The organism is Emticicia soli (assembly GCF_037860775.1).
Taxonomy (GTDB): domain Bacteria; phylum Bacteroidota; class Bacteroidia; order Cytophagales; family Spirosomataceae; genus Emticicia; species Emticicia soli.
Genome location: NZ_JBBEWC010000006.1, coordinates 173,015 through 288,357 on the forward strand (window position 1 = coordinate 173,015; position 115,343 = coordinate 288,357).

Genomic DNA, 115,343 nt, shown 5'->3' on the forward strand with positions numbered 1-115,343 from the left:
GGGGATTATTCTGGGAGGTATTACGGGTGTGCCCCCAACCAAAGTAGTGATTCTGGGTGCAGGAACTGTAGGCGAATATGCCGCCAGAGCTGCCCACGCATTAGGTGCCGAAATAAAGGTGTTCGACCAGCATATTTATCGCTTGCAGCGTATTAAATACACCATTGGGCAACAGATTTATACCTCTATTATTGATTCTGAAACCCTTATGGCCGAGCTTTCGAGGGCTGATGTAGTAATTGGAGCGATGCGTGCCGAAGATGGCATAGCACCAATGGTAGTAACAGAAGAGATGGTGGCCCGCATGAAGAAAAACTCAATAATAATAGATGTTTCTATTGACCAGGGCGGCTGCTTTGAAACCTCTGAAATGACTACGCACAAACAGCCTACTTTTCAGAAATACGGTGTAACGCACTATTGTGTGCCTAATATTGCTTCTCGTGTGGCGCATACGGCCAGCATTGCTCTGAGCAACGTATTTACACCTTTTTTATTAAAAACAGGCACCGTTGGTGGCATTGAGGAAATGATTTTTGCCAAACAATGGTTTACTAAAGGAGTATACAGTTATAAAGGAAGTTTAACTAATCTTCCGATTGCGCAACGCTTCAATTTACGCTACAAAGACCTGGGGCTTTTGATTGCAGCGAGGATGTAGAAAATAGTGAATAATGAATGGCGAATTAGCGAATAAATTAAAAACGTTTGCCACCATGTACACAAGTGGCACTATGTAGCACAATTATTCGCTAATTCGCTATTCGCCATTCACAATTAATACATTCACTAAATTTTAAAAAATTTATGATAAATCATTCAAACGAAAATACAATTTTAGATGATGCTAATTCGCCGGAATTAGACAAGAAAATAATGGGTAAGGTGTCGGAAGACTTCGTGATTGTAGCCGACCACCTGAAAGAAGCTTCTTACCAGATAAGAAAACGTGGTTTCTCTGAAAACCCAATATTTATTGTAACCCGAACCCAGGTTGAGGTAGGCCAGCTATTATTCAGCCGTACAGATTTCAACACTAAGTTCGACTACAAAGCTTCTTTTCTTAATGAGTTTGTGCAAAGAAACCTCATAGGCGAAGAATCGATTGAGTTGTTTAAAGAAAACTACAAAAATCCTGAAGAATACTGCTGCCTGTTTGTTGTTGAAAACGAGTTTGCAGGCTTTGTATACGTGCCGTACCCCGAAGATTAAGCTGCTCAGAAAACAATATTATCAATCAGGCGAACACCGCCTAAAAATGCAGCAATACAAATAGCTGTTTTACCAGCGGTATCAGCCTGAGTAACAGGTTCGAGCGTATCGAAGTTGGCTATTTCGAGGTATTCTAGTTCAAATGCAGGGTAATTCCTGAAATAATCTGTGGCAAAAGCTTGTGTCTCTGCCGCGCTTGCACCGCTTTGTAGTTGCTCTTTGGCAAGTGTTAATAATTGATAAATGTGAGGGGCTAAAGCACGGGTTTCGGCCGATAAGCGTGTATTTCGAGACGACATAGCCAGCCCATCGGCCTCTCTTAGTGTAGGGCAAGGTATAATCTCTAAATCAAAGCTCAGATCGTTTACCATCTGCCGTATCACGGCCACTTGTTGCAGGTCTTTTAAGCCAAAATAGGCTTTCTCAGGCTTAACAATATTGAACAATTTTGAAACTACAATACCAACCCCATTGAAATGCCCCGGGCGGAATTTACCCTCCATTACGGTTTCCAAAGTTCCGAAATCAAATTTGAGCTTGGGCAGCGAAGGATACATTTCTTCGGCCGAAGGCGCAAACACTACATCGCATCCGGCTTTTGCCAGCATTTCACAATCTGTTTCGAGCGTTCGGGGGTATTTTTTTAAATCTTCAGGATTATTAAATTGCGTAGGGTTTACAAAAATACTGCATACAGTAATAGCATTTTCTTTTTTTGATGACTCAATCAAAGAGATATGCCCTGTATGCAAAGCCCCCATTGTAGGCACAAAACCAATGGTTTTGCCGGCTTTTTGTTGAGCTTTAAGGTAATTTTGTGTTTCTGCAATTGTATTGAAAATCTGCATTTCGCTTTTCGGGTTATTCGAGCCTGCTTTTCAGGCTCTGTTTTTGGGAGCCAAATTTAGCAAATTCAGTTTATTTCTTAACCAACATTTTCAATAAGTCGGCCGTGATGGGCTTTGATATATACCCGATAATAATTGGATACTGCTTGGCCTTCTCTTTATCGACCGGGTTAGCCGACGAAGACAGAATCACCACTTTGGTATCAGGAAAGAGCTGATACCAGTCTCTGACAAACTCGTCGAGAAACTCCCAGCCATTCATAAATGGCATGTTTAAATCAAGGAAAATCAATTGCGGATAATTAGCCTTCTGCTCTGCCGGTTGCGCAGCCAGGTTCTGGTAGTAATCTAAGGCTTCTCTGCCATTCGAAGCCGTAACTACTTCTTTAGCAAAAGATGCTTTTTCTGTTACCATCTTAATAAGCATCAACGTCGTTGGGTCATCATCAATGCAAAATAGTTTTTTTATCATTTCTTAATTTGAATTTTAAAATGAATCTGGTGCCAACATCTACTGTACTTTCTACGTCTATGTTTCCACCTAAAGTTTCAAGTTGAGATTTGATTAAATACAGCCCCATACCTTTACTGTTGGGGCGGTCATGAAATTTCTGATAAAGGCCAAAAATTTTCTCACGGTGCCTTTCTAAATCTACTCCAATGCCGTTGTCTTCAAAGAATAGCACCACATATTCGGTCTCATGCTTAGTAGTGATGTTTATCTTCAATGGCCTGTCATAAGCCCTGTATTTAATGGCATTAGTAAGCAGATTGAGCAAGATACTCTCAAGATAGGTTTCGTTAAAAACAACCGAAGGCGCACTCCTGAAGTTTGTTTTTATTTCAGCATCTGACTCATTTACCAGGTTTTGAACCTGTGTTATTACCTGCTGCATCATTTTTGCAAATGAAATGTTGTGCAGCGCAATTGAATCGCTATCTCTTATAACAAGAATCTTTATTAAATCATTTATGGTATCGTTTAATAAATGGGTAGAGGTTTTAAAGCCTTGTATAATCTGCGTCAGTACCGGGTTTTCAATAGGTATTTCGTCTATCAAATTAAGGAAACCTATAAGATTTGAAAGCGGAGCTTTAAAATTATGTGAAGTGATATAAGAGAAATGGCGGAGGTCTTCGTTACTATTATTAAGTTCTTTAATAAGTTGTTCTCGCTCAATTTCTCTGTTTTTGCGCTCAGTTATATCTCGCTGAATGGCAATCCAATGGGTGTAAATACCGATATTATCGGCCATAGGCGCTACCGAGAGATTTATCCAGAATTCTTCACCGTTCTTTTTATAGTTTACCAGTTCAAGCTCACAACTCTCCCAATTGGTCAATGCAGTTTTTAATCTGTCCAGATCGGCTCTGCTGGTGTTTTTTCCCTGCAAAAACCTAGGGCTTTTACCAATTACTTCGTCTCGGGTATAGCCAGTCATTTTTGTAAATGCATCATTTACATATACTATTGCGGGGCCAGGTTCATTGAGTGGCTCTGCCTCTGTAATCAACACGGCATCGGTAGCATTCGTAATCACCGATTCTAGCAAACGTAGGCGATTTTCTTCTTCTTTCCGGCGGCTTATGTCTTGCATAGCTCCTATAATCCTGACCGGATTGTGGTCGTTGTCGGCAATGATAAACCCTCTGTCGAGCACATATTTATATGTGCCGTCGGCACATTTGAAACGATATTCAACCTGAATAATTGACTTCCTTTCTTCAAAAACATCGTTGAGTGTATCAGTTACTTTCTTTAAATCTTCGGGATGAATACATTGCTTCCACCAGTTCTGCACATTTTCAACCTCCATGTGATCAAGATTATACCCAAAAACCTTATGAATGCCCTTATTGTAAGTAATTCGATTTTTTATAATATCCAGGTCCCAGATGGTATCGCTTGTGGCTTTCATCACAATATCGTAGCGTTCTTTCGATTGCTTAACTTTTTCGCTTGCTTCTTTGTTTTCGAGCAAGACCCCTACCAGATTGGCGGCACGTTCAATAAAACTGATTTCGTATGGCTTAGGCGATTTTTTGGTATGATAATAGGTTGCAAAACTACCTATTATCTCTCCATCGCCCTTTCTGATAGGTATAGACCAACAGGCATACAGGTTGTTGGTTGTAGCAACTATTTTATAATCTTTCCAGAGAGGGTCGTTTTCAATATCGGTTACAATCACCGACTTGCCCATATACATGGCTGTTCCGCATGAGCCTACTTGTGGCCCTATGGTCATTCCATCTATGGCCATAATATATTTTACAGGAATCGAATTACCTGCTATGTGATGCAGGGTTTTGCCATCTTTTAACTTCACTATTGAGCATAGCGAATTAGGAATAAGTGTCTCAATATCATGAATCAGTTTTTCTAATATAAAGTCGAGCGGCACACCGGCGGTGGCATTATAGGCATATATTTCTTTTTCAATTTCAAGAATACTCTCCTGATATTTCCGGGTTGTTATATCTTGCATTGCGCCCAGCACTCGCACGGGCTGTTTGTTTTCATATATGATAAAGGCCCTGTCGTGTACATGGGCATAGTCTCCATCGGCTTTCAGAAAACGGTATTCTGACGAACATTGTGACCTTGCCTCTGCAAGTGATTCTCCCAGTGCCTTCATGGCTTTATCTCTATCTTCGGGGTGTAGGTGCTGTTCCCAGAAATCCATATCGAGGTACTCATTCACATACGGATACCCAAATAGCTTTTTATAGCCATTCCCTGCAATAAAGGTCTTTTTGGTTCTGAGGTCACAATCCCAGATAGCATCACTGGTGGCCTGAGCTACTGCCTCATAGCGTTCGTTGGTTTGTTTAAGTTGTTTTTCTGCTTCAAGCCTTTTACTTATATCTCTTGAGTTAGATACAATGCCTTTTATAGCGGGGTCATTCAATAAATTAGTAATGGTGGTTTCGAGCCAAATCCAACTGCCATTGGCATGTCTGAATCTATAAGGCTGCACCGTTATACTTTTTCTAAGTTTAAAACTGCTTACAGCCAGTAGCATCCATTGTTTATCCTCTTCGTGTATAAAATCAACAACCTTTGTATAGAGTAAGTCAATTGGCCGATACCCTACTATCGTTTCATGATTCGGGCTCACATACCTGAACTTGCCATCTCTGCCAATAATCGTCATGAGGTCGGCTCCATCTTGCACCAAAGCTCTGAACCTTTGCTCGCTTTGCTTCAGGGCATTTTCTACTTCCAGCTTTTCGGTTATATCATTTGCCAGTATTAAACGTGCCTTTTTGCCGCTATATTCAAACATATCTCCTTCAATCTCCACATATATCAACTCACCATTTTTTTTCAGATGCCGCCATATTCTTTTGGGCGAGCTACCTTGTGTCTTAATAGTATCAATGGTTTTTTTAAGCTCAGGTAACGATTCTTTTGGCCGAATGTCCAGGATTGTCATTTTCAAAAATTCTTCTTTAGAATAGCCATAATGCGCAACAGCGGCTTGATTGACATCTAAAAACTGCAAGGAGCTCACTTCATAAACCCACATAGGCACGGGGTTGAAATGAAATAGTTCTTTGTATCTTTTCTCTGATTCTTGCAAAACACCGTTTATTCTTCGGCGCTCAATACTATAAAGTGTAGTTTTAGTTAATAAGGAAGCACTCAGCTCATCTTTCAGCAGATAATCGGCAACGCCTAACGACAAACTTTTAATACCAAAGTCTTTATCGGCATAGCCTGTAAGCACTACAACAGGTATATCTTGTGCAACACCCAGTACTTCTTTTACCAGTGTTTCGCCGCTTCCGTCGGGTAGCGAGAGGTCGAGCAATATGATATCAAAAGTGGGGTCTGTGAGTAGTTTTGTTTTTAGTTCGGTTAAGGTTCTAACATGAAAAATATTGTGTAATAGAACATCATCTGACAGATATTCTTCTATCAGGAAAAAATCTCCGGGGTTATCCTCTACAACCAGAATATTTAACTGTTTCGTAAAAACTGACATTTAATTACTCAGAACTTTAGGCAACTTAACAATAGAAATCCAGAAGTTTTCGATGGAGGCAACCACTTTCAGAAAATCGCCGGCATCGATAGGTTTTGTTATATAACAGTTTACGTAATTTTTATACGATAGATATATGTCTTTGTCTGACGAAGAAGTAGTAAGCATTATCACAGGTATATGCCTAATACTTTCGTTGGCCTTTAAGGCCATCAGCACTTCATGGCCATTCATTTTAGGCAAATTCACATCTAGTAATACAAGGTCAGGGCTACTTACGTTTGCGTAGGCTCCTTTCTTCTCTAAAAACTGCATCGCTTCCCATCCATCTTTTACTATGCTGACACGGTTATTAATCTTACTTTCATGTAAGGCTTCTGTGGTTAAAAAAACATCACCTTCGTTATCTTCAACTAATAAAATATGTATAGGTTCCATATAAAATCAAGGAGTTGTGTATGCAGATTTTAGTAACTATTTATTTATAATAAAATGAAAAGTACTTCCACTACCGTATTCTGATTCGACCCATATTTTCCCATTATGATTCTCGATGATTTTCTTGCAAATCGCCAGACCAATGCCTGTGCCCGAGTATTCTTCTTTATGATGAAGCCTCTGAAAGAGCACAAATATTTTCTCAAAAAACTGTTTTTCGATACCTATGCCATTATCTGATACCGAAATCTGCCAGTGTTTATGGTTATCAGAGGCCGATACAATAATACGAGGTTTTTCTTCTTTCTTTCTGTATTTAATGGCGTTCGATATTAAATTCTGCATTACCTGCTGTAAAGGCATTTTTGCGCCATAAAGCTTAGGTAAATCTTTCCATTCTATCTGCACGCCTTTATCTCGCCAAATATTTTTTTCTACTACTTCCTGTACCAGTTCGTTCATATCGAGCCAGTCGAGCACGTATGCTTTTCTGCCTACCTTAGAGTACTCAAGCAAATCAAGAATGATGGTTCTCATACGGGTTGCGCCATCAACTGCAAAGTGTATGTACTGCCTGGCTTTATCGTCAAGTTGTTCTTTATACTTTTTTTCTAACTGAGTCAGAAATCCGGTAATCATTCTGAGCGGCTCCTGCAAATCATGCGAAGCTATGTAAGCAAACTGCTCAAGCTCTGCATTAGAGGCGGCTAGTTGCTCTGCTCGCTGATTTAGCCTTTGATTCAGGTTCAGCAGATGCAGCTCGTCTCTTTTACGGCTGGTTATGTCTTCTATCTGTGAAACAAAATGCAGAGGCTCGCCAAACTTATGCTTCACAAGCGATGTTGCCATGTGTATCCAAATTACCTGCCCGTTTTTATGCAGATACCTCTTTTCTGACTCATGAGCCTCTTTCTGTCCGCTTAGCAATCTTCTGAAAGACTTTGTTTCTATTTCAATATCATCAGGGTGGGTTATTTGCTGATACGTTAAACTTTTCATTTCTTCGGCCGTATAACCAGTTATCCGGCATAAGCTGTCATTGACGGTGATAAACCTACCATCTAACCCTACAATAGCCATGCCAATAGCTGAAAATTGAAAGGCAGCCCTGAATTTTTCTTCACTTTCTATCAGGCTATCCTGTAATTTCTTTTGCTTCGTAATATTTCTCGAATAGCAGGCTATACCGATAATAAGGTCTTTTTCATAAATGGGGTTGAGACGGATTTCTATCCATGAGTTTGGCACCCCTACCAGACTCGTAACATACGATTCTTCTTTAACTGATTCTCCTCTTAAACCTCTTTTATAAATTCCCTCCCAAAAGCCTATAAACCGTCGGTCGAAGTATTTCTTCATCAGCAGGTTGTCGCCCGGTACTAGCATAATTCCTGTAGTTAGGCGTATCGACTCAATAAAAGCTTTGTTGCCTGCTATAAGTTTAAAATCTTTGCTAACACTCCATATCAGGTCTTCTGTATTATTTATCAGGGCTTCTTTATCTCTTCTTTCAAACTCCTTTTCTTGTTCGGCTAATACCTTGTGTGTTACATCTCTGTAATTGTTAACAATACCTTTAATACTTGGCTCGTGAAGCATATTAATCAGCGTTCCCTCTATCCAGCGCCAATTACCATCTTTATGCCTGATTCTGGCAACCTTACCCAAAACAGGCACACCCGGCTTTTGCATCATTTCTACCCAAGCGCTTTGCACCACATGGAGGTCGTCGGGGTAAACAGCCGAAAACAAATCGAAATTCATGGCTTCTTCTACTGTATGCCCATATATTTTTTCGATGGCTGGCGACAAATACACAGGTTTACCTTCGGGGCTTAGTATAGCTACGCCATCAGCGCCATGTTCTACCAGCGAAGCAAAACGGCGTTCTCTTAGCTCTAGTTCTGCCTTTATTTTTTTTGGCTCCGAAATATCACTGATAAAAGTGCTTATTTTACTGATTCCGCTTTTATCGTCATAGACCATAGCTGAAAATTCGCATGGAAAATGCCTACCGTCTTTATGGACACCTATCAGCTCTCCTTTTACTTTGCCGTTACGGTCTCTCTCTTCTATATATTGAGCCAAAGTTTGCTGGTCTTGCACACATATATCATCCCAGTTCAGTTTCCTGAATTCTTCTACAGAGTACCCAAACATTTCGCAGGCAGCTTTGTTGGCATCTAACAAAGCACCATTTAGCTCGCTAAAGACAAAGCCGTGCAGAGCATTTTCGATAATATAATGATACTTTTCTTCGCTTTGGCGAAGTGCCGCTTCTGTTTTTTTACTTATAGTAATATCATAAGAAGACACAAAAGCCCCTATAACAACCCCATGTTTGTTATAAATTGGCTTAAATTTATTAAGAAAAAAACAAACCGAACCATCAGGAGCCAGCAGTTGAATCTCGGTTTCTATTCGTTCTCCGTTCAGAACATCAATATATATTTTTCGTAGTGCTTCAATACGCTCAGGTTGCACATACATCAAAACGCTACTCCCTTTCAGTATGGGTTTTCCGAAATAAAACCTGAATAGTTCATTAAACCTGTAATTGAAGGTAACAATATCAAGATTATTATCAACAATCAAAAGACATTCGTCTGTGTTGACTATCAAGAGCTCTAACTTTTCTTCCAGTTCTTTAAACGCCGATGCCTCCAATGATATACCTGCATCAAAGTTTCTCTTACTCTCTTCATTTTGGGCGATATTGCTCATTAACGTTTTGTGTCTCATTACTTTAGCAAAAAGTTTGTTTTATAACTAAAAGCATATAGACAAACAAGTATAGACTCGAAAAGCTTTATTTAAGCAATTCGCGCCAAAAAACCTATTCACCCAGAGCCTTGTTAGTTTCTAAACTGTTGCATGAATGATTACAATTAAAAACAAAACACAATGCTACTACAATCTCAATAAATTATTAACCGGTACTATGATATTTTTATTTTTACGATACAGAAAACTAGCCAGCAAAATATAACGCTACTCTCTATATGTAAGCATTTGAAAAATTACCGAATACAAGTTAGTAAACATAATTTTATTTATCAACAAAATTTTTTAACAATTCCAAATCGTCGGTACCTATAAAATCTACCTCAAGCTTTTTTAGGGTCTCAAAAGCCAATGTGGTATTGGGTGTTCCCCAGATTCGCACACGCTTTCCTTTGGCATGGTTTGCCATCACAAAAGCCCTTATATTCTGGTAGGTTTCTTCTGGCAATTGTTGTTTTCCGGGCCAATATTTCCCAAAATCCAGAAAACTGGCACTTACCATATCAACACGTTCATAGGCTTTGTCAGAATACTCTGTGTTTCGTCTTCCATCAAAAAACATAAGCTTGTCATACTGCTCAAACTCTTCGGGTTTTGGCATATCGCCACTAATTGTGATATGCACATGTTTCAGGTCTTTTCTGTGGTGTCTAAATAGCTTGTCGAGCACTGCCAGTATTTGTTTACCATCTTTTTTCAAATCGAGCAAGAGATACAGTTCTTTCTTATTGGCGTATGCATAACCCTTATTGGCTTTGATTTTAGCCAATAGGGGTTTCCAATACAAGCTTTTGAAAGTGCGCTTGCGGTTTATATCTTTCCAGTCGTGGGCTACATAGAGCTTATCGTTTTTAATGTATAAATCGGCCTCTATAGAGTCAAATCCCAGATTATAGGCAGCATAAAAAGGTTCTTTCTGCTCATAATCATTGTGTGAGTGAAGCAATTGGGCAAATGCCTGATTTGCCAGTAATACTAAACTAAAGATTATGAATCTGATATTTTTCTCCATAAGTATTTAACCATTTTAAGAGTTTGAGTGCATCTTCTTTTTTAAATAACTGTGTACCCTCGTTCATTGTAGCCGCCGAACCGCAGGCTACACCCCAACGGAGCATCTCGGAAAAATCTTTTCCTTCGGCCAAAGCCCAAACCATACCGCCCACCATACTGTCGCCTGCGCCTACTGTGCTCTTTTTTTGTACTGGCGGTGCCGGAATATGTTCACAAATATCTTTTGTAACCAGCACGGCGCCCTGTGGCCCCAACGAAACTACTATTATCTCACATTTGCCTTTGCCTATTATCTCTCTGGCGGCTTCGTCTACCTCATTAATCTCGAGCGACTCGGCATTTACCAATTTAGCCAGTTCGCCAACATTGGGCTTTAATAAAAATACGCCCTCATCAACAGCTTTTTCCAGGGGTGCGCCTGAGGTATCTATTACCAGACGTGAACCAGTCTTTCGTGAAACTGCGGCTACTTTTTCATAAAAATCATCACCCAAGCCCGGCGATAGACTACCACTGGCAACCAGATACTCGGGGTTTGCCTGCTCAATAGTTTTCAGAATCTCGGCTGCTTCCTTATCAGTAATGGCAGGCCCGGGCATGCCAAATCTATATTGCGCATTAGTAATTGTATCTACTGCTATAAAATTCTCTCTTGTCCAGCTTTCGGTTTTAATGGTCTCGTAGGCAATACCTTCTTTCTTCACCAACTCCTGCAACAATTCGCCGGAAGCACCACCAACTGTAAAAATAGCCAACGAATGCCCACCTAAACGCTCTATTGCTTTTGAGACATTGATACCACCGCCGCCTGCATCAAAATGCGGTGCTTCACACCTTATTTTTTGCTCGGCCACCAAACCCGCAAACTTGGTACTTTTGTCGATAGCCGGGCTGACCGTCAAGGTAAGAATCTTATTTTCGTTTTTTTTCATATTTCTGTGCCAGATTTAACTATTTATTTATCTAAGCTTTTTACCCTCTCTTGGGTGATAACTTTTGAGGGTTTCCTGTAAAAACGCTCTATCGAGGTGTGTATATATCTCTGTGGTAGTAATAGATTCATGGCCGAGCATTTCCTGCACTGCCCGCAAGTCGGCTCCACCCTCAATCAGGTGCGTGGCAAACGAATGCCGGAATGTGTGCGGCGATATGTTTTTATGAATACCCGCCCGCTCGGCCAGGTCTTTTATTATCAGAAAAATCATAACCCTTGTTAAAGGTTTGCCCCGACGATTCAAAAATACAATATCTTCGGCATCTGGTTTTATATCTAGCTGATTTCTGATGTTTTCGAGATAAATATTGGTGTATTTAATGGCATCACGGCCAATGGGGACCAAACGCATTTTGTTACCTTTACCCACAACCCTGATAAACCCAATATCGAAATAGCAATTGGTTAGTTTCAAATCTACCAGTTCTGAAACCCGAACACCACAACTATACAGTACTTCAAGAATAGCCCTGTTGCGTGTACCCTCGTTGGTTGATACGTCAATTACCTCAAGCATCTGCTCAATTTCTGGAAACGACAGCGTATCGGGCAATTTTCGCCCGGTTTTCGGGGCTTCAATCAATTGTGTGGGGTCGGTCAGGATAATATTCTCTAGTGCCAGATATCGGTAAAAAGCCTTAATACCCGAAAGGATTCGTGCCTGCGAGGTAGCAGTAAGCCCAAATTGGTTAATATATTCAAGAAAATCGGCTATGTCTCGCTCATCAATCTTTTCCGGTGTCGGATTCCGCTCAAGCATACTGGCAAACTGGCTCAGTTTTTCAACGTCTCTCAGGTAGGCTTCAATAGAGTTTTCAGACATCGACCGCTCAAGCCTGAGGTAGTTTTTAAAGTGCTGAATATAGATTGACCAATTCAAAAGCGTTAAATTTTATCAGTAAACACGAATCGTTTTTTGTAACTTGCCGTAAAAATACTGAATCATTCAATCAATCGCCTTTTCAATGAAAAAAATAATTATAATCAATGGCCCTAATCTAAACCTGCTCGGCAAACGTGAACCGCAGATTTATGGCAGCCAGACTTTTGAGGATTATTTCGGAGAATTAAAACAATTGTTTACTACCATAGACCTCTACTATTATCAATCGAACCACGAAGGTAGTATCATTGATAAAATACACGAAATAGGTTACGGCGGAATAGAATTTGACGGGCTCATTATTAATGCCGGTGCTTATACACACACCTCTATTGCCATTGCTGATGCCCTTTCGGCCATTAAAACGCCAGCAATAGAAGTACATATTTCTAATATTCATGCAAGAGAGTCTTTCAGGCATCACTCCTACCTCACAAGCCGCTGCAAAGGCATGATTTGCGGCCTTGGCCTCAAAGGCTACGAAATGGCTATCAGATACTTTATATAAGAAAGTATCTGATAGCCATTTGCAGGAAGGCAAATTTTTGTACCAATGCCGCTTTACTGCGGCTAGCCACCAATACCGTTTTGTAAACTTCTTCTGACTACAAATAGTGAAACATTCTGCAATAAATAATTAACCTTTTTTTATCTCTTTCGCTAACAAGACTTTCATTCAAGAGCAGTTTTATAGTCCTCGCCACATTTTAACTGGCTGATAATAAACCCAAATAAGCCACACCTCTTATATTCTGTTAGCTATAAATAAGAAACTAGCCTATTTTAGGTTTTTGAGTAGTAGTTTTAGCTTTAAATCTGGTTATTTCTGCTCATAATACGTTTTTCAATGAATAGTCGTCAAAAACGACTAATTTGTCGTTTATTTATACTGCTAATCAGCAAAAACACTTAACTTTCGTAAAATACAATGTTTTTTTTCGTTTATTAATAAAAAGTTAAAAATATTGGCCAGTTATTGAATTTACAATTGTTCCTAAAATTACTCACCCTATAATAAAACTAAGATAAAATTTAAAATGCGTACTATACTAACTATTGTTGCAGTTGTTGTTGTGCTTGTGTTGGGCAAAATTTTCTTTTTCAGCAAACCTGAAGATAAATCCGGTGGGCCGGGTGGCGGAGCCGGAAAAGGTGCCGACAAAGGTAAAGGCGGAGCTCCAGGGGGTGGCGGTGGCCCGGTTACAGCCGTAAATATATTTGTAACAAGTTTTGCTACACTTGATAACGCAGTTACCTCAGCCGGTACTGTATTCCCCAACGAAGAAGTACAGTTAATGCCTGAAACCGCCGGTAGAATTGTTGCCTTAAATATTAAAGAAGGTAGCCGTGTTGCAGCAGGCCAGGTGATTGCAAAAATTAAAGATACTGATTTACAAGCACAGCTTAAAAAAATAAACTATCAGATTGAGCTTGCCAAACAAACTGATGCACGCCAGAAAAAACTATTAGAAATAAACGCTATCAGCCGTGAAGAGTACGAAATTACCTCGAATACACTAAATACCCTTGATGCAGATAAAGAGTTTCTTGAAGTAAGTATTGACAGAACGGTTATAAAAGCCCCGTTTTCAGGAAAAATTAGTTTCAAAAATGTAAGCCAGGGTGCTTATGTAACTCCAGCTTCAGTTTTAGCAACGCTGGTACAGACAAACCCTGTAAAAATTGACTTTACGATTCCTGAGAAATATTCGACACAAATAAGATTAGGAAGCAATGTAAAGTTTGAAGTAGAAGGGCAAGCAACCAGTTATTCGGCAAGTATTGTGGCTATTGACCCGAAAATTGACCCGAATCTGCGTACGTTGAAAGTAAGAGCACTGGCACAGAATCCGAACGACAGGCTGATTCCGGGTATGTATGTAAAAGTAACCCTTGACCTTGATATTTCTCAGGCAATTATGGTACCTACCGAAGCCATTATTCCGGTACTGAAAGGTAAAAAAGTATACGTAATGCAAAATGGTAAAGTAGCCGAGAAAATGGTAGAAACAGGCTTGCGTACTGATAAAAGCATTCAGATTACGAGCGGTCTTGTTTCTGGCGACTCGCTGATTGTAAGCGGTATCATGGCTCTTAAAAAAGATGCCCCTGTAAAAGTAAAACAGGTTATGAAATAAGCTATTTCAGTGCTAATAAGTACAGACGAAAAACGAAACTTACAAGATTATGTCTATATCAACCATTTCCATTAAACGCCCGGTACTAGCCATAGTGATGAACCTCATCATCATCCTATTTGGTGTTATTGGTTATACATACCTGGGTGTACGGGAATACCCGTCTATCGACCCGCCTGTGGTGTCGGTGCGTACTGCTTATGCCGGTGCCAATGCCGATATTATTGAATCTCAGATTACCGAGCCACTCGAAAAAGCCCTTAACAGCGTTGAAGGTATCAAATCTATCAGTTCGTCATCAAACGTAGGTTCAAGCCAGATTACCGTTGAGTTTGAATTAGGTGTTGATATGGAACGGGCAGCAAACGATGTGCGTGACAAAGTATCAGGCGCTGTGCGCCAGTTACCACAAGATATTGATGCGCCTCCAACCGTTTCTAAAGCCGATGCCAACTCAGATGCCATTATGAGTATGTTGCTTCAAAGTGAAGCACGTACCCACTTAGAAGTAAGTGACATGGCCGAAAACGTAGTTGCTCAACGCTTGCAAACCATACAGGGTGTGAGTTCTGTAATGATTTGGGGACAGAAAAAATATGCTATGCGTTTATGGATGGACCCTAACCGCATGGCGGCACAAGGCGTAACCACGCAAGACGTAAAACAAGCCCTTGACCGTGAAAACGTTGAACTTCCGAGCGGTAAATTAGCAGGTGATAATACTGAGCTAACCGTAAAAACGGTGGGTCGTTTCAAAAACGAAACCGACTTTGAAAACCTGATTGTAAAAACTATTGGCGATAAAATTGTAAGATTTAAAGACATAGGCAACATACAATTAGGCCCTGAAAACGAAGAAACGATTCTACGTATGAACGGGATTCCGATGATTGGTTTGGCTATTGTACCACAACCGGGCTCTAACTATCTTGAAATCTCTAAAGAAATCAGAAAAAGAGTAGAGGAAATCAAAAGAGATTTACCGAAAGACTACAAAATGGATGTATTGCTCGACAATACCATTTTCATTGAAAACTCGGTAGAAGAGGTAGGAGAAACCCTTTTGATTGCCATTGTGCTTGTGGTAATTATCATTTTCTTATTCTTCCGTGACTGGATTATTGCAGTTCGACCATTGATTGACATTCCGGTGTCTTTGATAGGTACTTTCTTTGTGATGTATATGCTCGGCTACTCGGTCAATGTACTTACCCTATTGGCCATTGTACTTGCCACAGGTCTTGTGGTTGACGACGGTATTGTTGTAACCGAAAACATCTATAAAAAGATAGAAGAAGGCATGAAGCCGATAGAAGCGGCTATAAAAGGAGCTAATGAGATTATCTTTGCCGTAGTTTCTACCTCCATTACATTGGCGTCGGTATTCTTACCGGTAATCTTCATGCAAGGTTTTGTTGGTAAACTATTCCGTGAGTTTGGTATCGTACTGGCCTCCGCCGTATTGATTTCAGCCTTTGTGTCGCTTACCCTTACACCGATGCTGAATGCCTATCTGGTTCGTAAAAACAACAAACGTTCATGGTTTTACGAAAAAACAGAGCCTTTCTTCGAAAGCATCATTAATGGATACCGTACCCGCCTAACCAGCTTCATGAAAATGCGTTGGTTAGCTGTACCTATTCTGTTTTTCACACTAGGGCTTATCTGGTTTTTTGGCAGAGATATTCAACAAGAGCTTGCACCTTTAGACGACCGTAACTGGTTCCGTATCTCGGTTACAGCACCGGAGGGTTCATCGTTTGAGTATATGGATAATTATATGCTTAAAATGAGTAAGATGCTCCAAGATTCTATACCTGAAGCAAGAGGCATCATGACTATCACAGCTCCGGGCTTCTCGGGTTCAGGTTCGCCCAATACTGGTATGGTTCGTGTTGCCTTAAAAGATAAAAAAGACAGAAAACGCTCGCAGCAAGAAATAGTAGACTTTGTAACCAAAAAACTAAAAGGTATGCCAGATGCACGTGCATTTGCCATTCAGCAACAGACTATCTCAGTAGATGCTCGTGGAGGATTACCTGTACAATATGTAATTCAGGCACCTGATTTTGAAAAACTGCGTGAATACATGCCAAAATTCATGGAGGAAGTATCGAAAGACCCTACCTTCATTGTATCAGACATGAACCTGAAATTCAATAAACCTGAGTTAGAGGTATCTATCGACCGTGAAAAAGCCAAAAGTATGGGCATTTCGGTAGCCGATATTGCGCAGAATATGCAATTGGCTTTTGCCGGACAACGTTTCGGATATTTTACCATGAACGGCCGCCAATATCAGGTTATCGGGCAGTTTGACCGTGCAAACAGAGACGAACCATTAGATTTGAAAAGTACGTTTGTTAAAAATAACTTAGGAGAACTGGTTCAACTAGATAATATTGTAAGAACCGAAGAACAGAGTTCACCACCGCAATTGTATCACTTTAATCGTTATATGAGTGCAACGGTATCAGCAGGTTTAGCACCAGGTAAAACTATTGGTGATGGTATAAAAGCTATGGATGCTATCAGAGACCGCCTGAAAGATGAATCTATCAGAACAGCACTTTCGGGTTCATCTCGTGACTTCGCCGAGAGTTCATCAAATACCTTATTTACTTTCATTCTTGCGCTCATATTAGTGTACCTGATTCTTGCCGCACAGTTCGAAAGTTTCGTTGACCCATTCATCATCATGCTTACCGTACCTTTGGCGGTAGCAGGTGCGGTATTCTCACTTTGGTATTTCAACCAGACCCTCAATATCTTTAGCCAGATTGGTATGATTATGTTGATTGGTCTCGTAACCAAAAACGGTATCCTGATTGTAGAGTTTGCTAATCAGCTACGAGAAAAAGGCATGGAAATAAAAGAAGCGGTTATAGAAGCCTCGGCTATGCGTTTCCGTCCTATCTTAATGACCACCTTCGCAACTGTGCTAGGTGCTGCTCCTATTGCCTTTGCATTGGGTGCTGCAGGCCGTAGCCGTATGTCGATGGGTATTGTAATTATGGGTGGTTTATTATTCTCGTTGGTGTTAACCTTATATGTGATTCCGGCTATTTACTCATTCTTATCACGTAGCAAAAACTATGAGCGCATGAAACAGATTGAAAAAATTGCTCATGAGTCAGAGCACGAAATGGTATAATACAGATGATGATATTATCTCAAAAGCTTTTAATAAAGGATAGGGTTTGTAAGACCCCACACCCTAAATCCCTCTCTCCAACAGTGGAGAGAGGGACTTCAACTCCCTTCTCGGAAGGGCTGGGGATTGGGTTCTTTAATCTGCTTTAAAACTAATCCGCTATAAGACCCTAATCGTCAGAAGAAAAGCCAGACATATTTAAACAAAAATCGTAGCATCATTCAACTAGTTTCATAGTTTTTTAACCTAAATCAAAGAAACTAAGACAAAATATAAGAACGTGAAAAATTATTTTATTCTTCTATTACTCATTGCCCAAACCTCAATTGCACAAGAAACCCTAACGCTAGAGAATGCTATTAGTATTGCGCTTGAAAAAAACTACGATATAAAAATCGCTGAAAAGCAACAGAAAGTAGTAGAAACACAGGTTTTTAAAGGAAATGCCGGCATGTTGCCTCGTGTTGATTTCAATACCAACGCCGGAACGGCCTTCAACGAAGTAAAACAGGTACTTGCCAACGGAAACGAAACCAATCGTTTTGGTACTAACCTTACGCCATCGGCAAACGTGGCTTTTACATGGACACTCTATGATGGCAAACGTATGTATGCCGTTTATGACCGCTTGAAAAACCAAAGCCAGTTAAGCCAGATTCAGACCCGCATAGCAATGGAAACTACTATGGCTAATGTAATGGCGGCTTATTATGAAATAATGCGCCAGAAACAGACGGTAAGGTTTCTGGAAACTATCATAAAATATTATGAAGAAAGACTAAACATCACCGACCAACGCTGGCAGTTTGGTAAAGGTTCTAAATTAGATTATCTGCAATCTAAAACTGATTTAGGCACACAATTAAGCCTACTGATACAATCAAAAACCGATATGCGCAATGCAAAAACGGCCTTAAACAATTTGTTGGCAAGAGACCCGAATATGGACTTTGATGTGCAGGAAGTAGTAGAACTTTCTTTTGACCCAACACAAGAAGAACTTAAAAACAGAGCTCGTACAGCCAACAAAACTTTGCAAGCACTCAGAAAAGCAACCGATATTACTATTATCCAACAAAGAGAAGCCGAGTCGCTACGACTACCACGAATAACGCTTAACTCTTCGCTAGGATACTCGCTCAGTAAAACCAATGCAGGTTTATTCTTATATAACCAAAACTACGGTTTGAATACGGGTATTGCTTTAACATGGAACATCTTTAACGGACAGATTACCCGCCGACAGATTCAGACATCAAAACTCAATACCGAAGTTGCCAGAACCCAAGAGCAAGACTGGATTGTGCAAATGGAAAACGATTTGGTAAGGTCTTATAACCAATACCAGACCGATAAGGAGATTCTGAAACTTGAAGAAGAATACAATCAGGTTGCCGACGAAAACATGAAAATTTCGCTTGAGAAATTCAGACTTGGGGGCTCAACAATTCTGGAAATAAACGAAGCGCAACGTAGTTTGAATACCTCTTTGAACCGCTTGACTAACGCTCGTTATAACATCAAAATTTCAGAGCTGCAATTGTTGCGCCTGAGCGGCGAGTTGGTTAAATAAGCTAAAGAATCGATAAATAGGCCCATAAAAAAACCTGCAACCGAAATTGCAGGTTTTTTATTTATCTTCTTGTTCCGATTAAACTGCTTTAGTTTTACCCGGCATCGGAATCTGATAGAAACCATCTTTGTCTGGTAAAGTTTTTGGAAGCGTTTCCCAAGTATAAGTGTCTGGCATCAAATTGATTTCAGAGTTAAGGGCATCTTCCCATTTCACACGTTTACCTGAGTAACTTGCCATACGGCCAAGGATAGCTGTCAAGGTACTTTTTGCACCGTTTTCAGCATCGTTGATAGGTTTATTATTTACAATACAATCGAACAATACATCGTGCTCAACTTGGTAAGGGTTTTTGTCGCCTTCACCTTTGTGTCTCCAGATGCTATTACCTTTAAGGTCAAATATTTTACCTTCTGTAGCACGGCCTTTAGTACCTACCAAGTGCTCCGACACGTCAGAAACTGTACCCGGTTGGTGGCGGCAGTAGCTATTTAAAATCATACCATCGGCATATTTATATTCTACGCAGTGGTGGTCATAGATTTCACCGAATTTTTTATCAGTTCTAACCTGGCGTCCACCCATTGCAACTGCTTCTACAGGGTAACCACCTTTAAACCAATTGATAACATCAATATTATGTATATGTTGTTCGCTGATATGGTCACCACAAAGCCATACAAAATAGTACCAGTTACGCATTTGGTATTCCATTTCAGTTTGGCCAGGTTTGCGTTCGTTTACCCAAACACCATCGTTATTCCAGTAGCAACGAGCAGAAATAATGTCACCGATTGCACCTTCGTTGATAACCTTGTTATAAGTCTCTAAATATGATTTTTGATAATGGCGTTGTAAACCTACTACTACTTTAAGGTTTTTCTTTTTCGACTCCTCAGCAGCAGCTAATACACGGCGGATACCCGGTGCATCGGTAGCCACTGGTTTTTCCATGAAAACGTGTTTGCCTTGGCGAACAGCCTCTTCGAAATGTATAGGACGGAAACCCGGAGGGGTTGTCAGAATAACTACATCGGCCAATGCAATTGCTTGTTTGTAACCATCAAAACCAACAAATTTGCGTTCTTCTGTTACATCAACACGGCTCTTTACACCTTTACCTTGCTCTTTCTCAGTAGTAAGGTTTTTGTAACAAGAGTCAATTCTGTCACGGAAAGCATCAGCCATCGCAACTAGCTTTACATTATGTTTTACAGAAAGTGCCTGCATAGCAGCACCTGTACCACGGCCACCACAACCAATCAAAGCAACTTTGATAGTATCGTCTACAGAAGAAGTAGCGGCAGATTCAAAAGGTAGTGTTACCGATAGGCCACCTGCAACTACAGCAGAAGCCTTTACAAAATCTCGGCGAGAAAAGTTTGAATTCATGTATTTGTGAGGTTATACGAGTTGAAATATTTGAGAAAACAAATTTAGGGTATTTATTGAAATTATAACGATTTTTTCGGAGAAATTATGAGCTAAACCCTTTTATTTATTTTGAAAACCACGCAAATTATCGGTAAATTTGGTTATCAATTCTACCTATATACTGTTAAAAACTATGAAGATATTCATCGCTATTTTACTGATAATTAGCCACGTGATGGCTACTGCACAAAGCAAATTTGTACCTAACCCACAAGCTGTGCCCAAGCAGGCCACCCCTACCCTTGCCATCGGCGCAAAAGCGCCTGATTTCAACTTACCTGCTACTGACGGCAAGCACTATTCGTTGAAAGATTTTGCCTCGGCTAAGGTACTTGTTGTAATTTTTACCTGTACCCACTGCCCCACCGCCCAAGCTTACGAAGACCGCATAAAAGCCATTGTAAACGATTACAAAAGCAAAGGTGTTGCGGTAGTAGCTATTTCGCCCAACAGCCCAATTTCTGTACTTTTGGAAGAGCTAGGCTATACTAATTTGAATGATGATTTTGAAAATATGGCCATAAGAGCCAAAGACAAAGACTTTAATTTTCCTTATTTGTACGATGGCGATACGCATAGTGCTTCGGTTCATTATGGCCCCGTGGCTACGCCTCATGCTTTTGTGTTTGATAAAGAGCGAATACTTAAATACAATGGTCGGCTTGATGCCATCGAAAAACCCGGGCAAGCCAATGCCGAAGACCTGCGAGCCGCTATTGATGCTACACTGGCAGGCAAAGAGGTGGCTACCCCTACAACAAAAACCTTTGGTTGCTCGGTAAAATGGGCATGGAATATTGAATACAAGCCAAAAACGAGAAAAACTGGGAGTCAAGACCTGTCATACTGGAAGAATTGGATACTGAAGGAATTAAGAAACTGGTGCTTAACGAGTCTGACAAGCTACGCCTCATAAATGTATGGGCAACATGGTGCGGCCCTTGTATTCTGGAATACACCGATTTTCTGGAATTACAACGTATGTATGGCGCGCGTGATTTTGAGTTTATTTCATTATCTGCCGATAAGCCCGACAAAAAAGATAAAGCATTAAAGTTTCTGCAAAGTAAGCATTCGGGTGTGAAAAACTATATTTTCAGTGGCGATGATACCTATAAACTGATAGAAGCACTCGACCCAAATTGGAATGGAGCCTTGCCTTACACGCTTTTAGTTGAGCCGGGCGGCAAAGTGATTTACTCATTACAAGGCAGCATTGAAAGCCTGAAACTAAAGAAAATGATTGTTGAACACCCAAAAATCGGAAGATATTTCTAAAACCAGATGCGTCCTGATTTCCTGATACGTAACAAGCACATTATTATTTATGGTATTTCGTTGGCAATACTTTTATTCTTATTGCGGTGGTTACAGTTGCGTTTAATCGTTTTCAACCATGCTTTCGAAATCTATGTAGGCGCTATTGCGCTTATTTTTACAGCATTGGGTATATGGCTTGCGCTTAAACTCATAAAGCCCAAAGTACAGATAGTAGAGCATATTGTTGAAAAAGTGCATGAGCCCGAAAGTACCGACACATTTAAACTAAACGAAGATACGCTCAACGAATTGGGGTTAAGTAAACGAGAGCTTGAAGTATTACAACTGATGGCCACGGGCCTGAGCAATCAGGAGATTGCCGGGCAATTGTTTGTGTCGCTCAATACTATTAAAACACATACATCAAAGGTGTTTGAGAAGCTAGATGTAAAACGCAGGACACAAGCCGTTGAAAAAGCCAAAAGACTGAGCCTGATACCTTAGGCACTCTCACACTTTAGTATGAAATCTATTATAATATTGTAAAATCACCCAAAAGTATGAGAATAAATAGCCCACAAGATGCCAGTTTTGTGCCATAAACAAATCTATAACACATGAAAAGAATTATTATCGTTTGTGGACTGATAGCCGGAATTATCGTGTCTACTTTTATGGTTACATCTATTGGCGTTTGCTATACATCGGGCAATTTCGAGGGTAACATCTGGGTTGGTTATGCCTCAATGCTCCTTGCCTTTTCGCTCGTTTTTGTAGGTATCAAAAACTATCGGGATAAATACAACAATGGTACCATCACTTTCGGAAAGGCGTTTCAGATTGGACTTTATATAAGCCTTATAGCATCAAGTGTCTATGTACTTGTATGGCTGATTGACTATTATGTATTTGTACCCGACTTTATGGATAAATATACTACCCACGTAATACAAGAAGCCAAAGAAAGCGGTGCAAGCGCAGCAGAAATTCAGGAGAAAATAAAACAAGTAGAAGAATCATCTAAACTTTATGAAACACCTATCGGCGTTATTCTGCTTACCTATATGGAGATACTACCCATTGGCCTGATTGTATCGTTGATAAGTGCGTTGATATTGAAGCGAAAAAATGTTGCTTTGGTGTAAGCAATAGTGAATTTGTGAATGGCGAATTAGTGAATTTTGGACACAGCACACTACAAAAAATCAGTAGAGAATCATAAAACATACAAATACATGAGAAAGATAATTTCGTTTATGCACATATCGCTTGATGGCTTTGTGGCAGGCCCAAACGGAGAGCTTAACTGGGCTAAAGTTGATGAAGAACTTTTTGATTATGTAGGTGAGCGCATAAGTACCAGCGATACTGCCTTATATGGGCGGGTAACTTATGAAATGATGGAAGGCTACTGGCCTACCGCAGCCGACCAACCCAATGCAAGCAAGCACGATATTGAGCATTCGAAATGGTATAAAAATGCACACAAAATCGTTCTATCAAACACATTGGCAGAAGCAGATTTAGTAAATACAAGTATCATTAACGCCAACCTTGCTGAAAAAATCAATGAGATAAAACAACAAGAAGGGGAAGATATATTAGTATTTGGCAGCCCAACGGCAACCCATGCGCTTATCGAGCAGAACTTGATTGATGGTTATTGGCTGTTTCTTAATCCTGTTATTCTTGGGCAGGGCACGCCGCTGTTTTTAAACAGTAAAGACAAAACAGAGCTAAAATTATTGAATACCCGACAGTTTGCTTCTGGGGTAACAGAATTGAATTATGTAGTGGAAAGAGAATAGCTAAGGCTAAATGTTAAATAAAAATCTCTCGCAAAAACCACTAATTAGGTTTTATGCGAGAGATTTTCTGATTTACACCTTCTTACTATCAAGGAATATCTTTTGGAGGGCGAGAGAAGTATGCTTCAATTTCTTCTTTCGATGGTTCTTTTACAGGTCTTACAACTCTGAATCCTAAGAAAGGTGCATCTGTTAACCACCAGTCAGATTTCGGAATCTGAGGGTCACGTTGTTTCAAGTCTGGTGTTGATGTACGGCGTGACGCACTACGTAATTTATCAGCGTCATCATCCCAGTGTCCACCACGAATCACGTGCGGATAATGTTTGCTTGGTTTCACATAAGGGTTATTAGCGGCTTCTGGTTTACTATAAAAATCTTCAACATATAAGTCTGATGTCCACTCCGCTACGTTTCCGTACATATCATACAAGCCCCATGCATTTGGTTTTTTCTGACCTACTTTTTTATAAGCACCATCAGAGTTTTCGTAATACCATGCATAATCTTTTAACTGAGAGGCATCATCGCCAAAATAAAAAGTGCTGGTAGAACCTGCACGAGCGGCGTATTCCCACTCGGCCTCGGTTGGTAGGCGATAAAAATGCCCTGTTTTAGCATATAACCATTTACAAAATGCTCTTGCAGCAAACTGCGTAACGTTACATACCGGAAAACCACTTTCTTTACCTTGCCCGAACGACATCTCTACATAAGGTTGTGTAGGGCGAGCCACTACATCAACACGGCTTTTTACTTCGGCAGTATTTTTTGCGTCGGTTACCTCTAATTCTTTATTAAAAAATGCTTCGTACATTTCCCACGATGTTTCGAATTTAGCCATATAAAATGCATCAATTTTTACTTTGTGCTGTGGGCCTTCGTCGTCTTTGCGGTCTTTTTCACTGGCTGCACTACCCATATTAAACTCTCCTGCCGGAATAGGCACCATATCGAGCCCATGTTGCAAGCCCGGAATATGTTCAGTATAAGGTTTGAAATCTTCGCTACGAAAAGATGTGAAGAATAATAAAGTTGCGATTACTAATAAAGATACTTTTTTCACTTAGGTTTGAATGTTTGGTTTCACAAATATAGTTACGGCATCGGCTTTTTTACAAGCCTATACTCCCCAAAATGCTTATTCCTTATAAAATACACGTTTTACACGCTCGCTAACGCCTGTCAGAATCTCATAAGGAATGGTTCCGATTGAGGCAGCCAGCTCATGGATTGGCAAGTCTTTTCCGAAAATTATCACCTCGTCTCCCTCCTCGCATTTCGCCTCGGTTACGTCTACCATTGTCATGTCCATGCACACATTGCCTATTACAGGGCACTTAGTGCCATTGACAAGCACAGTGCCTACGCCTTTGCTAAAGCCACGGTCGAAACCATCGGCATAGCCAATGGCTATGGTGGCAATGCGTGAATCTTTGTCTAAAACACCCTTGCGGCTATAACCAATGGTTTCGCCTTTTTTCAGGTGTTTTATCTGTGATATTATGGTTTTTAGCGTTCCAACGGTCTGTAAAGACTTCTGTTCTGTTCCGGTTGCTTCTACACCATAAAGACCAATGCCTAGCCGCACCATATCAAACTTAGCCTCGGGGAAACGAATGATTCCGGCTGAATTACAGATGTGGCGAAGCGGTGCTTGTTCTTTTGCAGGTAAAGCCTGAAGAATCTTATCTGACATACGGCTGAAACGCTCTATCTGAGATTTCGAGAAATCGTTATGCTCGCTTTCGTCGGCACCTACCAAATGGCTGAATATAGATGCTATTCTAACGGCTGGGTTCTGTTTCAAAATCTCTATGAGTTTTTCAATATCCTGCTCTTCAAAGCCCAGGCGATGCATACCTGTATCGAGTTTAAGATGAACCTTAAATACTGAATCAGGAAATGCCTTGATGAAATCAAGAAAACGACGGAATATCTGAAAACTATAAATTTCAGGCTCTAAATCATATTCGACCAGCTTACTGAATGTTTCGGGCTGTGAATTAAGCACCATAATAGGCAGCTTAATACCACTCTGCCGCAAAGCCACACCCTCATCAGGGTAAGCTACTCCCAGATAATCAACACGGTGATACTCTAGTAAGCTTGCTACCTCGGCGCTGCCGCTACCATAAGCATAGGCTTTTACCATCACCATTATTTTGGTATTGCTACCTATTTTGCCTCTGTAAAAGTTAAGGTTATGCGTAAGGGCATCGAGGTTTATCTCGAATATCGTGCCGTGTACTTTCTGTATCAGTTTATCAACAATCTTCTCGAAGGCAAATTTGCGTGCGCCTTTTACTAATATCAGGCTATCATGCAGTTGATTGATAGGATATTCGTCCAGAAAAGCGTCGGTTGATGAAAAAAACACGGCATTATCATCAAAAAATCTGGCATTTCTTGATATGTCTTCGCCAATGCCTACCATCTGGTCTATTTCTTTCCCCTTCACCAAATCGGCTATGCTTTTATACAAATCAGCCTCACGCAAGCCCGACTGCAACAAATCGCTGATGATTAAAACCTTATTGGTTTTGGTATGATGCTGGCTCATAAAATTAAGCGCCATGTTCAACCCCGCATAATCGTTGTTATAGGTATCATCAATCAGGTAGCAGTCGTTAATACCCTGCTTCAATTCCAGACGCATGGCTATGGGTTTCAGGGCCATTAGTCCTTCGGCAGTTGTGCTTAAATCCTGTCCTTCGGGTGTTAATAAAAGTTTGGCAAAAACACAATGTGTAGCGTTTTCGATAGAGGCATCGTCAGTAAACGGAATCCTGAACTCATATTCTTCGGCATTCCAGTTTATAGCTAGTGTTGTATAAGTTGCTGCTTTGGTAAAAGTTACGTTAATTGGGCTCTCTTGGCTTTTCGACCAGCCTATTAGCTCAATACCCGGATTAACGGCTTTCAACAATAGCTTTATTTCTTCGTCTATTTCTTCGTAATCTTTGCAATAGATAAGGGTTTTACTGCGGCGAAACAAACGCAGTTTTTCGGTAACTTTCTGCTTACGGCTTCTGAAGCCCTCGTCATGCGCCGAGCCTATATTAGTAAAAATGCCTATGGTTGGGCTTACAATTGGCTCAAGGTTTTCCATCTCTCCCGACTTCGAGATGCCGGCTTCAAATATACCCAGCGTATGGCTTTCGTTCATTTGCCATACCGATAAGCCCACCCCGATTTGTGAATTGTAGCTGCGGGGGCTTTTAATAATGGTATAGTCTTTAGCAAGCAAAGCACTCAACCATTCTTTTACAATGGTTTTGCCGTTGCTGCCCGTAATACCTATTACCGGAATATTGAATTTCTTACGATGCTTGGCAGCTATATTCTGCAAAGCTCTGATACCATTCTCAACCAGCCAGAATTTAGCCTCAGGGAAACGCTCGTTCAGGTCTGGCTTAGCGGCTTTTTTCTCGACCACAAATTCACGAACGCCCTTTTCGTAGAGTTCTTCAATAAAATTGTGGCCATCGTGGCGCTCTCCTTTTATGGCAAAAAATATGCTTTGCTGAGGTTGAGAAACAAAGCGGCTGTCGGTCAACAAAACCGTAGCCTTAGTAATAATAGGTTCAGAAAAGAAATTCACTGTATATGTTGTAGAAAAATAGCTGACACAAAAGAAATAGTTCTATAACGACGGAACTAGCTCTAAATTGACTGTACTCGATGCCGAAATCATTTTGTTGTTTTCGGTTTGCAATATCATTTTGGTATTTGATAACTCAATTATCTTAAACTCGCCACCAAAACCAATAATCTGAATATCAAGTATCTTGTTATCGTCTTTCAGATACCAGGTGCCGGCATTTACAACCTGTTTCGATACACGGTCTATGCCACGGGTTACGTTATCGGCACGGAACTCAAAATCGAAGCTAAAAATTGCCTGCACCTGCGAGTTCAAATCGCTATTACTTAGCATTTTACCGTTAGGGTCGGTAAAACGGTCGAGTTTCCAGTAATTTGCTGTAAGAATCTTGGCCGAAGCATTGGTTGCTTGTGGTTCGTTTTTATCTTTACAAGCAAAAACAAACGAAACAAGTGTAATAACAAAGAGTAATTTTTTCATTGTGAGTAGAGCGCACGAGCACGCCTGATTTAAAAAAATGAATCTACAAAATTAGCATTTTCAGCTTAGAAGTAAACGCATCGGGTGGGCATTTTATTCCAAATCGTAAGGCAAATAATCGTTTACCTTGGCGCCATACTTATGTAATTCTCTCACAATTGTTGAGCTTATAGGAGCTAATTCGGGCGAAGTAATCAGAAAAACAGTCTCTAATTCGGCTATCAGGTGCCTGTTTACCTGCGATATTGTGTTTTCGTATTCAAAATCTGTTGTATTTCTTAAACCTCTCAACAAAAACTTGGCGCCATATTCCTTCGCTACGTTGGCCGTCAGGTCGTCGTAAGAAATAATTCTGATGTTCTCTGACTCATGAAAAGCCTCTCTTATTTTCTGGGTCATCAGTTCAAGGGAAAAGTAGCGTTTTTTCTGGCTGTTTGTTCCTATACCAATAATAACCTCGTCGAAAAGTTTTAATCCACGTCTGACAATATCGGCGTGACCTTTGGTAAAGGGGTCGAACGAACCGGGAAAGAAGGCAGTTTTTTTCATAAAAGTTCTCGTAGGGGGTTGGGTTTATTGTTGTACTAATATAAGTAATAAGAGCTAAACAGCGTATAATAACGATGCTCAGGAATCTCTTCAAAATATTGGCTGAGTTTTACTTTTGTAGGGTTCTTTGCGAACTCAATGTTTTTGAGGGTTTTGCTTAATAGTATGTACCCTTCCGAGAAAGACGTAACCTCGCCATAGAATATAACAGGCATATCGGTTTCAAGCCCTAGTTCGTTCATGATAAACATTACATGATACACCATATCGGGGGCGGTGCGGTACTGAAAACGATTACAGAAATGCAGTTTTTCGTCTTGAAAATACACCAGCGATACATAGTTTTCTTCAAAGTATAGATGCAGTCCATGATTTGTTCGGTCTTTCACAATGCCTTCAATGAGCGTACTAATTACCGGTACGGGGGTTATTTTCTTGGCCGGATACATTTCTTTCAGCCAGTTTATCAGTTCTTTTTCAACACTAAAAATATTGATAATACCAAAGTGGCTTTGCTTAAACTCAAAAATCTGTTCGTATTCGGTCAGGTTTTTTCCGGCAGCAAAGTTCAGATACTTCACTACCTCGTCGGCCTGATAGTATTCATCGGGAATCAGCGTAAAATGATTCGAATTAACCGTCAGCCTGATGGTTTTCCAATAATTGGCTGCTAAAAAATGATGCCCCTGATATATACGTTTAACTGTACTCAATAACTGGTTATGGTTCAGCAACGAAAACACGTGGTAGTCTTCGAGCCACATCACTACATTATGAACAGAACTAAAGATAGCAAAACGAAAACGGTCATGCCCCACTTCAATCATCAGATGGCTGTCAGCTATCTGGTTTACGTCGAAGCGGTCGTCTTTTATTTCAAAGCTTGGTGTAATATGCGTAATTGTGGCCTCCAAGTTTATTGTTGGATTTGGTTGTTCCTTCACAAATTGTTGTTTCCTTGACAATTTTACTAAAATTCAGGCGATTTCCTAAGAATTTATCGCTAAATATACTTCATCCGTAAAATAATCCCTATTTTTCAAGGGTATCCATCGCACGTCTTTTATCAATTGGGCTTCCTGAGTTGTTTCAGGGTCTTTTCCTACTATCAATTTTCCGGCTACTATTTCTACCTCAAAATAAAGTTCTACCGAGTGTATAGGTGCATGTATTAACTCATGTTTAAACATAAAACGCCCTACTTTTATCTCAAAACCCGTTTCTTCTAAAAACTCTCGTACCAGCGCATCGGTAATACTTTCGCCATCTTCTACCCCACCTCCGGGTGGCAGCCATACATCCTTTTCGTTTATCACACCTTTATGGCAAATCATCAGCACCTGCTGGTTTTCTATACAAATGCCACAGGCTCTAAGCCGAATCTTGTTACCATATTGCTTTTTTGCAATTTCCTGTGCCTCGTCGCTCATGCTGGTATGATGAAAAATTTTGCAAAGATACAGATTGAAACCTATGTCAATCAAAGCCATTGTTTAAAAATTATTACAGGCGAACCAAGCTCAGAGGCAGTTTACGAATTTATTGCCCGAAAAATACCATTACACCACTTCATCTATTTATTTTGCATAAAATATAACGTGCCTTTGTCAATGAATCTCGACCCCAATATAAAGCCTTCTGAAAGATTACTGAAGAAATTTCCGTTTACGCCTACTCCGGGCCAAGCCAAACTGTTTGAATTGATGGATGAATTTATTCTGGACGAAGAGAAGTTCAGAGATGTATTTCTGCTGAAAGGCTATGCAGGTACCGGAAAAACCACTTTCATTAATACACTTATAAAAGTTTTAAGAGAATTTGGCTATAAATCGGTGCTGATGGCCCCTACCGGACGGGCCGCCAAGGTAATGGCAGGCTATGCAAAAAAGAATGCTTTTACGATTCATAAAAAGATTTACAGGCAGGTAGAAAACACTTATACAGGTGCGCTGGTTTTTGAAAGAATGAAAAACAATAGCGAAGGCACAGTATATATTGTTGATGAAGCCTCGATGATTTCGGACGAGCGAGATTTTGGCACAAACAGCCTTTTGCACGATTTGCTGGATTATGTATTTGAACAGGATACCAACAAACTATTGCTGATTGGTGACGAAGCACAGCTACCGCCTGTTAAAATGGCCGTAAGCCCTGCGCTGAATGCCGAGCATCTCAAAAACCGCTATCATACCGATTTAACCGAGCATTGCCTTACCGAAGTAATGCGTCAGGAACAACAATCGGGGATTCTGAGCAATGCTACCGAACTGCGGAAATTATTGGATACTGAAAATCCGGCAGTAAAACTAGTAACGAATGGTTTCCCTGATTTTTATAAAATGGGTGGCGACCGCCTCGAAGACGGCATAAGATATGCCTACGATAAATATGGCAAAGAAAACACCACTATCATTACTCGCTCGAATAAAACTGCCGTGCAATATAATCGCTATATCCGTAATAGCATCAACTATTCGGAAAGCGAAATAGAAAACGGCGATATGCTGATGGTTGTACGCAACAACTACACGGTTTTGGGTGAAGATTCAAAAGCGGGTTTTATTGCCAACGGCGACTTTGTAGAGGTAGTAAAGCTACGTAAAGAAGAAGAAATGCACGGATTCAGGTTTGTGAATGCCACCTTGCGTTTAGTCGATTATCCTGATGAACCCGAGTTTGATTCAAAGCTGATTCTGAATACACTTTATTCAAACGCCCCTACCCTCACGCCCGAAGAAAACAAGGCCTTGTATGAAAGCGTAATGAAAGATTATTTCTGGGTAAAATCGAAGAAAGAACGGCAGGAATTGCTTAAAGCAGACCCCTATCTGAATGCCCTGCAAGTGAAATTTGCCTATGCACTTACCTGCCATAAATCGCAGGGCGGGCAGTGGGATGCTGTTTTTGTTGACCAGGGTTATCTGCCCGATGCACAAGTAGACAATGATTTTATCAGATGGCTCTATACGGCTATCACGCGTGGCGTAAAACAGGTATTTTTGGTTAATTTCAATAAAGATTTCTTTGAGTAAAAGCCAATAGTTATGGGAAAGCGTCATAAAAAATTCAAAAATTATATTGATAAAAAGGCTTTTACTTCGCCAGGGACATTGGTTTATGTAGGCAAAGAGGTAGCCGAAAGCACCATTATTAAACTGGTAGAATTTAACCATGAATTTTATCATGAAAAGGTAATAAAGACGTTGAACGACTGCCGACCGCCTGTAAAAGAAAACCAAGTAGCATGGCTCGATGTAGACGGTATTCATGAAGTAAACGTAATAGAAGCCATTGGGAAACATTATAGCCTTCACCCGCTTTTGCTAGAAGATGTGCTCAACACATCACAAAAGCCCAAACTAGAGCATTTTGGCGAAAAGCACCTTTTTGTGATTCTTAAAATGTTGCAATTTAACTCCGAACTGAATCAGGTTGAGTCAGAACATGTGGCTTTGGTTTTGGGCGAAAACTTCTTAATCAGTTTTCAAGAGATTCATCAGACTGATGTGTTTTTACCAATTTTTGAACGGCTAAAGGCATCAATCGGCAAAACCCGCCGAGGCAAAGCCGATTACCTATTTTATTGCTGCTGTGATTTAGTTGTTGATAATTACTTTGTAGTGCTCGAAAAACTAGGTGAGAAACTGGAAGAACTCGAAATAAAAATTGTTGAAAAACCCGAAGCCAACGACCAGAATCTGCTTTATCATTTCAAAAGAGAATTGATGCTGGTACGCAAGGCCGTGCTACCCCTGCGTGATATGTTTGGCACGCTTATCAGAGAAGACTCTCCGCTGGTGCAATCAACAACAAATGTTTACCTGCGAGACGTTTACGACCATATTTTGCAAACGCTGGACACTGCCGAGACTTACCGTGAAATGATTGAGAATATCCAGAATATTTACCTCACAAGCCTTAGCAATAAAATGAACTCGGTTATGAAAACCCTCACGGTTTTCACGGCTATATTTATGCCACTTACATTTATTGCAGGCATTTACGGCATGAATTTCGATAATATGCCCGAGCTACACCACCCAAATGGGTATTTCTATACGCTTGGTATTATGGTGCTGATAACAGCAGCCCTCTGGGTATATTTTAAATGGAAGAAATACGTTTAGTTATTTGCACCAACTAGTATAGCACTTACCCATAAGAGCTTAATAGTGCCGGCCTTTCCAGACAAGTTTGGTTGGCAGAAAGTAACTCATCAGTTGCAAAAACCAGAACACATACATATAAAACGTGTAGACAGGGATATATTTAAACAAACGTACTTGACCCAAACGGGCAAAAATGCCATAACCAAGCACAGCATTCAAGAGCATACTAAACCCGATAACAATTAAAGGCACTTGCCATGAGAAGAAGCTGACAATTAATAAAATTGGCAAGGCAAAACCTTGTAACAATGCCGGATATATAAGTACCGACCCTGTTGACATTCCACCGGCTACCCATCTTTTGCGTTGTTCAAAGTAGTTTGGTGGTGGCTTGGTAACTGTCATCAAAGATGCATCGAAACCCTGCTTAAAATCATAGCCTTTATCTATTATGGCTTTATACAAAGCATAATCTTCTACTATCGAAAACCCAATGTTTTCGTAGCCACCTATATTCCAATAGGCCTCTGCCGAAACCGCCATATTGTTACCCATGCCCGTAGAAGGCTGGCGGAAATCGGTCATGGTTTTCATAATTTTCAGGGCAAATAGCCACTCTATGGCCTGGCAAGCCTCAAACCAATTCCGGTTTTTTACTAAAGTAATACCAACGGCCACCCCAACTTTTTTATCAGGCTCAAATAAAGTAAGCATATTTTCAATCCAATGCACGGGTACTTCAACATCAGCATCGGTAAAGAAAAAGTATTCTCCTTTGGCATGGTGTGCCAGTTGCGCCAGCACATTGGCTTTACCCTTCAGGCCGTCAATCGTTTTTTCGATAGTAACCAACTCAAACATACTTTTTTGCTGCTCGCTCAACTGCCCTATAAACCCCTGTACAAGTTCGGCAGTTTTATCGGTCGAGCCATCGTTTCCGATAAGTATCTGTGTTTTTTCTTTAGGGTAACTCAGGCAATTGAGCGAGTGTAATAAATCAGGTATGTTATTTTCTTCGTTGCGTGCAGCAACCAATATGCTTACTATCGGTACATTCATTGGGTTAATCCTTGATACTGGCAGCTATTTTCTTAAAGTCGGCTACGAGATTTTTATATTCAGAACTCAACGACCAACACAAAATCTGGTAATAATAGCCTTTGGTTTCTACGTAAGTAATCAGGTAAGTGATTTTAACTTCAAGGTTATCGGCTTCTTTAAAATTTACGTTGAGCTCTGACTGATAAAATTTATTACCATTTACTACAAATTCGGTCGGTTTCGATTCAACAGGTGAATTTTCTTCGGCTTTCAGCAATTTAATATTATCATCATGAAAATCTTTTAAAGACGCAAATTTAACTCCTTTCATTTCAAGTTCTTCTTTGGAGTCATCAATTACGATAAGATAGGCATTTTTGGCAGAATTAATATACTGCATCGTAGCAGCATCATTTAATGTTACAGACTTAGTCATGTAGTCGGGCACTGAAACATAATATAGATGACCCGCTTTTTGCTCTGTAAATTTAGTCTGGCTATAAGCCGATGCCATTGCTATGATTGCAAACAATGCGCTTAATATCACTTTGGTTATTTTCATGGTAATTTATTTATTATTGCTAATGGATATATTTCAATAAATTTATGCCCAAAGCAGGCAGAAAACATCTAAATTGATTGAAAACTAAATTCTCTTTCAGAAAAATATTCCAGAAACCTCGGTAAAGCAAAGCTCATATTTTTATTGGCCTTAATGCTATCATGAAAAAGTACGATAGAGCCGTTTTCAGTGTACTGTAAAGCTTTAGCTAAAACTCTATCGGGCGATAAACCGGCATCGTAATCGGCTGTCAGCACATCCCACATAATAATATCATATTCGGGCAACAAAACCTTAGCTTGGCTACGTTTGATACGCCCATGTGGTGGGCGAAAAAGCCTCTTTCTTTGCGTACTATGCCCTATTTTAGAGCCTATTTCGGCATCACATTGTTTTACATTAGCCAGATACGTTTCCTTGTCGGTTTTCCACCCCCTTAAATGATTAAAAGTATGGTTACCAATGCTATGCCCGGCGTTGATGACTTTCTGAAAAATATCGGGATGTTTTCTGATATTATCGCCTATGCAAAAAAATGTAGCTTTGGCATTGTATTGCGCAAGGGTATGAAGTACAAACTCTGTTATTTCGGGAATCGGGCCGTCGTCAAAGGTCAGGTATATATTTTTTTCCTGCCTGCCTTTACGCCAGATAAAATCAGGATACAAAGCCCGCATCAGAAAGTTTGTTTTATGAAGTATCATAGCTATTATTTTCTACAAAAGTCTGAAAATTTATTCTAAAAGCTAGCGAATTTACTTAAATTGCAATCAATAAAATACGCAATTTATCGCTACTGCTTTCAATTATCCGGAGCTCCATAACAAAAAACTGTATGAATAAACTTCTGAGTATCTGCCTTTTATGTTGCCTTATTGTACAGGCAAAGGCTCAAAACAAACCTTTGAGTAACAGAATTGCGAATTATACAATAAATGTAGTATTAGATGCCGAAAAAAAAACGCTAAAAGGCCAGGAAATATTAGAATGGAAGAATACTTCGACCGATAATATTTCAGAATTACAATTTCATCTCTACCTCAATGCTTTCAGAGACAAAAACTCAACGTTTATGAAAGAGTCGGGCGGACAACTACGTGGCGATGTGGTTGATGCCTCGGTTAAAAACAATCTGGGGTCTATTGATATTGAGTCGATGAAAGTGCGCAATGGCGAAAACTTAACTAAAAGCATTAAGTTTATACAGCCCGACGACCTGAACGATAAAGACAAAACCGTTATCAGCGTAGCACTCAGCAAGCCACTACGCCCCAACGAAAGCATTACGCTGGATATTAATTATAAAGCCAAATTACCAAAGATATTTGCCCGCACGGGTTTTGCCGATAACTATTTTCTGGTAGGTCAATGGTTTCCGAAAATCGGAGTTTATGAGCCTGCCGGCATGCGCTATGCCACAAAAGGACAATGGAACTGCCATCAGTTTCATGCAAACACCGAGTTTTATGCCGACTTTGGCACCTACAAAGTGAGCATGACCGTACCCAAAGATTATAAGGTTGCAGCAACGGGCGTTTTTCAGAGCGAATCGCTGCATACTAACAATACCAAGACTATTACTTACATGGCCGACGACGTGCACGATTTTGCATGGACGGCCTCTCCCCGATTCATCATCAGCGAGCGCCAATGGAAGCACGTAAAGATAAAAGCTGTAATGCAGCCCGAGCATACAGGGTCTACTGACCGCTATTTTAATTCGGCTATTACGGCACTTAATTATTTCGAGAAACACCTTGGCAAGTATCCGCACACGGTTTTAAGTCTGATTGACCCACCTGTAAACGGTGCAGGCTCTGGCGGTATGGAGTACCCAACTTTTATTACCTGTGGCACAGCATGGGGCTTACCCAGGGGCCTTAAATTTCCAGAAATTGTAACGGTGCACGAGTTTGGGCATCAGTATTTTCAGGGAATGCTGGCTAGCAATGAGTTTGAAGAATCTTTTCTTGACGAGGGCTTTAATCAATATTATGAAGGCCGTATTATGGACGAAAACTATGCACCGGGCTCACAGATTGATTTCTTAGGTTTTACAATAAACGACATGGAAACCTCAAGAATCAGCTATGTAACCATGAAAAACCCGAGTATTACGCAGGTTTACCGTAATGCATGGCAATATCCTAAAGGTACATATAGCGTAATGACCTACACCAAAACAGCTACATGGCTAAAGACGCTTGAAAACATGATAGGCCGAAGCACGATGGACGAAGTAATGCAAACCTATTTTATCCGCTGGCGTTTCAAACACCCATGTGTTCGTGATTTTATAGACGTAGTAAACGAAATAGTACCAAAGCGAACAAACAACCGTTTCGGCGAAGATATGAACTGGTATTTTGAGCAAGTTGTGTACAAAGCACCTGTGCTCGACTATGCGCTTAAATCAATAACTAATATTGAAAAAGGTAACAAAGTATCAGGCGAGTTTACGGTACAACGCTTAGGCGATATGGTGCTACCTACCGAAATTTCAGTAAATTTTGCCGATGGAAAACAAGAATTAATACCTTGGAACGGTGAAGATAAATCGAAGGTATTCAGGTTTGATAAGGCCATTGCCTCGGTAAAAATCGACCCACAGAACAAACTTCTCTTAGATTTAAATTTTAACAACAATAGTAAAGCCATTGACCCCTCAACGCTAGCTTTAAAAAAATACACCATGAAAATCATGTTCTGGATACAAAATATGATGCAATGGATGGCAGGGCTGGCTTAAACGTCTTGAACTTTGCCGCGACGGCGTACCGTTTTACCTGATTAAATGATTTATCTGAAAATTAATAATCAAACTTAATGAATCAGTCAAAAATCAATTTAATCACATAAATCAGTTAAATCAAAGTTCAAGACAATCACTAATTCACTCAATTATTATGTCAAACATCAGCTTAATTATAGAAGAACGGCCACACGATATAGGGAATTTTATGGTAGGGCGATTGCTACCATTCAGAGGTAAACGAATGGTTGGGCCATTTATCTTTCTCGACCACATGGGGCCTGCCTGCATGGGCGAGTATCAGAATATCGATATTCCGCCGCACCCACACATCGGGCTTTCAACGCTTACTTATCTTTTTGAGGGAAGCATCATGCATCGTGATAGTCTGGGCGTAGAAATGGAAATAAAACCCGGACAAGTAAACTGGATGACCGCCGGAAAAGGCATTGTGCATTCAGAACGAACACCCCAATACCTGCGCACATCAGATAAAATGCTGCATGGTTTGCAGATATGGGTAGCTATGCCAAAAGAGTTAGAAGGCATAGACCCTTCGTTTTACCACGCCTCAGAAGACGAAATACCTAGCTGGGAAAAAGACGGTGTTTCTTATAAACTTATCGCAGGTACGGCCTTCGGGCATGAGTCGCCTGTGCCGGTTTATAGCAAATTGTTTCTATTGGAGCTTAAAAGCACCGCTGAAACTAACATTTGTATAGGCCCCGAATTATTTGGCGAAGTAGCCATTTATACTCTGGAGGGAAGCATAGAAAACGATGGCAACAGCTACGAGCCCAAGCGTATATTGGTAGCCAAGCAAGACGAACTATGCGAGTTTACGATGAAAGAAAACACAAGCATATATATTTTTGGCGGAGAGCCTTTTCCAGAAGAACGCTTCATTTACTGGAACTTCGTAGCCACCAGCAAGGAGATTATAGAAGAAGCCAAAATGAAATGGAAAGAGCAGGGTTTTCCGAAGATTGCGGGTGAAACCGATTTTGTACCGTTACCATCCTGATTTTATTAATGAACAAGCTCAAAGTATCTACCGCTCAGTTTGAAAACAAGAGCGGCGATAAAGCCTATAATTTATCGGTTATTGACACCCTAGCCGGAAAAGCCGCACAAGAAGGCTCACAGGTAATAGCCTTTCATGAATGCTCTATTACGGGCTATACTTTTGCCCGCCCGCTATCAAAAGCGCAAATGCTTGATGTAGCCGAAGAAATCCCCGACGGAGAGAGTATTCAGCAACTAATTGCCATTGCCCAAAAGCATGACATAGTAGTATTAGCTGGACTCTTTGAAAAAGACAAAGACGAAAATCTGTTTAAAGCCTATGTGTGTGTAGATAAGAACGGCTTGGTGGCTAAGTATCGCAAATTACACCCTTTTATCAACCCGCATCTTAAACCAGGCAACGAATATTGCGTATTTGAAATACACGGCTGGAAATGCGGTATTCTGATTTGTTATGATAACAACATAATTGAAAACGTAAGAGCTACCAACCTGCTTGGTGCCGATATTATTTTTATGCCTCACGTAACCATGTGTACACCTTCTACACGCCCGGGGGCTGGGTTTGTTGACCCTAAACTCTGGGAAAACAGAGAGGCCGACCCAACCTCATTACGTCTGGAATTTGATGGTATGAAAGGCCGTGGCTGGTTGATGAAATGGTTACCTGCAAGGGCTTATGATAATGGTATTTATGCTATTTTCTCGAACCCAATTGGCATGGACGACGACCAACTGAAAAACGGTTGCTCAATGATTGTTGACCCTTTTGGCGATGTAATAGCCGAGTGCCGCACTTTAGGAGACGATTTTGTAACAGCTACACTCACCCCCGAAAAACTGACTCAGGCCGGCGGATACCGCTACAAAAAAGCCCGCAGACCAGACCTCTACAGAGATATTATCGGGCAGGAACATACACCCGAGCAAAAGGTTGTTTGGCTAGATACAGATAAATGAGCAATAATATGACCGATATAGGCAAACAGACAATGCACATTCATAACAAAGAAGTTGTGTACGTTTCGGCGCCCTCTAATCTGGGCTTGAAACCTATGCCTTATGCCGATATAGATGGGCCGGGTGTACGCAAAATGCCTGCTATTTTTGAAGAGTTTTCGTTCAGAAGTCGGCTCAATATACAACAATCTCACACCATTGTTCCGCCCGAATATACAGGTAAAGTAGATGATAAGACGGGTATCAGAAACTTACCCGAGTTAATTGATTATACCAAGCAATATGCTCAGGTTATTAAAGAAATTGTAGCCCAAAAACAGTTCCCGATTGTGATTGGCGGCGATTGCAGCATACTAATAGGAAGTATGCTGGCACTCAGGCAATCAGGTAATTATGGGTTAATTCATATTGATGGGCATACCGATTATGCCATTGCTAAAATCAGTTCGTCAACAGGTGGCGCAGCAGGTATGGATTTGGCTATTGTAACCGGCATTGGCGACGACGCCATTACGAATATCGATAGTTTAAAGCCTTATGTAAATGAAACAAATACAGCACAATTGGCTAATCGCTGCTATGATGAGACCTTTAACGGTAATTTTTATAATACAGCTATTTTTAGTGCCGATTTACCAGTTTTACGTAAGAAAGGACTAATAAAAACAGCCAATGCGGTTATTGCAAAACTCAAAAACAACAAAGTAGATGGCGTATGGCTACATGTGGATGCCGATGTATTAAGCACCGACTTAATGCCTGCCGTAGATTCTCCGCAAGCAGACGGTTTAACATACAAAGAGCTTAAAACCATGCTAAAAACCTTTATCAAGTCAGGGCTGGTAGTGGGTTTTCAGATAACCATCTACGACCCTGACCTAGACCCAGATAAAAGCATCGGAAAAAAGCTGGTTGATGAGCTTGTTGATTTGTTTCAACAGGTTTAAGCGCCCAGCATAGCTATAAATTCAGTTTCAGAAATCATTTTTACGTTTAATTTCTTGGCTTTTTCTATTTTAGAAGAGCCTGGTTTATCTCCTACAATCAGGAAATCGAGCTTGCCCGAAACTCCGCTTACCACTTTGCCGCCATTGGCTTCAATTTTGGTTTCCAGGGCTTCACGTTCAAAGTTTTCGAATGTTCCGGTATATAAGAAAGTCTTGCCTGTAAGCGTATCGCCTTCAATTTCCTTAACCTCGTTCTGCGCTGTAAATTGTAAACCCGCAGCACGAAGACGCTCAATGAATTGCAGGTTATCTTCATTCTGAAAATATTCTTGCACACTCAAAGCTATTTTGTCACCAATTTCGGGGGCACTTCTTAGCTCTTCATAATTAGCGTTTTTAATGGCATCAATATTCTTAAAGAAACTCGCCAGTTTTTCGGCTACTGTTGCCCCCACATAGCGGATACCAATGGCAAAAAGTACCTGTTTAAACGGCATTTGTTTCGATTTCTCAATCCCATCAAGTATATTTTGCACCGTTTTTTCTTTAAAACCTATTCTTTTTACTTTGCCTGTGGCAGTATCTTCAATTACTTTTTCGAGGCCAAATAACTGTTCATATTTCAGGTCGTAGAGGTCGGCGGCATCTTTTACCAGCCCTTTCTCATAAAGCAGTTCTATTTTACCTTCACCAAGGCTATCGATATTCATAGCCTTGCGGTGGATAAAATGCTCTATTCTACCACGTATCTGCGGCGGACAACCCTTTTCGTTCGGGCAATAATGGTTGGCTTCTCCTTCTTTTCTGTATAATTCAGCACCACATTCAGGGCAATTGGTCGGGTACTCAATTTTCTGGGTAGCAAACATATTCCGTCTTCCCAAATCAACCCCTGTTACTTTCGGAATAATCTCTCCGCCTTTTTCTACAAAAACTGTGTCGCCAATTCGGAGGTCGAGTCTTTCTATTTCGTTGGCATTGTGCAGAGAAGCACGCTTAACAGTAGTGCCTGATAGGTGAATACCTTTATGGTTAAGTTTTTCGTTATCTAGCTCGGCAACAGGGGTAATAGCCCCCGTGCGGCCTACCTGATACGTAACACCTCGGAGAATTGCAGGTTTTGATTCTGCCTTATATTTATAAGCTATTGCCCAGCGTGGGCTTTTGGCTGTGTAGCCTAGTTCTTCTCGTTGCGCAAACGAGTTGAGTTTTATCACAATACCATCGGTAGCTAGTGGCAAAGAGTATCGTTTCTCTTCCCACTCTTTTATATAGGCCATTACCTCGTTTATGTCGGCACACTTACAATAGGTTTGCGATACATTAAAACCCAGTTTTTTCAACGCAATCAGGCTTTCTTCGTGTGTAGCAAAAATCTCTTGGTCGGCCAGAAACTGGTAAACATAGGCATCTAAGCCACGGCGAGCCACTTCTTTTGAATCTTGTAGTTTGAAAGTACCCGAAGCTGCATTTCTTGGGTTAGCGTAACTTTCTTCGCCTGCTTCTTCGGCCTCTTTATTCATTTTCTCAAACGAAGCAAAAGGCAGAAAACCCTCGCCTCTCACCTCAAAAACAGGTGGTATCGAAATCCCCCCTTTGGCTGTTACTTTCAGAGGTAGGGTGCGCAATGTTTTTATGTTTGTTGTAATATCGTCGCCTCTTACGCCATCGCCACGGGTTACGCCTCTAGTAAAAATCCCGTTTTCAAAAGTCATCGATAAAGAAATACCGTCAAACTTCTGTTCGCATATATATTCGTATCTTTCGCCATTCAATCCTTTTCTTACACGTTCGTCAAAATCAATCAGTTCTTGCTCGCTATAAGTATTAGCCAACGACAACATCGGGTAGCGGTGCGCTACGCTGGCAAAGTTTTTAGTGATACCCCCGCCTACTCTGTGCGAAGGCGAATCAGGCTGTTTTAAATCAGGATACTCGATTTCTAGGCTTTCTAATTCTTTCAGCAGAAAATCAAATTCCTGGTCTGAAATCTCCGAGACATTATCTATATAATAACGCTCGTTGTAGTAATTTAGCTTTTCGGTAAGTTCAATAATTCTGTCAGCCGGGTTCATGTTGTATGTGGGTATTTGGTAGAAATGAGTTTATATTATAAGGTCAAATTTAGGAGAAATAATTATTTTCACCGAACGATTAAAATTCAACAAACAAGCGTTCTTTAAATAATAATAAAAGATATAATTCCCGTAGAGACGTATTGCAATACGTCTCCTGTCATAGAATCTGTTTTTTTAAGTATGTATTTAGATGAATTATTCTAATACAAAAGGTAAATCTCGTATATCTAGTTCAAAAAACTAGATATGCCTTTGAGACGTATTGCAATACGTCTCTACGAAAAATACAATTTCCTAGAGACATTTAATTCTTAAAACCTAATGATTCGCTGGTACTAAAAAATAGACCTCACTAAAAAAACAAACAAAAAATGCCCACTTTCAGCAGGCATTTTCTGTGATGAATGTACCGAAAAAATTATACACTCATAATATCTTTTTCTTTGTCAGCCATTAACTGTTCGGCTTTTACAATATAGCCATCAGTTAGTTTCTGCACTCTTTCTTCTGCTTTTTTAACATCGTCTTCTGAGCCACCATCTTTCTGAATTTTCTTCAGCTCTTCGTTAGCTTCCTGGCGTACCTTACGGATATTCACACGGGCTACTTCTATTTCAGACTTCACTCTTTTCACTAAATCACGACGACGCTCTTCTGTCAATGGCGGAATATTTAAACGAATCACTTCACCATCGTTAGCAGGCGATAACCCAAGATTTGAATTAATAATGGCACGCTCTATATCATTAATCAATTTACGCTCAAAAGGCTTAATTGAAATTGTGCGGGCATCAGGCGTACTTACAGACGAAACCTGATTAAGCGGTGTAGGAACGCCATAGTATTCAACCATGACGCCATCAAGCATATTGGTGCTGGCCCTGCCGGCTCTTATTTTTGAAAGTTCAATTTGTGTATGTTTCAAGGCACGGTCCATCGTGTCTTTTGCCATATCAATTACAAGATCTATTTCTTCCATTGTTTTTTTAGAATTGAGTGATTGCGTGAATTAGTGATTGAGTGATTGCTTTTATTCACTTTATTCTAATTTCCTTAATCACTGTATGCTATCAAAATAATTACTTTTAAATTACTATATCTATTTTGTTTTTTCGTTACAATTAACCGCCATGCAGTATTTTCAAAATCACCGTAGCCATGGCTCACTCATTCACACAATCACGCAATATTTTACTACTCTGTCACGAGCGTTCCAAGATCTCCGCCTGTTACTACCTTCATCAGATTCCCCTCCTGGTTCATGTCAAAAACTATGATTGGCATCTTGTTTTCTTTACATAAAGCAAACGCCGTTAAGTCCATAATTTTCAGATTTTTACTGATGGCCTCATCGTAGCTGATTTGCTTGTAACGTGTAGCTGTTGGGTCTTTGCGTGGGTCGGCAGTATAAACACCGTCTACACTTGTGCCTTTCAACAATAAATTTACGCCAAGCTCATTGGCTCTTAGTGCGCCACCCGAATCGGTCGAGAAATACGGGTTTCCTGTACCTGCACCTAAAATAACTACACGCCCTTTTTCGAGGTGACGAATGGCACGACGGCGGATAAACGGCTCGGCTACTTGCTCTACTTTAATGGCTGATAGTAAACGGGTATGTAGTCCGATTTTCTCTAAGGCACTCTGAATAGCCATACCATTAATTACGGTTGCCATCATGCCCATATAGTCGCCCTGTTCACGCTCAATCCCCGAGTTCGAACTTGCTCCTCTGAAAATGTTTCCGCCCCCTATCACGATTGCCACTTCACAACCGGCATCTACTACCGATTTTATCTCAATAGCATATTGAGCAAGGATATCTGAATTAATAATCTGGCTTTTATCTCCCCCATTCAAGGCTTCGCCGCTAAGCTTTAAAAGAATTCTTTTGTATTTAAGTTGGCTCATAGTTTATGATTTAGGCGTAAAATTAAGTATTTGTATCTATCAATCAAAAAAATACCCTCTTTGTTAAAAGAGGGTATCTAATAAATATTATTCAAACTCCATAATAATGTGATTCTTCTCTACGGTTTCGCCCGTCTTTACCTTTAAACTTTTCACCTTGCCATCGCCCGTGGCCTTTATTGCATTTTCCATTTTCATGGCAACCAATATCAATAAAATATCGCCTTTTTTCACTTCATCACCCACCTGTACCTTCATTTCATAAATAAGGCCGGGCATAGGTGCTTTCAAATCATTAAGCTTTGCCGATTTTGTGCTGCTCATGCCCATTTTTTCAAGAAGCAAATCGGTACGGTCTTTCAGGTTTACGGTATGAATAGTATCTCCGATTTTCAGCTTGAAAATTTTTTCTGCATAATTCGCCTCTACCACCTCTACATTATATGACTTATTGTCTTTCAGAATATGAAAGTCTTTGTCTGAAATCTTTTTCAGGTCCCAGTCAAAAGGCTGATTATTCAACAATATCCCCTCTTTCTGTTCCGAAACCTCAAATGTTGTTGTGTCGTCGATAATGGCTTTTAGCATAATTCAGAAGCTTATTTTTTATTTATCAGATAAACGCCCACTAAGATAATACTCATTCCGAAATAATGTAATAAAGAAATCGGTTCGCCATCCAGAAAACCCATCATGGTTGCTACCACAGGTATCAGATAGGTTACCGATGAAGCAAACACCGGAGACGCAATTTGCAAAATATAATTGAAAATAATAGTAGCTATGCCCGAATTAACTACCCCCAGAAAAATTATCAGTAATAATGGGTATAGCGTTGCCTGATTGATTTTTGAAAGAAAGTCGGTAGAGAACAATACTACACCAGCCATAATACCTACTCCAAACAATGTCCAGGCTGTGAGCAATACCGGATTAATAGTACTCAGAAACTTGCCTGTAATGTTTACGTTGAAACCATACATGAGTGCCGAAAGAATTACGAGCAGTGCATAAGGATTATTGAATGACAAGCCATCTTTACTGGCCGACAAAATAAGCACAATACTGCCCACAAAACCCATAATTAAGCCAATGGCCTGCCAGCGTCTAATAATCTGCTGAAAAAAAATAGCCCCGACAATCAGCACAAAAAGCGGAGTAGCCGAGTTAAGTGCGCCTATCAGCGAGCTATTAACTCTGGTACCGGCCAAGGCAAATAAAAAGGCAGGTAGAAAATAGCCAAGAAAACCCGAAGCGAAAAAGTACTTGGTTTTTGCTTTTGGATATTCTTTACGATGGCTGATTACCCAAGGTAAAAATACCAAACCCGCAGCCATAATTCTAAGAGCACCTATTTGCACAGGCGAGAATGTTGGCAGGGCTTTCTTCATGATTAAAAATGAAGAACCCCACATAGTAGCCAGCAGGCAAAGCAATAGCCAGGCAATGATAGTTTTATTCTGCGAAGTAACTGTTGTTGATGATGTTGTGTTCACTTAAAGTGGATTTTATATTAATCTACTCCTGCGTATTCTACTTTGATGATTTGTTTCTCTAGCACAACGCCCTCATAAAGCACCGGAATCTCGTTAAGAATATCCATTATCTCGTTAATATCTAACGATTGCACCAGGCGCATACGATGCTCTTTGAAATTTGGCAAACCCTTGAAATAATTACTATAATGGCGGCGCATTTCCAGAATACCCAAACGCTCGGCTTTCCATTTGATAGAAAAACTCAGGTGTTTGCGGGCAGCTTCTACACGTTGCTCAATGCTCGGTGGCGGTAGTTTTTCGCCGGTAGAAAAATAATGTTTGATTTCATTAAAAATCCAAGGGTACCCGATAGCTGCACGGCCAATCATGATACCATCAACGCCAAAGCGATTGCGGTATTCGAGCGCTTTCTCTGGCGAATCAATGTCTCCGTTACCAAAAATCGGAATTTTGATACGTGGATTTTCTTTGATTTTTGCAATCAAAGTCCAGTCGGCCTCACCTTTATACATCTGCGCACGTGTGCGCCCGTGAATAGTGAGGGCCTGAATACCTACATCTTGCAGGCGTTCGGCTACTTCTTCCACATTTTTGGTTTCCTCGTTCCAACCGAGGCGGGTTTTTACGGTTACAGGCAGATGCGTTGCTTTTACTACCGCCGATGTCATTTCGGTCATCTTCGGAATATCCTGCAAAAGCGCAGCACCTGCCCCACGGCAAGCCACATTTTTTACGGGGCAACCATAATTAATATCAATCAAGTCAGGATTAGCATTGGTAGCAATACGGGCACATTCGCCCATAGTTTCTACATCGCTGCCAAACAACTGAATACCAATGGGGCGCTCGTACTCAAAAATATCTAGTTTTTGCACGCTTTTAGCGGCATGACGAATGAGCCCCTCAGACGAAATAAACTCGGTGTACATTAAATCCGCTCCGTTTTCTTTGCAGACTAATCTGAACGGTGGGTCGCTGACATCTTCCATAGGCGCCAGCAAAAGCGGAAATTCTCCTAACGATATATTACCTATTTTAACCAAAATCGAAAATGAATTAGTGAATTCACAAATTAGTGAATAATTTTACTGCAAATTTACCGAATTTTAAGCAAACATTTCCAACAAACTTGCTATACTCAATTTAACATAGTAATTATAAAAAATAATTCCATTATGTATTTCAAAACCAAAGAAAACCCGTCAGCCCCTTCTGTTCTGATTATACTAGGTCTGTTTCTTATTAATTTCCTGTTTCTGGGAGGTCTGATTCAGGTTTTAATCATGATGGCATCTGGTGCTTCTTTAACAAATATGCTCGAAAGTGGCGGCGATTTTAGCAAAATGCCAAATGCATGGCTGGCTATGATTATAAGCCAGGGTTTAGGCTCGCTTGTAGGTTTTGTGGGTACAGCATGGTTTTATTGGCGTATAGTTGAAAAGAAACAATGGAGCGAGCTAAACTTTAAACCAATACCTAAACCCAGAGTATTTTTAATGATTATTCTGATTCAGGTTACTTTTATGGGTTTTAATGGCTGGCTACAAGAGCTTAACGAAAACTTTGTGTTTCCTGAGTCGATGAAAGGGCTTGAAACCGTGCTGAAAGGCATGGAAGAACAACTGGCTAAAGCAACTAAGTTTTTTACCACTTTTACCTCTTTCTGGCAATTTATTCTGGCGTTTATCGTAATAGCAATTATAGCCGGTGTTGGCGAAGAGCTAGTGTTCAGAGGTTTGTTGATGCGTAAGTTGTTTTTGGGTATAAAAAATATTCATGTGGCTATCTGGCTGGCCGGGTTCATTTTTGCGGTTATCCACTTTCAGTTTTATGGCATATTGCCCCGTATGATGCTAGGCGTATTGTTTGGCTACTTATATTATTGGACGGGCAACATCTGGGTGCCTATTATAGCTCATATTTTCAATAATGGTTTAGCTATTATAATCATGTATTTATATAACCTTAAAATAGTAAAAACCGACCTCGAAAGCATAGACCATGTACCAATGCCTATTGTACTTTTTTCGCTTGTAGCAACTATTGGCTTGATGTTTTTGTTCAAAAACTATATGCAATCACAATCTGTTGAATCACAATCATAACAATATGGAGAACCAAACTGAAAAACAAAGCAAATTCAAAATGTGGTTTAAGCGGCTAGGCTGGGCAGGGTTTTTCTTTTTTCTTATCAAAGGTTTATTGTGGCTGATTATCCCGTACCTGATAACCAAAGGAATCTTAAGTAAGTAGTTTGTTTCTGTATTCTCAAAAATATTTGTTTATAAATTGTCAAACGCTTGCCAGCGCATCTACCTATTAGGTAGGTATTTTGGCTACACTCGCCTTCTATTTTTTAGTAAACTATGAATTATTACTTTGCCTATGGTCTTAGCATAGCTACAGAACTCGACTTCCCAGAGTTATTTGTAATACCTCCTGAAGATACTGCGGATGTATCTGTACGTATAGGCAAAATTCCGCTTGAGTTTGTAGAAAAAATTCCGGATTCAAAAACCAATCTTTTTATAAGCCCCAATGAATATTACCTGCGTATCGACGACACAGCAGCTTATTATGCCACCAATGGTAACGAAGTAATTATTGAGCCAACAACCGATGCCGACCTAAAAAGTGTCAGGCTTTTTTTTCTTTCAAACACAATGGCGGCTATCTTGTATCAAAGAGCGCAGATTCCCTTACATGCATCGGCTATTTATGTTGATGGCGGTATTGCCTTGTTTTTAGGCGATTCGGGCGCAGGCAAGTCAACCACTGTGGCTAGTTTACAAACCAAAGGACACCGTATTTTTTCAGACGATATATGTGTACCCATACAAGAAGAGGGTATGTTGAAAGCTTTTGCCGCCTACCCTATGATGAAACTATGGAAAGACACTTTCAGCAAACTTGATATTGGCACTTATCAGGAAGAACACAGAATCAGGCCGGAGATAGAAAAATACAGCAAATTTTTTAATGAATCGTTTGATACAAGGGCTTTGCCTATTAAGAAGATTTTTATTCTGCAAAAGCTCGACTCGTCGGCTGCTTTTCGTAGCGAACAGATTAAGGGAGTTCCGGCTTTTAAATATTTACGGCATCAGGCTTACCGTTTGCCTTATATTAAGCCAATGGGCATACAACAAACCTATTTTAACCTGCTAAGTTCTTTGCTTAACAATGTTCCTTTAGTATTAATCAGCCGACCCGATAAGCAAAATACGATTAATGAGGTAATACAATTGATTGAAGAGAGTTTGGGAGTGAATTGATGCATTCACAAAAAAATACCGATAATATTGCTTATATATTCCGAAAAAGTTTAAAATTGTGTCTTAATTTCATTTTACCGACACTATCAATAATTAACATTTTGGAAACTGCTAACCTAGACATTAAAACTCCTGCCATTACTCCCAAAAAATCATGGCAAACACCTGAGATAGAAGTAATTAATATCAAATCAAAAACAGAGCAAGAGCTCTTTTCAGGATTTAATCTCCTTGGCCCTCGTGGCACTAATGCTTCATAAATAAGGGTTTATTTATAAAGCGTTTAAATTGCACCTTAATTTCTTATTCCTTACACTATCAATAATTAACATTTTGGAAACTGCTAATCTAAACAATCAAGCCCCTGCCATTGCTCCCAAAAAAGTATGGCAAACACCTGAGATAGAAGTAATTGATATCAAATCTAAAACAGAGCAAGAGCTCTTTTCAGGATTTAATCTCCTTGGCCCTCGTGGCAATGCTTCTTAGAGTATGTTTTAAAGTGAAACACTCCAAACTGCTATTTTTCTGATTCCGGATTAATAGCAGTTTTTGTATCAGCCTAATCAGACACCTCTGGCGCAAACCGAACAGCCACACTCTCGGTTTGCGCCACAAATATTTATGCTTGCAAGCACATTATGTTAAGGGTTTTTAATAAAAAACCAATCCATATATCCTCAATTTTTACCGCTAGTTTATTAAAAGCTACTAATCAGCCTTTTTTGTTTTTTTTATCCTGAAAAGAAACATATTTTCGTTCGTCCAAATCCACCCAAATACGCAATCACTCAATCACAGATTCTATGTTAAAATTTTTCTTTTTAGTATTTGAGAGTTTCCGTTTTGCTGGTCAAGCTCTGCGGGAAAATATGCTTCGAACCATACTGTCACTATTGGGTGTAACGGTAGGTATATTTTCTATTATCGGGGTTTATACTATGGTAGATTCTCTTGAATCAAACATCAAAAACAGCCTTAACTCTATTGGTACTAATGTAATTTATGTACAAAAATGGCCTTGGCTGTTTTCTTCGGGCGATTACCCCTGGTGGAAATACTTTATGCGCCCTGAGCCAAAGTATAAGGAATTCAAATACCTGAAAGATAACCTCGAACACGCACAAGCAGGTGCCATGATGGATTTTACAGGCAATGTAACTTGTCGTAAAAACAGTAACAGCATTAGCGCATTGTGTGAGGGCATAACTTATGAATTTAATGAAATAACAGAAGTACCGATTGTGAACGGTCGTTATTTTGCACAGCAAGAAATAGAATCGGGCAAAAATGTAGCCATTTTAGGTGCCGATATTGCAGATGCCTTATTCCCCGACTCAGACCCCATAGGGCAGAACTTCAAACTGAAAGGGCAAAATATGCTAGTGATTGGTGTGCAGGAAAGAAAAGGTAAGCAGATTGTAGAGTTTGACGGCGAACCAGACCAAAAAGTGATTATTCCGTTTTTGGCACATAAGAAAATCTTCTCTTCGGGTGAATTGACGGGAGATATTGTTTTTAAAGGCTACGATACCGACGAAGGTTTGTTTGAACTGGAAGGCGAAATTACTGGCTTGTTGCGCACCAAAAGAGGCTTGAGGCCATCGCAGGAAGATGATTTTGCGCTTAACCGCCCCGAGGCTGCCGCTGCTATGCTTGGCCAATTGTTTAGCACTTTGCGTGTGAGTGGGTTCTTTATAGGTATATTCTCATTGTTAATTGGAGGTTTTGGGATTGCCAACATTATGTTTGTTTCGGTAAAAGAGCGCACGAATATTATCGGTATTCAGAAATCACTCGGAGCTAAGAACTACTTTATTATGTTCCAGTTTTTATTTGAGTCGGTATTCCTATGTATTTTCGGAGGGCTTTTCGGAATCCTCTTGGTTTATCTGCTAAGTTTCTTGCCTTTGGGCACACTTGATATTGTTCTAAGTTATAGCAACATTATTTTTGGGCTTGCAATTGCCAGTATTATTGGCATCATTTCAGGTATTATTCCGGCGTGGCAGGCTGCCCGTTTAGATCCCGTTATTGCTATTAGAAGTAAATAAGTTCTGTTTTTTCGATACTTTATTGCACGATTGAGTAATTTTGTACTTTCAACGAAATTGCTCAATTGTGTAATGTCTATCATATTAAGTATCGAAACTTCTACCAAAGGTTGCTCCACAGCTATTCATCAAGGCGCTCAGTTATTGGCCTTGAGCGAGTTATTCCACGAAAAATCGTCTTCCGGAATGCTCACTACTTTAATTCAGCACGTTGTAAAAGTTTCAGGTCTTGATTTTGAAGCTATTGATGCCATTGCCGTAGCCAAAGGCCCCGGCTCATATACAGGCTTGCGCATTGGCGTTTCAACTGCCAAAGGCTTGTGTTTTACGCTCGACAAACCCTTGCTTGCGGTTAATACACTACAAGCAATGGCATGGCAAGTATATAGCATAGCGCAGGCAATAAATACCAATGATATTCCTTTGCTTTGCCCGATGCTTGATGCCCGCCGTATGGAAGTTTATTGCGCTTTGTATAGAGCAAATAATCTGGAGCAAGTTGTTGCTACGGAAGCTAAAATCATTGACGAGCAGTCGTTTGCAGAAATATTAGAGACGCAGAAAATCATTTTCTTTGGCGATGGTGCAGCCAAGTGCGAAGCAGTTTTAGGGCATAATCCGAATGCTATTTTCTTAAAAGAAACCATCAACCCTTCAGCCAGGAGTATTGGTGTGCTGGCGCATAAAGCCTATCAAAACAGCCAGTTTGAAGACGTAGCAGAATTTGAGCCTTACTACCTGAAAGAATTTATGGCTACTACACCTAAAAAGGCTTTGTAAACATCGTGGCACTTGCAGTGCGTCACGCTTATACTCGGAAGAATAAGAGCGTGGCACAATTAGGTTTGCTACAAAGAAAATAATCGTGCCACGGCCACATTCTTTCGAGTATAGCCGTGACACGCATTGTGGGTTATCTTACTTTCCGCCTTTAAGAATCGATTGATACTTAGGCATATCTTTAAACAGTGTTAAAGCCTCTTGCACTTCTTTATCACGTTCGAAAGACACAAACTTCATGGCTTTCTGGTAATAATAACGGCTAAGAATTTCAGCTTCCAATTGCTCTTTAATATCGGCTTTGTGTTTTACTAAATCCTGTTGTTTGCTTTGATTAATTTTATCTCTCAACGATTTCAGGCTCTCCTGCACAGCATCAAGGCTATTCTCTTTTTTGGCCGATGCCTCCAGGTTATCAATGCTCTTCTCCATTGAGGTAGAGTAAGTAAAGTTTCTGCTTTTTAGCCAATTTGTAAAATCCTGATAATCTGAATCTTTCAACGAAAATTTCTCTTGTGGTTTATCGTTTACGTGCTCAAAATAGTATTTGGTTGCGTAATCAAAAATCACATTTTTTGCCAATAAGTTAGCAGTTACCGAGGCCATTTGTGGTACTTCTGTTTTAATATCTGGGTCAACGCCACCACCATCATATACTGTGCGGCCGTTTTTGGTTTTGTACGCTGTTTTCAACGAGTCAGGCACTCTACCTACGCTGCCATCAGGGTTGCGGTGGCTATAATCCAAAGCCTGAATACAACGCCCGCTCGGAATGTAATATTTAGCCGTTGTGATTTTCATTTTAGTGTTATAAGTCAAATCACGGGTGGTTTGTACTAATCCTTTACCAAACGAACGTTGGCCGATAACCACGGCACGGTCGTAATCTTGCAAAGTACCGCTCACAATCTCAGCCGCCGAAGCACTTGAGCTATTTACCAATACCACAATCGGAATTTCGGTATCCATCGGGTTTTCCATCGACATAAATTTCTTGTTCCAATCGGCTACTTTTCCTCTTGTTTCTACAATCAGTTGGTCTTTTGGCAAGAAAATATTACAGATTTCAACCGACATATTCAACAAACCGCCCGGGTTGCCCCTCAGGTCGAAAATCAGTTTTTTCATTCCCTGCGATTTCAATTCACTAAATGCCGATTTCACCTCTTTAGCAGCGGTAGCTGTAAAATCATTTAATTGAATATAGCCCACTTCATCGTTAATCATACCCGAATGCGGCACATTCAAAGTCTTCACAATATCACGGCCTACGGTTAGCTCTATCGGCGAATTTTGTCCGTAACGTTTAATCTGCATTTTTACGGTTGTTCCGGTCTGGCCTTTCATCAGGCGGCTCATGTCTACACCCTTTCTAGCAACTACGTCTACACCATCTACTTTCAGAATCTCGTCACCAATCTTCATTCCGGCTTTATCGGCAGGTGAGCCTTCGTAAATCATCACTACCAGATGCTTGTTGTTCTGGTGCGAAACCGTAGCCCCAATACCGTTGTATTTACCGGTAGCCATGGTCATGTAGTCTTCAATATCATCTTCCGGAAAGAAATTGGTATAAGGGTCAAGCTGTTTCAGCATCGACTCAATGCTTATTCTCATGGCCTTATTCGGGTTGATTTCGTCTACATAATAGGCATTCAACTCTTTGAACATGGTAGCAAAAATATCCAGATTCTTGGCAATCTCGAAATAGCGGTCGTCATACTTAAACGCTACAAAAGGAATAGCCAGAAAAATGAAAATAATGATGAAAAACTTACGAATACGTTTCATTTCTTCTCTATTTAATATAATTTTTTTATCACATTCAGCACTTCTAAACACTAATATTACAAATTAACGCAAAAACCCATCTAAAAGGTATCTGATTATGATAAAAGGTAATCAATGGGTTTCTTTGCCATAAGTCTTAGCTTCAAACTTTAGCTTTTTCTTAGGGGCGGATTGTCTTTTTACAATGTAAAGGTTATCAAAATCGGTCTCAGGCAAATCTTTGGTAAGGGTGTCTTTTTCGTATAAACCATTGGCAATGTGGCGTATGGTGTTGCTATGCCCTACTACCAGAATGTTTTTACCTTCTATTTTTTTCAACTCTTCTACAAAAGGTTTCTGATTGCGTGGGTCGTAGTTTTGGATACTCAGTTGCATGGCATCGGCCAGTGGTTTTGCTGTGCTGGTGGTTCTGATGTATTTGGTAGAATACACCGCCGAAATCTTCTTATCGGCCAGTAATTTTTTCAGGGTTTCGGCTCGCTCCTGCCCTGCTGCGCTTAGTGCGGGGTCTGACGAATCGTCAACCTTTTCGCCATGACGTACAATATAATAGGTTGATTGAACGGGGCGCTCACAGGCCGATAAAAATAGTAAGCAAAGCAATAAGTAAAGGTAGTTTTTCATAAAAAATCGACTGATTCGACTGGTGAAAAATAGGGTTCTTTTCAGGGTAAAAAATATACTTAATTTAGATGTTTATTGCTGATAATCATTAGCTTATAAATTTCGATTTGTAGATAAAAAATCGTAACTTTACAACTAAATTATGTTAATTATTGATGAATATCAAATGTCCTTTTCGAGGTACAGTTAATTAACTGATAGTCAAAGGTTTAGAAAAAACAAATTATGACAGAAAATCAAGAAATCAAAGAGCCACAAAACTCAAAAGCAGATTACGGTGCAGAAAATATCCAGGTCTTAGAAGGATTAGAAGCAGTAAGGAAACGCCCGGCCATGTATATTGGCGATATTGGTGTAAAAGGTCTACATCATTTGATTTGGGAAGTTGTTGATAACTCGATAGATGAAGCCCTTGCCGGCCATTGCGATACAATTAAGGTAACTATTAACGAAGATAACTCAGTAACAGTAAAAGATAACGGCCGGGGGATTCCGACAGGCATGCACCCTAAAGAGAAAAAATCGGCTCTTGAGGTTGTTATGACGGTACTACACGCCGGTGGTAAATTTGATAAAGACACCTATAAAGTTTCAGGAGGTTTGCACGGTGTGGGGGTATCCTGCGTTAACGCACTTTCAACCCACCTGAGAGTAGAAGTACACAGAGACGGCAAAATTTTTGAGCAGGAATATAGCATCGGTAAGCCACTTTATCCGGTTCGTGAAATAGGCGAAGCTACCGATAGAGGTACAATGGTAACATTTAAGCCCGACGATAGCATTTTTACAGTGAGCGAATACAAATACGAAACCGTAGCGAACCGTTTGCGTGAATTGTCATTTTTGAACAAAGGTATTACAATCATTCTGACCGATTTAAGAGATAAAGATGAGGATGGCAATTATACTACCGATACTTTTCATTCAGAAGGTGGTTTGGCCGAGTTCGTTTCGTATATAGACTCAGGCCGTGAAAGGTTGATTCCTGAGCCAATGTTTATGGAAGGTAACAAAGATGGTATTCCGGTTGATGTTGCCATGCTTTATAACACCAGCTATAGCGAAAACGTATCGTCGTTTGTAAATAATATCAATACGCACGAAGGTGGTACACACGTATCGGGCTTCCGTATGGCCTTGACACGTACACTGAAAAGCTACGCCGAGAAGTCGGGTATATTGGCTAAAGAAAAAATCGAAATCAGTGGTGACGACTTCCGTGAGGGGCTTACGGCCATTATTTCGGTAAAAGTAGCCGAGCCTCAGTTTGAAGGCCAGACCAAAACCAAATTGGGTAACAGCGAGGTAACATCGGCCGTGAGCTCATGTGTTGCCGAAATGCTTGAAAACTATCTGGAAGAGCATCCGAAAGAAGCCCGTGTGATTGTAGATAAGGTTGTACTAGCTGCCAAAGCCCGTATTGCGGCACGTAAAGCACGTGAGATGGTACAACGTAAAAACGTATTGGTGGGCACTGGCTTACCGGGTAAACTAGCCGACTGCTCAGAGTCTGACCCATCGGTTTGTGAAGTATATCTGGTTGAGGGTGATAGTGCAGGTGGTAGTGCCAAACAAGGGCGTAACCGTGCGTTTCAGGCCATTTTACCATTGAGAGGTAAAATTCTGAACGTAGAAAAAGCACAGGAATACCGCATTTATGAAAACGAAGAGATTAAAAATATATTTACGGCACTAGGTGTGCAGATTGGTAAAGATGGCGACGAAAGAGCTTTGAATACAGATAAGCTCCGTTATCACAAAATCATTATCATGACCGATGCCGATATTGATGGTAGCCATATTCGTACCTTGATTCTGACGTTCTTCTACCGATACATGAAAGAATTGATTGAGAATGGCTACATCTATATTGCGCAACCGCCTTTGTACCTTGTGAAAAAAGGTAAAGAGGAAGCATACTGCTGGACAGAAGAACAACGTGAGCGTGAAGTGAAACGTCTGGCTGGCGGAGGCCGTGAAGATAGCGTTGGAATTCAACGTTATAAAGGTCTGGGAGAGATGAACCCTGAGCAGCTATGGGAAACTACCATGCGCCCTGATAAACGCACGCTGAAACAAGTTTCTATCGAATCAGCAGCAGAGGCAGATCATTTGTTCTCGATGCTAATGGGTGATGAAGTAGCACCTCGCCGTGATTTCATAGAAAGAAACGCCAAATATGCTAGAGTTGACATTTAAGAATTGAGTGATTGAGCGAATTAGTGATTGAGTGATTAATTACGCATTCGCTTATAAAAAGCAGTTATCAGGTAATTTGATAACTGCTTTTTTTGGTTTATAGCCAACGACAAACTTTTTCTTGATTGTAATTTAGGCGAAAACTTTCTGATTCAGACTATATCTCTTCTACCCCATTGGTAATGGCTACTTTGTATGATACCAATGGCTGTCCAAATTTTGCTTCATAAGCCGCACCTATTTCAGACAGAAAGGCATCTACCGAATCGTTTTTAACCAGATTGATGGTACAGCCACCAAAGCCACCACCCATCATTCTTGAACCTGCTACGGCCTCGTTATCGATGGTTTGCTCTACCAGAAAATCAAGCTCCGGGCAGCTTACTTCATATAGTTCGCTTAGCCCTTGATGGGTTTCATACATCTTTTGTCCGAAATCCACAAAATCATCGGCTAACAATGCTCTACAGGCCAACTCTACCCTTGTTATTTCTTCAACCACATATTTACAACGATTATACACTACCTGCGGCAGTTTATCTGCCTGGCTGCGGAGCATAGCCGTTGTAACATCTCTAAGGCTATTTACCTGCGGATACGCATCTTGCAAAATACTGATTCCCTCTTCGCACTCGGCTCTGCGTTTATTATATTCTGAGTCGCCCAGATTATGTTTTACACCCGAATTACACAAAACAATGGTGTATTCGGTAGTATTAAAAGGAAAATACTCATAGCTTAAATCACGGCAGTCGAGCTTGATAACAGATTTATCTTTGCCATGAATAGAGGCAAACATATCCATGATACCGCATTTTACTCCGGCAAAATTATGCTCGGCCTGTTGGGCGGTCAAAGCCAAATCGATGCTCGAAAGCTCAAAACCATAGAGTTGATTCAAGGCAAAGCCGATACCACTCTCTACCGCCGCCGACGATGATAAACCTGCGCCAAGTGGCACATCACCACCAAAAACTACATTGAAGCCCTGTGTGATTTTATCATCAGCTTTGGTCATTTCCGACACCATACCAATCAGAAAATTCGCCCAGCCTTTCTCCGATTTCTTTACGTTGTCTAACGAAAACTCGTAGGCATCGTCTAAATCATAGGCAAATAGGCTAATAACATTGTCGTCTCGCTTGGAAACGGCAAAATAAATTGCCTTGTCAATGGCGGCCGGTAGCACAAAGCCATCGTTATAGTCGGTATGTTCGCCAATCAGGTTAATGCGGCCCGGGGCACGCACAATTATATCGGGTGTTTGCTTAAATAAGTCTGAGAATTTCTGTTTGATATTTTCTGAGTACATCTATGAATTGGTTTCTGGTGCTGTTTCTTCAGGGGTTTCTTCGGCTGGTGTCTCAGCCTTTTCTTCCTGCGGGAACAAATTTATATCTTCCATTTCATTTTCTTCTATCTCAAAAAACATTTTATGAATATTTATCGGCTCTTCGTCAGGGCCTAACGAACAAACAACCTTTGTATAAGAGCCATCTTCCTGCAATTCATAAGAATTTACGTTGTCTCGCAGGTTAAAGTCTAATATATTAATGGCGTGTTTTTTTACTTCAGCATCTACAAACTCAAACATCGACTCAATGCGTTTATCGAAGCTACGCACCATAATATCAGCACTGCTACCATACAGCTTAGGCTCGTTGTTATTATGGAAATAGAAAATACGTGCGTGCTCAAGATATAAACCAACAATTGAGCGCACTGTAATATTTTCGCTCAGATTCTTGCGGCCGGGTCTTAAGCAACATATACCCCGCACAATGAGTTTAATTCTTACGCCTGCTTGCGATGCCTTATATAATTCATCAATCACGTATCGGTCTTCAAGCGAATTAAGTTTAATACAGATACCACTCGGCAAGCCTTTTTGTGCATTTTCAGCCTCATTTCTGATTAACTCTATCAAGCGCTTGCGCATATCCCGTGGCGAGGTTATCAGATACTGATAGTTGGCTGGCTGCGAGTGCCCAGTAATAACATTGAAAAACTCTGCAATATCTTTGGTGTATGATGGGTTGGTGGTCAACAAACCAATATCGGTATACAGCCTTGCCGTATCTTCATTGTAGTTACCACTAGCCAAGTGAGCATATTGCCTTACTCTGTTGCCTTCTTTGCGTACAATCAGCATTAGCTTGGTATGGGTTTTGTACCAGCCAATACCATAAATTACAAAGCAACCTGCACGTTGCAGGCGCTCTGCTTCACGAATATTATTTTCTTCGTCGAAACGGGCCTTAATCTCAAACAATACCGAAACGTGCTTGCCATTTTCGGCGGCTTTCAATAAAGCCTGCGTTACTCGTGATTTCTTAGCCAGACGATAGATAGTGAGTTTAATTGCCAAAACGTCAGGGTCTTCGGCAGCCCTTTCGATTAATTGTAATACAGGCTCAAAATTATTATATGGGTGATGCAGCAAGAGGTCTTTCTCACGAATCACCTCAAAAATGTCGGTATTTTTTTCTTTTAATCGTAATGGCGGTACAGGCGGGTGTACTGGCTCAAGTACTTCCAGAAACTCAGGATGACGGATAATATGCCATAAACAGGTGTAATCAATCAGGCATTCGTCAACAAAAATATTATACTTATCAATCTCCCAACGTTTTTGCAGTACATTCATCAGCCATTCGTTGGCATTGGCTTCAATCTCCATATATACCACCCTACCTAAACGACGGCTCTTGATTTTCTGCTTGATTTCATCAACAAAATCAGATTCAATATCGTCTGACTCTTCGAGCGTAAAATCACCATTTCTGACAATGCGGAACAAGCTAACCGACTGAATCTCTACATTTCGGTAGAGTTTTTTCATTTCGTGCCTTACTATTTCTTCAATCGGCAAAAACAAAAGCTCGTCGCCACGCTCAATCGTGAAAAACCTCGGTAAGTTGGCAGGTATCTGCACAAAAGAGATTTTTTTGGTTTCGCTATCTTCTGAAAAAAGCGTCGAACGGCTCGAATCTGTTATTACCCCAAAAATAAGCGTTTTAGCCACCAGTACCGGAAAGGCATGGGTGTGGTCGAAGAGCATAGGTGTAAGCATCGGATAGACGGTATAATCAAAATAATCTATCGCATCCTTCAACTCACTCTCGTTGAGGTCGCCTATTTTAACAACCTGAAATTTATAATTCTTGAAAAGTGGCGTCAGTTCCTCTTCAAAAACACGGTCTTGCTCTTGCAAAAACTCACGAACAGCCGACAACAAGGCTTTACGAAATGGAATTTCACGCAGACCCGAGTAATCGATTCGCTCTTTGTTGTAGTCGAGATAATTATATAAGCTACCTAGCCTTACCGTAAAAAACTCATCAAGGTTTGAAGACGTAATAGCCAGGAATTTTAAACGTTCAAAAAGATTGAGGCTCTCGTCTCTTGACTGGTCAAGCACTCTTTCATTAAATTTAAGCCAGCTCAGATCACGGCTAATGTAGTTTGACTGCTCGATGCTGTCAACATAGCGGCTTATCTTCGATTCGGGTATAGAAGAATTTTTCTCTTCGGTTTTAGAGGGACTAACCAACCCATTTAAAAATGAAAAAAGGCTACCTTTTGAGCCTTTTCCATTAGATATATCTTTGTTCTTTTCGTCCATAGCTCGATAACAAATTGTGTCTTGCGAAGTACGGAATTTATACGAAGATATTCAAGTTTTTAACAATAATTTAACAGATAAGTGCAATTTATGCCCAGATTTAATCTACCACTCTGTTTTCGTTTATATAATGAATATTCGCCGATTTTGATTGTTTGAAAACCTCAGGATTCAGGTACTTACCTTTTTCATCTTTTGCTTTTTCGGTTTCTGGTACAACTCTATTCGCATTGGCATAAGCATCTTGTCTGATACCGGTTACCTGCCAGCTAACTTTAAGATTTGGTTTATCTGTCTTGATACCAAACTGATTATTTTTAACTTCACTGCTTACAATGGCCTGCCCAAATTCACCACCTATAACAGTTAGCTGATAACGGAAATCTTTATTTAGTGCTTCAAAATAAGCTGGCAGGCTAATAGTGGCATTACCTGCGTTATCAGTTGTGGTATTGCCGTTATATACGTTCATCATATCAGGGCTTTCAACAAAACTGTGTGATAAATACTTGTTCTCAGGGTCGAGCGGGTGGTCTATTTTAAATGTCCCGGCACTTTTAGCTAATGTACCCGACACATAAACATTACCATTGAAATAACCCGCATAAGAGGTTCCTGTACCTGAAACTGTTGCATATATACCATACCTTGTTGCTGTTCCTACACCCGATGCCGAAGCATATAAACCATAGGTATTGCCAGTACCTGCTTGTAATGCTAGCGCCCTCATTCCAAATAGATAATTACTAGAAACCGAATTCTCGTTTACATAACCCTGCACCCCTACATTGTCGTAGCCAGTATTACCTGCAGTTCCTAATACACCAATATTATTAAAGCCAGAACTAGCCCAATTGCCATGTGATGCTACTCCTATGGCATCGTAGGGGTCGTTTAGTATAGCGTGCGTACCATTAAACATAGCCGAAGCCCGCAGGTTTCTGGTATAACCACCCCATGCAGCCACATTAAGCCCAGTTTGATAAACATCAAGCCTTGAATTAGGTGTTTGCCAGTTTATACCAACACCATCGTTGGTTATTGTCATTCTGTCGGCGGTTCCTGTGCCAAAAATCAAACGCTTTCCATATAGTCTAACATCGCCTGCACCGCCGCCGCCAGTAGCTACCCCAATTCTAAAATTATTAGCTTCACTCCCAACTCTGAAATCGCCTGTACTACCTGATGCTAAATCCCAGTTGCCCTGTCCTAACACATCCAGAACAGCTGATGGGGCGTCAATGCCAATACCAGCTTTACCCGTAGGGCTTAAACTTAAACTAGCATTAGCCGACGAACCATATTTAATAGAATAATAGTCATTATTACTATTAGCATCATATACATCGGCAGTTAAATCCCAGAATCTATTATTTCCCGGCGTTGAGTAGATTGTATTCATAAACCTGATTCTTGGAAAGCCAAAAGAAGTTTCTTTAATAAGTAAATGAACTTTAGAATCATAATCTTCTGACCCTGCTATTTCATGGAAAGCATTATATCCACTAACATTTATACCACTCACAGAACGTTTTTTTTCTATTTGCGGTTTTTCAGCTTGTTTTACAGATTCGGTAGGTGCTACCTGAGAAACTTGTGCCATGGTTTGAGTGCTGAATAGCAGCAAACCAGCAATTAATAAAATGTAAACTTTTTTCATTATTCGTAGGTATTAAAAGTTAAAAAATCAATCAGAAAGTATTTTATCAGTTAATTTGTACTCATACACGCCCATGCTGTGCCGTTGTATAGTTTCAAGCAATTGTTGCTTGTATCAAACACTATCATGCCTTTTTGTGGCAATGTAATAGCAGCAATTTCAGCAGCTGTTAATTGAGGTAAAGTGAGTACATTGGGCAAAATAGTAGTTGCAATTACTGATGGGGGTGCAAGATTTACGCAGTCGCCTGTTAAAGCAATGTTTTCTGCATTGGCCGTATTACCAACTATCCAGCTAGCATTGCAGGGTGGTTTACTTGTATTGGCCGTTACTTTGTAATAAATAAAAGTTTGAGGCGATGTACAGCCCATACACATAGCCACTCTTGCCAGTTTCCATTGGCCATTGTTACGGTATATCTGGTATTGGTCGAACGGGATGCCTGATGCAGGAACATCAAAATAAGAATCTGTACCTGCATCTTTTGCCTCGACTGTGGTATAAGAAAAGCCACAGCCATTGCACAGGGTATAGGTTTTGTTAACTGCGGGTGTGGTAGTTGCGCCTACAACCGTATTGGTTTGTGCTTTTGATTGTATAAAACTAAGAATAAAAGCCAGTATGAGTAGTGTATATTTCATGATATTAATCTTTTTTGAATAAGTAGAAAGGTAAATTTTGTGCTGATTGGTAAGCACTCGGAAGTATCACGCTGCCCTCGGTATAATAGTTATAAGTACCGCTGAACTGATTGTAGATAGAACCTCCCCAACTAATAGCTGAATTGCCGAAAGAAACCAAACTGCCTATGTATTGAGGTGCAAACGAATTATTCGTAATGCTTTGCCACGAATTAGCCGAAGGATCAAAAAGCTCGGTTCTGGTTGGGTTTTCACTACCAACCACCAGCACTTTTGCGTCGAGCATAACAGCATACAATGCTCCAACAATAGCAGAACCAGCATTGATAGTAGTCCAGCTATTGGTGGCAAAATCATATATTGCCCCACCTGCGGTTGCGTTTGGCGTATAACCACCCAGAATAAGCATCTTTGTACCCGTCCAGACAGCCCTATGACCTGACCTTGCACTTGGTGCATTTGTAGTTGAAATAGGGCTCCAGGTATTGGTAGCGGGGTCGTATATACCTCCATCATCCAGATACGTTGTGCCGTTGTAACCACCCCATACAAGCATCTTTGAGCCTGTCCATACAGCCGAGTGTCCATACCTTGCACTCGGTGCACTTGTGTTTGAAATTGCTGCCCATGTATTGTTAACAGGATTATATTTACCCCCATCGGCATAAATAACAGGAGGGCCATTGTACAAAACTCCACCCCAAACAATCATATCAGTGCCAGTCCAGACAGCACTATTGTTAGTTCTTACACTAGGTACATTGGTGGTCGACATGGGCGTCCATGTATTGGTAGTAGCATTATAAATATCGCCGGTATTTACATAGCTCGAGCCGTTTGAGCCGCCCCAGACGATAGCTTTATCACCATAGCAAACAGTAGAATGAAAAGTTCGGGCTAGTATATTTGTGGTAGATGTGGCTGTCCAGAAGTTGCTCACAGGTGTATAAAGTGCCCCTGTATTGTAATATGTTGAAGTACCGCCACTGTTGTTTCTGGACCCGCCCCAGATAAACATTTTATTGTTGAGCGCACAGGCTGAATACCCGCTTCTTCCGGTAGGTACATCAAAATAAGTAGTATTCTGGTACCATTCGGCACTAGGTGTGCTTGGGGAGTACGCTTGAAAAGTAAGATTATTCAGTTTACCAAGTAAACTAAATCCGGCATTTGCCAGTGGGGTATTCGTTTCTGTTTCTGACAATACAATGCCTGTAGCAGGAAGCGAACCACCACCGCCTGATACCGGAGCAATAGCTAGTTTTTTCCAAGCTGTGCCATTCCAGAAGTAATACCCTGCCCCTTCAGCGCCTGCGCCTGTGATACCCCCATTCGTATTATAAACCAATTGAGACACCAAAGGGAATGGAGTTTTACTAATATCGCTTGTTGTACTAAGCGAGATATTCGGAAAAACAGTACCTTGCGGCGTAATTGTTGAGTTTTGCGCTACAGCATTTAATGTTCCTATTACTAATAAAAAGTAGAATATTTTTTTCATTTTATTGCATTTTAGGTAAACAGCCATTTGATTTTAGCATACCACAGCTTTGGTATGTGCACACAAACTAAGTCTTCTGCTCTGGCCAATAACACTTACTTAATCCGCTTCAGCGATGAATCGCTAAGGCCCGGAGTGTTTATAGTCAAAGTATTTTCGTCTTTTTTAGACATTGTACTTTTGCGGTATTCTACGGTTGTGCCGTCGCTAAACCTTACTATTTGTTCATACTCCCATTTATCAGTTCCTGTCGAAACCACGTTTTTCCAATAGGCTTCGCCAACTACAAATTTGAAGCTGGCGTTGTTATTCGGCACTTTAGTGCCTTTGGCCGATTTAGTAGCGGGCTCGTAGATACACTCGGCGCCATTGGCATATTGCCAACTACCATGCAGAAAAGCGTAAGGGTCGGCTTCAACTGTTTTTTTCTTGCAGGCAATAGTGCCTAACACCAAGAGTGTCAGCAAGAATCTGAGATATTTTTTCATTGATATGGTAATTAAGAATTGGGTTTGGCTTAAATTAATCAGGCACTGAAATTGAGCTTCTGCCACAGAACACTTTTCAGTTCTTTGGCTCTTCGCCTTGAAATGGGCAAACTGGTGCCATCAAGCAAGCGGGCTTCTTTTGCTACTTTATGCCAGCTCAAATCTTTCAGATAGTTGATGTTTACAATAAAAGATTTGCTGATTCGGATAAGATAAGGGTGTGTTTCTAAGGATTTTTCGAAAAACCCCAGGTGAAATGCTGTAGTAAAACGCCTGTTGAGCGTAACGAAAGTAGTGTAATTAATATCAGCCTGCATATATATTATTTCCTCAGGCTTTATCTCTACTCTTTCGGTTTTTATAAGAATAAACAGGTTCTGAGCAACTTTCTCAGTTTGGGGGAGTTGGGCATTGTAATATTTCATTGGGCGTATCTTTTTAGATATGCCAAAATTGCTGCTATTTTTTTTGGGAGAAAATACCGAAAATATGGGATAGAACAAGCTATGTTTTAACGCTTGTTATACTTCGCAACTGCCTCAGTTACAGAGTGCACCTGTAGTTTTTCGTAGATACGTTTGATGTGTGTGCGCACGGTTTCTATGGTTATGCCGCAGCTATCAGCCACCATTTTGTAGCTTTTACCTTCTACCAAGTGCCGTAGCACTTCTAGTTCACGCTTACTCAACTGGCTTATTTCGGCCACAGTACTTGGTCTTTCGTGCAGATTCTGCATTACCCTTCTGGCAATAGAAGGGCTCATGGGTGCACCACCCTCAAATACTTCTCTGATAGCCTCTAAAATACGTGCGGGTGAGGTTTTCTTTAGTAAATAGCCTGTTGCCCCTGCCTTAATTGATTCAAATACACGTTCATCGTCGTCAAAGACGGTAAGCATCAGTACATCAACATACGAAAAACGCTTCTTAATGCTTCTCACGGCTTCAATACCACTCATGCCGGGCAGGTCAATGTCCATTAATATTACATCGGGTTCGTTTTTTTTTACTTGCGCAAGTACCTCTATGCAATTATCAAAAGAACCTACCAGCTCAAAACCCTCTGTTCCTTCAATCAAGAAAGAAAGGGCTTCTCTTAGCATGTTGTTGTCTTCGTAAATAATTGTTTTTATCGCCATCATGATTTTTAATTGCGTAAAATTACTGTATCGGTACGCACACCAATATCCCCAAAATATGGGATACGCCCTATTCAAACTCTACTAAAATTTGTGTACCACTACCCAGTTGACTTGTAATTTTAAAAGTACCATTGAGTTTTTCGGCTCTTGCCTTCATATTTTTAAGGCCATTACCCCCGCTGGTTCTGTTTTCAGAAAGACTTTCGGTGTCAAATCCTTTTCCATTGTCTGTTATTGAAAGCCTTATTTTATTTTCGGCATAATCAAGATGAACATTAACGGTTGAGGCATCGGCATATTTATAGATATTGTTAAGGGCTTCTTTAAAAATCAGAAAGAAATCTCTTTTCTTTTCAAGCGACAGATTCAGTTTTCTCACAGCATCTCGGGCTTCGATATTCACCAGCACCTCCTGATTAAAGAACAATTCATTGCTAAAATCGTGCATACGGTTAATAATCTGGTCGATAGAATCATAGTTAGGGTTTACACTCCAGACAATATCGCCCATCGTATCCATTACATACCGAGCTGTTTCGCCGATTTTCTTTAGTGAAGAATGGGCTTTTTCAGGGTCTTTTTCAATCATTTTTTCGACATTCTGGCTCAAGATACTGATACTACTCAGGTAACTCCCCATGTCGTCGTGCAGGTCTCGGGCTATATTATCTCTGATAAGTTGTGTGCGTATCTGCTGGCGTAAACGGTATTGAAACAAAAAGTAAAGCAGAATAGCAATAAGGATAATGGCATAGCAGAACATCATAGGCAAAAACCACCAGCGAAGCCATATTGGCGACTCGACAACGATTTTCAGATAGGCGGCTTCAACATTGGTATTCGCTGCATCTGTAATGCTTAGTTCATACTCGCCATTAGGAAGATTTGTAAAAAGAATATGGTTGTTTTTTGTTTCAAACTGCCGATAGCTAAAGTTCTTTAATTGATACAGGTATCGGGCACTTGTAGTTGGGCTGAAATAAATAATGAGCGAGTTTTGCGAATAATCGAGGCTAATTGTACTATTAATAGGCTTTATCTGCTCTTTTTTTGTAGGATTCTGAAAATCGTTTTTGTTTTCGAGCACAACAATGCGTTCAATGCTGATGCGCTCTTGTGCATTGGCATTGAGGTATAGAAAGAAACAAAAAAAGTGTAGTAGGTTCTTTTTGTAGTGAGACATCCGCATCTTAATTCATTATTTCTTCGGCGTTACAATAAAACCAATGGCAAATAAAATAAAAGCCGTTGCACCACCAATAACCGTCAGCATATCGAAAAAGTAATACAAATCTAGCGAACTTTCAATGAATTGCTTTTTAAAGAAACTTGTTATTACCGAAAACAAACTTAGGGTAAAAAACGCCGCACAAAACCAGAACCGATAGTCTTGCGAAAGCACGGAACTTCGTTTATTAAGCAAGAGCTCTTTTAAAAAATAACCTGATACGCCAATCATATTCAGATACGAAAGTGTTTGTGTAATGGTGTTAATCTGGTTAAAACCCGAAATAACCCAAACTTCAAGCGGCAAGAAAAGTATAATGGCTACATAAGTGTATATAAGCCATTTTTTAAGCACTACGTTAGGCCCCGCCATTTTATAAAAAAAACAGGTACTAAAGGCAAAAACAAACACCGTATGCGGATAATACATAAAGTGGTTGCGTATATGAAACACCGACAAAGTATCTTTAAGTACTTCTATTACTAAAACGCTGGCCAGAAAGCCCATCGCTATCCGGCCAGCGAGGTTTAAACTCTTCCAACGAAAAAGCCCTACTCCTAAGGGCACAAATATAAATCCAAAGAAAAACAGATATAAGTAATCCAGAATCTCATAAATACTCATTATTTAAAAAATTATGCGCTGTTAGGTGTCTTTTCTAATGCCAAGCCAGGAGTTTACTATTTTACTTTTGTTGCTGCTTAAACCGTACAACCCATTCGTGGCGGACAGTCCAAGGTATCGCACTCCACATGATTTCTATCAAATAACCACATATAATAATTCTTAATCTGAGGCGATTTGATTTTCAACATCAATATCTGCTGCCTGCTTTGGTCTCGGCCTGTGGTAAATTTATTCATTGCCAGCGCAAAACGAATGGTACGGGCATTACCAAAGTACGCTTCTTTTTTTAATAAAGATAAGAAAGTATCTGTACTTATTAAATATCCTGCCACAACACCCTCGTCAGGATTGGTAATTTCGCCAAAAAGTGTCTGATGATAATTCTTAAATTGCTCCTGCGATATTTTTTTGTTCGAAAAGTTAAGAAAATATTCAATTTCACCTTCGGCATTTCTGTATGGATTATCCTGTGTTGTTTCATAATTTCCTGTATCACAGAAGTTTCCACTTAAGATGAGTTGAATTCTGCCATTCTGGCTCAGAGGCTTATCTAAACCGAAGCAAATCTTAACGGCCAGACAGTTTTTTTCTTTAAAATACTCAAGCAATTTTATGAGTTGCTCCCGTTTCACATCAATTTGGAAATCTCTTGGTTTGAGTGTCTTTATGCACTCAAGTACCGACCTTGTTGGTACACAACCATTACGATTTACCAGAAAAGATTTAAAAAATTTGACAAATACGTTTTTGCTGGGCTCACGTAACACAAAGGTATCCATGAAGTTTTTTTGAGCAAAAATAGGTAAACGAATAGAGTTAGCAACAGTCCAGTCTGCTCGAAGAATTTCACATAATTCTTCGGGGGTGTAAATAGTGTTTGGTTCCATTATTATTGTTTTTTTACCTTAAAATAGAAATCATTCTAAAAATAAGGTATTCCATAATTTATTTCCTTATTTCAAATTATCTTTCTATTTAAAGGTCAACACTATGCTAGAGAATTTAAAAGACGGAGATTTGGTCAAACTGAAACTTGCAGACATAGGCCAATACTTAGATTATATATCGGAAGAAGATTTGGATGCAATACGAAATTTTTACCCTGAAGAATTCAGACAAATACATTCAAGGGTAAGAACTAGTGCAGATACTAAATATCCACTAACATGGCTTTTTAAAGAGTTTTTGGAAACAGAAGCTGTTTTTCCTGGGACTAGGGAGAAGCTTAGTGAAAGAATGCTAAAGCTGATTAACCAAAATAAGCTTGATTTCAAGTTTTATGTTTATTGGAAGTATTTTAAAAGTGACATATCTGTAAATTACACCTCTAATAATCTGTTGACAATATTTAGAAATCATGCGGTAATTGGCTCTATTGGTGGAGGAAATGGGAATGAAGATTGGATGCGGTTGAATCTTACACAGGTTAGGCCAATGCTTGAAAGTTTGTTTCCGATACCTTTGCAATACTTAGAGCCTACTATTAACCCTATCCAAGAACAAATACCATTGGTCAGGCAATTCCGCAACCTGAATACTCCTTTACCCGCCCCATTAGTCAACCAACAAACCATTAATCTTGTTACTTTTTCTAGTATTTTTAAACTCGCCAACGTTTATCATATTACAAAAAAATGTAAGTGGAAAACAAATAGCTGCTATAATCCTGACTGTGAACCACATTTATGCCATACAAAGAAAACCAGAGAATATATGAATATCGGAAATTCTTATAAAATCTGTGATTCTATTTATCCGATTGGAGATTTTGGTACTGAGTCAAACTACTATTTATCTTTTCTAAGCCTTTTTTCAGAGTTAAAAACAGGTAAGTTAAAAGCCGGAGATGTTGTATTGCTCAATGAGAGCATTGATACCGCAAGTATTGATTACCCATGCTCTTATAATATAGCAATTAATGATATGATAGCGTATTTGGCTACTAAAAAAGTAAGTGTTGTATTGTGCTCGGGCAATAGAGGTCAAAATCTTAGCAGTCAGAATTACCCATCTTTAGCGAGTAGTGCTATTGTGGTTGGTGCTGTAAAAAAAATAGATAATAGATGGCAATTCGATAGTAATTTTGATAGTGGCAATGCAATAGACTTTTATGTACAAACGCACGAAGGCTTTTTTTCTCAAAGCTCAGCGGCATCGGCATTTGTTGCGCGTAAAATAAAAGAGATGCAAGATTCAATACGCTCTAATCAGGAAAATATGAAACTTTCGGTAGATGAAATCAAAGTGAGGCTTAGGCAAGAGACAGAGCTTAATATTATTAATGGCGTAGGTATTAGTTTCTTTTCTTCTGGTACTACTGAAGCATTGTGATGATACTAAATAACCAAAAAGCCTTGAATACAGCTGTATTCAAGGCTTTTGTATATTATTTGATGCTCAATTACACACCTAACAAGATTCTTGCCGGGTCTTCTAATAATTGTTTTACTCTTACCAGGAAGCTAACCGAATCTTTACCGTCGATAGTGCGGTGGTCGTAGCTAAGGGCAACGTACATAATAGGACGAACAACTATTTCGCCATTTACTACTACTGCTCTTTCTACAATATTGTGCATACCTAAAATAGCCGATTGAGGCGCATTGATAATAGGCGTTGAAAGCATTGAGCCAAAGATACCACCATTGGTGATAGTGAAAGTACCTCCGGTCATTTCTTCAATCGTCAGTTTATTATCTCTTGCTTTACCTGCTAATCTTACTACCTCTGCTTCTACACCTGCAAAACTTAGCTGCTCGGCATTTCTGATAACCGGAACAACCAAACCACGTGGTGCTGATACTGCAATGGCTATATCGGCGTAATCGTTATACACAATTTCATCGCCATCGATATATGCGTTTACCACAGGGTATTCTTTCAGGGCAATAGCACAAGCTTTGGTAAAGAACGACATAAAGCCTAAGCCTACGCCATGAACCTCTTTGAATTTATCTTTATACTTAGCTCTCAAATCCATGATTGGCTTCATATCCACTTCATTGAAAGTTGTAAGCATGGCTGTTTCTTGTTTCACTGCTACCAAGCGTCGTGCAATGGTTTTGCGCAGGCTGGTCATTTTTTCTCTACGAGAAATCCTACCTTCTACACCCGATGCAACTGGCGCACTTGCCGGAGCTTTAGGCGCAGGCGTTGGTGTGCTTGGCGTTGTAGCTTGCGGTGCTGGTGTAGCGTTAGCTTTCAAAGCATCTTCTTTCATGATACGGCCACCTACCCCTGTACCTTGTACAGTTGCCGGGTCGATACCTTTTTCGGCTAAAACTTTTGCTGCTACAGGCGATGGATGCCCAGCTGCATAGTTATTACCTGACGATGCTTTTTCTTGAGTTGCCGCAGGTTTTTCTGGCGTTGCTGCAGGGGCAGTGTTTGCCGCAGCACCTACTGCTATTTTTGCTACTACACCACCAATTGGCACTACATCACCTGCTTTGGCAACAATAGTAATTACACCGTTTTCCGGCGATGGTAGCTCAAAAGTAGCTTTATCAGATTCAAGTTCGCAAATCACCTCGTCCATTTTCACAGTATCGCCATCTTTTTTGCTCCATGAAGCAATGGTTACTTCTGTAATAGACTCTCCTACTGCAGGCACTACTACATCGATGGTTTTGGCATCGGCTGCTGGTGCTGGCTGGCTGCTAGCTGCTGGAGCTGGCTCGGCCGAAGATGCTTTTGGCTCTTCTTTTGGCGCAGGTGCTGGCTCAGGAGCCGGAGTTGAGTCCTGTGGTTTATCGGTTGCTGGTTCAATTTTACAAATCAAAGCTCCGATAGGTAGAGTTGTACCTTCGGCCGCTACAATTCTTAAAATACCGTCGGCTTCTGCAGGAAGTTCAAAGGTGGCTTTATCTGACTCTAATTCACAGATTACTTCGTCCATTTTTACAAAGTCTCCATCTTTTTTTACCCATGAAGCGATTGTTACTTCGCTTACTGATTCGCCCACCGAAGGGACTTTCATTTCTATTGCCATAACTTGTTTTTTATTGCTAAGTTATTGATATCGATATAATTTATTAATTATCTGTTGGTTGGGTTCTTATTTATCAAACGCCTTCTCTACAATATCGGCCTGCTCTTTTGCGTGAATCTTGGTATAACCAGTTGCCGGAGAAGCACTAGATTTACGGGCGATTACGTTATGAACACCAATTTGAGGGAATTCTCTTAATACAAAAGACCAGTAGCCCATATTTTCAGGTTCTTCCTGTACCCATATTACCTCAGGTTTTTTGTATTTAGCCAGATGTGCCTCTACTTGTTTAGCCGGGAATGGATGCAATTGCTCTACACGAATAATAGCCACGTCGGTACGTTTATCTTTTTGTTGTTTGTCTAACAAATCATAATATACTTTACCGCTACACAACAACACTCTTTTCACCTTTTTAGGGTCGGCGTATTCATCACCGATTGTTTCCATAAAGCGAGTGCCCTCTGCAAAATCTTCTGCTTTTGATACCGCCAACGGGTGTCTTAACATTGATTTTGGCGACATATGAATACAAGGCTTACGGAATGGCAATGCCACCTGGCGGCGCAACATATGGAAGATATTGGCAGGCGTTGTGCACACACAAACATACATGTTGTACTCGGCAGCCAATTGCAAATAACGTTCAGGGCGTGCATTTGAGTGCTCTGGGCCCTGGCCTTCATAACCATGCGGTAACAATAACACCAAACCATTCATGCTGTTCCATTTTGACTCTGACGCTGCGATGAACTGGTCAATCATGATTTGCGCACCGTTAGAGAAATCTCCGAACTGTGCCTCCCAGATAACCAATGCATTTGGGTTAGCCATTGAGTAGCCATACTCGAAGCCCATTACACCATATTCAGAAAGAAGCGAGTTATAGATTTCGAACTTGCCTTGTTTTTCGTCAATGTGTGCAAGGTTGGTATACAATTGATTGGTGTCGGCATCGTGCAATACTGCATGGCGGTGAGTAAATGTACCACGTTGTACATCTTGCCCTGTAATACGTACTACTTTGCCTTCGTCTAAGATAGCACCATAAGCCATTAATTCTCCAACCGACCAGTTGAAAGGTTTTTCTTGGGCAAAAATGGCACGTCTTTCTTCTAATACTTTCTCAATCTGTTTTAAAGGTTTAAAACCTTGTGGTACAGTTGATAGCGCTTTACCTATTTTTTCGATTTCAGCTAAAGCAATACCAGTTACCGGCGATTGCTCGAAATCTTCAGGAACTGAACGGCGTAATTTCTCCCAGTCTTCCTCAAGTTTCGGTTTCTGATATGGCAATTGTTTTTGTTTTACTTTTGCCAATAGGTCTTGCAATTCACCTTCAAATTCTTTTTTCAGCTCTTCCGAGAATTTTGCATCTGCATCTCCACGCTCCATTAGCTCCTGCAAATATATTTCTCTTGTATTTGGGTGATTATCAATCACTTTATACATGGTTGGTTGGGTCATACGTGGCTCGTCAGATTCGTTGTGGCCGTATTTACGGTAACAAATCATGTTTACGAACACATCACGGTTGAACTCCTGACGGAATTCGGTTGCTATTTTCATTGCATAAACTACTGCCTCTGGGTCATCGCCATTTACGTGGAAGATAGGGGCATCAATAATTTTGGCAATATCAGTACAGTAGATAGATGAGCGGGCATCTTCAAAATCGGTAGTGAAACCAACCTGATTGTTGATTACAAAGTGGATTGTACCACCTGTATAATAACCCGGCAGATTCGACATCTGCGTTACCTCATACACAATGCCCTGCCCTGCAATAGCGGCATCACCATGAATGATGATAGGCAGAATTTTATCATAAATATCGTCACGGTGGTTTGGTTTCACGGCCGCTTTATCATAATGTGCATCGGCTCTGGCACGTGCATAACCCACAACTACCGGATTAACCGCCTCAAGGTGAGATGGGTTAGCCATTAGTTTCAAGCTTACCCGTTTGCCTTCAGGTGTTTCTACCTGGCTCGAGTAACCCATGTGGTATTTTACGTCACCATCGGTATAAGCATCCAACTGTACGTTTTCTTCAAACTCATTGAAAACCTGCTCGTATGGTTTTTGTAAAATATTGGTCAGAATATTCAAACGTCCACGGTGAGCCATACCAATCACTACCTCTTCTACCCCAAGTTCTGCTCCACGATTGATGGCTGTATCTAAAGCCGGAATGGTTGATTCTCCGCCTTCGAGCGAGAAACGTTTTTTGCCTAAGAATTTAGTATGCAAGAAATTCTCAAAATTAACCGCCTCGTTAAGTTTCTCAAAAATGCGTAATTTATGCTCACGAGTAGGCTCAAAGTTCAGATACTCTTGTTCAATCTTCTTACGCAACCAGCTCTTTGCCTGGCGGTCTCTGATAAACAGATATTCGAAACCGATTTTACCAAGATAAACCTTTGTTAAGGCGTCTACTATCTTACCTAGCGTAGCAGCCTCACCAAAAACCTCAACCCCTGCTTCAAAAACTGTATCTAAGTCTGCTTCTGAAAGATTAAAATCTTTCAGGTCGAGCATTGGTTTGCTGTCTTTTCTTGGACCAATAGGATTTATTTTTGAAAGTAAGTGTCCACGAGAGCGGTAGCCTCTTATTAAGTGAACAACTTCCATTTCTTTGCGTGTGTGTTCAGCACTGGCCGGTGTACTAATTGGTGCTTTAGCCGGAGAAGCCGCAGTGCCATTATTACTATTCGAATGCCCGTTATTATTATAAGTTTGGCTAAACTCAAAACCCTTAAAGAAATTTTGCCAGCTTTCGTCAACCGAATCTGGGTTTTGTTTGTATTGTTGGTAAATAGCGTCCAATGCGGCTACGTCTGCATTAGCGATGTACGAGAATTGATCCATTGAAAGTTTTAAAAATTATAAAGCTCGTTGGGGAACGATAATAGTTAGTCGTAAAACGATGAAAACCTGCCCTGTTCGGCGAAAATCGGTAGTTTTTTAGTTCTACAAAACTTCGCTTATCAAAACTTTGCAAAGTTACAGATAGGTATTCAATAAAATAACAATTTTTTTACTAAAATCATTGTCTATTGGCTGAAAGAAAACCAGAAAAATTAGTTTTCCTTAAAAATCCTTTTTGTGTTTGACTTTTTTTCTGGCCAATAGTTAAAACTTTGCTTAAGGATAAACAAAAATCCCTCTTTACTGAGAGGGACTTCATTTTAATAGTATTTCATACGATTATTTGTATTCATATCATCACGTATAAATTCGTATCTAAGGTATAACTGGAAAATTCCTCTCTGCTGGAAAGCTCCGGTTGAAGCATTATTCGGATATGCTAGTGGCTTAAAATCATAAGAACCACCTAAACGGAAACTTTCACCAAGCTGAAACTCAACCATCGGTACAGCTTTATTTATTTTCCCGCTACCTCCAAGCGAGTTTTCAGAGCGATATATTATACCAAAGCCTGCTTTTTGCTTAAACCATACTTTAGCAGTGATGAAAAAATTAGCCTTTGCATCTTTGTTCGATTCCATCGTTCCGCTCAGATTCAGCATCATGTTTTCTACATCACCCAACGAAAAACCTATCATGGTATATAAAGGCTTTTTGCTATTAAATGGCCCGGAGTCGCTGATAAATAACACAGGTTTTGATACACTCACAAAAAATTGGTCGGTAGAGAACAAACCTCCCAAACCTGCATAAGGAAACATCTGCTTGAGACCTACTCCTGATAAGATAGTTGGTTGGTAAATAAAACCTGCGTCAGCACCAAGAGCTACCGAGAAAACATCACCGAATTTTTGGCGGTAAGCATACGAAATTTTAGCCCCGGCATTGTTAAAACCAACAATATTACTGTTATATGCCTGTAAACCAAGGCCACCTCGCCCCTCTTGAATAGAACCATCCATCGAAAAAAGCTGATATACCTGTTGTGGGCGAAGCGTACCATTAAATTGATTACCAAACATCCCGTTAAGGCTGAAGGTCTCTCTCGCTCCGGTCATGGCCGGATTTAAGGCTAAAAAATTAAACTGAAACTGGTCTTCTAAAACAGTCTGCCCCTTAACCATTGTAGCAATAGGTAAAAGTAGCATTAGTAGATATTTTCTCATCATGCTTGTGCGTATAATTTCAATTGTCAAAGCAACAAAAATAAAACCAAAATCAAAAGTAGAAATCAGAAGAGCATGAAATTTCGCTTAAAAATGGTGCCGAGGCCTGTGCCCCCATGCGTGTTACCGAAAGAGATGCCGCCTTACAAGCCAATTCAATAGCCGACTTCCAGTCTTGCTTATTGGCCAGAGCCACGGCAAGCGTACCATTAAAAACATCTCCGGCCGCTGTGGAGTCAATAGCTTCTACCATTGGTGCATCTACAAAAAACGAGTGATATTCGTTCTGAAAATAAGCCCCTCTTGCGCCTAGGGTAATAATTACATTATCAACGCCCCTATCTATTAAGACCTGCGCCGCCTCTCTGATGGCGTCATCATTGCTTACTTTAACGCCTGTCAGCAATTCGGCCTCGGTTTCATTGGGTGTAATGAGGTATAGATTCGGATAAATTTCTTTCGGCAGTTCTTGTGCAGGTGCAGGGTTCAGAATAACCCGGGTTTGGGCTTTGATGCCCTCTTTGGCGGCGAAAGCCACACTTTTAAGTGGAATCTCGAGTTGCATTAATAAAACCTCGGCATTTTCTATTTCGGCCGATGCTTTCAGAATATCTTCTTCCGAAAGGGTATCGTTTGAGCCTGATGCCACCACAATGTTGTTTTCTCCGGCCTCGTTTACAATAATCAAGGCCGTACCAGAGGCTTTTTCAGTATCTATGCTTATATAATCTGTATTGATTTTTTCTTTCTGAAAGCCCTCAATGGCCTGTTTACCAAAAATATCGTTGCCAACTTTGCCAACAAATACAACATTGCCACCCGTACGGGCCGCAGCTACCGCCTGATTAGCACCTTTGCCACCGGCAAACATAAAGAATGTACCGCCTAGAATAGTTTCGCCGGGTTTCGGGAAACGGCTGGTTTTTACCACCATGTCGGTGTTCGAACTACCTATTACTACTATTTTTGACATAACATAAAAATTTGTGGATTGTTGATTCATTTACCTTGCAGCTATTATCAGCCCCAGCCCTATTACATACATTAACAGCATAAGATTCAAAATTGTTGATGTTCCTTTGGGTGAATTTCTGAATTCTTTCCAGATAAAGATGCCCCATATAGCGGCTACTACCGTTGCGCCCTGCCCTAAACCATACGAAATTGCAGTGCCAGCCTTATCTGACGCAATAATGCTGAAAGCCATACCAACACACCAGATGGCACCACCCAGAATTCCGGTCAGATGATTTTTGAGACTTCCCCCAAAATAATCGGCATAGGTTACGGGTGTACCCACAAACGGACGGAACATCAGAAATGTATTAAACAACAAATTGCTCAAAAAAATACCAATCGAAAAGAAGAACACAGCCGTATAGGGGCTTAGTTTACCTGCTTCAGGCACTTGGAAATTCGGAAACATGGCCTGCGCCACATACTTATAAAAATAGCCCATCATTACCCCAGCTACAACTGATAGTATAAGCCCCTTAGACGATACACCTTTTGCTTGTGAAGCCATGCGATGGTAGGCATAAGCATTGAGTAAAATAGCGCAAGCAACTAAAGCCACGCCCGAAAAAAGCATATTTGAATTACCAACCGGATTATCAAGGTAGTTTACAATAACCCCAATTACCAGCGCCAAACCAATACCTACCGGAAAAGCCACAGCCATACCAGCAATAGCAATAGCTGCCCCCAGTAAAATATTGGCAGCATTAAACACGATACCACCCAACATAGCTGAACTTATGTTGGCTGAGGCCGCCTGTTGAACATCAGCTACAAAACTACGCCCTTGGTTACCTATGCTGCCGAGTGTAAAAGCTGCAAACGTAGCCAGTAGCACAATGCCAATTACGTAGTCCCAGTAAAAAAGCTCAAACCGCCATGATGCGGCCGCCAGTTTCTGCGTATTTGCCCACGAACCCCAGCACAACATGGTAATAATGCAAAAAATAACCGCAAGCGGATATGTTTCTATTATAAACATAGCTTTAAGATGTTAAGGTATAAAACAGATATTTTTACTTCTTTTTAGGCTGATGCATCATTAAATCTTCAATGATAGCCGTTACTTCGGCCGTTGGCATTTTCTCTGTCAAGTACATTATCTTCTCTCCCGGAATCAACACATTACTGCCATCGTCTGTAATCTCAAAGTTCAGTTTTCTTGTCGAAAAATAAGGTTCTACGCCTTTCACGGCCACCAATACGGCTGTTTGGTCCCAGCTATTGCGGCCTATGGTGTTTTTATCTTTGGCAAGTGCTACCTGATACGCATCTTTTACAGGGCTTTGCTGTATGCTTTCATTGTTTATTAATCGAATACCCGTTCTTATTCTCTCGCCTACTTCAAAACCGCTCAACAACATTGGTGTATTCCACTCCGAGAAAACCTTTTGAGAGGCTTTAGCATCGATATGCACATTAAACTCGTGTCCACGGTTTTCTTTGTTAAGACCTGCCGCCATTGATACCAGCAATTTTACTTTCTTTTTGATAAGGTCTTTGCCCGATAATTTAGAAAATTCATCGGGTTGAGAAGCAAGCAAATCGGCCAGATTAGTGAAGAACCCTACGGTTATAATGGTTACCGATTGGTCGGGCTGCTTGGCGAGTATCTTCCTATAAAGTTTTGTAGCCTCCATAGCCTCAGCGTTCGATTTCACCTTGTGCGGATATTTGTCTACAATAAACTCAGCCCATTTCTGCTGACAACTCATGTTGGGTTTGTCGCGCTTTGTGATGCCAATCGGAATATCAGGGCGACCAAAGTAGGTATTCAATAAGCTAATTGTGGGTACGGTTGTTTCGAAAGCATTGCACGAAATAGTAGCCAGGATTTTGGCTTCTCCGGCATCGGCAAAAGCATGAAGCAACGCCATAGCCCCAACATCATCATAATCGGGTGCAATATCGGTATCAAAAATAACAGACACGGGTTTATTTTTTTGAGCAGAAACACAAAGGCTTAGCACACAAAGTATGATTACAAAAAACTTTGGCATTTGAATAGATGGTTATGAGGCTGAATTGATACTTCCAAAAATAGGAAATAAAAGTTAATTGTTTGTATTTATTTCAGAATAAATACAAGCGTTTTATATCATTCATTTGGTTTAAAGATGGCTTTGTTTTAGATTTCTCTCTATCTTGCCAACCAAAAATTAAAAACCTATTCGATGAAAAATACTTTAACCTTAATATTTTGCTTGGTAGCAGCACTCGCAAAGGCACAGCAAGTAGATGTATGGCTTACCAATGCCGATAAATCGGCACTATTTCAGAAACAGAATGTGGCCTTGAGCTTTGGGAACGAAAAGACCGACGAGCCGACTATTTTTGTAGATGATACCAAGCGTTTTCAGCGCATGGATGGCTTTGGCTTTACGCTTACAGGTGGTAGTGCTACTTTGATTAATCAATTAAAAGACTCCGAAAAAGCCGAACTACTGAAAGAACTTTTTGCTACCGACCAACAAAACATAGGCATTAGTTATCTGAGAATAAGCATTGGTGCATCAGACCTAAGCGACCATGTTTTTACTTATAATGATTTAGCGAAAGGCGAAACCGACCCCAATATCAAGAAATTCAGCTTGGCAGAAGAGCAAAAAGATTTGATACCTGTACTGAAACAGATACTGAAAATTAATCCGAATATTAAAATATTAGGCTCGCCCTGGACACCGCCGACCTGGATGAAAACTAATGGTGAGTCAAAAGGTGGAAGCTTGAAACCTGAGTTTTATCAGGCTTATGCTCTTTACCTGGTTAAGTATATACTAGGTATGCAGAAAGAGGAAATCAGGATTGATGCTATTACGATTCAAAATGAACCCTTGCATCCCGGCAATAACCCAAGTCTTTTGATGTTACCTAGCGAACAAGGAGCATTTATCAAGAAAAGCCTCGGCCCAGCCTTCAAAACTGCCGGAATCAAGACCAAGATTATTCTATACGACCATAACGCCGACCGCCCTGATTATCCAATCAGTATATTGAACGACCCCGAAACACGCAAATACGTTGATGGGTCGGCCTTTCATTTATACGGCGGCAGTATTGAAGCCCTGAAAGATGTGCATGAAGCCCACCCTGATAAAAACCTTTACTTTACAGAGCAATGGATTGGCGCACCGGGCAATTTTGCAGGCGATTTAAAGTGGCACGTTAAAAACCTTATTATCGGAGGATCACGCAATTGGTGCAAAACTGTTTTGGAATGGAATCTGGCGGCTGACCCAAAACAAAATCCCCATAATGATGGTGGTTGTACTGAGTGTCTCGGAGCAATTACCATAGGTAATTCTATTGTCCGTAATCCGGCTTATTATATTGTAGCACACGCATCTAAATTTGCTCGTCCGGGTTCGGTGCGTATTGCTTCCAATATTACTATGAGTCTTGCAAATGTGGCTTTTAAAACACCATCGGGCAAAACGGTATTAATTGTGCTGAACGAATCTGACAAGCCGCAAGCATTTACTATTTCAACCAAAGGCAAAACCTTGAGCCAATCGCTCGATGGAGGTTCAGTTGCTACATATATCTGGTGATTGGGCTTGTTTAATAATAAAGCCACCCTATTATTACATAAAAAGGTGGCTTCATTTAATTTGTACCTACGAGGGGTTAATGCTCAATCACTCTTCAGTTTCTCTAAAGCATTGATTGCGCTTTTCAGATTCGGATTAATTTCTAAAACCTTTTTATACATTAGAATCGCATTCGGCTTATCGCCCGAGGCATCCAATGCCATTGCCAGACTGTCGTAAACATTTGCGCTGTTTGGAAATAAAACCGTGTTCAATCTCAGCACTTCCACTCCCTTTTCTTTGTAGTTATTAAAAAACATACTAATTCCATTCATATTCATTTCCCTTTCGTCTAAGCGAAAATGAGCGGTATCTGCTTTAATACTGTTTAGCCTGGCCCATGCAGTATTTACATCGTGCTTAATTAATGTTCTGACAAACTCGTTTGCTACTGATTTTTTATCAGTCTGAACAGCCCCTCCATTCAACAAATACATAAGGCTCATTGCTGTACCATGCGTACTGCGGTGGGTTACATTATTAAGAACAACTACTGTCTGATCTTTGCTTAAGTTTCGAATAAAAGCTGTTACAGCGCCGGGCATTCCACCTGTATGAAATACTACTTTGCCATACGTCGAATCTTTTAATATACACCAACCCAAGCCAAAGTATGATGTTGTATTTCTCCAGCCCGTTACAGCCAACTCTCCATTATTTAAGCGAATGGGAGTAAAAGCCTTATCTAGTGTTGATTGTTTAATTATTTTACCTGCGTATAATGCTCTGTCGAATTTCAGCAGATCTTCTGACGTACTCACTACATTACCCATACCAACCAAACCGTCTATATGTAGTAATTCTATGTGGTTCTGTCTTAATGAGTCTGCTCTTTGCAATACCCAAGGGGCAAAATTCAAATAATCATACCCAACTACCCTCTCAGGGTCATCGACTTTTATTAAGGGCGTGCTGATGTAGGTATGCAACATACCTGCAGGCTTGAATATGTTTTTGCTCAGATAGTCAGGGAACGGAGTTTTGCTTATTTTTTCAACAATTAGTGCCAACAAATTGTATCCCGGATTTGAATAACTCCATTTCTCGCCCGGCGCCGACCGGAAAGCATTTTTGTCGTTATTGATGGCTAAAGGAATATCAATGAGAGTAAATATTTTACTCGTATCCTGCGAATACGGTTTTTCCAATATCTGGTAATCGGCCAATCCGGAAGTGTGAGATAAAAGCTGGCTAATGGTAATAGCGCCGTTATCTAATTCGGGAACGTATTTCTTAACAGGATCATTTAAATTGAGCTTCCCTTTTTCATAGAGCTGTAAAATAGCAATCGATGTGAATAATTTGGAGACGGAAGCCAGATGGAATGCCGAAGCTGAAGTAACGGGCTTATTTGTTACGGAGTTAGCAATACCATTTGATTTTTGGTAGACAATTTTTCCTTTTTCGGCTACCAGAACATTCCCTGATAGCTCATAATCTGCAACCCTGAAAGCCACCAGACTGTCGATCTGATGTATAGGATTTTGTGCATAGGTGTAGATACTGAATGTAATTAACAGAAGGTTTAATAATATCTTTTTCATGTGATTGTAAAGTAATTTATTTGAACACATGCAAAACTACCATACAACGTTTTCTGAAAATTGGATGAAATTAGCGCATCGCTATTTTACGAATTTCTTTGGCGAAAAGCCTGTAGCCTCCTTGAATACTCTGATGAAATGACTTTGATCAAAAAAGCCACATATATAGGCAATATCGGTTAAAGATTTATCTGAAAAATTCATTAATTGAAGCGCCTTTTCTACTTTCAGTCTCCTTCGGTATTCACCCAGACTACACCCGAAATATCGGGGGAAATATTTTGACACAGTTACTGGATGTATGCCTGCAGCTGTGGCAATTTGCTGCAATGAAATTTCACGGTCCCAATTATCACAGAGAAATTCGTGTATTATGTGCGTCCAGCGGGGTATTGTTTTTTTAATGCTTGATAATTGCGGCTGGATTAAATTGAGAATTAACATATCAATGCTGTCGTTACAGATATTATCTTGCATCTGTAGTTCTTTATACAGACGAAGCATGATATAAAACGAACCGGGAGTTTCGGCCACCTTTTCAAAATCAGATTCATTAAGGTCATAAGTCTTGAAAAATTCCGGTTCTATCTCCAGATTAATATTTTTACATAAGGACGTAACCAAAGCTATTTGATGCTCTTCGCCAGCCCGAATATATGAGAATTGTTCAATATTGGTATTTACACCTGCGTGCGATTTTCTACCAACTGCCATACGCCCACTAAGTCCGACACTCAAGTGCGGATTTTCGTGTGTGTGTAATAAAGATTTTGTCTGCTCACGGTTGTAATCGGTTAATCCGATAAGCAAACCGTTAGATGAAAAAGTACTATGTACTATGCCCTGATATTCTCCAGGTGAAAGATTCTCCATTTACCGAAAATTTTCATCAAATATAAATAATTGTAGCATTGATAAAAAGATAACGCGCAAATCAAGAATTTAGTGATACTGATAGAATAAACGAATGTTGACTTCGTTTTCAAATAGACGCTTGTCCGAATAATAAAACAAACGTCTATTTGCTATCTTCTGACAACCTTTGTAAGTGACTTAATATGAATCTATCTCAAAAAAATGCAGTATTCGCTGCTATTAAAGGCTATGTTTATGCCTTTTCATTACTGTTTTATTTCTCCGAAAATGTATTGGCAATCAGATTAATGAACAGATAAGTTTCTTTGATATGTACAAACTTATTTCTCTACTCATTTTGCTGAGCATGGCTAATGCCTTTGGGCAAAACAAGCGCTTGAGTCTCAATGGTTTTGTGAGCGATGCCAATACCGGAGAAGCACTCATTGGTGCCACTATCTTTGACGAACACTCAGAAACCGGCATATTTACTAATAAATATGGTTACTTTTCGCTTTCTCTGGCTCCGAAATCGGTGAGCATTAAAGTATCTTTTATCGGCTACGAAACCTTTAGTACTGAGCTAATCCTTGATAAAGATACTACACTTGCTATTGAATTAACACCTGTTTCACAAGTGCTAGAGGAGGTACTTGTAGTAGACACAGAAGAACAAAAACTGCAAAGAACGCCTATAGGAGTTACGAGCATTCCTGTTTCAAGGTTAAAAGAAATACCTATTTTATTCGGTGAATCTGATGTGTTAAAAGCTTTGGCTATGACTCCTGGTGTAAGTACGGGTAATGAAGGCACTTCAGGATTACTAGTCAGAGGCGGTAGCCCTGACCAGAATCTTATTTTAATAGATGATGCCACTGTTTATAATGCTTCTCATTTATTTGGTTTGGTATCTATTTTTAATACTGATGCTATTAAAAATGTATCTTTATATAAGGCCGGCTTCCCGGCTCAATATGGCGGGAGATTATCTTCTGTTTTAGATATATCTATGAAAGAAGGGAACAACCAAAAAAAGAATCAGGAGCTAACTATTGGCCTGATAGGTTCAAAGCTTCTATTTGAAGGGCCTTTACCGGGGCGACATTGGGGTAAATCTTCTTACATGATTTCTGCCCGTACTTCTACACTAACTCCAATTTTATTACCTGCAATCATTGCGTTCAAACTCGGCAAAGCTGATAATTCTATTAATTACTGGCTATACGATGTGAATGCTAAAATCAACTATCAGCTCAATAAAAAAACACAGGTTTTTGCAAGCATCTATCATGGAAATGATTTTTTAATATCTCAGGATGGTCTGGTTAATGATAGAGGCAAGGTTAATCTTAACTGGGGTAACTTGATTGGTAGTGTCAGGCTAAATTATATCATGCATCCAAAGCTTTTTTTGAAGGCTATTGCTAGTTTCTCTGATTATCATTACACACTCGGCAGTACCAGTTATGAAAAAGCTAATACTCAATGGAAAGAAAAAGACTACCTTTTTAATACCTCAAGCATTCGGGATTGGTCGGGCAAAGCCTCTTTTGAGTGGTTTCCTTTTTCGTTTTATCAGGCAAAATTTGGTCTCGAAGCTACCAACCATTTATATACCCCTACTTCATTAAGAACTTCACAACCTATTTTTAATGATTCTCTCAGAAAAATTACAGCGCCATTAACAGCCAATGAGTATAGCCTGTTTATAGAAAATGAGCTAAATTTCTCGAAATGGCTGTCTACTAATATAGGGCTCAGACGAACCTCTTACATTGTTCGAAATAATACTTTCAATCGGCTTGAACCCAGAGTAAGTGCGAATATACTATTGCCACAGCATATTGCCATTAAAGGAGGTTATTCAGAAATGAATCAGTTCATTCATTTATTAAATAGCAATGGTGTAGGCTTTCCGAATGATGTCTGGGTTCCTTCTACCGACAATATCAGCCCATCTAATTCTAAAATGTTTTCGGTGGGTTTAAGCAAATCCTTCCCTAAACAACACATTGAGCTAACTATAGAGGCGTATAAAAAAGAGTTTAATAATCTGATTGATTATGCTGATGGAAAAAACCTTTTCTCCAATTTTAATACCTCATGGGAAAACCTGATAGAAAAAAATGGGATTGGACGAGTAAAGGGTTTAGAGTTTTTTCTGAACAAGACAGAAGGCGTTTTAAATGGCTGGATTGCTTACACCTACGCAAAAAATGAGAGAAAATTTGCCAATATAAACGATGGCAATTGGTATGCCGCTAATTTTGACAGGCGCCATATATTAGCAGTTGTTATAAACTACAAACCTGAGAATAGCAAAAGTTCATTTAACGTATCGTGGAATTACCAGAGCGGGCAACCTGTTACTGTTCCAATAGCCCTTGCCAGATACTTTATTGAAAGAGATTTTACGCTTGGTGGGTCTGTTATTGAGATATATGGCAATCGGAACAACTATAGAATGTCGGCCTACCATCGTTTAGATATAAGTTATAGCTTTCAATGGACAACTCGGCGTCATAGAAATGCTACTTTAAATATTGGAATATATAATGTTTATAATAGACTTAATCCTTATTATCTGAAAACACAATGGCAGCCTTACCCCTTTGCAACTTCAGATGGCAACTTTAAGGGTATCGAAAATAAATTGTATCAGGTAGGGATTATTCCGCTTTTACCATTTGTCAGTTACTCGTTAAAATTAAGATGAAAAAAATCTGTCTGCTTCTTTTAATCTTACTCTTCAATGGTTGTAAAGAGAGAGAGATAACCATACCATTGCCTTATGAGGGCGACAAAATGGTTGTATATGCCATTCTAAGCCCGAGCGAAATCGTTAAAGTTCTGGTATCTAAAACATACCCTCCCACAGGTAAAGAAATTTATACAGAAGGTATTAATAATGCAGAAGTACTTTTATATGAAAATACTATTCTTATAGAAAAATTGACATATACCGCAAATGGTATTTATATCTCTGCCAGTAATTTTAAGCCTAAAGCAGGCTTTAGCTATTCTTTAAAAATTAACTCTCCTACGCTACCATCCATAACTACAAATGAAGAGGTAATTCCGGATTTACCAGTTGTCGAATCTTATCAGTTCGATGAAAAAATGGAATCAGGTCTTAATAAAGGCAAGCCGGCTAAAAAATTCTTCCTTACGTTAAAGGATAAAAATCCAGGTTCCGATTTCTTTTCAGTGAGTCTTTTTGCAGTAAGGGGCGTTCGTAAAGCACAACTAACTGCTTTTGCTATTGAACAAGCTAGTGGTACCGATTCTCCTTGCTTTTTTTTATATTCAAATCAACAGGTGATAATGAGTGATATATGTTTTCAGGGAAGTATTTATTATTTTAAGAGAGGTTACGAACTCGATCCTATATTTTTAAAGCGCAATTTAGGTGGAGAAGATATTGATAAAGTAGAGGGGCAAATCAGAACCCTTAGTAAAAGTTATTATGAGTATTCCAGAACCTACTATACAGCATTCGAATTAGAACAAGCCTTTTCTCCGCCTTATCCTCGTTACTCAAATATCAAAGGAGGTTATGGGATATTTGCTGCTTATAATGAAACTGTATTGGAACTATCTCCTGATTAATTTTAATTTATTTAAGACTCTGAGCATATTCGCCTTCAGGGAAAAAGATTGAGTACTTAAGACAATATTAAACCATCTCTTTATGAAAACCACCATTACACTTGTAGTATCAACATTTATCTGCTTGCAAACCTTTGCGCAAAGCGAATTTAAAAACACAATAGGATTATCAGGAGGATTCACTCTATTTGGAACTGGTGATATAAAGGGTTATAATTTTACACCTAAATATGAGCGGCAACTAACCAAGCGGATAGCGTTTCAAGCGCAATTAAGTTTTGCTAATGCACAGAGATATAAAAGTGTAAACGATTTGGACTTAGTTCTTAACCCATATACTATCTCATTCTTGCAAAGCAGTTCGAAAAAACTTAACACAGGGTTGTTAGTGGGTATTTATAAGCTTAAATCACATTTTTTGGGTATTAATGCTTCCGCCGCAATTGCATTATCTTCACAGTTCAGATACGGCGGGTATATGGTTAATCCAGACAAGAACCCACCTGTTGGATTAGAATATATCCCAAACCCGCCCTATTTCGGAAGCTACCTGTCGCTAGGTTTTGGAGCAGGTCTTGAATACAGATATAGTATTGATCAACACTTCAAATTAGGATTGGAAGCCGCCTATCAAGAATATAATGTGGATACCGAAGCTAGAATCAATTTTGGAGTTTATTATAGCTTATAATTAATAATATTCTCATTAAAGGCATTTAGCTATCAGTTCCATTTGTTTGGCTGATAGCTTTTTTGTCAATTCCCACCCCTCCTTCCAAATACCCGCCAAAAACTACCAAATATAGTATAAAATCGCCCAAATAATAATTGTGCCTTTGCTCTGCACAGGCATTTAAATAGATTTGTTATAAAGCCGAAACAACCATACGCTATGATTTTTTTTTATCCAACTCTTTTGTTAGTGATAATGAATGTGTTTTTGTATGTGGCAATGGGTTTGTTATTGCTGACTAGTTTTTTATGGAGTCTGACAACTTATTTGAAGCAAAAAAGAGAATCTCATATTGTTGCTAAAATTCAGGAGCTTGAAAATGTTATGAGTAATCCGCAGTTTTTATATAGTAACCTCAACTCAATTAAGCAGTATATTTTACTGCATAGCCCGATGGAAGCTGCGCAATACCTAACCGAATTCAGTAACCTGTTGAAATCAATCTCTACTAATTCCAAACAAAAAAACATATCTCTGGCACAGGAAATAGAAACAGTCATATTGTTTCTGGAGCTGGAGAAGAAACGGCTGGGGGAACGGATGGAGTTTTTTCAAGAAATAGAAACCAATCTTAACACTGAAACCATACAAGTAAAGCCCCTGTTCGTTTTCAAGCAGGTTGAAGATTTGATTCAGAAACAAAGCGATTATACCAACATGAAGATTCATTTGCTGGTAAAAAACGTAGGTGAAAAACTGAATTGCCGTACCGAAGGCGCAATGCCCAATACAACTTTTATCATTGAGATTCCAACTAAATAGCCGTGAACGAATCACCCTTTATGCTGCTGTAAAGGGTGATTATTTTCTGCGAGGCTTTACAGCCGCTTTATTAGCCTGAATCTTCAATGTAGTTTCTGCTGTTTCTCCGCTTGTATCAGTTACTTTTAGCTTTACATCAAAAGCACCCGGCTTGGTAAATATAAACTCAGGATTAGGCTCTACCGACTTATTTAGGCCATCAAAAATCCACTCAAAACTCAGCTTATCATTCTTGTCATAATCTATCGAAGCATCTGACGAGAACCTTACTTTCAGCGGCACATTGCCTGTTGTTACATTGGCCGAGGCAATAGCGATAGGTTTGCGGTTTCCTTCGGCATAGTCTACTTTTTTGAGTTGATTATCTTCTAAAAAATACAGGTTTCCATCAGCCCCAAACGCCATATCTTTAATGAAATTAAACTTCATACTCGTCAGAAAAGGCTCTATATTCTTTACATTATCGTCGTTATCAAGCGTTTCTACCACCAGCCCTTGTTCATTATCAAACCTGAACGATTTCTGGTCATAATATTTCGGCAAACGGTATGAGCTCTTGGCATAAAGTTCAAAATCGTAGCTACTACTTTTCACCAAAGGGTTTGTAGACTGGCTCGTAAAATCGGTCATTATTAGGGTAGAATCACCTATTACTTGCATCCGGTTTATTTTATATTCTTCGGGTGCAGTTTCCGAAAAAGTGTACACATAGCCATTCTGATAATATTCGGGGTCTAGCCTGATGGCTTTCAGCTTAGCTATATCTATTTTGCCAATGCTGCGTATTTTTCTTTGATTGGCTTCATAGAGTTTCACTTGTCCGCTTTCTTCTGCCAATAGCACATTATTATTTCTAAGGGCTGCCAAAGCCACAGGATTCTGCAAACTATCAGCCAGCAGTATTTTCAGAAAATTCTTTTCTTCCGGCAAGGCACTTCCGGCTATTTTTACGTAATCAGGCAAGGCTTTTGCCGCTACTTCTTCAACACCTGCCCAGATATGCTTAATAAAATTGGCATTAGTGTATGCCGATGGCTCACAGCCAAGTGCTGTATAAAACAGTTTCCCGCCTTCGTCGGTTGAGTAGTACCATGCCCAGGTTTTGCCCATTACATCGAGCAGCACAGGTTTGCAGCGGGTTGGCAGGTTGTTAAAAACAAGTGGCTTATCGTTTATTTTCCAGAGTGGTGGCAGGCTTGTTTTGCCTATGCTTGCATTGGTAATAAGGCTTAATTGTGTAGAATTTTCTAATTGATTGGCGGCAAGGCTACCACCCAGAATTTTCTCGTACCACAACCATTTATAAGATTTCTCTGCCGCTTTGCCAACGCCTACAAAACCGCCCCCGGCCTGTATGAATCTTTGTAGCTCGGCGGCTTCTCTGAAACTTAATCTATTAGCTGAAATATTAAGAAATACTACGGAATTGTAGTTTTTCAGAGTCCCCTCGTTGAAGCGTGCAGGGTTTGATGTAGTATCAACTGTTTTGTTTTTCGATGAAGCCGTTTCTAATAAATGCGCTAGCTCTGTTTTATTTGCTATATCATAAAACACCAATACTTTTTGCCCCAAAGCAAAATGAGCATTCAAGCAAAGTAAAACTATCAACTTCTTCATCTTATCAGAATTGTTTATGTACACAAAAATAGCCAAGAATCTGCGTATTTCTAGCCGATTTCTCACTTAATCTCTGCAATTATCTGATTAGCAAGGTTCTCGGTACTATCCATGCCATCAAGCCAATGAATAGCTAGCTCCTTTTTCTCCATACTTCTAAAGAAGGTCATCTGGCGCTTGGCAAACTGGTGAATGGCTACTTCGAGCTTCTGTACCATTTCTGCATAAGATACTTGCCCTAGCAGAAATTCGGTTATAAACTTATATTCAAGGCCATAAAAAATCAATTTTTCGGGGCTTACGCCTGCATGCATTAGCTGCTGTACTTCTTCTATCATACCTGTTTCCAGGCGTCGATACAAGCGTTTCGTAATGCGTTCTCTACGCACTTCGGTAGGAATACCAATACCAAAAATTATGGCAGAATAAGGAGCTTTAGCCTCATGCGTCTGCTCATTATCTTTCATAAATCGGGCAATTTCAATGGCTCGTATCAGGCGTTTTTTAGTTGAAGTATCAGCCTCGGCATAAAATTCCTGGTATTCTTGCTGAAACAGGCTTAGTAAATCTTCGTAATCTTTTTCCAACAATGTGGCTCTCAGAGCCTCATCAATAGGCACTTGGGTATGCTGGTAGTTTTTCAGTACTGCTTCAATATACATACCGGAGCCTCCACACAAAATAGGTGTTTTGCCTTTGGTAACAATAGCCTCATAAGCCTGTTGAAAATCTCGCTGAAAGCGTGCCACGTGATATTCGTCTCCTGCGTCAACTACATCAATCAAATGATAAGGTATGTATTTCCCCGAAGCGTGTTCGTATTCTTCATAATCTTTACCTGTGCCAATGTTCATACCTTTATACACCTGTCGGCTATCGGCACTTATAATCTCCCCATCTATTTTAGCAGCTACCTCAACCGCCAGTTTTGTCTTACCCGACGCCGTAGGGCCTAGTATCACTATTAGCTTTTGTGTATCTTCCATTTATGCTTGCTTTAACTTCAACAAATATTTCCAGCTACCTGTGTTCCAGACCTTTTTCTCAATCGTTTCGGGCTCATTTCTGCTCCATACTCTTTGCAGGTTTTCGTCAAGCCCAAACGATTGCGGCGGTGTGAGTTCCATTCGTTCAAAACCTAGTTTTTCATAACTTGCGCCGTCTGACCAATCGGCATCGGCGTAGGTCATTATATCGTCGGGGTTTTGTTCTCTTATAAAAGTCTTCAACAATTTATCAAAGCCCCCAACTACCGTAAAGCCTTTCAGATTAGCAAAGCGTATAAGCTCAAAACTACGATAAGTGATGCCTTCACGCACAAATTTTCGGGCAGTGCTAAAAGAAGCAACCGCCATCAGCATTTCATCATTGTCGGCCAATAATTCACTTGTTTTTTGTGTAAATATATTCTTATCTGATTCTATTACCCTGAAATACCGCTTGGGCAAATATAAGCCATATTTAAACTTAGCCCCCGCCGGAATCTGCAAATGGTTTTCAAGAAGAAAAGTATCTAGTGTTGGTTTATCTATACGCCTGCTTTGGGTTAATCTTGCCGGAATGGTGGCCGATTGCCCAAAAAACGACAGTAACCTTGATTGCACTATAACCTGCTGCGTGTACCATACATCTTCCCAAAGGTGGATAAGCCGTAAGCCTTGCTGCGCAAATGATTGGCTTAATTGCTGAAAAAATGCGCCATCCTGCAACTGTGGCTCAAGTGATATACAATGGATAACTACCTGTTTATCAGGCAGATAAATATATGTAAACGGAGATTGCGGAAAGGCATCAAAATTGTATAAGGGTGTGGTATTACAATATTGTTGAACAAAAGTTGCTATTTCTTCGGCGAATCGTTTCAAAATTTTTAATTTATTTTTAACGGTTTCTTTCAATTTTTTTACTATTATCGACGTTTAAATGGTATAATCAGCATTAAAAAAACCGCTAAAACTATAAATCTGTTTTCTTATGAAGACTATACGTTTTCTAGCCTTGATATTGGGAACGGTATTATTCTCACTCTCGGCTGTTGGTCAATCATCACGTACTTATTTATTACAAGAGGCCGATGAATACTTTAAAGCCGGCCGCTATTGGGACGCATTTTTCCGTTACCGGGAATGTGCTAAATTACCTGAATTTCAGTCAGAAAGCAAAATTTCTGACCAGGTAACCAATTCGTCTCATGCGATGTATCTCACAAAAAAGTTTAAAGACTATAACGCCATGCGTAAGTATGAGCCTGCAAAAACAAATCTGATTGAGCTCATCAGCCTTAATCCTGATGACCCTAATCGGGGCGAATTGCCTAAGATTACCTTAGCACAAGGGGCCGAATTACAACGCTTGGCATGGAAACAAACAACACCACAAGCTACGGCAGATATGCTCAAAAGAGCTATTATGTTCTACCACCAGGCCATTAGAGAAGGCTTAATGGATGAATCAATAGCCATGACAATCAGACAATGTGAGGCATCTATTAAAGATACAGGAGTACCAAACAGCTCACCTGTAATGGTAGCTGAACCAGTTCAGAATGGTAAAAACACTTCGTTACCTGCACAAAGTTTAGCACCGGTAGCTAGTCCAAGAAAACCATCTACCACTCCTCCGACGGTTATTATCCTTCCGAGCGAGCAGAGTACCTCAACTCCAAAACAAAATTAACCGCTTAGTATATTAAGTAAAAGAAATGGGCATGCAATCTTTTCCGGTGCATGCCCATTTTCATTGATAATGCTACTTGTTTTTATTTCAATACAAATGCAACAGTAGGGTTTAGCGGATAACGCCCAAACTTATCGCCATAAATAGCCAAACCGCCATTCATGCTTTCAGGCACTTCTAGTTTTACTACTATTTCACCTGTCTTTTTAGCTTCTTCAAGGGCTTTCTGCGGAACATTCACCGCCAATCGATAGCCATACGAGCCAGCTTCACGTAGTTTTTTGTCTTTCAACTGATTGTGCCACGATAACACCCCTCGGTGGTCTGACGGGTCGTCTTGTAAATCATAACGCCCTGCAAAAGCCCCATTCACACTTACCGAAACCGAACTCGGAAACTTCTTGGTGTCGGTCATGGCATAGGCATTCGGGTTTTGCACAGGGTCGGCAATGGCACCAAGCATATAGTTTTCGTTACCTTTCAGCTTTTTGTCCATATCCTTGGCAAAAAGTTGTTTTGCCCCTGCTTCTACCACAAAAGCCACGCTTTCAACACTATTCAAATCAAGGCCCGATGGTACTTTAAAGGCATACTCAAAATAGCCATTACCTGCACCGTTCATTTTAAGTCCATCTAATACATCCCATTGTTTCAACGACCACTTGGCATTTTTAAGGTTTTTAGCTTCTACGCTTACCAATTTGGCCTTTTTGCCCGACAGCATTACTATATCTGTTGGGGTTGGTGCATCAACAATAAAATTCATTACGTTGTGGTGTAGTTCATTACCTGCGTTATCAACCAAGACTAACGACATCGTAACTACTGCTTTTTCGTTTGGCATTTTTACATCAAGCGGCTCTAAAGTTTTCTGTAGCCACGGTTGGTAGTCAACGGTGCGCTCCATGCTGCTCCATGTTTTTTCCTGACCCAAAGCATCATAACCATAGAGATTTATTTTCAATGTGAGCTTGTTTCCTACGTCGGTTCTATCTGTCATAAACGAGGCATACAATGGCACTGTAATCACTTCGTTAGGCTTTGCATTTTTTGAAATCTCGTTTCCGGTAGAGATATAAAACGGCGAGTGGAAGTCTTTCAGACTCATACCTTTTACCATATCCTGCAAGCCTAAATCTTTCTCGCTGCGGTCGAAACGTACATAGCCATTCCACTCGTTAATCACGTCGTGGTGCTCAGTATATAACCAGCCCGCAACTTTAGGGTATTTTCTGAAGGTATTAATCATACGGTGATAGTCCCAGCTAAAATCGCAATCGCCTGTGCTGCCTTCGTACCCCCACACGTTTCCACACTCTGAGTTGATATTAGGCACATCGGTTTGTTTGTAGCCTTTTTCGTAGTGGAAATCACTGCCGACAAAAGTATTTTCATCAATCATTTTCAGGTGGTCTTCCCATGCCCAACCCGGCAGGTATTCGTGCCATGAGTTAATATCGGTTTCGGTATGCCCTGCCCCACAGCAAATAGAGTTATCTTCAACCAGGCGAGTGGCATCTAAAGATTTAGCCAGACGATACACCGAAGCTACCCATTTCTGAGTTTCGGGCAGGTAAACGTTTTCGGTTTTACCATTTACTTCTTTCTTGCTACGCAATCCCCAGGTTTCGTTGAAAGTAATCCACGAGAAAATGGCCGGGTGGTTATAGTCACGCTTAATCATTTCTTTCAGCGTGTATTCCGACTCCTGCTGAGCGTTTTTATCAGGCTCACCCCAGCTATTTGGCAAATCGGCCATTACCAATACGCCCAATTTATCGGCCCAGTATAATTTACGAGGTACTTCTACCTTAATATGCGTGCGAATACCGTTCAGACCAATGTTGCGAGCTATCAGAATTTCGTTCTTCATAAACTCATCAGTCGGGAAAGTATAAAAGCCATCAGGGTGATACGATTGATCGAGCGCCAATTGCATATAAACAGGCTTGTTGTTTAAGGCTATGTATTTATAATTGGTATTAGGCAGATTAACAGTCGAAATCTTGCGCATACCAAAATAAGATTTCACCTCATCGTCGCCTAGTTTTACTGTGGCGTTGTATAGGTATGGGTCGTCTAGCTCCCACAAACGAGCCGATGGCATAGGAATCGTAAACGAATATTCGGTTTGCCCTTTCGGAACAGTTTGTTTGGCAGCCGAGCTTGTTTCGCCATCGATATTTACTGTTAAAGGAATATCCTGTGGCGCAGGCTTAGCCAGATAAGTAGTAACTTTTACTTCTGATTTATCAATGTCTGGCGTAAAATGCACAGCATCAACATAGTTTTGTCCACGGCCTTCCAGATAAATTGTTTGCCATAAGCCACGGGCATTACCATAGCCTTGCTTGCCATAAAGTGTAAACTCACGGCGTTTGTCGTCTACTCTTATCACAAGGTTTTGCTTTGCTCCGAATTTTACGTTGGTCAACTCAAACGAAAAAGGCGTGTAACCACCTTTGTGGCTGCCTAGTAGTTTGCCATCAAGCCATACGCTTGTTTCCCAGTCAGAGGCACCAATGGTTACAAATACTCTTTTGCCTTTCCAGCTTGGGTTTACGCTGATAGATTTTTTGTACCAGGCTATATCGGCCTCATCTTTCACGCCCGACAATGGTGAACCCCACGGAAAAGGCACACTGATGGTTTTAGTAAATGCTTTAGCTGTTGCTTGCCACTTTTGCGTAAGCCCCACATTGTTTTTATCAAACTCAAAAGCCCAGTTGCCATTCAGGTTTTGCCAGTCGGCTCTTTCAAAATCGGGTCTTGGGTGCTCAGGCAATGGAATGGTTTCCTGTGCCTTGGCATTGAAAATAAACAAACAACATAGCAGGAAAAGGAGTTTTCTCGAATAAGTCATATATTTCATACAATTGGTTGGTTGAATAACTAATTTATATATTTGCGTTTTACTTCTTTTAAAAACTTTTCTTATGCTTTTAGAAATAGGAGATACCTACACTTACGCTTTCCGCTTCTCGCAGGAAGATGTTCAAAAATTTGCCGAGGTAACAGGCGATAAAAACCCACTACATCTCGATGCTGACTATGCAGCTAAAACCCGATTCAAACGTCCGATTATTCATGGGCATTTGAGTAGCAGTGTTTTTACACGCATATTGGGTATGGAGTTCCCGGGTGAGGGTTCGGTATATATGAAACAAGAAACCGAATACCTATTTCCGATGTTTGTTGATACTGATTATGAAGTGGTATTTACGGTAATGACTGTTGACCGTGAGAAACATATTGCACAGATAACAGGCGAGGTTTTTATCAAAGGAACTTCACGACGCACTATCAGAGGCTTGGCAACTTTGATGCACCCTGAAAAAATATAAAGAGATAAGCTCAGAGTCAGAGCTTATCTCTTCATAACAATGCGAGGTCATACGTTTGGTTTTCATTGGCCATTTTTTATGGCTTGCACTTCGGCTCTTGTGGCTTTTGCCCAGGTTGCCAATTGCGCCATTCCGGCTCTAACTCTTGTGCCAGCCGCTTTGTTACCTTTGTCATAGAATTTGTCAAAATCTCCTGCTAAAGAAGCAACAAGGTCGCTGAGTTCTTTGTACTTATTCATAGTAATTGTAACGGATTTGGTTAAAAAATGAAATTATCTACTTAAATACCAAATAATCTAATTGCAAGTTAGATATATTAGCAAAAATTACAAATTTTTCTACAAAAAATACCATCAAAAAACAATGTTTTTTGTAAAAAAAACAAAAAGTCAGGCATTGGCCTGACTTTTTAACGTTTCGTTATGACAAATGTTGTTCAGAAAGCCCTTAAAGGGGCTTTTTGTGCTATAAATTAAGCTACTGTAAGCGGGGCATATTCGCCTGCCTGCAACTTAGCTTGTACTTTTTCAAAACAATCCATTGTATATTCTACGTCTTCAAGGGTGTGTGAAGATGTTGGAATAATACGCAACATAATTACACCTTTTGGTACTACCGGATAAATAATAACCGAGCAGAAAATACCCATGTTTTCTCTCAAATCACGAATCAGGTTTGTAACCGTTGGCAGGTCATAATTACCATGTAAAAATACCGGAGTTACAGGCGACGTAGTATCGCCAATATCGAAACCACGTTTGCGGAAACCGTCTTGCAAGGCATGAACGATTGTCCAGAGCTGGTCTTTGTACTCAGGGTGATTTTTGATTAACTCAAGGCGTTTCATGCCACCCAATACATACGGCATAGGTAATGCCTTTGCATAGGTTTGTGAACGCATATTGTATTTCAAAAACATAACAACTTCTGGGTCGGCAGCAATAAATGCACCGATAGCCGCCATCGATTTTGCAAACGTACAGAAGTGTAAATCTACTTCGTCTTGCACGCCAAAATGCTCAGGTACACCTGCACCGGTAGCGCCCATTGTTCCGAAACCGTGGGCATCATCAACCAATAGGCGGAAGCTATATTTTTTCTTTAATTCAACAATTTTATCAAGACTACCAACCTTGCCCGACATACCAAATACACCTTCGGTAATTACCAATATACCACCACCGTTTTCTTCGGCCAGTTTAGTGGCTCTGATAAGGTTTTTCTCAAGGCTTTCCATATCGTTGTGCACAAACTTGTAGTATTCACCACCTTTGGCTTTGTGCAAACGAATACCGTCTATCAAACATGCATGGCTCTCGGCATCATACACAATTACATCACGGCGGTCAACAATACACTCAATCACCGACATTACTCCTTGATACCCGTAGTTTAACAAGAAAGAATCTTTTTTACCTACATACGCAGCCAGTTCTTTTTCAAACGCCTCGTGCAATTCGGTGTTACCCGTCATCATTCTGGCTCCCATTGGGTAGGCTAATCCATACTGCGCTGCCGCTTCGGCATCTGCCTGACGTACTTCCGGGTGATTTGCTAAACCTAAGTAGTTGTTCAACGACCAGTTTAATACACGTTTGCCGTTAAATTCCATATGAGGCCCTAGTTCGCCTGTAAGTCTTGGAAATGAATAGTAGTGGTGAGAATTAAGCAGTTTTGCTTGTGTGCCGATAGGTCCTAAATCGCTAATTGTTTTATCAAAAATATCTTTTGCCATTATGGTAGGAGGAAATGAAGGAACGCTATTGCACGTTGCCAATTAATTAACAATAAAATGATGAAGAAATCTTCATTTTTTCGACAAAAGTATCAATATTTTGGAATGATAACAAGCTGTTTACTAAGCAGAAAAAGCATTTATGAAAAATATCCAAGATTTTTAATTAAATATTCAAAAATAAATAAGATTTTGGTGTTACTTCGTGAATAGAATTAAACACTCAGATAGCGTTTATACGCCAGCTTGTTATTATGCCGACAATCAAAAAAATTCTTGTAGCCAACAGAGGTGAAATTGCGCTTCGTGTGATGCGAACCGCTCGTGAAATGGGAATCAGCACCGTAGCAGTTTTTTCGGAAGCAGACAGAAACGCACCGCACGTAAAATATGCCGACGAAGCTGTATGTATAGGACCTCCGCCATCTAAAGAATCTTATTTGCTTGGCGATAAAATTATAGCCGTTGCCCAAAGCCTTGGTGTAGATGCTATTCATCCGGGTTATGGCTTTCTTTCTGAAAATGCTGGCTTCTCGAAGGCTGTGAAAGACGCCGGGCTTATTTTTATTGGCCCATCGCCCGAATCAATCGAAATTATGGGCGATAAGCTGTCTTCAAAGCATGCCGTAGCCTCTTATAATATACCAATGGTGCCTGGCACGCCCGATGCCATTACCGACCGTGTGGCAGCCAAAGCCAAAGCGGCCGAAATCGGCTACCCGATTCTTATAAAAGCCAGCGCAGGCGGCGGTGGTAAAGGTATGCGTGTAGTAGAAAAAGAAGAAGATTTTGACGAACAAATGGACAGAGCCGTAGGCGAAGCAATATCAGCCTTTGGTAATGGCTCGTGTTTTATAGAAAAATACATAACTAAGCCCAAGCACATAGAGATACAGGTAATGGGCGACCAGCACGGCAACGTGGTGCATCTCTTTGAGCGTGAGTGTTCTATTCAACGCCGCCACCAAAAACTAATCGAAGAAGCACCATCGGCGGTGCTTACTCCTGAAATCAGAGAGGCAATGGGGGTTTGTGCCGTAAATGTGGCTAAGGCTTGTAATTATTATGGTGCAGGTACAGTAGAGTTTATTGTAGACGAAAATCTGAACTTTTATTTTCTGGAAATGAATACCCGCTTGCAGGTTGAGCACCCTGTTACGGAGTTGATTACGGGTATTGATTTAGTAAAAGAAATGATTCATGTAGCAGAAGGAAAGCCTTTGAGTATAAAACAAGAAGATTTGCAGATAAACGGCCATTCGATTGAGGTGCGTGTATGCGCCGAAGACCCAATGAATAATTTCTTGCCTAATGTGGGCACGTTACAAACTTATGTACGCCCGCAAGGGAATGGAGTGCGGGTAGACGATGGCATTGAAGAAGGCATGGAGATTCCGATTTATTATGACCCCATGATAGCCAAACTCATTACCTACGGCAACGACCGCACCGAGGCTATAGAAAAGATGATAAGGGCTATTGACGAGTTTAAGATAACAGGTGTAGCCACTACCCTGCCCTTCTGCAAATTTGCTTTGCAACACGAGGCTTTTGTAAGTGGTAATTTTGATACCCGTTTTGTAGGTTTGTACTTCACACCCGAAGTACTAGCACCAAAAGCTGATGAAACCGAATTAGAAATAGCCGCTGTATTAGCAGCCACCTTATTAAAAAACAAAAACAAGCCTAAAGCAGCTGATAATGGTAGCCAAACGGCAGTTAATACAAGCCAATGGCGTACTAATAGGGCTAAATTGAGATAAAATACATAAGCGTGTGACATGAAAAGAATACTTATTGCTGGGTTGGTACTCAGCGCATTTACTGTGGCTGGACAGGAGTTAAAGAAAATAACAGTTAATTTGAAATTCCTTAACAGTGGCCTTTTAATCAAAGAAGATTATCATGTATTAAAAGATGACCAAAAGATATGGCATGGCCCGTATGAAAAAACAAAGAACAATATACTGATAGAGCAAGGTCAATATAAAGACAATAAAAAAGACAGTACTTGGATTAAGTTGGGTGGTTATGGTGATATTGTGGTAAAAGGGAATTACGCCCAAGGCAAAAAAATAGGGGTATGGCAATATTTCACAAAAGAAGGCGAGTTGGAACAGGAATACGATTTTACGAAAAATGAACTCCTATATTTTAAACCAGAGAAAACTAAAAAAATTTATCAGATAATAAGCGACAAAGAGACTTTCTATGATTCGCTCAGCCGTCCGCCCTTACTCATTGGCGGAAATCATACCTATCTTCAAAAGCTTGAGGATACGTTTTGCAACCTACATATTAATACCAATTATGGCGGTACAGTATTCGTCAGATTTGTAATTGATGAAACAGGGAAAGGCTCGAAGTATAAAACAATAAAAAAAGGTGACAGCAATTTAGATGATACAGCTCTCAGAATAGTGAGACAATTAGGTAATTGGCTACCAGCTATAAGAGACGGAAAACCAGTAAAAGTTGTACATGTAGTTCCGATTGTGTTCGATAATATCAGTTTTGTAGATGCTTTTTAGGTTTTTTGAAAAAAAATAAAAAATATAAGGTTCAGTTTTTGTTAAAATAAAATGACCTTGTATATTTGCAGTCCCAAACGGGAATGGAGAGGTGCCTGAGTGGCCGAAAGGAGCAGTTTGCTAAACTGTCGTACGTCTAAAGCGTACCGCGGGTTCGAATCCCGCCCTCTCCGCGAGAAAAAAAAAGAAAAAAATATTTAAAATAATTTTTGATTTAAAATAAATTTTTCTACCTTTGCATTCTCAAATTTTTGATACCGCCCTCGGGGTGTAGCGTAGCCCGGTATCGCGTCTGCTTTGGGAGCAGAAGGTCGTCAGTTCGAATCTGGCCACCCCGACGTCAAAAGCCCTCTTGAATTAATTTTCGAGAGGGCTTTTTGGTTGTTTAGGGTTAAAATATCAGAATTGTTACAAACAAAAAAGCCACCCAATAAGGTGGCTATAAAATACAACAACGAACTCATAGCTAATTAGCAATTTGTTTCAAGAGATCTATAGTACTAAGTGGCACAAATGGGTAAAATCTAAGCATCACATTCGTTAACTCTGCCTGAATACCATTTTGGTCCTTATATTTATTCTTCAAAGCTGGGTAGAATTCAAAAACTTTATTTACAAAATCATGTCCACTTTCTTTTAAAAAACCAATTGGCAATGAAATTCTCTTACCATCTAGATACTCTACTTCTTCTTTTTCATCAAATTTCAATTTAGGATATTTCTTTGCGAATTTTTCAAAAAATATATCCACTATTCTTTGTAATTCATCATTACTTTTCTTGAAAAAATAAGGGTTTTCCGTTTTTTGAAATCCCATCTCTCCTAATATGTTTTGCATATTATTATTACTCATTAGTAAACTAATAATATAAATGGGATCGAATACAAACTGTTCAACGCTATATCTTTTTTCAAACCCATGCACAAAAATATTACTTCCTCTATCGCTATTATCCTTATCCCAATCAACTATACCAAAACAAGTTTTATTATTAGCATCTTGCATTGCCTTAACCGTATTCATAACTTGTGTCGAGTTCCCCTGACCATTTGCATTTGAAATAAAGTATAATTTGTATTTAAAAGCAGATTTATCCTCTCGATTATGCCTCTCATAAAGCCCTTGATAATATAAAATATCATTCGGACCTTCCACAAATACTTGTCTATGGTTCTTATAATCAATACTTAAAGTAGGTATAAAGCTAGTCAACAATTGCAAAGCATCATCTTTAGAAATTTTCTTCAATGAACTTTCTGTACCATTTCTCAATTCATAAAGACTTTCTTCTGGAGCCAAAGCTACTGTTGATGGGCTATGGGTTGTTATAATTACTTTGATTCCAAGCTTTTGCACAAAGGTTTGTTCCAAAATATCCAATAACAGTTTAGACATTTCAGGGTGAAGATGAGCATCCGGTTCATCCAAAACTATTAGATCAGGAAACTTTAATGCTTCTTTATAATATCTACTTGTAAAAAGTTTGAGGATAAGACCGAATATTACTTTTTCTCCTGACGAAAGCTCACTAAATTTAATTGAATCCGCTATCCCATTTTTTAAAATCTCTATGTTAAATGGAACATCTTTAGAAAACTCACTTGCTTCAATTTCCCTAAATTTAAATTCAATCTTTTGGGTCCCTAAAATTTTATTAATCATTTCCCATGGAACTGGATATTTTTGAACAAATTCTTCATCAGACACAGAATTATTTGATTCATTATACTTTTCTTTTCGAAACTGTCGATAACTATTCTCATCCCTCCTTTTAGCGTAATTATAAAAAACTACTTCAATCTGAGAACCAAATAAAGAACTTTCATCTATCAAATGCTCTCGAATAGGATAATTGTAAAAATCAGCTTCTACAATGTCTTTTTCACTTTTTCCAGATTCTTTACAAATTTCTTCTAGTAATTTAAAAAACTGTTTATTTTCATCACTAAATAACATGGCTAATAGTCTTAACTCCTTTTGATTGTTATCCAATCGACGGCCATATTGTTCCACTTCCAATAAAGTTGAATTTTTAATTAAGGAACTATACTCTTCTGTGTCAGAAATTAATCCAACACTTTCCATTCCTCTTTTAAAATCTAATTTATTATCCAGAATATACCTTCTTATTTCCCTATAGTCACTAGGAATAGCTCTAAATTTTTCAATATATCTGCTTAAGTATTGATTCCATAAATCAAGAGTAATTTCTTTAGAATCTACTTTAGAAATACCTTCAGTTTGTATTATTCTTACTTGAGGAGATATTTCAATAAAACTATCAGTACTTCTATTAACATCATTTATATTACCAATCAATTCTAATAATTGACTTTTTCCACTTCCATTTTTACCTGTAATTACAGTTAATCCATTTAATTCTTCACTTATAAAAGGATTTAAAGATTTGTACTTTTGTTTAATTTCTATTTTCATAAATACGGTATTACTTAATATTAGTTAGCAATCCCCAAAAATAAGTATTTCTATTAGAGTTTAACATACCTCAACCCCAAAAAAAAATCCCACCAGCAAGCCAGTAGGATTCCATATAATCTATAATAATACCTCTCAACAAGTAAACCTAAACCCTATGCCATGCACGTTTTCGATTTTGATTTTTGGGTCATCGGATAACATTTTTCTTAGGCGGGTAATGAATACATCAAGGCTACGGCCTAAGAAATAATCGTCTCTGCCCCAGATGGCTGTCAGTATCTCGTCACGTTTTATTACCTGATGCTTTCTTTCACACAAATACTTCAATACCTCTGCCTCACGGTGGGTAAGTTGCTCAGCCTTATTATCCGATTTTAAGGATAACTGGTCATAGTTAAACTCATAATCGCCCAGTTTCCATTTACCATTGCCTTCAGTTACTTCTTTGTTAACCTCCTTGCGTTTCAGAAATACCTTAATACGCAGGTTGAGTTCTTCAATGCTGAAAGGTTTGGTTACGTAGTCGTCGCCGCCAACTTTTAGTCCGGCAATGCGGTCTTCCTGCATCCCTTTGGCTGTCAGGAAAATAATCGGTATCTGCTGGTTTTGTTTTCTGATTTTTTCGGCCAACGAAAAGCCGTCTAATTCGGGCAGCATGACATCTAGCAGGCAAAGGTCATATTTCTCTTTGGTAAAGCTCTTCCAAGCCTCTTTTCCGTCCTGAAAATGGATAACCTCATAGCCTTCCATTTCCAGATTATCTTTTGTTACATAGCCAAGGTTGGGGTCGTCTTCAACGTATAATATTTTAGGCATCTTTTATATTTATCTATTTATAGCAGCATAATTCATAAAATCCAGTTTATGCCTTTGCTTATTCTTGTTTCATTATAATAGTAAACTTACTCCCCTGCCCTACTTCGCTATCAACCTTTATCTCCCACTTGTGGGCTCTTATAATTTCTCGCACGTAGCTTAAGCCAAGGCCAAAGCCCTTCACGTTGTGGGTGTTTCCGGTAGGTACTCTATAAAACTTATTGAAAATCTTGTTCAGGTGTTCTTGTGGTATACCTATACCCATATCACTAATCGAAAGCACTAGTGTATCGCCCACATTCTCGGTTTTTATGGTAATACAAGGCTTTTTGCCTGAGTATTTAATGGCATTCTCCAGCAGATTCCGTATCAGGCTTATAAGTTGAATACGGTCGGCATAAATACTGGTACGGGTGGCATTTAGCTCAATACTCAGCGCATCTTCGAGTTCGGCCTTTACGCCCTCGGTTACATCATATATAATGCTGTGCAACTCTTGTAGCTCAATATTCAGTTCCATTTTGCCACGCTCCATGCGAGCCGTATTGAGCACCGATTCTACCTGATTTTTCAGGCGGTTATTCTCTTGCCTGATAATGTGCACATACTTTTTCAAACGCTCAGGTTGGTCCATTATTTTAGCTTGGCTCAAAACATCTGTTGCTACCCTGATGGTCGAGATAGGCGTCTGAAACTCGTGGGTCATGTTATTGATAAAATCACGCTGCACTTCGCTGAGGCGTTTTTGTTTCAAAATAATAAACATCGAATACCCAAAAAAGGCAGTTACAACCAGAGTAATTAGCGACGAAATGACCCAGATGTCGAGCCGGGCAGCCAGATAACTCGTTTTACTCGGAAACCTGACCCCGAAATAGTTCAGGTATTTATCGGTTTTAGGCAGCGGTTTCTTAGTAGTTGAAGTTTCTTCGAGGTCAGAATTGATGTAGGCACCATACACTATCTTATCGGTATCACAATCATAAATACCATATTCAAAATCTGTTAACAGGTTTTGGTTCTTAAACTCTTCTTTGAGATAATGCTCCAAAATATCAGCATTGAGCGGGATTCTGAGATTTGCTACGTAGTAATCGGAAGAAAGCTGACTAACGGGGTTTTCGATACTGGAAAGTTTGTAGAGTGCCGATATATTGTTCGCCACATTTCGTAAAGAAATCATTACAGTTTGCCGAAACTGTTGTTCTTTTAAATCGAAAGCACGCTTTACCCAATAGGCTTGCACTGCAATTATTCCCGTAATCGAAAGCGTGCCGAGTATAATCAGAAGTCGGATGGTATTTCTGTTCAAAACGGGATGTTTTTTTCGTAAAATTATATAAAAGAAGATTGATTGACAAAAAATTAACAAGAACTTTAGGGAATGGCTATTAAAAAAGTTATGTAAAATCTACATATTCTTTTAAAATCATCGTCTATCCTTTGAAAAAGCAAATTTTCTACCTTTATTTGCCGTGTTCAAAGAATTTTTCCCAATCAAAGAATTTTATTTTTCATTTCCCTAAGCACTATGCAAAAATTACAAACCTTCGATTACGTTGTATTTCTCTTCTATTTCGTTTTAGTGTCAGGTTATGGCTATTGGATTTATAAAAAGAAACAAGCCAAACAAACTTCTACCAAAGACTTTTTTCTTGCCGAAGGTTCGCTTACGTGGTGGGCAATCGGAGCCTCGTTGATTGCTTCGAATATCTCTGCCGAGCAAATGATTGGTATGTCGGGTAATGGTTTCTCGATGGGTCTTGCAATTTCTACTTACGAGTGGATGGCCGCCGCAACGCTCATTGTGGTGGGTGTGGTTTTCATGCCTATTTATCTGAAAAACAAGATTTTCACGATGCCACAATTCCTTAATCAGCGTTACAACTCTACCGTAAGCTTGATTATGGCTATTTTCTGGCTGGCTTTATACATTTTAGTAAACCTTACTTCTATTTTGTATCTGGGAGCTTTGGCGGTGTCGGGTATTTCGGGGATTGACTTTACAGTTTGTATGATTGGTTTGGCAATTTTTGCAATTATCATTACAATCGGAGGTATGAAAGTAATCGGCTTTACCGATGTAATTCAGGTGTTTTTTTTGGTTATTGGTGGTTTAGCTACTACTTATCTGGCAGTTACGCTGGTTTCGATGGAGTACGATGGTGTTTCGAGTTTAACCAATGGCTTGAAATTAATGACCGAAAAATCGGATACACATTTCCACATGATTTTCAAGAAAGGCGACCCGCATTACATGGCACTACCGGGTTTAACGGTATTGTTTGGCGGTATGTGGATTGTAAACCTTAACTACTGGGGTTGTAACCAATATATTACGCAACGTGCCTTGGGTGCCGACCTTAAAACTGCCCGTGAGGGTATCTTATTTGCAGCATTCTTGAAATTATTGATGCCCGTTATCGTAACGCTTCCGGGTATTGCGGCTTATACCTTGTATCAAAAGGGTTTGTTTCAACAAGAAATGCTAGGTGCTGATGGTACATTTAACCAGGACAACGCTTATCCGGTATTGTTAAACCTATTGCCAATTGGCTTAAAAGGCTTATCGTTTGCAGCTTTAACAGCAGCCATTGTAGCTTCGTTGGCAGGTAAAGCCAATAGTATCTCAACTATCTTTACGCTTGATATTTTCAAAAACTATATTGGTAAAAACGCTAGCGAAAAACACTTGGTTTTGATTGGCCGTATAACAATTGTAGTTTCTATGATTCTGGCAATTGCGGTTTCTCCTTACATGGGTATCGATAAAAAAGGTGGTTTCCAGTTTATTCAGGAAATGACCGGTTTGTTATCGCCGGGTATTTTTGCAGCATTTGCGATGGGCTTCTTCTGGAAACGTACCAACTCAGCAGGTGCTTTGTTTGCCATTGTTGGTGGATTCTTGATTGCACTCTGGATGCATAACTACCTAGAAACAATTCCTTTCCTTGACCGTATGGGTATGGTATTCTTGATTTGTGTGGCCGTTATGTTTGTATTAGGCTTTGTATTGCCAGACGAAGGCAAAGGCTTAGAAATAGACGCCAGTATGTTTAAAGTACAGGGTATATTTGGTGTTGGTGCAACAATTGTATTAGTTATTATTGCATTCTTATACTGGTATTTCTGGTAAGATTATAATAAACAGAATATAAAAACGAGACAGGCTTGGGAGTTCGCAAGCCTGTCTCGTTTTTATTATAGCTACATACTAAAGCCAAGCTTAATTTTATATCGCCATCGGTCTTTGCCTATTTCGTTTTCTAATTTTAGTACTTCGTGTGTCTTTTTACTTATCCAGAATACCTCTTTAACTCCTTTAGATTCATGCGTAAGTAACCAACAATCTATTTTCTGCTTATCGTAGCCTTCTAATTGCCCTGAACCTGAAACAGTGTAAGCCTCATGTTTTGGAGCTGAAAAGCCAGGGTCATAGAACGGAATCATAAATGTAACTCCTGCTTTATAGGCCAACAATGGAAACACCTCGAGGTCGAGATGCCAGTTAAGCGTATATTGAGTATAAGCTTTCTGAAAAGCCAGCCAAGATGTTTTTCTGACCCCAACAGTATCTGCATCGGTCAGTGGTTTATCATTTACTTTGGCTGTTTTACTTACAAAATCATACTCACTACTACCACGCTGTTTCCACCAGCTTTGCTGATACAACGGAGCAAAAGTTTTTTTATCACAAACCGATTTCACGGTGTGTACCAAACTATCACGGTCTTCCCATTCCTGAGTTACCACAATAGCCTCTTTGCCATTATAATTTTCAAATGCTATATTTCTTGTCCAGAACTGGGGCCGCATACGGGGTGAATCTTTCGACATTTTGAAATAAACCAGATAGTGGTTCTTGCCTTCTTTCAAAAATTGCGTGTTTACTTTAGATGCATCAACCCAGACGGTATCTTGGGCAAATAATGTGAAACAAGAACATAGCAGCACAGGAACTGCCCATAGTTTTATCAATAATAGCTTCATAATAATTGTATAAGAAAAAGATTGGTTGTTTACTTTTTAAAGCTTTCGAGCACTTTCTCAAAACTCACCCAATAAATATCGCCCGACCCATTTTGTGGAGAAGAAAATGCCTTGAGTAGCTCGTCTATTTTAGCCGTCGTATTTGGGTAAGCATTAGGTATATTTATGCGTTCGCTGGTAAAGAAAAGTACCTTTTTATCGGGGCTAACAAAAGGGCAATAGTCTAATCGGTTTGAGTTAAGCATGGTTAAATTCTGCGCAGGCAGCCATTTGCCCTTGGCATCTTTTACACTCATGTATAAATCGCCTCTGCCGGTATCGTCTTTGCGGCCGTATGATGTAAAAATGATATAATCTTCATCAGGCGATACAAAGGCGTTGAACTCATAATTTTTGGAGTTAATAGCAGTATCTAAGGGAACTGGCTCAGTATATTTCCCATTTTCGGGTTTTGACACAAAAATATCTTCTTTACCTATGGCGGTTTTATACGCTGCCGTAAAATACAGATTCCCGTTTCGGGCAATAGACGGATAAAATTCATCTTCGTTTGTATTTACGGGCGCACCTACGTTTTGTGGCTCACCCCATTGGTTATTTTGTTTGCTTACTACCCATATATCAAAATCTTTTGGCATTGTGCCTTGTATAGGCCTGTTCGACGCAAAATAGAGTTGCTTTCCATCGGCCGAAAAGGCAGGTTCAAGGTCGCTGTATTTTCCGGCAAAGGGAGCAATTTCAGGTTTACTCCATTGCCCGGTAGCGTCTTTCTTTCGGTAAACAATAGTCTGAAAAACGCCTTGTGGTGCCTGCAGTGTGTAAAATATTTCGCTGCCATCTGGCGAAAGTGCAAAGTCTCTTTCGCTGAAGCCGGTGCTTGTTCCAAAGACTTCAGGCATTTCAGGTGGGTTGGTAAAAGCAATAGTTGTTTGGGCCATCAGCGACCACGACCAGAAACATAGAGCAATTGTTGAGAATAATTTAGTATTAAAAAACATGGCTATTTGGTTTATGCCATTAAAGCTAGGTTCTTTTCGACACAAAATTTACCTATGGGTATATACAGCACTTATCACCTAGCAGAAAGCAATTATCATGGTATTTATACTATTTTGCAATAGAAACTACTGCTGGTGGGTAGATAATTGCTATTGGTGAGTCGGAGCCTTTTTATCAGAATATTTTCTTATAATTTTATATTTTTAAAGGCACTTAATTCCTTTTTGATGCAAAACCGAATCTTTTTTCATATTGCTTTCTGGCTTGCCTATGTCTTATTCAAAGCCTACCTTAACTTTGAGTCTTTGCAATACAATATGCCCAACGAAAGCGCCATTTATTTGTTTTCGCTGGCTATGGGTATTCAGAGCTCATACCTTGTCGTGAAAATCCCGTTGATTTATTTGGTTTTTCATATTCTCAATCAATTTCTTTCAAAAAGGTGGAGTTTTTTAAAATCGATTAGCCTTACAATACTGGCTTTTGTAATATCAATTCTGGTTTTCTTATGGATTTCAGAATCTATTCAGAGATATGTGCTGAATAGACCTATGAAAGACGAAAACTTTTTCACCTTTGCCAGTTTTGTATATGGGATTTTTCTGTTGTGCTTTACCTGCGGGATAGCCTTGTTTCTTAAGCTTTTAAGGCAGAATATACGAGCAAAAGAAGCCGAACAAGAAATGGAGAAAAAACGGCTTGAAACCGAGCTGCGTTTTCTGAAAGCCCAAACTAACCCGCATTTTTTGTTTAATACGCTCAACAATATCTACGGGCTTGCCCGCAAGAAATCGGACGATACGGCCGAGGTAGTAATGAAATTATCGAAATTATTACGCTTTATGCTCTACGAAACAAACAAACCCTTTATTGAAATTGCCGACGAACTACGAGTAATGGCCGATTATATTGAACTTGAAAAAATACGCTATAACGAACGCCTAAAAATAGACTTTGTAAGCAATATAGATAACCCTAACGAACCTATCGCACCTCTGATTTTGCTACCATTTGTAGAAAATGCCTTTAAACACGGTGTTGGCGAAACCATCTACGAATCGTTCATCAGAATTGAAGTAAGGCTTCAGGAAAGTAAATTGTATTTTTGTGTAGAAAACTCAAAACCAGAAGATAGTCCTGCGCTTCTTACCGAAAAAATAGGTTTGAGCAACGTACGTCGTCAATTAGAATTGATGTATCCAGGGCATAGGCTCATTATCGAAAACCACACGTCTACATTCAGTATTATACTTGAATTTAACCTTAACAGCCATGCAAAAATTTAACTGTATAATTATAGAAGACGAGCCATTGGCTGCTGAGATATTAGAAGATTATGTACTACAGGTGCCATTTTTGCAACTGAAAGCTATTTGTGCCAATGCCATTCTGGCCACCGAAATACTAAGAAAAAACAGCATAGATTTGATTTTTCTGGACATTAACCTTCCGAAGCTCAAAGGGCTTGATTTCATAAGAACGCTCCACCACCCACCACGCATTATTCTTACTACAGCCTATCATGAATATGCGCTGCAAGGCTACGAGCATAATGTATTAGATTACCTGTTAAAACCCATTGAATTCAGCCGTTTTCTGCAAGCGGTTAATAAACTAAACACCCCTGCTATTGTTACGAATGTAGCACTGCCCGAAGAACGCAAATACCAGTTTTTTAATGTAAACAAGAAAATGATAAAGGTTTTCTTTGACGAGATACTTTATATTGAAAGCCAACGAGAATACATAAAAATATGCACAAAGGCCCAGGATATTACAACCAAACTGGCTTTGAACGAGATTGAAGAGTTACTACAAAACGATAATTTTCTGCGGGTGCATAGGTCTTTTATTGTTGCCAAAGATAAGATTGAAGCCTTTTCGGCTACCGAGATTGATATATGTGGTAGACAAATTCCGATTGGTAGAGCTTATAAAGAAGAGGTTTGGACGGTTTTAGGGAATTAGTCGACACGTTTTTTCACAAAAAGCGGTACTTTTGCAAATCGTCTAACACAGAAAAGAGATTTTAATGAAAATTGCCGCCATTGACATAGGGTCTAACGCCGCCCGAATGCAGATTTCGTCGGTTTTGCACGACCAAAAGAAAATCAATTTCAAAAAAGTAGAGTATGTACGCTTTGCCTTGCGCTTGGGTATGGACGTATTTAACACAGGAAAAATATCTTATGAAAGCGAAGCCCGCATCAAAAAACTATTGATGGCCTACCGCCTGCTGATGGAACTACACGAAGTAGATGCATATATGATTTGTGCCACATCAGCCATGCGAGAAGCTGAAAACGGGAGTAATATTGTAGAGCGCATCAAAAATGAGCTAGGCATGGAGATTCATCTGATTGAAGGAGAGAAAGAAGCTGAACTCATCAACAACGTGATTATAGCGGTGCTCGAAAACGACAAAACCTATCTGCATATTGATGTAGGCGGTGGTAGTACCGAGCTTAATATTTATAAAGGCCGTACAAAAATAGCGGCTAAATCATTTAAAATAGGTTCTGTTCGTTTATTAGAGCACAAAGAAGCGCCGGATATCTGGCGTAAGATGAAAAGCTGGATAGATGATAACGTACCGACACACGAGCACGTAATAGCCGTAGGAACAGGCGGCAATATATCGAAGTTGTTTAACATGATTGAAAACAAGGCCAATGGCAGAGCCACCCTTGACGAACTTGAAAGACAACGCAACTACATCAGTAACTTTACGCTTGAAGAGCGTATCAACTTGCTCCAACTCAATGCCGACCGTGCCGATGTGATTGTTCCGGCTTCTGATATTTACATTTCTGTGATGAAATGGGCCGATGCCAACGAAATAATTGTACCAGATTTAGGCTTGAAAGACGGCATTCTGCTACTGGTTTATGACACTCTGATGAATGAAGAAGAATAAAAATATAATCATGAAAAAAAGAATATTTACTTATACAGCCATTGTTGCTACAAGTTTTGGCTTGCTGCTCATGCTCTCATCATGGGGTATGTGGGGGCATCAGCACATCAACAAATCGGCGATTTTTGCTTTGCCTGATGAGCTTCGCATTTTCTTCTATAACCACCTTGATTTTGTGGTAGAAGAATCGAACGTACCAGATTTAAGAAAATATACGCTAAGCGATAAGGCCGAGAACCCTCGCCACTATGTTGACATTGAAGATTTCGGAACGATTGATAGCATGCCACCCACAAGCAAAGCGGCTTATGCCAAATATGATAACAAACTCTTGCAGTCGAGCGGAATTTTGCCTTGGTATATACAAGATGTAATGGAGAAGCTAACAAAATCGATGCAGGGCAAACGCAAAACAGAAGCCCTGTTTTTAGCTGCCGATTTAGGGCATTACCTAGCTGATGCACACATGCCATTGCATACATCGAGCAATCATAACGGACAATTAACCAATCAGCATGGTATCCATGCTTTCTGGGAAGCACAATTGCCTGAAATGTTTGGCAAAAACTATAATGTGTACACAGGCAATGCTAAATATATTGACGATGTAAGCAAAGAAACCTGGCGCATTATCCGTCATTCGCATGAGTTGGCCGATACACTACTAGCAAAGGACAGAGAATTGAGAAAGACTTTTCCGGCTGATAACATATTTCAGAAAGGTGCAGATGGCAAATTGCTTAAAAACAAATTCAACCAAGCAGTTTATACAAAAGAGTATGCTGAGTTGTACCACAAAGCCTTAAATGGCATGATTGAAAACCAACTAAGAGGCGCAATTGCAGCCACTGCCAATTTCTGGTACACAGCATGGGTAAATGCTGGCAAGCCAGATTTAAAAGCACTAGACGACGAAGGTTTAACCAAAAGAAACAGAGCCAATTATAAAAAAGACATTAAGGCTTGGGAGAAAGGTAAATTAACTTTACTGAAAGCAGAACCTGAGTTTTAGAAATATTACGTTTTAGATATAAAAATAGCCCTTTTCAGACGAGAAGGGCTATTTTCGTTTTATTACATTTCACTTGCCTTAGCTTTCCTTTTTACGGTCTGACTTGTGAAAGTACTCTCAAATATTTTATCGGCATTACCTGCTTCAAAACCCTCACGGCGATGCTCACGCTTGATTTCAGAAGGCTTTAAGTGCTGAAACTGCGGTAATACCTTACGCTCGGCAAACTCGACATAACTACCCGAAATCGGATGGGTTTCGCCGCCTGCAAATTCAGCATCAATTATTTCGGCTACTGTTGAGCTTTGTAATAAGCCACCATCAGGGCTAATCTTAATTTTTCCGCCCGAATCATTCAGTTTAATACCTGTTTTCTCCAGAAAATCGTTAAACTCCTGAATACTATTATACCCGTCTTTCAGGTTATGTACACTGATAGTATAATGGTTGAGGTAATAACGGTTGTAAATCACCCATGCGGCATATTCGCTTTCTTTGAGTAGTGTCGAATAATCTTCCCATGTAGGAATCCGCCACAATGGTTGGTGCAAAAACGCATCAATGGCTGCGCCATCGTTCAAATCCAGTGCATCAACAGGGTCGCTTTTTACTTCATCAGTATAAGTTCTGATAATAGCCTGCACTTGCTGCGATAAATCGTTTACCCGCAATTCGCTTACAAATATTCTTGGATACTCGGGCTTTGGTGGCGAAAACCAGTAAGCATCCAGTTTTTTACCCTCAAAATAGAAATAATCACGTTTTTCGTAACCCAAATGCAGAAATATCTTTTCGAACGATTTAATCCCTAATTGTGGCACACCCATTGTCCGAAAAGCAATGTGGTCGTTTTCTATTTCGCCGGCATTGGCAATAATTCCATCGGCAATCATGGCGTCTGATACTTTCTCAACATCAGGCACACGCTCACGGTATCGGCGCATAAGGCCATCTAATACATATTCTAAAGTTGCTGTGTTAGTATTCATCTTTACTTATCTCCTTTAAAAAATTGTCCATTGGTTGTTTGTAAATAAGTACCTAGTGGAATATCTTCCTGTTTAATAAAGCCTTTTTGCGGCAGTGTACCATCAGCCACCATTTCAACTACCGCCGCTATCGAAGCCGCCGTAGTCCATGAAATAGCACGCCAGTGTTTACCATCAATCTGTATCGGGTGGTAGGCCTCATAAAACTCTTCACGAGCCAGTTCTTCGCCTTTCCAGCCTTCTACTACTGCATATACATACACCACGTCTTCCTGTACAGGTGGTTTGGCTTCTGTCAGAATCTGCTCTACCAACTCACGTTTATCTTTAAGAATCAATTCATACAACAAAAACTTCATGAGCTTGGCATGACCCGGATAACGAATGGTTTTGTAGTTGAGCGTATCAACTTTGCCTTCGTAGGTTTCGCACATAGTGCCTAGCCCACCCGAGGTGCTGAATGCCTCAAACTCTTGCCCTTCTATCTGAATATGTTCAATGCCATCGAGCGAAGGCACCATTTTTTTTGCACCATTATGAATCACCTCAGCATCGTTTATATATTCGTTGATTACACCCGCCGGAGACCATGTGAATGAGTAACCCATCAATCCATTGGGGTAACGAGGCAATGCTCCTACCCTTAGTTCGATGTCACGCAATTTGGTAAAGCGTTTGGCTAGGTCGGCCCCAACAATACCAATCAAGCCCGGTGCAAGGCCACATTGTGGCGCCATAACCGAGTTGGCAGTTTCTGCCATTTCTCTTATGGCTGTGGTTGTGGGCACGTCTTCCGTGAGGTCGAAGTAGTGAACACCAAATTTATGTGCCGTTTGGGCAATAGGTAAGTTCAGATTATAAGGCATAGCCGACACAACGGCATCGAACGTCGGAATGGTTTTTTCTAAAAAACCAATGTCATTTACATCGCCTAGTATCACATCAAAGGGTAGGTTTGTATTTGGGTGGCGTTTGTCCATACCCATTACGGCAAAGCGTTTAGCGAGCAATACGCCCACCAACGACCCTACTTTGCCCATACCAATTACAAGTACGTTTTTCATGTCTGATTCAAAAAAAAAGTTTATGATGAAACTCAATACAACAAACAATACCATTAAATGCTTTTAATAGTCTATAAAATAGCATACCGAAACTCAATGACTGAGTTCAATAGCAAGATACACCCTACTAAAATAATTTAGTAAAATTATTTGTCAATAAAAGATAAAGATTAACGAAGCCCCCCGAAAACATCAGGAACAAATGAGCAGGCACTACGAAGATAGGCGAGGCGTGCTAAATGATATTTCAGGTCTTTAAACAAGTAAGAAGATTTATTTACATAGCAAAAGTATACAATAGATTATAAAATGCAAGAAAAATCTGGTTAATAAAAAATGAACCACCCTCCGAAGAGAATGGCTCACCTGAATTATCGGGAATCGTAATGGGCGATTATGAAATACTATTTAACAGGTTTTCTTCCTGCTCAATAAACGGCTGATTTCTGAGGCGTTTACCTGTTGCTTTAAAGATAGCATTACCAATTGAGCCGCCTGTTGGTGGCAAGGCAGGCTCTCCTAAACCTGTTGGGTCGATGCCGTTATCAACAAAGTGCACATCAATTGCCGGAATCTCGTTCATTTTTATGAGGCGGTAAGTATTAAAATTGCTCTGGTTTGGTGTACCTTCTTTAAATGTCAGGTTGCCATACATGGCGTGCCCCATACCATCTACAATACCGCCTATTACCTGATTTCGGGCACCGCTCTGGTTAATTACCACGCCACAGTCAACGGCTGCATAGATTTTTTGCAATACAGGCTTACCTTTTTTCATTACTATTTCTGCTACCTGTGCCACATAAGAAGCATGAGAGAAATATACGCTAAAACCAAGGCTTACTCCTTTGCGTTTTTTGTTCCAGCCCGATTTTTCGGCGGCAAGTTCTATTACGGCTTTCATGCGGTCGATGTCGTAGCGGATAGGTCCAGTTGGCGATGTACGAGCTTTCTCAAGCAGGTCAAGCCTGAACTGAACAGCATCTTTTCCGGCTGCGGTGGCTACTTCATCAATAAACGATTGCTCGGCAAAGGCCAAGAAATTAGTAATTGGTGCACGCCAAGGGCCTGTCGTAATCGGTGATTTATGTTCAACCGAATCTATCAACAAATTTGGCACTGCTCCCGATGGGAAATTGTTTTCACGGGTACTGTTTCCGGCATTGATACCTGCTCCACGAAGCGAGTAAGCAATCATATTGCCTTGTTTATCAAGCGCCGCACGGAAACGGTAACGTACCGCCGGGCGATAGCTACCGCCTGTCATGTCGTCTTCACGTGTCCAGATAACTTTTACAGGTGCTTTCACAAGGTTCGATACCTCTACTGCTTCAAGCACATAGTCAGTACCTAGCCTGCGGCCAAAGCCCCCACCCATGCGGGTAAGCTCTACCGTCACTTTTTCAGGGGCAATGTTCAATAACTTTGCTGTTTGTCCCTGCGCTGCTTGTGGTGTTTGCGTAGGACCAACCAATTCTACGCCATCTGCTCTTACATGGGCGAAGAAGTTCATCGGCTCCATTGGGTTATGAGGCAAGAACGGGCATTGGTATTCTGATTCTACTACTTTTGCTGCATTTTTAAACGCCGCTTCAACGTCTCCTTCTTTTCTTCTGACGTCTGCTTTAGGCGAATCGAGTAATTCTTTAAAAATCTTGTCATGGTCTTCCGAACTCTCCAGATTTCCGTCTTTTTCCCACTCAATTTTCAGAGCTTCTTTGGCTTTCTTTACTTCCCATGTTGATTTACCAACTACCGCAACTTTGTTTTTAAACGAAACCACATCTACAATACCCGGCATAGCTTTAGCCGCCGAGGCATCGAACGATTTCAGTTTTAAACCAAAAGCCGGCGGGCGTTGAATCATCGAGAAAAGCATCCCTTCACGGTAGAAATCTATACCAAAGAGCGGTTTACCTGTCAGAATCTCCTCATTATCGACACCTTTTACAGTTGAGCCTATGAGTTTAAAATCTTTCAGGTCTTTTAGTTTTACATCTGCCGGAGGCGTAATCTGGGCTGCATCAGTAGCTAGTTCGCCATAGCTTAGTTTTTTGTTTGAAGTAGTATGTATCACAAAACCTTTTTCGGTTTTGCATTCGGTAGCCGATACATTCCATTTTTTTGCAGCAGCTTCTATCAACATCTGGCGGGCTGTGGCTCCGGCTTTACGGAGTCTCTGCCATGAGTGCGGAATAGACCCACTACCTCCGGCCACCTGGCGCTCAAATTTCTTGGTATCTAAAGGAGCTTGCAGAACTTTTACTTTCGCCCAGTCAACGTCTAATTCTTCTGCTACAATAATCGGGAAGGCAGTTTTGATACCCT

99 protein-coding genes and 2 tRNA genes (2 of these 101 running past the window's edge) are annotated in these 115,343 nt (G+C 40.1%); 42 read left to right on the top strand and 59 right to left on the bottom strand.

Annotated elements, in window-relative coordinates:
* Positions 1-661, top strand: the 3' portion of a protein-coding gene (locus WAE64_RS10850; RefSeq protein WP_340236393.1) for an alanine dehydrogenase. Its footprint begins 557 nt before the window's first position; the window shows 661 of its 1,218 coding nt (coding positions 558-1,218); its start codon lies beyond the left edge, outside the window; the stop codon is at positions 659-661.
* A 146-nt stretch (positions 662-807) separates the two neighbouring features.
* Positions 808-1,212 carry a hypothetical protein gene (locus tag WAE64_RS10855; protein WP_340236394.1) on the top strand — a complete coding sequence of 135 codons (405 nt, stop codon included), beginning with the start codon at positions 808-810 and terminating at the stop codon, positions 1,210-1,212.
* Between the two features lie 5 nt (positions 1,213-1,217).
* Here the strand turns inward: WAE64_RS10855 and panC are convergent, their stop codons facing one another.
* From panC to xerD, 8 genes are all read right to left on the bottom strand, one after another.
* Positions 1,218-2,060, bottom strand: a complete 843-nt coding sequence (gene panC, locus WAE64_RS10860) for a pantoate--beta-alanine ligase (RefSeq protein ID WP_340236395.1) — start codon at positions 2,058-2,060, stop codon at positions 1,218-1,220.
* 70 nt (positions 2,061-2,130) lie between these two features.
* Positions 2,131-2,532 (bottom strand): response regulator, encoded by a 402-nt coding sequence (locus WAE64_RS10865; RefSeq protein WP_340236396.1) that lies wholly within the window; start codon positions 2,530-2,532, stop codon positions 2,131-2,133.
* Complete coding sequence (locus WAE64_RS10870) at positions 2,507-6,052, bottom strand: PAS domain S-box protein (RefSeq protein ID WP_340236397.1); 3,546 nt, start codon at positions 6,050-6,052, stop codon at positions 2,507-2,509. Before WAE64_RS10870 ends, WAE64_RS10865 begins: the two co-directional genes overlap by 26 nt.
* Positions 6,053-6,490, bottom strand: a complete 438-nt coding sequence (locus tag WAE64_RS10875) for a response regulator (protein WP_340236398.1) — start codon at positions 6,488-6,490, stop codon at positions 6,053-6,055.
* Positions 6,491-6,526: 36 nt separating this feature from the next.
* Complete coding sequence (locus tag WAE64_RS10880) at positions 6,527-9,232, bottom strand: PAS domain S-box protein (protein WP_340236399.1); 2,706 nt, start codon at positions 9,230-9,232, stop codon at positions 6,527-6,529.
* Positions 9,233-9,539: 307 nt separating this feature from the next.
* Positions 9,540-10,286 (bottom strand): PI-PLC domain-containing protein, encoded by a 747-nt coding sequence (locus WAE64_RS10885; protein WP_340236400.1) that lies wholly within the window; start codon positions 10,284-10,286, stop codon positions 9,540-9,542.
* Entirely contained in the window at positions 10,255-11,220 is a 966-nt protein-coding gene (locus tag WAE64_RS10890; RefSeq protein WP_340236401.1) for a 1-phosphofructokinase family hexose kinase, read from the bottom strand. The genes WAE64_RS10885 and WAE64_RS10890 overlap by 32 nt, the downstream gene beginning before the upstream one ends.
* Positions 11,221-11,247: 27 nt before the next feature.
* Positions 11,248-12,162, bottom strand: a complete 915-nt coding sequence (xerD, locus tag WAE64_RS10895; protein WP_340236402.1) for a site-specific tyrosine recombinase XerD — start codon at positions 12,160-12,162, stop codon at positions 11,248-11,250.
* Between the two features lie 85 nt (positions 12,163-12,247).
* Here xerD and aroQ point away from each other — a divergent pair, with 85 nt between their 5' ends.
* The 4 genes from aroQ to WAE64_RS10915 all read left to right on the top strand — a co-directional run bounded on the left by aroQ (position 12,248) and on the right by WAE64_RS10915 (position 19,030).
* A complete protein-coding gene (gene aroQ, locus WAE64_RS10900) occupies positions 12,248-12,673 on the top strand; it encodes a type II 3-dehydroquinate dehydratase (protein WP_340236403.1) in 426 nt (141 codons plus the stop codon).
* A 529-nt stretch (positions 12,674-13,202) separates the two neighbouring features.
* Positions 13,203-14,303 (top strand): efflux RND transporter periplasmic adaptor subunit, encoded by a 1,101-nt coding sequence (locus tag WAE64_RS10905; protein WP_340236404.1) that lies wholly within the window; start codon positions 13,203-13,205, stop codon positions 14,301-14,303.
* Between the two features lie 49 nt (positions 14,304-14,352).
* Positions 14,353-17,457: an efflux RND transporter permease subunit gene (locus tag WAE64_RS10910; RefSeq protein WP_340236405.1), complete on the top strand. Its 3,105-nt coding sequence runs from the start codon at positions 14,353-14,355 to the stop codon at positions 17,455-17,457.
* A gap of 280 nt (positions 17,458-17,737) precedes the next feature.
* Complete coding sequence (locus WAE64_RS10915; protein WP_340236406.1) at positions 17,738-19,030, top strand: TolC family protein; 1,293 nt, start codon at positions 17,738-17,740, stop codon at positions 19,028-19,030.
* A 78-nt stretch (positions 19,031-19,108) separates the two neighbouring features.
* Here WAE64_RS10915 and WAE64_RS10920 read toward each other — a convergent pair whose 3' ends face one another.
* Positions 19,109-20,422: a Gfo/Idh/MocA family oxidoreductase gene (locus WAE64_RS10920; RefSeq protein ID WP_340236407.1), complete on the bottom strand. Its 1,314-nt coding sequence runs from the start codon at positions 20,420-20,422 to the stop codon at positions 19,109-19,111.
* Positions 20,423-20,597: 175 nt separating this feature from the next.
* On the opposite strand from WAE64_RS10920, the gene WAE64_RS10925 reads away from it, so the two are divergent.
* From WAE64_RS10925 to WAE64_RS10945, 5 genes are all read left to right on the top strand, one after another.
* The gene (locus tag WAE64_RS10925) at positions 20,598-21,380 is read left to right on the top strand and encodes a thioredoxin family protein (protein WP_340236408.1); all 783 of its coding nucleotides are present in this window, start codon (positions 20,598-20,600) and stop codon (positions 21,378-21,380) included.
* Positions 21,347-21,742 carry a TlpA family protein disulfide reductase gene (locus WAE64_RS10930; protein WP_340236409.1) on the top strand — a complete coding sequence of 132 codons (396 nt, stop codon included), beginning with the start codon at positions 21,347-21,349 and terminating at the stop codon, positions 21,740-21,742. The genes WAE64_RS10925 and WAE64_RS10930 overlap by 34 nt, the downstream gene beginning before the upstream one ends.
* 6 nt (positions 21,743-21,748) lie before the next feature.
* Positions 21,749-22,228, top strand: coding sequence for a response regulator transcription factor (locus WAE64_RS10935; protein ID WP_340236410.1), 480 nt, complete (start codon positions 21,749-21,751; stop codon positions 22,226-22,228).
* Between the two features lie 113 nt (positions 22,229-22,341).
* A complete protein-coding gene (locus WAE64_RS10940) occupies positions 22,342-22,869 on the top strand; it encodes a DUF4199 domain-containing protein (protein ID WP_340236411.1) in 528 nt (175 codons plus the stop codon).
* A gap of 90 nt (positions 22,870-22,959) precedes the next feature.
* Positions 22,960-23,532 carry a dihydrofolate reductase family protein gene (locus WAE64_RS10945; protein ID WP_340236412.1) on the top strand — a complete coding sequence of 191 codons (573 nt, stop codon included), beginning with the start codon at positions 22,960-22,962 and terminating at the stop codon, positions 23,530-23,532.
* Between the two features lie 88 nt (positions 23,533-23,620).
* Here the strand turns inward: WAE64_RS10945 and WAE64_RS10950 are convergent, their stop codons facing one another.
* The 6 genes from WAE64_RS10950 to WAE64_RS10975 form a co-directional block, all read right to left on the bottom strand.
* Positions 23,621-24,598, bottom strand: coding sequence for a formylglycine-generating enzyme family protein (locus WAE64_RS10950; protein WP_340236413.1), 978 nt, complete (start codon positions 24,596-24,598; stop codon positions 23,621-23,623).
* 75 nt (positions 24,599-24,673) lie between these two features.
* Positions 24,674-27,136, bottom strand: a complete 2,463-nt coding sequence (locus tag WAE64_RS10955) for a bifunctional UDP-N-acetylmuramoyl-tripeptide:D-alanyl-D-alanine ligase/alanine racemase (RefSeq protein ID WP_340236414.1) — start codon at positions 27,134-27,136, stop codon at positions 24,674-24,676.
* A 42-nt stretch (positions 27,137-27,178) separates the two neighbouring features.
* Complete coding sequence (locus WAE64_RS10960; protein WP_340236416.1) at positions 27,179-27,619, bottom strand: hypothetical protein; 441 nt, start codon at positions 27,617-27,619, stop codon at positions 27,179-27,181.
* Between the two features lie 93 nt (positions 27,620-27,712).
* Positions 27,713-28,168 (bottom strand): pantetheine-phosphate adenylyltransferase, encoded by a 456-nt coding sequence (gene coaD / locus WAE64_RS10965; RefSeq protein ID WP_340236417.1) that lies wholly within the window; start codon positions 28,166-28,168, stop codon positions 27,713-27,715.
* Positions 28,169-28,203: 35 nt separating this feature from the next.
* Positions 28,204-29,082, bottom strand: coding sequence for a DUF3822 family protein (locus tag WAE64_RS10970; protein WP_340236418.1), 879 nt, complete (start codon positions 29,080-29,082; stop codon positions 28,204-28,206).
* A 75-nt stretch (positions 29,083-29,157) separates the two neighbouring features.
* On the bottom strand, positions 29,158-29,658 hold the full coding sequence (locus WAE64_RS10975; protein ID WP_340236419.1) for an NUDIX domain-containing protein: 501 nt from the start codon (positions 29,656-29,658) through the stop codon (positions 29,158-29,160).
* A 120-nt stretch (positions 29,659-29,778) separates the two neighbouring features.
* On the opposite strand from WAE64_RS10975, the gene WAE64_RS10980 reads away from it, so the two are divergent.
* Positions 29,779-31,200, top strand: a complete 1,422-nt coding sequence (locus tag WAE64_RS10980; protein ID WP_340236420.1) for an ATP-dependent DNA helicase — start codon at positions 29,779-29,781, stop codon at positions 31,198-31,200.
* Positions 31,201-31,212: 12 nt separating this feature from the next.
* Positions 31,213-32,295 (top strand): magnesium/cobalt transporter CorA, encoded by a 1,083-nt coding sequence (gene corA, locus WAE64_RS10985; protein WP_340236421.1) that lies wholly within the window; start codon positions 31,213-31,215, stop codon positions 32,293-32,295.
* 39 nt (positions 32,296-32,334) lie between these two features.
* Here corA and WAE64_RS10990 read toward each other — a convergent pair whose 3' ends face one another.
* From WAE64_RS10990 to WAE64_RS11000, 3 genes are all read right to left on the bottom strand, one after another.
* Complete coding sequence (locus tag WAE64_RS10990; protein ID WP_340236422.1) at positions 32,335-33,336, bottom strand: glycosyltransferase; 1,002 nt, start codon at positions 33,334-33,336, stop codon at positions 32,335-32,337.
* Between the two features lie 4 nt (positions 33,337-33,340).
* Complete coding sequence (locus WAE64_RS10995; protein WP_340236423.1) at positions 33,341-33,880, bottom strand: hypothetical protein; 540 nt, start codon at positions 33,878-33,880, stop codon at positions 33,341-33,343.
* Positions 33,881-33,948: 68 nt separating this feature from the next.
* Positions 33,949-34,584, bottom strand: a complete 636-nt coding sequence (locus WAE64_RS11000) for a polysaccharide deacetylase family protein (protein WP_340236424.1) — start codon at positions 34,582-34,584, stop codon at positions 33,949-33,951.
* Positions 34,585-34,715: 131 nt separating this feature from the next.
* Between WAE64_RS11000 and WAE64_RS11005 the strand changes: the two genes are divergently transcribed.
* From WAE64_RS11005 to WAE64_RS11020, 4 genes are all read left to right on the top strand, one after another.
* The gene (locus WAE64_RS11005; RefSeq protein ID WP_340236425.1) at positions 34,716-36,629 is read left to right on the top strand and encodes a M1 family metallopeptidase; all 1,914 of its coding nucleotides are present in this window, start codon (positions 34,716-34,718) and stop codon (positions 36,627-36,629) included.
* A 157-nt stretch (positions 36,630-36,786) separates the two neighbouring features.
* Positions 36,787-37,656: a pirin family protein gene (locus WAE64_RS11010; protein WP_340236426.1), complete on the top strand. Its 870-nt coding sequence runs from the start codon at positions 36,787-36,789 to the stop codon at positions 37,654-37,656.
* Positions 37,657-37,664: 8 nt separating this feature from the next.
* The gene (locus WAE64_RS11015; RefSeq protein WP_340236427.1) at positions 37,665-38,618 is read left to right on the top strand and encodes a nitrilase family protein; all 954 of its coding nucleotides are present in this window, start codon (positions 37,665-37,667) and stop codon (positions 38,616-38,618) included.
* Between the two features lie 8 nt (positions 38,619-38,626).
* Entirely contained in the window at positions 38,627-39,565 is a 939-nt protein-coding gene (locus WAE64_RS11020) for an arginase family protein (protein WP_340236428.1), read from the top strand.
* Here the strand turns inward: WAE64_RS11020 and ligA are convergent.
* The 6 genes from ligA to dusB all read right to left on the bottom strand — a co-directional run bounded on the left by ligA (position 39,562) and on the right by dusB (position 46,096).
* Complete coding sequence (gene ligA, locus WAE64_RS11025; protein ID WP_340236429.1) at positions 39,562-41,640, bottom strand: NAD-dependent DNA ligase LigA; 2,079 nt, start codon at positions 41,638-41,640, stop codon at positions 39,562-39,564. The genes WAE64_RS11020 and ligA overlap by 4 nt on opposite strands.
* 421 nt (positions 41,641-42,061) lie before the next feature.
* A complete protein-coding gene (gene frr, locus WAE64_RS11030) occupies positions 42,062-42,622 on the bottom strand; it encodes a ribosome recycling factor (protein ID WP_340236430.1) in 561 nt (186 codons plus the stop codon).
* A gap of 215 nt (positions 42,623-42,837) precedes the next feature.
* Positions 42,838-43,554 carry a UMP kinase gene (gene pyrH, locus WAE64_RS11035; RefSeq protein ID WP_340236431.1) on the bottom strand — a complete coding sequence of 239 codons (717 nt, stop codon included), beginning with the start codon at positions 43,552-43,554 and terminating at the stop codon, positions 42,838-42,840.
* Between the two features lie 87 nt (positions 43,555-43,641).
* Positions 43,642-44,142, bottom strand: coding sequence for an acyl-CoA carboxylase biotin carboxyl carrier protein subunit (locus WAE64_RS11040; RefSeq protein ID WP_340236432.1), 501 nt, complete (start codon positions 44,140-44,142; stop codon positions 43,642-43,644).
* An 11-nt stretch (positions 44,143-44,153) separates the two neighbouring features.
* Positions 44,154-45,050, bottom strand: coding sequence for a DMT family transporter (locus WAE64_RS11045; RefSeq protein WP_340236433.1), 897 nt, complete (start codon positions 45,048-45,050; stop codon positions 44,154-44,156).
* A gap of 17 nt (positions 45,051-45,067) precedes the next feature.
* Positions 45,068-46,096 carry a tRNA dihydrouridine synthase DusB gene (gene dusB / locus WAE64_RS11050; RefSeq protein WP_340236434.1) on the bottom strand — a complete coding sequence of 343 codons (1,029 nt, stop codon included), beginning with the start codon at positions 46,094-46,096 and terminating at the stop codon, positions 45,068-45,070.
* Between the two features lie 132 nt (positions 46,097-46,228).
* On the opposite strand from dusB, the gene WAE64_RS11055 reads away from it, so the two are divergent.
* The 7 genes from WAE64_RS11055 to tsaB all read left to right on the top strand — a co-directional run bounded on the left by WAE64_RS11055 (position 46,229) and on the right by tsaB (position 51,162).
* Positions 46,229-47,158 (top strand): CPBP family intramembrane glutamic endopeptidase, encoded by a 930-nt coding sequence (locus tag WAE64_RS11055; protein WP_340236435.1) that lies wholly within the window; start codon positions 46,229-46,231, stop codon positions 47,156-47,158.
* A 4-nt stretch (positions 47,159-47,162) separates the two neighbouring features.
* Complete coding sequence (locus tag WAE64_RS11060) at positions 47,163-47,306, top strand: hypothetical protein (RefSeq protein WP_340236436.1); 144 nt, start codon at positions 47,163-47,165, stop codon at positions 47,304-47,306.
* A gap of 113 nt (positions 47,307-47,419) precedes the next feature.
* Complete coding sequence (locus WAE64_RS11065) at positions 47,420-48,328, top strand: hypothetical protein (protein ID WP_340236437.1); 909 nt, start codon at positions 47,420-47,422, stop codon at positions 48,326-48,328.
* 101 nt (positions 48,329-48,429) lie between these two features.
* The gene (locus tag WAE64_RS11070; RefSeq protein ID WP_340236438.1) at positions 48,430-48,588 is read left to right on the top strand and encodes a hypothetical protein; all 159 of its coding nucleotides are present in this window, start codon (positions 48,430-48,432) and stop codon (positions 48,586-48,588) included.
* 73 nt (positions 48,589-48,661) lie between these two features.
* Positions 48,662-48,817, top strand: a complete 156-nt coding sequence (locus WAE64_RS11075) for a hypothetical protein (protein ID WP_340236439.1) — start codon at positions 48,662-48,664, stop codon at positions 48,815-48,817.
* A gap of 317 nt (positions 48,818-49,134) precedes the next feature.
* A complete protein-coding gene (locus tag WAE64_RS11080; protein WP_340236440.1) occupies positions 49,135-50,382 on the top strand; it encodes an ABC transporter permease in 1,248 nt (415 codons plus the stop codon).
* Positions 50,383-50,454: 72 nt separating this feature from the next.
* On the top strand, positions 50,455-51,162 hold the full coding sequence (gene tsaB / locus WAE64_RS11085; RefSeq protein ID WP_340236441.1) for a tRNA (adenosine(37)-N6)-threonylcarbamoyltransferase complex dimerization subunit type 1 TsaB: 708 nt from the start codon (positions 50,455-50,457) through the stop codon (positions 51,160-51,162).
* Between the two features lie 138 nt (positions 51,163-51,300).
* On the opposite strand, the gene WAE64_RS11090 is transcribed toward tsaB, so the two are convergent.
* Complete coding sequence (locus tag WAE64_RS11090; protein ID WP_340236442.1) at positions 51,301-52,953, bottom strand: S41 family peptidase; 1,653 nt, start codon at positions 52,951-52,953, stop codon at positions 51,301-51,303.
* 111 nt (positions 52,954-53,064) lie between these two features.
* Positions 53,065-53,577, bottom strand: a complete 513-nt coding sequence (locus WAE64_RS11095) for a phosphoglycerate mutase family protein (RefSeq protein ID WP_340236443.1) — start codon at positions 53,575-53,577, stop codon at positions 53,065-53,067.
* Between the two features lie 225 nt (positions 53,578-53,802).
* Between WAE64_RS11095 and gyrB the strand changes: the two genes are divergently transcribed.
* Entirely contained in the window at positions 53,803-55,776 is a 1,974-nt protein-coding gene (gene gyrB, locus WAE64_RS11100; RefSeq protein WP_340236444.1) for a DNA topoisomerase (ATP-hydrolyzing) subunit B, read from the top strand.
* 157 nt (positions 55,777-55,933) lie between these two features.
* On the opposite strand, the gene galK is transcribed toward gyrB, so the two are convergent.
* The 11 genes from galK to WAE64_RS11155 form a co-directional block, all read right to left on the bottom strand.
* Entirely contained in the window at positions 55,934-57,088 is a 1,155-nt protein-coding gene (galK, locus tag WAE64_RS11105) for a galactokinase (protein WP_340236445.1), read from the bottom strand.
* A complete protein-coding gene (ppk1, locus tag WAE64_RS11110) occupies positions 57,089-59,401 on the bottom strand; it encodes a polyphosphate kinase 1 (RefSeq protein ID WP_340236446.1) in 2,313 nt (770 codons plus the stop codon).
* A 100-nt stretch (positions 59,402-59,501) separates the two neighbouring features.
* Complete coding sequence (locus tag WAE64_RS11115; protein ID WP_340236447.1) at positions 59,502-61,004, bottom strand: hypothetical protein; 1,503 nt, start codon at positions 61,002-61,004, stop codon at positions 59,502-59,504.
* A gap of 107 nt (positions 61,005-61,111) precedes the next feature.
* Positions 61,112-61,702 carry a hypothetical protein gene (locus tag WAE64_RS11120; protein ID WP_340236448.1) on the bottom strand — a complete coding sequence of 197 codons (591 nt, stop codon included), beginning with the start codon at positions 61,700-61,702 and terminating at the stop codon, positions 61,112-61,114.
* Positions 61,703-61,706: 4 nt separating this feature from the next.
* The gene (locus tag WAE64_RS11125) at positions 61,707-63,203 is read right to left on the bottom strand and encodes a Kelch repeat-containing protein (protein WP_340236449.1); all 1,497 of its coding nucleotides are present in this window, start codon (positions 63,201-63,203) and stop codon (positions 61,707-61,709) included.
* A gap of 95 nt (positions 63,204-63,298) precedes the next feature.
* Positions 63,299-63,691, bottom strand: a complete 393-nt coding sequence (locus WAE64_RS11130) for a hypothetical protein (RefSeq protein ID WP_340236450.1) — start codon at positions 63,689-63,691, stop codon at positions 63,299-63,301.
* 38 nt (positions 63,692-63,729) lie between these two features.
* Positions 63,730-64,116 (bottom strand): LytR/AlgR family response regulator transcription factor, encoded by a 387-nt coding sequence (locus WAE64_RS11135; RefSeq protein WP_340236451.1) that lies wholly within the window; start codon positions 64,114-64,116, stop codon positions 63,730-63,732.
* An 86-nt stretch (positions 64,117-64,202) separates the two neighbouring features.
* The gene (locus tag WAE64_RS11140; RefSeq protein WP_340236452.1) at positions 64,203-64,832 is read right to left on the bottom strand and encodes a response regulator; all 630 of its coding nucleotides are present in this window, start codon (positions 64,830-64,832) and stop codon (positions 64,203-64,205) included.
* 67 nt (positions 64,833-64,899) lie between these two features.
* Complete coding sequence (locus WAE64_RS11145) at positions 64,900-66,015, bottom strand: sensor histidine kinase (RefSeq protein WP_340236453.1); 1,116 nt, start codon at positions 66,013-66,015, stop codon at positions 64,900-64,902.
* A gap of 15 nt (positions 66,016-66,030) precedes the next feature.
* Positions 66,031-66,684 carry a hypothetical protein gene (locus tag WAE64_RS11150; protein WP_340236455.1) on the bottom strand — a complete coding sequence of 218 codons (654 nt, stop codon included), beginning with the start codon at positions 66,682-66,684 and terminating at the stop codon, positions 66,031-66,033.
* A gap of 77 nt (positions 66,685-66,761) precedes the next feature.
* Positions 66,762-67,574 carry a hypothetical protein gene (locus WAE64_RS11155; RefSeq protein WP_340236457.1) on the bottom strand — a complete coding sequence of 271 codons (813 nt, stop codon included), beginning with the start codon at positions 67,572-67,574 and terminating at the stop codon, positions 66,762-66,764.
* 103 nt (positions 67,575-67,677) lie between these two features.
* Here WAE64_RS11155 and WAE64_RS11160 point away from each other — a divergent pair, with 103 nt between their 5' ends.
* Positions 67,678-69,018: a hypothetical protein gene (locus tag WAE64_RS11160; protein ID WP_340236459.1), complete on the top strand. Its 1,341-nt coding sequence runs from the start codon at positions 67,678-67,680 to the stop codon at positions 69,016-69,018.
* Between the two features lie 70 nt (positions 69,019-69,088).
* Here the strand turns inward: WAE64_RS11160 and odhB are convergent, their stop codons facing one another.
* The 6 genes from odhB to WAE64_RS11190 all read right to left on the bottom strand — a co-directional run bounded on the left by odhB (position 69,089) and on the right by WAE64_RS11190 (position 77,792).
* Positions 69,089-70,678: a 2-oxoglutarate dehydrogenase complex dihydrolipoyllysine-residue succinyltransferase gene (gene odhB / locus WAE64_RS11165; protein WP_340236460.1), complete on the bottom strand. Its 1,590-nt coding sequence runs from the start codon at positions 70,676-70,678 to the stop codon at positions 69,089-69,091.
* A gap of 66 nt (positions 70,679-70,744) precedes the next feature.
* The gene (locus WAE64_RS11170; protein WP_340236462.1) at positions 70,745-73,549 is read right to left on the bottom strand and encodes a 2-oxoglutarate dehydrogenase E1 component; all 2,805 of its coding nucleotides are present in this window, start codon (positions 73,547-73,549) and stop codon (positions 70,745-70,747) included.
* 320 nt (positions 73,550-73,869) lie between these two features.
* Complete coding sequence (locus WAE64_RS11175; protein WP_340236463.1) at positions 73,870-74,778, bottom strand: PorP/SprF family type IX secretion system membrane protein; 909 nt, start codon at positions 74,776-74,778, stop codon at positions 73,870-73,872.
* A 49-nt stretch (positions 74,779-74,827) separates the two neighbouring features.
* Positions 74,828-75,748 carry a ribokinase gene (gene rbsK / locus WAE64_RS11180; protein ID WP_340236466.1) on the bottom strand — a complete coding sequence of 307 codons (921 nt, stop codon included), beginning with the start codon at positions 75,746-75,748 and terminating at the stop codon, positions 74,828-74,830.
* Positions 75,749-75,778: 30 nt separating this feature from the next.
* The gene (locus WAE64_RS11185) at positions 75,779-76,774 is read right to left on the bottom strand and encodes a GRP family sugar transporter (RefSeq protein ID WP_340236468.1); all 996 of its coding nucleotides are present in this window, start codon (positions 76,772-76,774) and stop codon (positions 75,779-75,781) included.
* A 34-nt stretch (positions 76,775-76,808) separates the two neighbouring features.
* Positions 76,809-77,792, bottom strand: coding sequence for a nucleoside hydrolase (locus tag WAE64_RS11190; RefSeq protein WP_340236470.1), 984 nt, complete (start codon positions 77,790-77,792; stop codon positions 76,809-76,811).
* Between the two features lie 174 nt (positions 77,793-77,966).
* On the opposite strand from WAE64_RS11190, the gene WAE64_RS11195 reads away from it, so the two are divergent.
* Complete coding sequence (locus tag WAE64_RS11195) at positions 77,967-79,343, top strand: glycoside hydrolase family 30 protein (protein ID WP_340236471.1); 1,377 nt, start codon at positions 77,967-77,969, stop codon at positions 79,341-79,343.
* 83 nt (positions 79,344-79,426) lie between these two features.
* Here the strand turns inward: WAE64_RS11195 and WAE64_RS11200 are convergent, their stop codons facing one another.
* Together WAE64_RS11200 and WAE64_RS11205 are read right to left on the bottom strand one after the other, a co-directional pair.
* The gene (locus tag WAE64_RS11200; protein WP_340236473.1) at positions 79,427-80,926 is read right to left on the bottom strand and encodes a serine hydrolase; all 1,500 of its coding nucleotides are present in this window, start codon (positions 80,924-80,926) and stop codon (positions 79,427-79,429) included.
* A gap of 81 nt (positions 80,927-81,007) precedes the next feature.
* Positions 81,008-81,799, bottom strand: coding sequence for a helix-turn-helix domain-containing protein (locus WAE64_RS11205; RefSeq protein WP_340236475.1), 792 nt, complete (start codon positions 81,797-81,799; stop codon positions 81,008-81,010).
* A gap of 313 nt (positions 81,800-82,112) precedes the next feature.
* Between WAE64_RS11205 and WAE64_RS11210 the strand changes: the two genes are divergently transcribed.
* From WAE64_RS11210 to WAE64_RS11225, 4 genes are all read left to right on the top strand, one after another.
* Complete coding sequence (locus WAE64_RS11210; protein ID WP_340236476.1) at positions 82,113-84,497, top strand: TonB-dependent receptor; 2,385 nt, start codon at positions 82,113-82,115, stop codon at positions 84,495-84,497.
* Positions 84,494-85,390: a DUF4249 domain-containing protein gene (locus WAE64_RS11215; RefSeq protein WP_340236477.1), complete on the top strand. Its 897-nt coding sequence runs from the start codon at positions 84,494-84,496 to the stop codon at positions 85,388-85,390. The genes WAE64_RS11210 and WAE64_RS11215 overlap by 4 nt, the downstream gene beginning before the upstream one ends.
* Before the next feature lie 82 nt (positions 85,391-85,472).
* A complete protein-coding gene (locus WAE64_RS11220) occupies positions 85,473-86,081 on the top strand; it encodes a hypothetical protein (protein ID WP_340236478.1) in 609 nt (202 codons plus the stop codon).
* Positions 86,082-86,282: 201 nt separating this feature from the next.
* Positions 86,283-86,885, top strand: coding sequence for a histidine kinase (locus WAE64_RS11225; protein WP_340236480.1), 603 nt, complete (start codon positions 86,283-86,285; stop codon positions 86,883-86,885).
* A 39-nt stretch (positions 86,886-86,924) separates the two neighbouring features.
* Here the strand turns inward: WAE64_RS11225 and WAE64_RS11230 are convergent, their stop codons facing one another.
* The 3 genes from WAE64_RS11230 to WAE64_RS11240 all read right to left on the bottom strand — a co-directional run bounded on the left by WAE64_RS11230 (position 86,925) and on the right by WAE64_RS11240 (position 90,367).
* Positions 86,925-88,502, bottom strand: a complete 1,578-nt coding sequence (locus WAE64_RS11230; RefSeq protein ID WP_340236485.1) for a ThuA domain-containing protein — start codon at positions 88,500-88,502, stop codon at positions 86,925-86,927.
* 62 nt (positions 88,503-88,564) lie between these two features.
* Positions 88,565-89,488, bottom strand: a complete 924-nt coding sequence (gene miaA / locus WAE64_RS11235; RefSeq protein WP_340236486.1) for a tRNA (adenosine(37)-N6)-dimethylallyltransferase MiaA — start codon at positions 89,486-89,488, stop codon at positions 88,565-88,567.
* Positions 89,489-90,367, bottom strand: a complete 879-nt coding sequence (locus WAE64_RS11240; RefSeq protein ID WP_340236487.1) for a hypothetical protein — start codon at positions 90,365-90,367, stop codon at positions 89,489-89,491.
* Positions 90,368-90,476: 109 nt separating this feature from the next.
* Here WAE64_RS11240 and WAE64_RS11245 point away from each other — a divergent pair, with 109 nt between their 5' ends.
* A complete protein-coding gene (locus tag WAE64_RS11245) occupies positions 90,477-91,178 on the top strand; it encodes a hypothetical protein (RefSeq protein ID WP_340236489.1) in 702 nt (233 codons plus the stop codon).
* 82 nt (positions 91,179-91,260) lie between these two features.
* Here WAE64_RS11245 and WAE64_RS11250 read toward each other — a convergent pair whose 3' ends face one another.
* Positions 91,261-94,050, bottom strand: a complete 2,790-nt coding sequence (locus tag WAE64_RS11250) for a glycoside hydrolase family 2 protein (protein ID WP_340236490.1) — start codon at positions 94,048-94,050, stop codon at positions 91,261-91,263.
* A 64-nt stretch (positions 94,051-94,114) separates the two neighbouring features.
* Here WAE64_RS11250 and WAE64_RS11255 point away from each other — a divergent pair, with 64 nt between their 5' ends.
* On the top strand, positions 94,115-94,522 hold the full coding sequence (locus WAE64_RS11255) for a MaoC family dehydratase (protein WP_340236492.1): 408 nt from the start codon (positions 94,115-94,117) through the stop codon (positions 94,520-94,522).
* Between the two features lie 62 nt (positions 94,523-94,584).
* Here WAE64_RS11255 and WAE64_RS11260 read toward each other — a convergent pair whose 3' ends face one another.
* Complete coding sequence (locus WAE64_RS11260) at positions 94,585-94,761, bottom strand: histone H1 (RefSeq protein ID WP_340236494.1); 177 nt, start codon at positions 94,759-94,761, stop codon at positions 94,585-94,587.
* A 233-nt stretch (positions 94,762-94,994) separates the two neighbouring features.
* Positions 94,995-96,257: an aminotransferase class I/II-fold pyridoxal phosphate-dependent enzyme gene (locus WAE64_RS11265; protein WP_340236495.1), complete on the bottom strand. Its 1,263-nt coding sequence runs from the start codon at positions 96,255-96,257 to the stop codon at positions 94,995-94,997.
* A 254-nt stretch (positions 96,258-96,511) separates the two neighbouring features.
* Here WAE64_RS11265 and accC point away from each other — a divergent pair, with 254 nt between their 5' ends.
* The 4 genes from accC to WAE64_RS11285 all read left to right on the top strand — a co-directional run bounded on the left by accC (position 96,512) and on the right by WAE64_RS11285 (position 99,126).
* Positions 96,512-98,020, top strand: a complete 1,509-nt coding sequence (gene accC / locus WAE64_RS11270; RefSeq protein ID WP_340236496.1) for an acetyl-CoA carboxylase biotin carboxylase subunit — start codon at positions 96,512-96,514, stop codon at positions 98,018-98,020.
* A gap of 18 nt (positions 98,021-98,038) precedes the next feature.
* Positions 98,039-98,788: an energy transducer TonB gene (locus WAE64_RS11275; RefSeq protein WP_340236498.1), complete on the top strand. Its 750-nt coding sequence runs from the start codon at positions 98,039-98,041 to the stop codon at positions 98,786-98,788.
* 85 nt (positions 98,789-98,873) lie between these two features.
* Positions 98,874-98,961 (top strand) — tRNA-Ser (locus WAE64_RS11280).
* A gap of 91 nt (positions 98,962-99,052) precedes the next feature.
* Positions 99,053-99,126 (top strand) — tRNA-Pro (locus WAE64_RS11285).
* A 128-nt stretch (positions 99,127-99,254) separates the two neighbouring features.
* On the opposite strand, the gene WAE64_RS11290 is transcribed toward WAE64_RS11285, so the two are convergent.
* From WAE64_RS11290 to WAE64_RS11300, 3 genes are all read right to left on the bottom strand, one after another.
* Positions 99,255-101,225 (bottom strand): ATP-dependent nuclease, encoded by a 1,971-nt coding sequence (locus WAE64_RS11290; protein ID WP_340236499.1) that lies wholly within the window; start codon positions 101,223-101,225, stop codon positions 99,255-99,257.
* A 135-nt stretch (positions 101,226-101,360) separates the two neighbouring features.
* Entirely contained in the window at positions 101,361-102,044 is a 684-nt protein-coding gene (locus WAE64_RS11295) for a response regulator transcription factor (RefSeq protein ID WP_340236500.1), read from the bottom strand.
* A 58-nt stretch (positions 102,045-102,102) separates the two neighbouring features.
* Complete coding sequence (locus tag WAE64_RS11300) at positions 102,103-103,356, bottom strand: sensor histidine kinase (RefSeq protein WP_340236501.1); 1,254 nt, start codon at positions 103,354-103,356, stop codon at positions 102,103-102,105.
* A 219-nt stretch (positions 103,357-103,575) separates the two neighbouring features.
* Here WAE64_RS11300 and WAE64_RS11305 point away from each other — a divergent pair, with 219 nt between their 5' ends.
* A complete protein-coding gene (locus WAE64_RS11305; protein WP_340236502.1) occupies positions 103,576-105,180 on the top strand; it encodes a sodium:solute symporter family transporter in 1,605 nt (534 codons plus the stop codon).
* A gap of 71 nt (positions 105,181-105,251) precedes the next feature.
* Here the strand turns inward: WAE64_RS11305 and WAE64_RS11310 are convergent, their stop codons facing one another.
* Together WAE64_RS11310 and WAE64_RS11315 are read right to left on the bottom strand one after the other, a co-directional pair.
* Positions 105,252-106,034 (bottom strand): DUF3108 domain-containing protein, encoded by a 783-nt coding sequence (locus WAE64_RS11310; protein ID WP_340236503.1) that lies wholly within the window; start codon positions 106,032-106,034, stop codon positions 105,252-105,254.
* 29 nt (positions 106,035-106,063) lie between these two features.
* On the bottom strand, positions 106,064-107,032 hold the full coding sequence (locus WAE64_RS11315; RefSeq protein WP_340236505.1) for a TolB family protein: 969 nt from the start codon (positions 107,030-107,032) through the stop codon (positions 106,064-106,066).
* Between the two features lie 228 nt (positions 107,033-107,260).
* Between WAE64_RS11315 and WAE64_RS11320 the strand changes: the two genes are divergently transcribed.
* The 4 genes from WAE64_RS11320 (at position 107,261) to WAE64_RS11335 (ending at position 110,962) form a co-directional block, all read left to right on the top strand.
* Positions 107,261-108,319, top strand: a complete 1,059-nt coding sequence (locus WAE64_RS11320; protein ID WP_340236507.1) for a sensor histidine kinase — start codon at positions 107,261-107,263, stop codon at positions 108,317-108,319.
* A complete protein-coding gene (locus WAE64_RS11325; protein ID WP_340236508.1) occupies positions 108,306-109,001 on the top strand; it encodes a LytR/AlgR family response regulator transcription factor in 696 nt (231 codons plus the stop codon). The genes WAE64_RS11320 and WAE64_RS11325 overlap by 14 nt, the downstream gene beginning before the upstream one ends.
* A gap of 64 nt (positions 109,002-109,065) precedes the next feature.
* Positions 109,066-109,950, top strand: coding sequence for a Ppx/GppA phosphatase family protein (locus WAE64_RS11330; protein ID WP_340236509.1), 885 nt, complete (start codon positions 109,066-109,068; stop codon positions 109,948-109,950).
* Positions 109,951-109,960: 10 nt separating this feature from the next.
* Positions 109,961-110,962, top strand: coding sequence for a zinc dependent phospholipase C family protein (locus tag WAE64_RS11335; protein ID WP_340236512.1), 1,002 nt, complete (start codon positions 109,961-109,963; stop codon positions 110,960-110,962).
* 62 nt (positions 110,963-111,024) lie between these two features.
* Here WAE64_RS11335 and WAE64_RS11340 read toward each other — a convergent pair whose 3' ends face one another.
* The 3 genes from WAE64_RS11340 to WAE64_RS11350 form a co-directional block, all read right to left on the bottom strand.
* The gene (locus tag WAE64_RS11340; protein WP_340236513.1) at positions 111,025-111,951 is read right to left on the bottom strand and encodes a DUF1338 domain-containing protein; all 927 of its coding nucleotides are present in this window, start codon (positions 111,949-111,951) and stop codon (positions 111,025-111,027) included.
* A gap of 2 nt (positions 111,952-111,953) precedes the next feature.
* On the bottom strand, positions 111,954-113,015 hold the full coding sequence (locus tag WAE64_RS11345) for a saccharopine dehydrogenase family protein (protein ID WP_340236514.1): 1,062 nt from the start codon (positions 113,013-113,015) through the stop codon (positions 111,954-111,956).
* A 394-nt stretch (positions 113,016-113,409) separates the two neighbouring features.
* Positions 113,410-115,343, bottom strand: the 3' portion of a protein-coding gene (locus WAE64_RS11350) for a xanthine dehydrogenase family protein molybdopterin-binding subunit (RefSeq protein WP_340236517.1). The gene runs 217 nt beyond the window's last position; only the last 1,934 of its 2,151 coding nucleotides appear in the window; its start codon lies off the right edge, out of view; the stop codon is at positions 113,410-113,412.

Excerpts from the sequence above, each read along its gene's own strand:
- WAE64_RS11175 (WP_340236463.1), bottom strand. The coding sequence starts at position 74,778 with ATGATGAGAAAATATCTACTAATGCTACTTTTACCTATTGCTACAATG.
- galK (WP_340236445.1), bottom strand. The coding sequence starts at position 57,088 with ATGTACTCAGAAAATATCAAACAGAAATTCTCAGACTTATTTAAGCAA.
- miaA (WP_340236486.1), bottom strand. The coding sequence starts at position 89,488 with ATGGAAGATACACAAAAGCTAATAGTGATACTAGGCCCTACGGCGTCG.
- WAE64_RS11325 (WP_340236508.1), top strand. The coding sequence starts at position 108,306 with ATGCAAAAATTTAACTGTATAATTATAGAAGACGAGCCATTGGCTGCT.
- WAE64_RS11080 (WP_340236440.1), top strand. The coding sequence starts at position 49,135 with ATGTTAAAATTTTTCTTTTTAGTATTTGAGAGTTTCCGTTTTGCTGGT.
- odhB (WP_340236460.1), bottom strand. The coding sequence starts at position 70,678 with ATGGCAATAGAAATGAAAGTCCCTTCGGTGGGCGAATCAGTAAGCGAA.
- rbsK (WP_340236466.1), bottom strand. The coding sequence starts at position 75,748 with ATGTCAAAAATAGTAGTAATAGGTAGTTCGAACACCGACATGGTGGTA.
- WAE64_RS10910 (WP_340236405.1), top strand. The coding sequence starts at position 14,353 with ATGTCTATATCAACCATTTCCATTAAACGCCCGGTACTAGCCATAGTG.
- WAE64_RS11200 (WP_340236473.1), bottom strand. The coding sequence starts at position 80,926 with ATGAAAAAGATATTATTAAACCTTCTGTTAATTACATTCAGTATCTAC.
- WAE64_RS11040 (WP_340236432.1), bottom strand. The coding sequence starts at position 44,142 with ATGCTAAAAGCCATTATCGACGACACAACAACATTTGAGGTTTCGGAA.
- WAE64_RS11135 (WP_340236451.1), bottom strand. The coding sequence starts at position 64,116 with ATGAAATATTACAATGCCCAACTCCCCCAAACTGAGAAAGTTGCTCAG.
- WAE64_RS11060 (WP_340236436.1), top strand. The coding sequence starts at position 47,163 with ATGGAGAACCAAACTGAAAAACAAAGCAAATTCAAAATGTGGTTTAAG.
- WAE64_RS11190 (WP_340236470.1), bottom strand. The coding sequence starts at position 77,792 with ATGCCAAAGTTTTTTGTAATCATACTTTGTGTGCTAAGCCTTTGTGTT.
- WAE64_RS11145 (WP_340236453.1), bottom strand. The coding sequence starts at position 66,015 with ATGTCTCACTACAAAAAGAACCTACTACACTTTTTTTGTTTCTTTCTA.
- pyrH (WP_340236431.1), bottom strand. The coding sequence starts at position 43,554 with ATGAGCCAACTTAAATACAAAAGAATTCTTTTAAAGCTTAGCGGCGAA.
- corA (WP_340236421.1), top strand. The coding sequence starts at position 31,213 with ATGGGAAAGCGTCATAAAAAATTCAAAAATTATATTGATAAAAAGGCT.
- WAE64_RS11210 (WP_340236476.1), top strand. The coding sequence starts at position 82,113 with ATGTACAAACTTATTTCTCTACTCATTTTGCTGAGCATGGCTAATGCC.
- WAE64_RS11335 (WP_340236512.1), top strand. The coding sequence starts at position 109,961 with ATGAAAAAAAGAATATTTACTTATACAGCCATTGTTGCTACAAGTTTT.
- WAE64_RS11160 (WP_340236459.1), top strand. The coding sequence starts at position 67,678 with ATGCTAGAGAATTTAAAAGACGGAGATTTGGTCAAACTGAAACTTGCA.
- tsaB (WP_340236441.1), top strand. The coding sequence starts at position 50,455 with ATGTCTATCATATTAAGTATCGAAACTTCTACCAAAGGTTGCTCCACA.
- WAE64_RS11090 (WP_340236442.1), bottom strand. The coding sequence starts at position 52,953 with ATGAAACGTATTCGTAAGTTTTTCATCATTATTTTCATTTTTCTGGCT.
- WAE64_RS11345 (WP_340236514.1), bottom strand. The coding sequence starts at position 113,015 with ATGAAAAACGTACTTGTAATTGGTATGGGCAAAGTAGGGTCGTTGGTG.
- WAE64_RS10880 (WP_340236399.1), bottom strand. The coding sequence starts at position 9,232 with ATGAGACACAAAACGTTAATGAGCAATATCGCCCAAAATGAAGAGAGT.
- WAE64_RS10990 (WP_340236422.1), bottom strand. The coding sequence starts at position 33,336 with ATGAATGTACCGATAGTAAGCATATTGGTTGCTGCACGCAACGAAGAA.
- WAE64_RS11290 (WP_340236499.1), bottom strand. The coding sequence starts at position 101,225 with ATGAAAATAGAAATTAAACAAAAGTACAAATCTTTAAATCCTTTTATA.
- ligA (WP_340236429.1), bottom strand. The coding sequence starts at position 41,640 with ATGAACCCGGCTGACAGAATTATTGAACTTACCGAAAAGCTAAATTAC.
- WAE64_RS11340 (WP_340236513.1), bottom strand. The coding sequence starts at position 111,951 with ATGAATACTAACACAGCAACTTTAGAATATGTATTAGATGGCCTTATG.
- WAE64_RS10905 (WP_340236404.1), top strand. The coding sequence starts at position 13,203 with ATGCGTACTATACTAACTATTGTTGCAGTTGTTGTTGTGCTTGTGTTG.
- aroQ (WP_340236403.1), top strand. The coding sequence starts at position 12,248 with ATGAAAAAAATAATTATAATCAATGGCCCTAATCTAAACCTGCTCGGC.
- WAE64_RS11215 (WP_340236477.1), top strand. The coding sequence starts at position 84,494 with ATGAAAAAAATCTGTCTGCTTCTTTTAATCTTACTCTTCAATGGTTGT.
- WAE64_RS10975 (WP_340236419.1), bottom strand. The coding sequence starts at position 29,658 with ATGGCTTTGATTGACATAGGTTTCAATCTGTATCTTTGCAAAATTTTT.
- WAE64_RS10885 (WP_340236400.1), bottom strand. The coding sequence starts at position 10,286 with ATGGAGAAAAATATCAGATTCATAATCTTTAGTTTAGTATTACTGGCA.
- gyrB (WP_340236444.1), top strand. The coding sequence starts at position 53,803 with ATGACAGAAAATCAAGAAATCAAAGAGCCACAAAACTCAAAAGCAGAT.
- WAE64_RS11315 (WP_340236505.1), bottom strand. The coding sequence starts at position 107,032 with ATGTTTTTTAATACTAAATTATTCTCAACAATTGCTCTATGTTTCTGG.
- WAE64_RS11275 (WP_340236498.1), top strand. The coding sequence starts at position 98,039 with ATGAAAAGAATACTTATTGCTGGGTTGGTACTCAGCGCATTTACTGTG.
- WAE64_RS10920 (WP_340236407.1), bottom strand. The coding sequence starts at position 20,422 with ATGAATTCAAACTTTTCTCGCCGAGATTTTGTAAAGGCTTCTGCTGTA.
- WAE64_RS11015 (WP_340236427.1), top strand. The coding sequence starts at position 37,665 with ATGAACAAGCTCAAAGTATCTACCGCTCAGTTTGAAAACAAGAGCGGC.
- WAE64_RS11250 (WP_340236490.1), bottom strand. The coding sequence starts at position 94,050 with ATGAAATATATGACTTATTCGAGAAAACTCCTTTTCCTGCTATGTTGT.
- WAE64_RS11185 (WP_340236468.1), bottom strand. The coding sequence starts at position 76,774 with ATGTTTATAATAGAAACATATCCGCTTGCGGTTATTTTTTGCATTATT.
- WAE64_RS10995 (WP_340236423.1), bottom strand. The coding sequence starts at position 33,880 with ATGAAAATAACCAAAGTGATATTAAGCGCATTGTTTGCAATCATAGCA.
- coaD (WP_340236417.1), bottom strand. The coding sequence starts at position 28,168 with ATGAAAAAAACTGCCTTCTTTCCCGGTTCGTTCGACCCCTTTACCAAA.
- WAE64_RS11065 (WP_340236437.1), top strand. The coding sequence starts at position 47,420 with ATGAATTATTACTTTGCCTATGGTCTTAGCATAGCTACAGAACTCGAC.
- WAE64_RS11020 (WP_340236428.1), top strand. The coding sequence starts at position 38,627 with ATGACCGATATAGGCAAACAGACAATGCACATTCATAACAAAGAAGTT.
- WAE64_RS11125 (WP_340236449.1), bottom strand. The coding sequence starts at position 63,203 with ATGAAAAAAATATTCTACTTTTTATTAGTAATAGGAACATTAAATGCT.
- WAE64_RS11170 (WP_340236462.1), bottom strand. The coding sequence starts at position 73,549 with ATGGATCAATTCTCGTACATCGCTAATGCAGACGTAGCCGCATTGGAC.
- WAE64_RS11155 (WP_340236457.1), bottom strand. The coding sequence starts at position 67,574 with ATGGAACCAAACACTATTTACACCCCCGAAGAATTATGTGAAATTCTT.
- WAE64_RS11230 (WP_340236485.1), bottom strand. The coding sequence starts at position 88,502 with ATGAAGAAGTTGATAGTTTTACTTTGCTTGAATGCTCATTTTGCTTTG.
- WAE64_RS10855 (WP_340236394.1), top strand. The coding sequence starts at position 808 with ATGATAAATCATTCAAACGAAAATACAATTTTAGATGATGCTAATTCG.
- panC (WP_340236395.1), bottom strand. The coding sequence starts at position 2,060 with ATGCAGATTTTCAATACAATTGCAGAAACACAAAATTACCTTAAAGCT.
- WAE64_RS11130 (WP_340236450.1), bottom strand. The coding sequence starts at position 63,691 with ATGAAAAAATATCTCAGATTCTTGCTGACACTCTTGGTGTTAGGCACT.
- WAE64_RS10940 (WP_340236411.1), top strand. The coding sequence starts at position 22,342 with ATGAAAAGAATTATTATCGTTTGTGGACTGATAGCCGGAATTATCGTG.
- WAE64_RS11265 (WP_340236495.1), bottom strand. The coding sequence starts at position 96,257 with ATGGCAAAAGATATTTTTGATAAAACAATTAGCGATTTAGGACCTATC.
- WAE64_RS10960 (WP_340236416.1), bottom strand. The coding sequence starts at position 27,619 with ATGAAAAAATTACTCTTTGTTATTACACTTGTTTCGTTTGTTTTTGCT.
- WAE64_RS10890 (WP_340236401.1), bottom strand. The coding sequence starts at position 11,220 with ATGAAAAAAAACGAAAATAAGATTCTTACCTTGACGGTCAGCCCGGCT.
- ppk1 (WP_340236446.1), bottom strand. The coding sequence starts at position 59,401 with ATGGACGAAAAGAACAAAGATATATCTAATGGAAAAGGCTCAAAAGGT.
- WAE64_RS11120 (WP_340236448.1), bottom strand. The coding sequence starts at position 61,702 with ATGAAATATACACTACTCATACTGGCTTTTATTCTTAGTTTTATACAA.
- WAE64_RS11320 (WP_340236507.1), top strand. The coding sequence starts at position 107,261 with ATGCAAAACCGAATCTTTTTTCATATTGCTTTCTGGCTTGCCTATGTC.
- WAE64_RS10980 (WP_340236420.1), top strand. The coding sequence starts at position 29,779 with ATGAATCTCGACCCCAATATAAAGCCTTCTGAAAGATTACTGAAGAAA.
- WAE64_RS10935 (WP_340236410.1), top strand. The coding sequence starts at position 21,749 with ATGCGTCCTGATTTCCTGATACGTAACAAGCACATTATTATTTATGGT.
- frr (WP_340236430.1), bottom strand. The coding sequence starts at position 42,622 with ATGGAAGAAATAGATCTTGTAATTGATATGGCAAAAGACACGATGGAC.
- WAE64_RS11245 (WP_340236489.1), top strand. The coding sequence starts at position 90,477 with ATGAAGACTATACGTTTTCTAGCCTTGATATTGGGAACGGTATTATTC.
- WAE64_RS11255 (WP_340236492.1), top strand. The coding sequence starts at position 94,115 with ATGCTTTTAGAAATAGGAGATACCTACACTTACGCTTTCCGCTTCTCG.
- WAE64_RS11150 (WP_340236455.1), bottom strand. The coding sequence starts at position 66,684 with ATGAGTATTTATGAGATTCTGGATTACTTATATCTGTTTTTCTTTGGA.
- WAE64_RS11220 (WP_340236478.1), top strand. The coding sequence starts at position 85,473 with ATGAAAACCACCATTACACTTGTAGTATCAACATTTATCTGCTTGCAA.
- WAE64_RS11295 (WP_340236500.1), bottom strand. The coding sequence starts at position 102,044 with ATGCCTAAAATATTATACGTTGAAGACGACCCCAACCTTGGCTATGTA.
- WAE64_RS11225 (WP_340236480.1), top strand. The coding sequence starts at position 86,283 with ATGATTTTTTTTTATCCAACTCTTTTGTTAGTGATAATGAATGTGTTT.
- WAE64_RS11115 (WP_340236447.1), bottom strand. The coding sequence starts at position 61,004 with ATGGCACAAGTTTCTCAGGTAGCACCTACCGAATCTGTAAAACAAGCT.
- WAE64_RS11330 (WP_340236509.1), top strand. The coding sequence starts at position 109,066 with ATGAAAATTGCCGCCATTGACATAGGGTCTAACGCCGCCCGAATGCAG.
- WAE64_RS10925 (WP_340236408.1), top strand. The coding sequence starts at position 20,598 with ATGAAGATATTCATCGCTATTTTACTGATAATTAGCCACGTGATGGCT.
- WAE64_RS10875 (WP_340236398.1), bottom strand. The coding sequence starts at position 6,490 with ATGGAACCTATACATATTTTATTAGTTGAAGATAACGAAGGTGATGTT.
- WAE64_RS11305 (WP_340236502.1), top strand. The coding sequence starts at position 103,576 with ATGCAAAAATTACAAACCTTCGATTACGTTGTATTTCTCTTCTATTTC.
- WAE64_RS11310 (WP_340236503.1), bottom strand. The coding sequence starts at position 106,034 with ATGAAGCTATTATTGATAAAACTATGGGCAGTTCCTGTGCTGCTATGT.
- WAE64_RS11055 (WP_340236435.1), top strand. The coding sequence starts at position 46,229 with ATGTATTTCAAAACCAAAGAAAACCCGTCAGCCCCTTCTGTTCTGATT.
- WAE64_RS11260 (WP_340236494.1), bottom strand. The coding sequence starts at position 94,761 with ATGAATAAGTACAAAGAACTCAGCGACCTTGTTGCTTCTTTAGCAGGA.
- accC (WP_340236496.1), top strand. The coding sequence starts at position 96,512 with ATGCCGACAATCAAAAAAATTCTTGTAGCCAACAGAGGTGAAATTGCG.
- WAE64_RS10870 (WP_340236397.1), bottom strand. The coding sequence starts at position 6,052 with ATGTCAGTTTTTACGAAACAGTTAAATATTCTGGTTGTAGAGGATAAC.
- WAE64_RS11005 (WP_340236425.1), top strand. The coding sequence starts at position 34,716 with ATGAATAAACTTCTGAGTATCTGCCTTTTATGTTGCCTTATTGTACAG.
- WAE64_RS11205 (WP_340236475.1), bottom strand. The coding sequence starts at position 81,799 with ATGGAGAATCTTTCACCTGGAGAATATCAGGGCATAGTACATAGTACT.
- WAE64_RS11195 (WP_340236471.1), top strand. The coding sequence starts at position 77,967 with ATGAAAAATACTTTAACCTTAATATTTTGCTTGGTAGCAGCACTCGCA.
- WAE64_RS10865 (WP_340236396.1), bottom strand. The coding sequence starts at position 2,532 with ATGATAAAAAAACTATTTTGCATTGATGATGACCCAACGACGTTGATG.
- WAE64_RS10945 (WP_340236412.1), top strand. The coding sequence starts at position 22,960 with ATGAGAAAGATAATTTCGTTTATGCACATATCGCTTGATGGCTTTGTG.
- WAE64_RS11010 (WP_340236426.1), top strand. The coding sequence starts at position 36,787 with ATGTCAAACATCAGCTTAATTATAGAAGAACGGCCACACGATATAGGG.
- WAE64_RS11140 (WP_340236452.1), bottom strand. The coding sequence starts at position 64,832 with ATGATGGCGATAAAAACAATTATTTACGAAGACAACAACATGCTAAGA.
- WAE64_RS11095 (WP_340236443.1), bottom strand. The coding sequence starts at position 53,577 with ATGAAAAACTACCTTTACTTATTGCTTTGCTTACTATTTTTATCGGCC.
- WAE64_RS11000 (WP_340236424.1), bottom strand. The coding sequence starts at position 34,584 with ATGATACTTCATAAAACAAACTTTCTGATGCGGGCTTTGTATCCTGAT.